Source organism: Kosakonia sp. AG348, assembly GCF_003337365.1.
In the GTDB taxonomy this organism is placed as follows: Bacteria; Pseudomonadota; Gammaproteobacteria; order Enterobacterales; family Enterobacteriaceae; genus Kosakonia.
Genome location: NZ_QPJR01000003.1, coordinates 1 through 115343 on the forward strand (window position 1 = coordinate 1; position 115343 = coordinate 115343).

At 54.1% G+C, this 115343-nt stretch carries 101 protein-coding genes, 1 rRNA gene and 1 riboswitch (1 of these 103 running past the window's edge); of the genes, 68 read left to right on the plus strand and 34 right to left on the minus strand.

All coding sequences use genetic code 11. The features are described 5' to 3' along the window. The 6 genes from rrf to aceK form a co-directional block, all read left to right on the plus strand. A 5S ribosomal RNA gene (gene rrf, locus DFO56_RS07055) occupies nt 1–89 on the plus strand; the annotation flags it as partial. 248 nt (nt 90–337) lie between these two features. Continuing rightward, on the plus strand, nt 338–766 hold the full coding sequence (locus DFO56_RS07060; protein ID WP_045511662.1) for a YjaA family stress response protein: 429 nt from the start codon (nt 338–340) through the stop codon (nt 764–766). 134 nt (nt 767–900) lie between these two features. Next, entirely contained in the window at nt 901–1830 is a 930-nt protein-coding gene (gene metA, locus DFO56_RS07065) for a homoserine O-succinyltransferase (RefSeq protein WP_020456077.1), read from the plus strand. A gap of 246 nt (nt 1831–2076) precedes the next feature. After that, nucleotides 2077–3678 (plus strand): malate synthase A, encoded by a 1602-nt coding sequence (gene aceB / locus DFO56_RS07070; protein WP_020456079.1) that lies wholly within the window; start codon nt 2077–2079, stop codon nt 3676–3678. 156 nt (nt 3679–3834) lie between these two features. Further along, nucleotides 3835–5139 carry an isocitrate lyase gene (aceA, locus tag DFO56_RS07080; RefSeq protein ID WP_045511877.1) on the plus strand — a complete coding sequence of 435 codons (1305 nt, stop codon included), beginning with the start codon at nt 3835–3837 and terminating at the stop codon, nt 5137–5139. A gap of 54 nt (nt 5140–5193) precedes the next feature. After that, a complete protein-coding gene (gene aceK / locus DFO56_RS07085) occupies nt 5194–6942 on the plus strand; it encodes a bifunctional isocitrate dehydrogenase kinase/phosphatase (RefSeq protein ID WP_045511665.1) in 1749 nt (582 codons plus the stop codon). 1 nt (nt 6943) lies between these two features. Here the strand turns inward: aceK and DFO56_RS07090 are convergent, their stop codons facing one another. The 5 genes from DFO56_RS07090 to DFO56_RS07115 all read right to left on the minus strand — a co-directional run bounded on the left by DFO56_RS07090 (nt 6944) and on the right by DFO56_RS07115 (nt 10853). Continuing rightward, nucleotides 6944–7876: a phosphatidate cytidylyltransferase gene (locus DFO56_RS07090; protein WP_045511668.1), complete on the minus strand. Its 933-nt coding sequence runs from the start codon at nt 7874–7876 to the stop codon at nt 6944–6946. Further along, complete coding sequence (locus DFO56_RS07095) at nt 7869–8525, minus strand: 1-acyl-sn-glycerol-3-phosphate acyltransferase (protein ID WP_045511671.1); 657 nt, start codon at nt 8523–8525, stop codon at nt 7869–7871. The genes DFO56_RS07090 and DFO56_RS07095 overlap by 8 nt, the downstream gene beginning before the upstream one ends. Then, nucleotides 8522–9184 carry a CDP-alcohol phosphatidyltransferase family protein gene (locus DFO56_RS07100; protein WP_045511673.1) on the minus strand — a complete coding sequence of 221 codons (663 nt, stop codon included), beginning with the start codon at nt 9182–9184 and terminating at the stop codon, nt 8522–8524. The genes DFO56_RS07095 and DFO56_RS07100 overlap by 4 nt, the downstream gene beginning before the upstream one ends. A gap of 58 nt (nt 9185–9242) precedes the next feature. Then, complete coding sequence (iclR, locus tag DFO56_RS07105; protein WP_020456083.1) at nt 9243–10067, minus strand: glyoxylate bypass operon transcriptional repressor IclR; 825 nt, start codon at nt 10065–10067, stop codon at nt 9243–9245. Nucleotides 10068–10190: 123 nt separating this feature from the next. Then, nucleotides 10191–10853, minus strand: a complete 663-nt coding sequence (locus tag DFO56_RS07115) for a hypothetical protein (protein WP_045511675.1) — start codon at nt 10851–10853, stop codon at nt 10191–10193. Nucleotides 10854–11096: 243 nt separating this feature from the next. On the opposite strand from DFO56_RS07115, the gene metH reads away from it, so the two are divergent. From metH to rluF, 5 genes are all read left to right on the plus strand, one after another. Then, complete coding sequence (gene metH / locus DFO56_RS07120) at nt 11097–14783, plus strand: methionine synthase (protein WP_045511677.1); 3687 nt, start codon at nt 11097–11099, stop codon at nt 14781–14783. Nucleotides 14784–15013: 230 nt separating this feature from the next. After that, nucleotides 15014–15823 carry a hypothetical protein gene (locus DFO56_RS07125; protein WP_233500386.1) on the plus strand — a complete coding sequence of 270 codons (810 nt, stop codon included), beginning with the start codon at nt 15014–15016 and terminating at the stop codon, nt 15821–15823. Next, nucleotides 15807–16274 carry a hypothetical protein gene (locus DFO56_RS07130; protein WP_045511880.1) on the plus strand — a complete coding sequence of 156 codons (468 nt, stop codon included), beginning with the start codon at nt 15807–15809 and terminating at the stop codon, nt 16272–16274. Before DFO56_RS07125 ends, DFO56_RS07130 begins: the two co-directional genes overlap by 17 nt. Before the next feature lie 171 nt (nt 16275–16445). Then, the gene (locus tag DFO56_RS07135; RefSeq protein WP_020456088.1) at nt 16446–18077 is read left to right on the plus strand and encodes a Na/Pi cotransporter family protein; all 1632 of its coding nucleotides are present in this window, start codon (nt 16446–16448) and stop codon (nt 18075–18077) included. A 139-nt stretch (nt 18078–18216) separates the two neighbouring features. Further along, on the plus strand, nt 18217–19080 hold the full coding sequence (gene rluF / locus DFO56_RS07140; protein WP_045511681.1) for a 23S rRNA pseudouridine(2604) synthase RluF: 864 nt from the start codon (nt 18217–18219) through the stop codon (nt 19078–19080). On the opposite strand, the gene DFO56_RS07145 is transcribed toward rluF, so the two are convergent. Then, the gene (locus DFO56_RS07145) at nt 19081–19353 is read right to left on the minus strand and encodes a DUF3811 domain-containing protein (protein ID WP_017459411.1); all 273 of its coding nucleotides are present in this window, start codon (nt 19351–19353) and stop codon (nt 19081–19083) included. Nucleotides 19354–19600: 247 nt separating this feature from the next. Between DFO56_RS07145 and DFO56_RS07150 the strand changes: the two genes are divergently transcribed. Both DFO56_RS07150 and DFO56_RS07155 read left to right on the plus strand, forming a co-directional pair. Beyond that, on the plus strand, nt 19601–19912 hold the full coding sequence (locus tag DFO56_RS07150) for a type II toxin-antitoxin system HigB family toxin (protein WP_045511683.1): 312 nt from the start codon (nt 19601–19603) through the stop codon (nt 19910–19912). Then, nucleotides 19909–20343 (plus strand): type II toxin-antitoxin system HigA family antitoxin, encoded by a 435-nt coding sequence (locus tag DFO56_RS07155; RefSeq protein WP_045511685.1) that lies wholly within the window; start codon nt 19909–19911, stop codon nt 20341–20343. Before DFO56_RS07150 ends, DFO56_RS07155 begins: the two co-directional genes overlap by 4 nt. A 36-nt stretch (nt 20344–20379) precedes the next feature. Here DFO56_RS07155 and panS read toward each other — a convergent pair whose 3' ends face one another. Continuing rightward, entirely contained in the window at nt 20380–21321 is a 942-nt protein-coding gene (gene panS, locus DFO56_RS07160; protein ID WP_045511687.1) for a ketopantoate/pantoate/pantothenate transporter PanS, read from the minus strand. Nucleotides 21322–21572: 251 nt separating this feature from the next. Then, complete coding sequence (gene rtcR / locus DFO56_RS07165) at nt 21573–23159, minus strand: RNA repair transcriptional activator RtcR (RefSeq protein WP_045511689.1); 1587 nt, start codon at nt 23157–23159, stop codon at nt 21573–21575. Nucleotides 23160–23629: 470 nt separating this feature from the next. Here rtcR and DFO56_RS07170 point away from each other — a divergent pair, with 470 nt between their 5' ends. From DFO56_RS07170 to DFO56_RS07180, 3 genes are read left to right on the plus strand one after another with little or no spacing between them, the layout of a single operon-like run. Beyond that, entirely contained in the window at nt 23630–24772 is a 1143-nt protein-coding gene (locus DFO56_RS07170) for a slipin family protein (protein WP_045511691.1), read from the plus strand. After that, entirely contained in the window at nt 24762–25988 is a 1227-nt protein-coding gene (locus tag DFO56_RS07175; RefSeq protein WP_045511693.1) for an RtcB family protein, read from the plus strand. The genes DFO56_RS07170 and DFO56_RS07175 overlap by 11 nt, the downstream gene beginning before the upstream one ends. A 14-nt stretch (nt 25989–26002) precedes the next feature. Then, complete coding sequence (locus tag DFO56_RS07180) at nt 26003–26788, plus strand: nucleotidyltransferase domain-containing protein (protein ID WP_045511695.1); 786 nt, start codon at nt 26003–26005, stop codon at nt 26786–26788. 56 nt (nt 26789–26844) lie between these two features. Here DFO56_RS07180 and lysC read toward each other — a convergent pair whose 3' ends face one another. Then, nucleotides 26845–28194 carry a lysine-sensitive aspartokinase 3 gene (gene lysC, locus DFO56_RS07185; RefSeq protein ID WP_045511697.1) on the minus strand — a complete coding sequence of 450 codons (1350 nt, stop codon included), beginning with the start codon at nt 28192–28194 and terminating at the stop codon, nt 26845–26847. A gap of 91 nt (nt 28195–28285) precedes the next feature. Further along, nucleotides 28286–28511: riboswitch (Lysine riboswitch) on the minus strand. A gap of 753 nt (nt 28512–29264) precedes the next feature. On the opposite strand from lysC, the gene pgi reads away from it, so the two are divergent. The 5 genes from pgi to DFO56_RS07215 all read left to right on the plus strand — a co-directional run bounded on the left by pgi (nt 29265) and on the right by DFO56_RS07215 (nt 35133). Next, nucleotides 29265–30914, plus strand: coding sequence for a glucose-6-phosphate isomerase (gene pgi / locus DFO56_RS07195; protein WP_045511699.1), 1650 nt, complete (start codon nt 29265–29267; stop codon nt 30912–30914). A 440-nt stretch (nt 30915–31354) separates the two neighbouring features. Next, on the plus strand, nt 31355–31597 hold the full coding sequence (yjbE, locus tag DFO56_RS07200) for an exopolysaccharide production protein YjbE (RefSeq protein WP_007372406.1): 243 nt from the start codon (nt 31355–31357) through the stop codon (nt 31595–31597). Nucleotides 31598–31661: 64 nt separating this feature from the next. After that, nucleotides 31662–32297 carry a YjbF family lipoprotein gene (locus tag DFO56_RS07205; RefSeq protein WP_045511704.1) on the plus strand — a complete coding sequence of 212 codons (636 nt, stop codon included), beginning with the start codon at nt 31662–31664 and terminating at the stop codon, nt 32295–32297. Then, nucleotides 32297–33034, plus strand: a complete 738-nt coding sequence (locus tag DFO56_RS07210; protein ID WP_045511708.1) for a capsule biosynthesis GfcC D2 domain-containing protein — start codon at nt 32297–32299, stop codon at nt 33032–33034. The genes DFO56_RS07205 and DFO56_RS07210 overlap by 1 nt, the downstream gene beginning before the upstream one ends. 2 nt (nt 33035–33036) lie before the next feature. Continuing rightward, a complete protein-coding gene (locus DFO56_RS07215) occupies nt 33037–35133 on the plus strand; it encodes a YjbH domain-containing protein (protein WP_045511712.1) in 2097 nt (698 codons plus the stop codon). A 347-nt stretch (nt 35134–35480) separates the two neighbouring features. Here DFO56_RS07215 and DFO56_RS07220 read toward each other — a convergent pair whose 3' ends face one another. Both DFO56_RS07220 and DFO56_RS07225 read right to left on the minus strand, forming a co-directional pair. After that, on the minus strand, nt 35481–35942 hold the full coding sequence (locus tag DFO56_RS07220) for an acyltransferase (RefSeq protein WP_045511715.1): 462 nt from the start codon (nt 35940–35942) through the stop codon (nt 35481–35483). Between the two features lie 9 nt (nt 35943–35951). Next, nucleotides 35952–36461 carry a GNAT family N-acetyltransferase gene (locus DFO56_RS07225; protein ID WP_045511717.1) on the minus strand — a complete coding sequence of 170 codons (510 nt, stop codon included), beginning with the start codon at nt 36459–36461 and terminating at the stop codon, nt 35952–35954. 138 nt (nt 36462–36599) lie between these two features. On the opposite strand from DFO56_RS07225, the gene psiE reads away from it, so the two are divergent. After that, entirely contained in the window at nt 36600–37010 is a 411-nt protein-coding gene (gene psiE / locus DFO56_RS07230; protein WP_020456105.1) for a phosphate-starvation-inducible protein PsiE, read from the plus strand. 211 nt (nt 37011–37221) lie between these two features. Here the strand turns inward: psiE and malG are convergent, their stop codons facing one another. From malG to malE, 3 genes are all read right to left on the minus strand, one after another. Continuing rightward, nucleotides 37222–38112, minus strand: a complete 891-nt coding sequence (gene malG / locus DFO56_RS07235) for a maltose ABC transporter permease MalG (RefSeq protein ID WP_017459427.1) — start codon at nt 38110–38112, stop codon at nt 37222–37224. Between the two features lie 14 nt (nt 38113–38126). Next, nucleotides 38127–39671, minus strand: coding sequence for a maltose ABC transporter permease MalF (gene malF / locus DFO56_RS07240; RefSeq protein ID WP_020456106.1), 1545 nt, complete (start codon nt 39669–39671; stop codon nt 38127–38129). Between the two features lie 189 nt (nt 39672–39860). Beyond that, entirely contained in the window at nt 39861–41051 is a 1191-nt protein-coding gene (gene malE, locus DFO56_RS07245) for a maltose/maltodextrin ABC transporter substrate-binding protein MalE (RefSeq protein ID WP_045511719.1), read from the minus strand. Nucleotides 41052–41421: 370 nt separating this feature from the next. Between malE and malK the strand changes: the two genes are divergently transcribed. The 5 genes from malK to ubiA all read left to right on the plus strand — a co-directional run bounded on the left by malK (nt 41422) and on the right by ubiA (nt 46671). Continuing rightward, the gene (malK, locus tag DFO56_RS07255) at nt 41422–42531 is read left to right on the plus strand and encodes a maltose/maltodextrin ABC transporter ATP-binding protein MalK (protein ID WP_020456108.1); all 1110 of its coding nucleotides are present in this window, start codon (nt 41422–41424) and stop codon (nt 42529–42531) included. A 174-nt stretch (nt 42532–42705) separates the two neighbouring features. Further along, on the plus strand, nt 42706–44049 hold the full coding sequence (locus tag DFO56_RS07265; RefSeq protein WP_045511721.1) for a maltoporin: 1344 nt from the start codon (nt 42706–42708) through the stop codon (nt 44047–44049). A 108-nt stretch (nt 44050–44157) separates the two neighbouring features. Next, the gene (gene malM, locus DFO56_RS07270) at nt 44158–45105 is read left to right on the plus strand and encodes a maltose operon protein MalM (RefSeq protein WP_045511725.1); all 948 of its coding nucleotides are present in this window, start codon (nt 44158–44160) and stop codon (nt 45103–45105) included. Nucleotides 45106–45285: 180 nt separating this feature from the next. Further along, a complete protein-coding gene (gene ubiC, locus DFO56_RS07275; RefSeq protein WP_017459433.1) occupies nt 45286–45783 on the plus strand; it encodes a chorismate lyase in 498 nt (165 codons plus the stop codon). 12 nt (nt 45784–45795) lie between these two features. Further along, nucleotides 45796–46671 (plus strand): 4-hydroxybenzoate octaprenyltransferase, encoded by an 876-nt coding sequence (gene ubiA, locus DFO56_RS07280; RefSeq protein ID WP_045511728.1) that lies wholly within the window; start codon nt 45796–45798, stop codon nt 46669–46671. A 40-nt stretch (nt 46672–46711) separates the two neighbouring features. Here ubiA and plsB read toward each other — a convergent pair whose 3' ends face one another. Then, nucleotides 46712–49135, minus strand: coding sequence for a glycerol-3-phosphate 1-O-acyltransferase PlsB (plsB, locus tag DFO56_RS07285; protein WP_045511731.1), 2424 nt, complete (start codon nt 49133–49135; stop codon nt 46712–46714). A 130-nt stretch (nt 49136–49265) separates the two neighbouring features. On the opposite strand from plsB, the gene DFO56_RS07290 reads away from it, so the two are divergent. From DFO56_RS07290 to DFO56_RS07305, 4 genes are all read left to right on the plus strand, one after another. After that, nucleotides 49266–49634 carry a diacylglycerol kinase gene (locus DFO56_RS07290; protein ID WP_020456113.1) on the plus strand — a complete coding sequence of 123 codons (369 nt, stop codon included), beginning with the start codon at nt 49266–49268 and terminating at the stop codon, nt 49632–49634. 108 nt (nt 49635–49742) lie between these two features. Further along, nucleotides 49743–50360, plus strand: a complete 618-nt coding sequence (lexA, locus tag DFO56_RS07295; protein ID WP_017459437.1) for a transcriptional repressor LexA — start codon at nt 49743–49745, stop codon at nt 50358–50360. A gap of 81 nt (nt 50361–50441) precedes the next feature. Continuing rightward, complete coding sequence (gene dinF, locus DFO56_RS07300) at nt 50442–51776, plus strand: MATE family efflux transporter DinF (RefSeq protein WP_045511882.1); 1335 nt, start codon at nt 50442–50444, stop codon at nt 51774–51776. 177 nt (nt 51777–51953) lie between these two features. Beyond that, a complete protein-coding gene (locus DFO56_RS07305) occupies nt 51954–52163 on the plus strand; it encodes a CsbD family protein (protein WP_007372427.1) in 210 nt (69 codons plus the stop codon). A gap of 283 nt (nt 52164–52446) precedes the next feature. Here the strand turns inward: DFO56_RS07305 and zur are convergent, their stop codons facing one another. Further along, entirely contained in the window at nt 52447–52962 is a 516-nt protein-coding gene (gene zur / locus DFO56_RS07310) for a zinc uptake transcriptional repressor Zur (protein WP_020456115.1), read from the minus strand. A gap of 284 nt (nt 52963–53246) precedes the next feature. Here zur and traF point away from each other — a divergent pair, with 284 nt between their 5' ends. Beyond that, on the plus strand, nt 53247–54563 hold the full coding sequence (traF, locus tag DFO56_RS07315; protein WP_045511734.1) for a conjugal transfer protein TraF: 1317 nt from the start codon (nt 53247–53249) through the stop codon (nt 54561–54563). 76 nt (nt 54564–54639) lie between these two features. Here traF and ycaC read toward each other — a convergent pair whose 3' ends face one another. Then, a complete protein-coding gene (gene ycaC / locus DFO56_RS07320; RefSeq protein ID WP_020456117.1) occupies nt 54640–55263 on the minus strand; it encodes an isochorismate family cysteine hydrolase YcaC in 624 nt (207 codons plus the stop codon). Between the two features lie 267 nt (nt 55264–55530). Between ycaC and dusA the strand changes: the two genes are divergently transcribed. Beyond that, on the plus strand, nt 55531–56568 hold the full coding sequence (dusA, locus tag DFO56_RS07325; protein ID WP_114413849.1) for a tRNA dihydrouridine(20/20a) synthase DusA: 1038 nt from the start codon (nt 55531–55533) through the stop codon (nt 56566–56568). Between the two features lie 133 nt (nt 56569–56701). Further along, entirely contained in the window at nt 56702–56944 is a 243-nt protein-coding gene (gene pspG, locus DFO56_RS07330; RefSeq protein ID WP_020456119.1) for an envelope stress response protein PspG, read from the plus strand. Between the two features lie 188 nt (nt 56945–57132). On the opposite strand, the gene DFO56_RS07335 is transcribed toward pspG, so the two are convergent. Further along, nucleotides 57133–58116, minus strand: a complete 984-nt coding sequence (locus DFO56_RS07335) for a quinone oxidoreductase (RefSeq protein WP_020456120.1) — start codon at nt 58114–58116, stop codon at nt 57133–57135. A gap of 59 nt (nt 58117–58175) precedes the next feature. Here DFO56_RS07335 and dnaB point away from each other — a divergent pair, with 59 nt between their 5' ends. The 8 genes from dnaB (at nt 58176) to DFO56_RS07375 (ending at nt 66025) form a co-directional block, all read left to right on the plus strand. Continuing rightward, nucleotides 58176–59582 (plus strand): replicative DNA helicase, encoded by a 1407-nt coding sequence (dnaB, locus tag DFO56_RS07340; protein ID WP_017459445.1) that lies wholly within the window; start codon nt 58176–58178, stop codon nt 59580–59582. Nucleotides 59583–59727: 145 nt separating this feature from the next. Beyond that, entirely contained in the window at nt 59728–60807 is a 1080-nt protein-coding gene (gene alr / locus DFO56_RS07345; RefSeq protein ID WP_045511737.1) for an alanine racemase, read from the plus strand. 12 nt (nt 60808–60819) lie between these two features. After that, complete coding sequence (gene pnuC / locus DFO56_RS07350; protein ID WP_025263765.1) at nt 60820–61377, plus strand: nicotinamide riboside transporter PnuC; 558 nt, start codon at nt 60820–60822, stop codon at nt 61375–61377. After that, nucleotides 61350–62378, plus strand: coding sequence for an AAA family ATPase (locus DFO56_RS07355; protein ID WP_082071790.1), 1029 nt, complete (start codon nt 61350–61352; stop codon nt 62376–62378). The genes pnuC and DFO56_RS07355 overlap by 28 nt, the downstream gene beginning before the upstream one ends. Nucleotides 62379–62478: 100 nt before the next feature. Then, nucleotides 62479–63672: an aromatic amino acid transaminase gene (gene tyrB / locus DFO56_RS07360; RefSeq protein ID WP_045511742.1), complete on the plus strand. Its 1194-nt coding sequence runs from the start codon at nt 62479–62481 to the stop codon at nt 63670–63672. Nucleotides 63673–63860: 188 nt separating this feature from the next. Beyond that, complete coding sequence (gene aphA, locus DFO56_RS07365; RefSeq protein WP_045511745.1) at nt 63861–64568, plus strand: acid phosphatase AphA; 708 nt, start codon at nt 63861–63863, stop codon at nt 64566–64568. Nucleotides 64569–64637: 69 nt separating this feature from the next. Further along, the gene (locus DFO56_RS07370; protein WP_020456126.1) at nt 64638–65054 is read left to right on the plus strand and encodes a secondary thiamine-phosphate synthase enzyme YjbQ; all 417 of its coding nucleotides are present in this window, start codon (nt 64638–64640) and stop codon (nt 65052–65054) included. A gap of 80 nt (nt 65055–65134) precedes the next feature. Then, nucleotides 65135–66025, plus strand: a complete 891-nt coding sequence (locus DFO56_RS07375) for a GNAT family N-acetyltransferase (protein WP_045511749.1) — start codon at nt 65135–65137, stop codon at nt 66023–66025. Between the two features lie 50 nt (nt 66026–66075). On the opposite strand, the gene DFO56_RS07380 is transcribed toward DFO56_RS07375, so the two are convergent. Beyond that, nucleotides 66076–66786: a response regulator gene (locus DFO56_RS07380; RefSeq protein ID WP_045511752.1), complete on the minus strand. Its 711-nt coding sequence runs from the start codon at nt 66784–66786 to the stop codon at nt 66076–66078. Nucleotides 66787–67066: 280 nt separating this feature from the next. On the opposite strand from DFO56_RS07380, the gene DFO56_RS07385 reads away from it, so the two are divergent. After that, complete coding sequence (locus DFO56_RS07385; RefSeq protein ID WP_020456129.1) at nt 67067–67420, plus strand: MmcQ/YjbR family DNA-binding protein; 354 nt, start codon at nt 67067–67069, stop codon at nt 67418–67420. Here the strand turns inward: DFO56_RS07385 and uvrA are convergent, their stop codons facing one another. Beyond that, nucleotides 67421–70246, minus strand: a complete 2826-nt coding sequence (gene uvrA / locus DFO56_RS07390; RefSeq protein ID WP_020456130.1) for an excinuclease ABC subunit UvrA — start codon at nt 70244–70246, stop codon at nt 67421–67423. A gap of 261 nt (nt 70247–70507) precedes the next feature. Between uvrA and ssb1 the strand changes: the two genes are divergently transcribed. Continuing rightward, a complete protein-coding gene (gene ssb1 / locus DFO56_RS07395; protein ID WP_017459456.1) occupies nt 70508–71032 on the plus strand; it encodes a single-stranded DNA-binding protein SSB1 in 525 nt (174 codons plus the stop codon). A 329-nt stretch (nt 71033–71361) separates the two neighbouring features. Here the strand turns inward: ssb1 and DFO56_RS07400 are convergent, their stop codons facing one another. From DFO56_RS07400 to DFO56_RS07410, 3 genes are read right to left on the minus strand one after another with little or no spacing between them, the layout of a single operon-like run. Next, nucleotides 71362–72135, minus strand: a complete 774-nt coding sequence (locus tag DFO56_RS07400; protein WP_045511755.1) for an amino acid ABC transporter substrate-binding protein — start codon at nt 72133–72135, stop codon at nt 71362–71364. 22 nt (nt 72136–72157) lie between these two features. Beyond that, complete coding sequence (locus tag DFO56_RS07405; protein WP_045511758.1) at nt 72158–72928, minus strand: amino acid ABC transporter ATP-binding protein; 771 nt, start codon at nt 72926–72928, stop codon at nt 72158–72160. Beyond that, nucleotides 72906–73601 carry an amino acid ABC transporter permease gene (locus DFO56_RS07410; RefSeq protein WP_162836381.1) on the minus strand — a complete coding sequence of 232 codons (696 nt, stop codon included), beginning with the start codon at nt 73599–73601 and terminating at the stop codon, nt 72906–72908. The genes DFO56_RS07405 and DFO56_RS07410 overlap by 23 nt, the downstream gene beginning before the upstream one ends. Nucleotides 73602–74226: 625 nt before the next feature. Here DFO56_RS07410 and DFO56_RS07415 point away from each other — a divergent pair. The 7 genes from DFO56_RS07415 (at nt 74227) to DFO56_RS07445 (ending at nt 85015) form a co-directional block, all read left to right on the plus strand. Continuing rightward, the gene (locus DFO56_RS07415; RefSeq protein ID WP_045511764.1) at nt 74227–76446 is read left to right on the plus strand and encodes a type VI secretion system Vgr family protein; all 2220 of its coding nucleotides are present in this window, start codon (nt 74227–74229) and stop codon (nt 76444–76446) included. A gap of 12 nt (nt 76447–76458) precedes the next feature. Further along, nucleotides 76459–78012, plus strand: coding sequence for a hypothetical protein (locus DFO56_RS07420; protein WP_045511767.1), 1554 nt, complete (start codon nt 76459–76461; stop codon nt 78010–78012). Next, nucleotides 78009–78137 (plus strand): hypothetical protein, encoded by a 129-nt coding sequence (locus DFO56_RS25080; RefSeq protein ID WP_020456137.1) that lies wholly within the window; start codon nt 78009–78011, stop codon nt 78135–78137. Before DFO56_RS07420 ends, DFO56_RS25080 begins: the two co-directional genes overlap by 4 nt. 10 nt (nt 78138–78147) lie before the next feature. Next, a complete protein-coding gene (locus DFO56_RS07430) occupies nt 78148–82290 on the plus strand; it encodes an RHS repeat-associated core domain-containing protein (protein WP_045511770.1) in 4143 nt (1380 codons plus the stop codon). Next, nucleotides 82287–82712, plus strand: coding sequence for an immunity 26/phosphotriesterase HocA family protein (locus DFO56_RS07435; protein WP_020456139.1), 426 nt, complete (start codon nt 82287–82289; stop codon nt 82710–82712). Before DFO56_RS07430 ends, DFO56_RS07435 begins: the two co-directional genes overlap by 4 nt. Nucleotides 82713–83832: 1120 nt before the next feature. Then, the gene (locus tag DFO56_RS07440; RefSeq protein ID WP_045511774.1) at nt 83833–84459 is read left to right on the plus strand and encodes a hypothetical protein; all 627 of its coding nucleotides are present in this window, start codon (nt 83833–83835) and stop codon (nt 84457–84459) included. 211 nt (nt 84460–84670) lie between these two features. Then, nucleotides 84671–85015, plus strand: a complete 345-nt coding sequence (locus DFO56_RS07445) for a cupin domain-containing protein (protein ID WP_045511779.1) — start codon at nt 84671–84673, stop codon at nt 85013–85015. Between the two features lie 23 nt (nt 85016–85038). Here DFO56_RS07445 and DFO56_RS07450 read toward each other — a convergent pair whose 3' ends face one another. From DFO56_RS07450 to DFO56_RS07460, 3 genes are read right to left on the minus strand one after another with little or no spacing between them, the layout of a single operon-like run. Then, entirely contained in the window at nt 85039–85806 is a 768-nt protein-coding gene (locus tag DFO56_RS07450; RefSeq protein WP_020456143.1) for an inositol monophosphatase, read from the minus strand. Between the two features lie 10 nt (nt 85807–85816). After that, nucleotides 85817–86839 carry a LacI family DNA-binding transcriptional regulator gene (locus DFO56_RS07455; RefSeq protein ID WP_045511781.1) on the minus strand — a complete coding sequence of 341 codons (1023 nt, stop codon included), beginning with the start codon at nt 86837–86839 and terminating at the stop codon, nt 85817–85819. Beyond that, nucleotides 86836–87594 carry an MBL fold metallo-hydrolase gene (locus DFO56_RS07460; protein WP_045511786.1) on the minus strand — a complete coding sequence of 253 codons (759 nt, stop codon included), beginning with the start codon at nt 87592–87594 and terminating at the stop codon, nt 86836–86838. Before DFO56_RS07460 ends, DFO56_RS07455 begins: the two co-directional genes overlap by 4 nt. Before the next feature lie 152 nt (nt 87595–87746). Between DFO56_RS07460 and DFO56_RS07465 the strand changes: the two genes are divergently transcribed. The 5 genes from DFO56_RS07465 (at nt 87747) to DFO56_RS07485 (ending at nt 92853) form a co-directional block, all read left to right on the plus strand. After that, on the plus strand, nt 87747–88730 hold the full coding sequence (locus DFO56_RS07465; protein ID WP_045511788.1) for an ABC transporter ATP-binding protein: 984 nt from the start codon (nt 87747–87749) through the stop codon (nt 88728–88730). Between the two features lie 31 nt (nt 88731–88761). Beyond that, the gene (locus tag DFO56_RS07470; protein WP_045511791.1) at nt 88762–89907 is read left to right on the plus strand and encodes an extracellular solute-binding protein; all 1146 of its coding nucleotides are present in this window, start codon (nt 88762–88764) and stop codon (nt 89905–89907) included. 62 nt (nt 89908–89969) lie between these two features. Then, nucleotides 89970–90800 (plus strand): ABC transporter permease, encoded by an 831-nt coding sequence (locus DFO56_RS07475; protein ID WP_045511793.1) that lies wholly within the window; start codon nt 89970–89972, stop codon nt 90798–90800. Further along, nucleotides 90800–91621, plus strand: coding sequence for an ABC transporter permease (locus DFO56_RS07480; RefSeq protein ID WP_045511795.1), 822 nt, complete (start codon nt 90800–90802; stop codon nt 91619–91621). Before DFO56_RS07475 ends, DFO56_RS07480 begins: the two co-directional genes overlap by 1 nt. Nucleotides 91622–91725: 104 nt before the next feature. Beyond that, nucleotides 91726–92853, plus strand: a complete 1128-nt coding sequence (locus DFO56_RS07485) for a hypothetical protein (protein WP_045511797.1) — start codon at nt 91726–91728, stop codon at nt 92851–92853. A gap of 318 nt (nt 92854–93171) precedes the next feature. On the opposite strand, the gene DFO56_RS07490 is transcribed toward DFO56_RS07485, so the two are convergent. After that, nucleotides 93172–93453, minus strand: a complete 282-nt coding sequence (locus DFO56_RS07490) for a YjcB family protein (protein ID WP_045511800.1) — start codon at nt 93451–93453, stop codon at nt 93172–93174. Between the two features lie 526 nt (nt 93454–93979). Between DFO56_RS07490 and DFO56_RS07500 the strand changes: the two genes are divergently transcribed. After that, nucleotides 93980–95383 (plus strand): sensor domain-containing diguanylate cyclase, encoded by a 1404-nt coding sequence (locus DFO56_RS07500; protein WP_045511807.1) that lies wholly within the window; start codon nt 93980–93982, stop codon nt 95381–95383. 342 nt (nt 95384–95725) lie between these two features. Beyond that, complete coding sequence (locus tag DFO56_RS07505; protein ID WP_045511810.1) at nt 95726–97297, plus strand: EAL domain-containing protein; 1572 nt, start codon at nt 95726–95728, stop codon at nt 97295–97297. A 7-nt stretch (nt 97298–97304) separates the two neighbouring features. Here the strand turns inward: DFO56_RS07505 and soxS are convergent, their stop codons facing one another. Further along, a complete protein-coding gene (gene soxS / locus DFO56_RS07510) occupies nt 97305–97628 on the minus strand; it encodes a superoxide response transcriptional regulator SoxS (RefSeq protein WP_017459478.1) in 324 nt (107 codons plus the stop codon). 81 nt (nt 97629–97709) lie between these two features. On the opposite strand from soxS, the gene soxR reads away from it, so the two are divergent. From soxR to DFO56_RS07530, 4 genes are all read left to right on the plus strand, one after another. Further along, entirely contained in the window at nt 97710–98168 is a 459-nt protein-coding gene (soxR, locus tag DFO56_RS07515; protein WP_017459479.1) for a redox-sensitive transcriptional activator SoxR, read from the plus strand. A gap of 267 nt (nt 98169–98435) precedes the next feature. Further along, complete coding sequence (locus DFO56_RS07520) at nt 98436–99104, plus strand: glutathione S-transferase family protein (protein ID WP_045511813.1); 669 nt, start codon at nt 98436–98438, stop codon at nt 99102–99104. 299 nt (nt 99105–99403) lie between these two features. Then, nucleotides 99404–100753 (plus strand): guanine/hypoxanthine transporter GhxP, encoded by a 1350-nt coding sequence (gene ghxP, locus DFO56_RS07525; protein WP_017459481.1) that lies wholly within the window; start codon nt 99404–99406, stop codon nt 100751–100753. A 171-nt stretch (nt 100754–100924) separates the two neighbouring features. Continuing rightward, complete coding sequence (locus tag DFO56_RS07530; protein WP_045511816.1) at nt 100925–102571, plus strand: Na+/H+ antiporter; 1647 nt, start codon at nt 100925–100927, stop codon at nt 102569–102571. 48 nt (nt 102572–102619) lie between these two features. Here the strand turns inward: DFO56_RS07530 and DFO56_RS07535 are convergent, their stop codons facing one another. Next, entirely contained in the window at nt 102620–103513 is an 894-nt protein-coding gene (locus DFO56_RS07535; protein ID WP_045511818.1) for a LysR family transcriptional regulator, read from the minus strand. Nucleotides 103514–103613: 100 nt separating this feature from the next. Here DFO56_RS07535 and DFO56_RS07540 point away from each other — a divergent pair, with 100 nt between their 5' ends. After that, the gene (locus tag DFO56_RS07540) at nt 103614–104024 is read left to right on the plus strand and encodes a CidA/LrgA family protein (protein ID WP_045511821.1); all 411 of its coding nucleotides are present in this window, start codon (nt 103614–103616) and stop codon (nt 104022–104024) included. Next, a complete protein-coding gene (locus DFO56_RS07545) occupies nt 104017–104706 on the plus strand; it encodes an LrgB family protein (RefSeq protein WP_020456159.1) in 690 nt (229 codons plus the stop codon). Before DFO56_RS07540 ends, DFO56_RS07545 begins: the two co-directional genes overlap by 8 nt. 30 nt (nt 104707–104736) lie before the next feature. Here DFO56_RS07545 and DFO56_RS07550 read toward each other — a convergent pair whose 3' ends face one another. The 4 genes from DFO56_RS07550 to acs form a co-directional block, all read right to left on the minus strand. After that, nucleotides 104737–106032 carry a Gfo/Idh/MocA family protein gene (locus tag DFO56_RS07550; protein ID WP_045511891.1) on the minus strand — a complete coding sequence of 432 codons (1296 nt, stop codon included), beginning with the start codon at nt 106030–106032 and terminating at the stop codon, nt 104737–104739. 151 nt (nt 106033–106183) lie between these two features. Beyond that, on the minus strand, nt 106184–107833 hold the full coding sequence (actP, locus tag DFO56_RS07555; protein WP_045511824.1) for a cation/acetate symporter ActP: 1650 nt from the start codon (nt 107831–107833) through the stop codon (nt 106184–106186). Then, a complete protein-coding gene (locus DFO56_RS07560) occupies nt 107830–108144 on the minus strand; it encodes a DUF485 domain-containing protein (RefSeq protein ID WP_199496496.1) in 315 nt (104 codons plus the stop codon). The genes actP and DFO56_RS07560 overlap by 4 nt, the downstream gene beginning before the upstream one ends. A gap of 247 nt (nt 108145–108391) precedes the next feature. Beyond that, entirely contained in the window at nt 108392–110350 is a 1959-nt protein-coding gene (gene acs / locus DFO56_RS07565) for an acetate--CoA ligase (RefSeq protein ID WP_020456164.1), read from the minus strand. Nucleotides 110351–111034: 684 nt separating this feature from the next. Here acs and gltP point away from each other — a divergent pair. After that, nucleotides 111035–112348, plus strand: a complete 1314-nt coding sequence (gene gltP, locus DFO56_RS07570) for a glutamate/aspartate:proton symporter GltP (protein WP_020456165.1) — start codon at nt 111035–111037, stop codon at nt 112346–112348. Between the two features lie 307 nt (nt 112349–112655). On the opposite strand, the gene DFO56_RS07575 is transcribed toward gltP, so the two are convergent. After that, the gene (locus DFO56_RS07575) at nt 112656–113363 is read right to left on the minus strand and encodes a helix-turn-helix transcriptional regulator (protein ID WP_044489776.1); all 708 of its coding nucleotides are present in this window, start codon (nt 113361–113363) and stop codon (nt 112656–112658) included. An 85-nt stretch (nt 113364–113448) separates the two neighbouring features. Between DFO56_RS07575 and DFO56_RS07580 the strand changes: the two genes are divergently transcribed. The 3 genes in view from DFO56_RS07580 to DFO56_RS07590 are tightly spaced (at most 1 nt apart) and all read left to right on the plus strand, a layout consistent with a single transcriptional unit that may run on beyond the window. Then, the gene (locus DFO56_RS07580) at nt 113449–114429 is read left to right on the plus strand and encodes a sulfite exporter TauE/SafE family protein (protein ID WP_233500387.1); all 981 of its coding nucleotides are present in this window, start codon (nt 113449–113451) and stop codon (nt 114427–114429) included. Then, a complete protein-coding gene (locus DFO56_RS07585) occupies nt 114426–115319 on the plus strand; it encodes a DMT family transporter (RefSeq protein ID WP_233500388.1) in 894 nt (297 codons plus the stop codon). Before DFO56_RS07580 ends, DFO56_RS07585 begins: the two co-directional genes overlap by 4 nt. 1 nt (nt 115320) lies before the next feature. Next, a protein-coding gene (locus DFO56_RS07590) for a methyltransferase domain-containing protein (RefSeq protein ID WP_045511831.1) crosses the window boundary here: on the plus strand, nt 115321–115343 show its start. The gene runs 688 nt beyond the window's last position; the window shows 23 of its 711 coding nt (coding positions 1–23); its start codon is at nt 115321–115323; its stop codon lies off the right edge, out of view.

Below are 115343 nucleotides of genomic sequence, written 5' to 3' on the forward strand. Positions count from 1 at the left end.
CCTGACCCCATGCCGAACTCAGAAGTGAAACGCCGTAGCGCCGATGGTAGTGTGGGGTCTCCCCATGCGAGAGTAGGGAACTGCCAGGCATCAAACAAGTGAAGAGGCCATCCTGACGGATGGCCTTTTTGCGTTTTTACGCTGCGAACTCACACCCTGCGATGCTGATTGCCGGTCACCGGTTTTCAGCAGCCCTCTGTGCGTGACGGAAAAAGCAGCCTGCCTCCGGAGCCAGTGTACAAAAGACGTGACTGCCTGTCCGGAACAAAGCCTCATGCGAAAGCCCGCGGCTTTTTTGCTATTGTTTCAGCTCCATTTATCGCTAAAGGACATCTCAATGATCGTTCTGTATGCCCAGCTTTATAAAAATCGCATGGTTGTGCGTAACCTCCAGACTCAACAGCAGGTATCGGGTAGCCAAACCTTCAGCAACCAGCGAATACTCATCGCAGACTTTTTCCCGGCGGAAAAGCTATTACAAGATTTGATTCTGCAAGTTGCACCGCGCGCATTCTGGCACGCACTTCCGGGCATGGGGCGTTTAGCTATCCTCGCGCATGCGCTGGAAATGAATGAAGGCGGCTTATCGCCCGTCGAAGAGCGCGCCATTCTTGAAATGACTTTTGGCGCTTCGCAAGGCCGATGCCGTTACCCGCAGGTCGTTGCCAGTCAGACACCGCTTAGCGATCAACACGTGCTGGCAGCACTGAGCCAATCGAAAATGCCTCCCTCTCAGCGCGATAACAAACCGAAAATCATTAGCTAATATCAATGCTACACAGGCCGCGACGTGAAACTTTCTCACCTTTCACTTGCGGACTCGACATTTTGCCGATTCCTGGGTATCTTCGGCTATCTGGATGTCTAAACGTTTAAACGTATGTAGTGAGGGTATAAGATATGCCGATTCGGGTGCAGGACGAGCTGCCAGCCGTCAATTTCTTGCGTGATGAGAATGTCTTTGTGATGACGACATCGCGCGCAACAGTGCAGGAAATCCGCCCGCTGAAGGTGCTGATCCTCAATCTGATGCCAAAGAAGATTGAGACGGAAAACCAGTTCCTGCGCTTGCTGTCAAACTCACCGCTACAAGTTGATGTGCGCCTGCTGCGTATCGACTCGCGTGAATCACGCAACACACCGGCCGAGCACCTCAATACCTTTTACTGTAATTTCGATGACATCCGTGATGAAAACTACGATGGCCTGATCGTCACCGGTGCGCCATTAGGCTTAGTTGAATTTAACGACGTGGCCTACTGGCCGCAAATCGAGCAAGTTCTGGAGTGGGCAAAAGATCATGTCACCTCCACCCTGTTTGTCTGTTGGGCGGTACAAGCCGCGTTAAACATCCTTTATGGCATCCCCAAACAGACCCGCACCGAAAAACTCTCCGGCGTATACGAACACCACATCCTTCATCCTCACGCGTTGCTGACGCGTGGTTTTGATGATGTTTTTCTGGCACCGCACTCGCGTTACGCCGATTTCCCGGCTGCATTGATCCGCGACTACACCGATTTAGAGATCCTCGCCCAGACGGAAGAGGGCGACGCCTACCTGTTCGCCAGCAAAGACAAACGTATCGCCTTCGTTACCGGCCATCCGGAATATGATGCCAACACACTGGCAGACGAGTTCTTCCGCGATGTGGATGCCGGGCTAAGTCCGGCGCTACCGCACAACTATTTTCCTCATGACGATCCGCAGAATAAACCACGAGCATCCTGGCGCAGCCATGGCAATTTGCTGTTTATCAACTGGCTCAACTACTACGTCTACCAGATCACGCCATACGATCTGAGCCATATGAATCCGACGCTGGATTAAGCGTTTCAGCCCCTTATTACAGGCACCTTCGGGTGCCTTTTTTATTTGCGAAAATCACTTCTCAACACAATAAAACTATAACCTCTTTTTTATCAAATGGTTATTTGCATTTTAATTTAAAAATGGAAATTGTTTTTGATTTTGTAAAAATTATTAGCCAGGATTGATCCTGCTGAACGAAAACTGCACACCCGATCTTCGTTGGCATTGGGAAATGTCTTTGCTGCAAAAAAGAGGAATCGCACCATGACACAACAGGCGACAACAACCGATGAACTGGCCTTTACGCGACCGCACGGTGAACAAGAGAAGCAGATTCTCACCCCGGCAGCCGTAGAATTCCTGAGCGAGCTGGTCACCCGCTTTACGCCAAAGCGCAATCAACTGCTGGCCGCGCGCGTGCATCAGCAGCAACAGATCGATGCCGGTACGTTGCCTGATTTTATTTCGGAAACAGCTTCCATTCGTGAAGGTGACTGGACGATCCGGGGAATTCCCGACGATCTGCTGGACCGTCGCGTTGAAATTACCGGGCCGGTTGAGCGCAAAATGGTGATCAACGCGCTGAATGCCAATGTGAAGGTGTTCATGGCGGATTTTGAAGATTCGCTGGCACCAAACTGGGACAAAGTGATCGACGGGCAGATCAACCTGCGCGATGCCGTCAACGGCACCATCAGCTACACCAATGAAGCGGGTAAGATCTACCAACTGAAGCCAAACCCGGCGGTGCTGGTTTGCCGTGTGCGTGGTTTACACCTGCCGGAAAAACACGTCACCTGGCGCGACGAGGCCATTCCGGGCAGCCTGTTCGATTTCGCGCTCTACTTTTTCCACAACCACAAAAACCTGCTCGCCAAAGGCAGCGGCCCCTATTTCTACCTGCCGAAAACGCAGTCATGGCAAGAAGCTGCATGGTGGAGCGAAGTCTTCAGCTTTACCGAGGATCGTTTCAATTTGCCGCGCGGCACCATCAAAGCCACGCTGTTGATTGAAACCTTGCCCGCGGTATTCCAGATGGATGAGATCCTGCACGCGCTGCGCGACCATATTGTTGGCCTGAACTGCGGACGCTGGGATTACATCTTCAGCTACATCAAAACGCTGAAAAACTACCCGGATCGCGTGCTGCCTGACCGCCAGGTGGTGACGATGGATAAACCGTTCCTCAGTGCTTATTCACGTCTGCTGATCAAAACCTGCCATCGTCGCGGCGCTTTCGCGATGGGCGGTATGGCGGCGTTCATCCCCAGCAAAGACACCGAACGTAACAACTGGGTGCTGAACAAAGTAAAAGCCGATAAACAGCTCGAAGCGAATAACGGCCACGATGGCACCTGGATTGCGCATCCGGGTCTTGGCGATACGGTCATGGAGGTATTCAACGCTGCGCTGGGCGAACACAAAAACCAACTCTTTGTCAGCCGTGAAGACGATGCGCCGATCACCGCAGAAGATCTGCTGGCACCTTGTGAAGGCGAGCGCACCGAAGAGGGCATGCGCGCCAATATCCGCGTCGCGGTGCAGTACATCGAAGCGTGGATCTCCGGCAATGGCTGCGTGCCGATCTACGGGCTGATGGAAGATGCTGCCACGGCGGAAATCTCCCGTACCTCAATCTGGCAGTGGATCCACCACGAAAAAACGCTGAGCAACGGCAAGCCGGTCACTAAAGCGCTGTTCCGCCAGATGCTGGCCGAAGAGATGCTGGTTATTCAGGAAGAGCTGGGTGAGCACCGTTTCAGCAGCGGGCGTTTTAACGATGCCGCGCGCCTGATGGAGCAGATCACCACCTCTGATGAGCTGATCGACTTCTTAACGTTGCCTGGCTACCGCCTGCTGGCGTAATCGCCCGGACTATTTTGTTCGCCAATTTGGCCCTGGACAGTGCTCAACATCCTTACGTATCACCAGCACGTTGCGGTTTTCGTGCGCTGGTCGTGGCCAAACTGCCTTCACCAATAACGCCTGGCGAGCCAGGAGAAGAATATGGAGCATCTGTATATGAAAACCCGTACCCAACAAGTCGAAGAATTACAAAAAGAGTGGACGCAGCCGCGCTGGGAAGGCATTCGCCGCCCTTATAGCGCGGAAGATGTGGTGAAGTTACGCGGCTCGGTCAATCCGGAATGCACGCTGGCGCAACTGGGCGCGGCGAAAATGTGGCGCTTGCTGCATGGCGAATCGAAAAAAGGGTACATCAACAGCCTTGGCGCGCTGACGGGTGGGCAGGCGCTGCAGCAGGCGAAAGCGGGAATCGAAGCGGTGTATCTCTCCGGCTGGCAGGTGGCGGCAGATGCTAACCTCGCCGCCAGCATGTACCCGGACCAGTCGCTCTATCCGGCAAACTCCGTGCCGTCAGTGGTTGAACGCATCAATAATACGTTTCGTCGCGCCGATCAAATTCAGTGGTCTTCCGGTATTGAGCCGGGTGACCCGCGCTTTGTCGACTACTTCCTGCCGATCGTCGCAGATGCCGAAGCGGGTTTTGGTGGCGTACTGAACGCCTTTGAGCTGATGAAATCGATGATTGAAGCCGGTGCGGCGGCAGTACATTTCGAAGATCAGCTCGCGTCGGTGAAAAAATGCGGCCATATGGGTGGCAAAGTGTTAGTGCCAACGCAAGAAGCGGTGCAGAAACTGGTGGCGGCGCGTCTGGCGGCGGATGTAATGGGCGTTCCGACGCTGTTGGTGGCGCGCACCGATGCCGATGCCGCCGATCTGATTACCTCAGATTGCGACCCGTATGACAGCGCGTTTATCACCGGCGAACGCACCAGCGAAGGGTTTTACCGCACCCATGCGGGCATAGAGCAGGCGATCAGCCGTGGTCTGGCTTACGCGCCGTATGCCGATCTGGTGTGGTGTGAAACCTCCACGCCAGACCTGAACCTGGCGCGCCGTTTCGCCGATGCGATCCACGCGAAATACCCTGGTAAGCTGCTGGCGTACAACTGCTCGCCGTCGTTTAACTGGAAAAAGAACCTTGATGACAACACCATCTCCCGCTTCCAGCAGGAGCTGTCAGATATGGGGTACAAGTTCCAGTTCATCACCCTCGCGGGCATCCACAGCATGTGGTTCAACATGTTCGATTTAGCCCACGCGTACGCGCAGGGCGAAGGGATGAAGCACTACGTCGAAAAAGTGCAGCAGCCAGAGTTCGCCGCAGGCAAAGAGGGCTACACCTTCGTTTCTCACCAGCAGGAAGTGGGTACCGGTTACTTCGACAAAGTCACCACCATTATTCAGGGCGGCGCCTCGTCGGTAACGGCGTTGACGGGTTCAACGGAAGAAGCTCAGTTCTAATCGTCAATCTGCCCGGTAGCAATTTGCCTGCCGGGCTAATGCCTGGGGAATACGATGTCGCGTGGTCTGGAACTGTTGATTGCCCAAACCATCCTGCAAGGCTTTGATGCCCAGTATGGTCGTTTTCTGGAAGTGACCTCCGGCGCGCAACAGCGCTTTGAACAAGCCGACTGGCATGCTGTTCAGCAGGCGATGAAACAGCGCATTCACCTTTATGATCACCATGTTGGTCTGGTCGTCGAGCAACTGCGTTGCATCACCGACAGCCAAAGCCCGGACGCCGCGTTTTTGCTGCGCGTCAAAGAGCACTACACGCAACTGCTGCCGGATTATCCCCGCTTCGAAATCGCCGAAAGTTTCTTTAATTCAGTCTATTGTCGGCTGTTCGATCACCGCTCTCTCACGCCCGAACGGTTGTTTATCTTTAGCTCGCAACCGGAACGTCGCTTTCGCACCATCCCACGCCCGTTAGCCAAAGCATTCTGGCCGGAACGCGGCTGGGAAGCGCTGTTGACCAAAGTGCTGTCGGATTTGCCGCTGCGCCTGCCGTGGCAGGATAAAGCGCGTGACGTGAGTTATATCACCGCACATTTGCAGGAAGCGTTTGGCAGCGAAACCCTTGCTCACTCTCACTTGCAGGTGGCGAACGAGTTGTTTTACCGCAACAAGGCTGCCTGGCTGGTGGGCAAGCTTATTACCCCGTCGGCTACGCTGCCGTTCTTGTTGCCGCTTCACCGCAGCGATGACGGTGAGCTGTTTGTCGATACCTGTCTGACCACATCGGCGGAAGCCAGCATCGTGTTTGGTTTTGCCCGCTCCTATTTTATGGTTTACGCCCCGCTGCCCGCCGCGACAGTCGAGTGGCTGCGCGAGATCCTGCCCGGTAAAACCACTGCTGAACTGTATATGGCGATTGGTTGCCAGAAACACGGCAAAACGGAAAGTTACCGCGAATATTTAAATTACATCAACGCCAGTAACGAGCAGTTTATTGAAGCGCCAGGCATTCGCGGCATGGTGATGCTGGTGTTTACGTTGCCCGGTTTTGACCGGGTATTTAAGGTGATAAAAGATGTCTTTCCCCCGCAAAAAGAGATGAGCGCTGCGCACGTTCGTGCCTGCTATCAACTGGTCAAAGAACATGACCGCGTGGGGCGTATGGCTGATACACAAGAGTTTGAAAACTTTGTGCTGGAAAAACGGCAGATTGCCCCGGCGCTCATGGCGCTTTTGCTGGAACAAGCGCCAGGCAAAATCACCGATCTCGGCGATCGCATCGTCATCAGCCATCTCTATATTGAGCGGCGTATGGTGCCGCTCAATCTGTGGTTCGAGCAGGTTAAAGGTCAGCAACTGCGCGACGCGGTAGAGGAGTATGGCAACGCCATTCGCCAGCTTGCCGCCGCCAATATTTTCCCCGGCGACATGCTGTTCAAGAACTTCGGCGTCACCCGTCACGGGCGCGTGGTGTTCTACGATTACGACGAAATTTGTTACATGACCGAAGTGAATTTCCGCGACATTCCCGCGCCGCGCTACCCCGAAGATGAGCTTAGCGCCGAACCGTGGTACAGCGTGTCGCCAGGCGATGTCTTCCCGCAGGAGTTTCGCCACTGGTTGTGTGCCGATCCGGAAATCGGTCCGCTATTCGAAGAGATGCATGCCGATCTACTGCGTGCCGATTACTGGCGCGGATTGCAGGCGCGCATCCGCGAAGGGCATGTCGAAGATGTTTATGCCTACCGCAAACGCCAGCGTTTCAGCGTACGCTTTGGCGCAGGCGCGCTGCGGCAGGCGGGGTAAATCAGGTGAAGTAATATCTCACCACATGGAAGAAGATCGGGGCGGCAAAGCAGAGAGAATCAATCCTGTCCATCATGCCGCCGTGCCCTTCGAGCATTGCACCGAAATCCTTCACGCCGCGATCGCGTTTAATCGCCGACATACACAAACCGCCGAGGAAGCCGAGCAGCGTAATCAGCAGGGAAATAACAAAAGCCTGCCACGGGTTAAACGGTGTGATCCACCACAGCCCCGCGCCGACCAGACTGGCGCTGAGGATACCGCCCACAAAGCCTTCTACCGTTTTGTTCGGGCTGAGTTTCGGCACAATAGGGCGCTTGCCGCACAGCTTACCGAAGACGTATTGCAGCACGTCGGAAATCTGCACAACAATCATCATAAACAGCACCAGCTTGATATTTTCACCACTGTAGCCCGGAATGGACAACATCAGCAGCGCAGGCGCATGGCTAACACAGTAGACCGCCATCATCAGGCTCCACTGGATTTTTGCGCTGCGTTCAAGAAAGTGCTGTGTATCACCCGCGATAGCCACTCGTGCCGGAATAAACAAGAAGGCGTAGACCGGGATAAAAATCACAAACACCGAATACCACTGGATGCCAACCAGCACGTATTGCACCGGAAGAATGATAAAGAAACACCAAAACAGTGCTTCATGATCGCCCCGGCGAGTGGGCATTAGAGTGATACATTCGCGTAGCGCGAAGAACGACATCAATGCAAACAGCACAACTGAACCTATGGGGCCAACCAGCATGGCGATGACTGAAACGGTACACATCAACCACCAGGCGCGGATCCGCGCGTTAAGGTTAGCTATCGTGGCGTTTTGATAGCGGCGCGATAGCAAAAAACCAATAACACTGGCGACGGTCAGCAGACCGAAAAGCCCGCTCAGTAGCAGGCGCAGATCGGAATCGACATTAATCATGGGCAAGTGCCTCCAGCGCACACCTGGCGCGGTCTAAAAATTCCTTTTTCGTTTCGTCGTCCGTAACTGCTGGCAATGGCTCGCCAAACGTTGCCGTGCAGATAATCGGCACCACCAGACGTGAACCTTTCGGCAGCACACGATTCATATTTTCCAGCCACACCGGGATCAGCTGCACTGCTGGCAGGCGCTGTGTTAAGTGATAAAGCCCGCTTTTAAAACTGGCGACTTCATCACCGGAGCCGCGCGTACCTTCAGGAAAGAAGATCAACGAATGGCCTTGTCCCAGCTTTTCCATCAGCGGTTGTAGCGGATCGCGCTGCTTTACCGTCTCTTTGGCGGCTGAAGCCGGGCTACTCCGTTCAACCAGAATGGCGTTAAAAATGCGCGTAGCAAGGTAGCGACGAAGCGCTGTTTTGTTCCAGTAATCCGCCGCGGCGACCGGATGTACGCTATTGCGCAACGCACGTGGAAAGCTCGCCCAAATAACCAGACCATCGAGGTGGCTGCTATGGTTGGCGTAATAAATGGTGGCGCGATCCGGCTGTGGCAAGGTGCGCCAAAAAGCTTTCACGCCGGTTAACAGGCGGCAAAGCATAACGAAAAAGGCTCTGACAATGGTCTTATCGACAGAAAAATGCAGCTTCATGATGCCTTCTCCTGCTTCAATGTAGAGATGATTCGACGGGTACGGCGCACTGTCGTCCAGGCTGCGCCAAGGGCAATTAACGCCAGTGTGCAGAGCAGCAGCAGCTCCCCCCACTGCGGCAGGATGATGGCGATAACCGTCGCAGCAGTCAGCAGCGCCATTCGGTGTTGTTTGGCCATTGGGCCGCTAAATTGTTGCGCCAGGCCGCAGGTGCCGCCAAGCAAGCGTACATAAGCGGTAAAAAGCGCAAATAAAGACGCCGCCCAGCCCAGCTCAACCCCTCCAGTCACTTGCACCAGACCGTAGCCTGCGCCAAGGAACAGTACGCTGTCAGAAATGCGATCCGGTAGTTCGTTAAAGACAGCACCCGCCGGGCTGCGCAGACCGCCCTCTACGGCTACCATGCCATCGAGCAAATTACAGATAAGCCGCCCCTGAATACCGACAATAGCTAATAGCAGCAGGCCGCGTTGCAGCAGCGTATTGTCACTGTGCCAGACGGTAAGAAAACAGAGACCAGCGAGAAGTGCAAAAAAAATACTGAATACGGAAATGGTGTTGGGCGTGTAGCCTTTTTGGCGCAGGTAACGGGCAGCCGAAGCCGCCCAGGCGGAATTGCGCGTCTTTACTGGACGGCGATCGTGAACATCCTTGGTCATATATGTCATTCCGGTGAGTGGATAAAAATTGGACGTCCACTATATAACCTTTTGGAAGTTAACGCATTCCCCCGTACGCCAGCGTCACTTCTTTCGCGCCACGGATCACCATCGCGCCCAGCTCGGTCACGCGGTCATCGGTGATGCGTGAGATAGGCCCGGAAATGGAAATCGCGGCGAAGGGTTCGCCGTGTTCGTCAAAAATGCACGCCGCCACGCAGCGCAGTCCCAGCGCGTGCTCTTCGTCGTCAAAGGAGTAGCCGCGTTTACGCGTCTGGGCGAGATCTTCTTTCAGGTGTACCGGCGATACCAGCGTGGCATGGGTGTACGCATGCAGCCCCTGGCGGTGCAGCAAACTGCCAACTTGCTCATCGCTCAGGCGCGACAAAAACGCTTTTCCCGCGCCGGAAGCATGCATCGGCAGTTTGCCGCCAATCGGCGCGGACATGCGCATCAACTGCGTACATTGCACCTGATCGATAATAATGGCCTGATGGTCGCTCTTATCCAGCACCGCCAGATTCACGGTTTCGCCGGACTCTTCCATTAAGTTGCGCAGAATGGGGTGAACAATCGCCATCAGGTTGCGGCTTTGCAGGAAACTGCTGCCGACGATAAACGCATGCGCGCCTACCGACCAGTGGCCCAGCTCGCCCACCTGGCGAACGAATCCTAGCTGTTGCATAGTGGTGAGTAAGCGGTGGGTGGTCGAGTTGGGCAAACCGGCCTGTTGCGCCAGTTCGGTAAGGGCGACGCTGCCATGAGACTCGGCAATCCATTCCAGCAGTTTCAGGCCGCGGGTCAATGACTGGACTTGCCCGCCCGCCGGAGCGGCCGGGGCTGTGGCTTTTCTGCCTCGTTTAGCGGGAACGGAAGTGGCCATGACTGGCTCCTTTTTCTGTATCGTGGAAATCATTTTCGTTTTGATTGAGTATAACGCAACTCCCTGGCAGACTGATCGGATGAGTTCGCGCAAAACAGAACGAAAATGCCGGATACAGCTTCTTTATTGGCGCACGTGTTTCGCCAACTGTATATGTTGAGCACAAAGCGCAATGGTTCGTCTTACCTGGCTCAGTGGATGCTCCGGAAACATCTCATCATATTGACGATCGTCGCTCGGCAGGCAACGCAGCTCGCTTTCCCGCAATTTGGCGAAGAGCGCGTCGGCAGAGTCGAGAAGTTCGGGTTCGTCAGTAGTGGGCGGTATGTTGCCCTGCTTAAGTTGTAAATCCATTACCACCGCTTCGCGAAAGCCGGTGTTCCCTTTTTCTACCGCTTCAGCATTGATCTGGAAAAGGCCTTGTTTTACAGGGAGCCAGATAATCGCGACAAAATACATCCCGAGTGAACCCGGTGTGGGATCGTGATATTTAAACGTGCCCTGCAACGCCGCCATTCCCTGAATATCGAGCGCCGTTAGCTCCAGTAATGCGCCGCCAATCTTTGCAGTTTCTTGCTGCCAATACTGTGTGGCGGCGGCAATATCATGCAATGCGAAAGGCCACTGCACAGGGGCGTGGAGCTGAAGGCGCACCGCGCTTTGTTCCGGTGTGGACCATGCCATGCTGGTGTCACCGCTTTCATACAATTGCCACCCGGCAATGTTGAGTTGCAGGTCGGTGAGGCGAGGTTTCTTATGGCCAAAAAGAGACGTCAAAAACGACATAATAGGTTCCGTAAGTAGGTGGGCCTGTAAGAGGGCAGAAGGTTTTAGCATACATCGGCAATCTGGCCTGAAAACTTGAACCGTCATCGCACTGAAAAGGTTATGGGCTGGTGCAGCTATCAGGCTTAGTGGCGTTACGTGAGCATCTCTCATGTTCACCCCGCGTCGCTTTTCCGCTCTGCCACTTTATGCCAGTATGTCCTGCTGGCCTTTTGGCCTGGTTGAGCATTGTCGGGAGCACGTGTGAGCAGCAAAGTTGAGCAACTGAAGCGGCAGTTAAGCAAAAGAATTCTGGTTCTGGATGGGGGCATGGGCACCATGATCCAGAGCTATCGTCTGAGTGAGCAGGATTTTCGCGGCGAGCGTTTCGCCGACTGGCCCTGCGATCTTAAAGGTAACAACGACTTGCTGGTGCTCAGCAAGCCGGAGGTGATAAGCGCGATCCATGACGCCTACTTTGCGGCGGGCGCGGATATCATCGAAACCAACACTTTTAACTCAACGACAATCGCCATGGCGGATTACCAGATGGAATCCCTGTCGGCGGAAATCAACTTCGCTGCTGCCAAACTGGCACGTGCCAGCGCCGACAAATGGACGGCGCAAACGCCGGATAAACCGCGTTATGTCGCGGGTGTGCTCGGCCCGACTAACCGCACTGCCTCAATCTCACCGGACGTTAACGACCCGGCGTTTCGCAATATCACTTTCGATCAGCTGGTCACCGCTTATCGCGAATCCACCAAAGCGCTGGTGGAAGGGGGATCGGATCTGATCCTGATCGAAACCGTGTTCGATACGCTTAACGCCAAAGCGGCGATCTTTGCAGTAAAAGCGGAGTTTGACGCGCTGGGCGTTGAGCTGCCGATCATGATTTCCGGCACCATTACCGACGCCTCCGGGCGTACGCTCTCCGGCCAGACCACCGAAGCGTTTTACAACTCTCTGCGCCATGCCGATGCGCTCACCTTCGGCCTGAACTGCGCGCTGGGGCCGGATGAACTGCGCCAGTATGTGCAGGAACTTTCCCGTATCGCCGAATGCTATGTCACCGCGCACCCGAACGCCGGCCTGCCCAACGCCTTTGGTGAATATGATCTCGATGCCGACACCATGGCGGTGCAAATCGGCGAGTGGGCGCAAGCCGGTTTTCTGAACATTGTCGGCGGCTGCTGCGGTACCACACCAGAGCATATCGCCGCCATGAGCCGCGCGGTCGAAGGCGTGCCGCCGCGTCAGCTACCGGAGGTGCCGGTTGCTTGCCGTCTTGCGGGCCTGGAGCCGCTCAACATTGGTGACGACAGCCTGTTTGTTAACGTTGGCGAACGTACCAACGTCACCGGTTCCGCCAAATTTAAGCGCCTGATCAAAGAAGAGAAATACGCCGAAGCGCTGGACGTGGCCCGCCAGCAGGTGGAAAGCGGCGCGCAGATCATCGACATCAACATGGATGAAGGAATGCTCGACGCCGAAGCGGCGATGGTGCGTTTCCTCAACCTGATTGCCGGTGAGCCGGACATTGCCCGCGTGCCGATCATGATCGACTCCTCAAAATGGGAGGTGATCGAAAAAGGGCTGAAATGTATCCAGGGTAAGGGCATCGTTAACTCGATTTCGATGAAAGAGGGCGTTGAGCCATTTATTCACCACGCGAAGCTGGTGCGGCGTTATGGCGCCGCCGTGGTGGTAATGGCCTTTGACGAAATCGGTCAGGCGGATACGCGCGCGCGGAAAATCGAAATTTGCCGTCGCGCCTATAAAATTCTGACCGAAGAGGTGGGTTTCCCGCCGGAAGACATTATCTTCGATCCGAATATCTTCGCCGTGGCAACGGGTATTGAAGAGCACAACAACTATGCGCAGGACTTTATCGGCGCGTGTGAAGATATCAAACGCGAACTGCCGCATGCGCTGATTTCCGGCGGTGTTTCCAACGTTTCGTTCTCGTTTCGCGGCAACGACCCGGTGCGTGAAGCGATCCATGCCGTGTTCCTGTATTACGCCATTCGTAACGGCATGGACATGGGCATCGTCAACGCCGGACAACTGGCGATTTACGATGATTTGCCTGCCGAGCTGCGCGACGGCGTTGAGGATGTCATCCTTAACCGCCGCGATGATGCGACCGAGCGCATGCTGGATCTGGCGGAAAAATACCGCGGCAGCAAAGCCGCCGATGAAGGGGCGAACGCGCAGCAGGCGGAGTGGCGCAACTGGGATGTGAAAAAACGTCTCGAATATTCACTGGTAAAAGGCATCACCGAATTTATCGAGTTCGATACCGAAGAGGCGCGTCAGCAGGCCGCTCGCCCGATCGAGGTGATCGAAGGGCCGTTAATGGACGGCATGAACGTGGTGGGCGATCTGTTCGGCGAGGGCAAAATGTTCCTGCCGCAGGTGGTGAAATCCGCCCGCGTGATGAAACAGGCCGTGGCGTATCTGGAACCGTATATCGAAGCCAGCAAAGAGAAGGGCAGCAGCAACGGCAAAATGGTGATCGCCACTGTGAAAGGCGATGTCCACGACATCGGCAAAAATATCGTGGGCGTCGTGCTGCAATGCAACAACTACGAAATTATCGACCTCGGCGTGATGGTGCCCGCCGATAAAATCCTGAAAACTGCCCGCGAAGAGAAGGCTGACCTGATTGGTCTTTCCGGATTGATTACGCCGTCGCTCGACGAAATGGTCAACGTGGCGAAAGAGATGGAACGCCAGGGGTTCACCATTCCGTTGCTGATTGGCGGTGCGACCACATCGAAAGCGCACACGGCGGTGAAAATCGAACAGAACTACAGTGGGCCGACGGTGTATGTGCAAAACGCCTCGCGTACCGTAGGTGTGGTGTCTGCTCTGCTTTCGGATACGCAGCACGATGAGTTTGTTGCCCGTACCCGCAAAGAGTATGAAACCGTACGTATCCAGCATGCGCGGAAAAAACCGCGTACGCCGCCAGTCACGTTGCAGGCCGCACGGGAGAACGATCTCGCGTTTGACTGGGAAAGTTATACTCCGCCGGTCGCGCATCGCCTGGGCGTGCAGGAAGTGACTGCCAGCATCGAGACACTGCGCAATTACATCGACTGGACACCATTCTTTATGACCTGGTCGCTGGCCGGGAAATATCCGCGCATCCTTGAAGATGAGGTGGTGGGGGAAGAGGCGAAACGTCTGTTTGCCGATGCCAACGAGATGCTCGATAAACTGAGCGCGGAAAAGCTGCTCAACCCGCGCGGCGTGGTCGGGCTTTTCCCGGCTAATCGCGTTGGCGACGATGTCGAAATCTACCGCGACGAAACCCGCACGCAGGTACTGACAGTAGGTTGCCATCTGCGCCAGCAAACGGAAAAAGTCGGTTTTGCGAACTACTGCCTGGCGGATTTTGTCGCTCCCAAACAGAGCGGCAAAGCGGACTACATTGGCGCATTCGCAGTGACGGGCGGTCTTGAAGAGGACGCGTTAGCACAAGCGTATGACGCCGCGCACGATGATTACAATAAAATCATGGTGAAAGCGGTGGCCGATCGCCTGGCGGAAGCCTTTGCGGAATACCTGCATGAGCGGGTGCGCAAAGTGTACTGGGGCTACGCGCCGAACGAAAACCTCAGCAACGATGAGTTGATCCGTGAAAATTATCAGGGTATTCGCCCGGCACCGGGCTATCCGGCTTGTCCGGAGCACACGGAAAAAGGCACCATCTGGCAGTTGCTGGACGTTGAAAAACATACCGGGATGAAACTGACCGAATCCTACGCGATGTGGCCAGGGGCATCGGTTTCCGGCTGGTATTTCAGCCACCCGGACAGTAAATATTTCGCGGTAGCGCAAATTCAGCGTGACCAGGTGGAAGATTACGCGCGGCGTAAAGGCATGTCGGTGGCGGAAATTGAGCGCTGGCTGGCGTCTAATTTAGGTTACGACGCGGATTAATCACAACAGGGCATTTTTTTAAAATGCCCTGGTTTTTCACCATTTCATTTTCGCGAAACTATCGTGAAGCAAACATAATACAGATTGAAACTAAGAACATTCTTAAAAATGGATATTTTCTTAGACCCTTCTTCCCCTTCATGCGTATGATGGAGGCGGACTACACGGCAAGATTGCTTCCTCTTTTGCGGTTCATTTAATTGTCATAAATTTAACTTAGGTATTATGAAATGGATATTTATGATATAAGAAAAAGAAATCTTTTGCCGAAGGATTACGAGAATATCCTGGCGCCAGATATCGCGAAGAATATTATTAAAAAGGAATATTTCATCGAGAATAGCCCGAATAATATTTTGGGCAGTATCGATGGTTATACGATTAAGCGGCATCACGGTTTTAAATATGGTTTACCGCACGACCCGCTTGGTCATCAAAAAGAAAAACATATTGATAGCCTGGTGGATAAAGGCGTGGTGGTGGTGGTGCGCCCGAACGTCAGCACGCGTAACCGCTTCTATTACCCGTTCTTTATCGCGGAAAACGCCGAACTGTTTTGCGTCCAAGACTTGTCGTTTAACGCGGTGTTTATCAGAACCATTTTGAACGGATTTAAAGACAGTGTGGCGATGCATGGTCGACCTGCCCCGACCCGAAGTACCTTTGTACCGGTGACCCCGGAGTTTGGCCCAGGTTACTGGAAAACCAGCGAAACAGACTTCCACGGCGTCAAAAATGCCGCAGTAATGATGCTCAACCGGGCGACCAGTATGGGCGATCAAGGGCGCGTATTTGGCTCCGACGGTAAAGATTATATGAACACCTCGCGAGACAAAATTCAGCTATGGACACCAATACCGGAGAGCGTCTCGTCGGATACCCGAGAAATCCTCTATAATCGCTCGGTGATCCGGCGTTATGGTGAAAAGCGTACCGTTTATCAGAAATACCTTGAGGGTGATGATGCCTGGGCGCAATCGGGGAAATCATGGCAATGGATTCCAGGCGTAAGGGATGAAGATTATGAATTTAAGAAATAAGATTTTTGCTTTTTGGGGTATTATGGACGTGCTGGCACTGACCAGTTATTTGTTTTTTTCGCTGCAAGGCGGTAACGTTCCTTTTTATTCCGACATTAGCGGTTTTTATACCAATTATTCACAGCTGGGTGTGGATGGATTGATGGGCGTAATTATCCAGGCGATGTTCTTTATTAATATCGCGCTGATTATTTCGCTGGTTTTTTCTGCCTGGTCTTTTTTTGTTAAAAAAGACATCCAGACTATTTTCTTTATCGTGCAGGAAATAGCCCGCGTGTTGTCGCTAAAATGCTCAGTGGCGTTGATTCCACTATTTATGCATTTTGCCGGTTTTACCGCTGCGTGGGGGGCGATTTTGCTGTTTGTCCTCTCGGAAGTGCTCAAAATTGCTTCGGTTGTGTGGGCTAAACGCCAGGGCAACCCGCAAACGGCGCCTGCCGTTTCCCGCTAACCGATAAACCCTCGCTTCTGTCACAAAACCGTCATTTTTGTTTACAACTCTCAGGGGGCTTAACCGGCACCCTGCGCTTTTCTTCGCATTGACGCCTTATACTTACTTCATAATGTTGACGTTATCTTCCCGGTAACGAGCAACGCATAACGATAAGGAGAACCTGATTCTGTGCTGACTTTGCTTCATCTGCTTTCTGCCGTGGCTCTGCTGGTGTGGGGCACACATATTGTACGTACCGGTGTGATGCGCGTTTTTGGCGCCCGTTTGCGTACCGTTCTTAGCCGTAGCGTCGAAAGGAAACCGCTCGCCTTCTGCGCGGGTATCGGCGTGACTGCGCTGGTGCAGAGCAGTAACGCCACCACCATGCTGGTGACCTCGTTTGTCGCCCAGGATTTAGTGGCGCTCACCCCGGCGCTGGTGATTGTGCTGGGCGCAGATGTCGGGACAGCACTGATGGCGCGCATTCTGACGTTCGATCTCTCCTGGTTATCACCGCTGTTGATTTTTCTTGGTGTCATTTTCTTCCTCGGGCGTAAACAGACGCGCGAAGGCCAGCTTGGGCGCGTCAGCATCGGCCTTGGGTTGATTCTTCTGGCGCTGGAGCTGATTGTGCAGGCGGTTACGCCGATCACCCAGGCCAATGGCGTGCAGGTGATTTTCGCCTCGCTGACCGGCGATATTATGCTTGATGCGCTGATTGGCGCGGTGTTCGCCATTATCAGTTACTCCAGCCTGGCGGCGGTGCTGCTGACAGCGACGCTGGTGACAGCGGGGATTATCTCTTTCCCGGTGGCGCTATGTCTGGTGATTGGTGCCAACCTCGGCTCCGGCCTGCTGGCGATGCTCAATAACAGCGCCGCTAACGCTGCCGCCCGTCGCGTGGCGCTTGGCAGTTTGCTGTTCAAGCTGGTGGGTAGCCTGATTATCCTGCCGTTTGTGCATGTGCTTGCCACGTCAATGCAGAAACTTCCCTTGCCGGAAGCGGAACTGGTGATCTATTTCCATGTGTTCTACAACCTGATCCGCTGCCTGGCGATGGTGCCGTTCGCCGGACCAATGGCGCAGTTTTGTAAGCGGATCATTCGTGAAGAGCCAGAGCTGGATACACGCCTTAAGCCAAAGCACCTCGACAGTTCCGCACTCGATACGCCAACGCTGGCGCTGGCCAATGCTGCGCGGGAAACTTTGCGCATGGGCGATGCGATGGAGTTGATGCTCGAAGGGTTGCATAAAATCATGCACGGTCAGCCTCGTCAGGAGAAGGAGCTGCGCAAGCAAGCCGATGACATCAACGTGCTGTACACCGCAATTAAGCTCTATCTGGCGCGTATGCCGAAAGAGGAGCTGGCGGAAGAGGAGTCGAAACGCTGGGCGGAGATTATCGAGATGTCGCTGAACCTTGAGCAGGCCTCCGATATTGTCGAGCGCATGGGCAGCGAAATCGCCGACAAATCGCTGGCGGCGCGGCGCGCTTTCTCTGTTGAAGGCTTGCAGGAACTCGATGCGCTGCATGAACGGCTGGTGGGAAATCTGAAGCTGGCGATGTCGGTATTTTTCTCCAGTGACGTGACCAGCGCCCGGCGTTTACGTCGCAGCAAACACCGTTTTCGCATTATGAACCGCCGTTATTCGCATGCGCACGTTGACCGCCTGCATCAACAAAACGTGCAAAGTATTGAAACCAGCTCGCTGCACCTCGGTTTGCTGGGCGACATGAAACGTCTTAACTCCCTGTTCTGCTCGGTAGCCTACAGCGTGCTGGAGCAGCCGGATGAAGACGACGAGCGTGACGACGCTTAACCCGCGTACCGTGCCTGCGGGCACGGTAGCTAAAACCCACACTTTTACTGCGTAACTGCACAAATTTGATTTGGCGCGGCGAAAATCCGGTTTTCTCTCCCGGCGAAGCCAGTTATATTCCGCTTTTACAGGAGAATTTATGCTGCCAACCCAATCAACACGTTTAAACAAATACATCAGCGAAAGCGGGATTTGCTCACGCCGCGAGGCTGACCGTTATATTGAGCAAGGCAATGTCTTTATTAATGGTAAACGCGCCGGGATCGGCGATCAGGTGGTTGCCGGAGACGTTGTGAAAGTGAACGGTCAACTTATCGAGCCGAGAAACGACGAAGATCTGGTGTTTATCGCGTTGAATAAACCCGTTGGTATTGTCAGTACCACCGAAGATGGCGAAAAAGACAATATTGTTGATTTCGTTAATCACAGCAGCCGTATCTTCCCCATCGGCCGTCTGGACAAAGATTCGCAGGGACTGATTTTCCTCACTAATCACGGCGATTTAGTGAACAAAATCCTGCGCGCTGGTAACGATCACGAGAAAGAGTATCTGGTGACCGTCAATAAGCCCGTCACTGACGAATTTGTGCAGGGTATGAGCGCGGGCGTGCCGATCCTCGGCACCAAAACCAAAAAGTGCAAGGTAAAAAGGGAAGCGCCATTTACCTTCCGCATTACGCTGGTTCAGGGGCTGAACCGCCAAATCCGCCGCATGTGTGAATACTTTGGCTATGAAGTCACCAAACTTGAACGCACGCGCATTATGAACGTCAGTCTCACTGGCTTGCCGCCGGGGGAGTGGCGTGATCTGACCGACGACGAGCTGATTGCGCTGTTTAAGCTGATTGAGAACTCATCGTCAGAAGCGAAGCCGAAAGCAAAAGCGAAACCGCAGGCAGCGAAAAAGCCCGCAGTAAAAGTGGCGAAGCCCGAAGAGAAAAGCCGAGCGAAACCGGCGGGGAAACGCTTTACCCAGCCGGGCAGGAAAAAGAAAGGGCGCTAGTTAGCGCTTGCCACGCGTTGAGGTGTTTGCCGACCAGGAAAATGTGGCATTCTCATCCGGTTTATAAGCCTGCTGTTTCTTCATCTGGCGGGCTTTTTTCGCTGCCGCTTCGCGCTGCGCCATCAGTTTATCGATGTACTCCTTCTTCACATGATTAGCTTCAGCGTTGCTGAGCGGGCGTCCGTGCGCGATACGGGCGCGATCCAGCAGCGTTTTCAGCTCCCGCTGTTCACTCTCCGTCATCTCTTTTTGCGTCAGTCTGGTCAGGGCCATAAAGCGTTCTCCTTGGGAAGTGTATCGAGTCTACGCGATGTAAAGGGGCATGTCTGCGTGGTGATGCATAAACCCCGGAAGGCGCTTCGCAGATTTGTTTTTGGGCGGGTGACTTTCCTGTATTGCCCTATAGGGTGACGCACTTACGGTAAGAGGTTTAAGTCGGTAAATACGGCTAATGTTTCCATCTTGTCAACACATTCAAGGGCAGTTATGATGTTTCCATAATGGAACGTGTGAGGGAGCGATGCACGTTATATCAAGGAGGCCGTTCGATAACGCGGCTAAAGATTTTCCAAACCACACGCTTGCGCTGGACGCGGTTTACAAAATCCTGAAAAGCACTGTTTACCAGAATCCAGACGCGTTGCGAGAAGAGTTCCCAAGCCTGGACAAGATGATATACAGGGATAAATGGTGGGTTATCAATGTCGGTGGCAACCATTTGAGGGTGCTGTTTTTCGCAGACTTTGAATCAGCAAAAATATTTGTCAAACATATCGTGACCCATGCCGAGTATGACAAATTGATAAGACATTATCGGGAGACCAAAGAATGATTGAGGATGCGATCAAGGCTGCTGACGAGCTGGTGAAACTGGTGCCTTTTTTGGGAAATAACCCCGGCAAAGAGGAGTATGAGCAAGCGCTGGAGATGGTTGAACGGTTGCTCATGCATGCGCCGGATAGCTCCCTGGCCGCGCTGCTTACCGCAAAAATAGAGCACTATGAAAATAACGACCCGGAGCTGGCGGCGTTTAACGCGCGTATCGCGGCACTGCCACGCGGCGTTGCCGCTTTACGGGTTTTGATGGATCAGCACGGATTAAATCAGTCTTCGTTTCGGGATGAAATCGGCCAGCGCTCCCTGGTGAGCCGCATTCTTAATGGCGAACGCAATCTGACTGTCGACCATATCCGAGCGCTGGCGAAACGCTTTAATGTGTCGACCGACGTGTTTATTGAGCCAGCCCATCACATCGCGGGGTGAGTGAAATGGCTGTGGCGGCAGCCATTTCTTGTAAAGTTAACCCTCTTTCACCGCTTCCGTTTTACGCCCGTCGACCGGTTTGCCCGACCAGTAGCCTGCCAGCAGCGAACCGGAAAGGTTATGCCACACGGAGAACAGTGCGCCAGGCAGCGCGGCGAGCGGTGAGAAGTAGATTTTACCCAACGCCGCAGCGAGGCCTGAGTTCTGCATACCCACTTCAATCGCCAGCGTGCGGCAAGTGGATTCATCAAAGCCGAACAGACGACCGCCCCAGTAGCCACCGAGCAGACCAATGCTGTTGTGCAGGATCACCGCGACAATCACCACCAGGCCAACAGAGGCGATGTAGTTCGCGGAACCGGCGACCACGGCGCTAATGATCGCCAGAATACAGACCATGGAAAACGCGGGCAGCCAGGGCTCCAGCGCGTTAACCACGCGCGGGAACAGGTGGTGCACAACTAGCCCCAACGCAATCGGGATCACCACAATCTGCAGGATGCTTAACAGCATGCCCATCACATCGACCTGAATATGCGCATCGACATACAGACGCGTCAGCAGCGGCGTGGCGACAACGCCCACCAGCGTAGAAACCGAAGAGATGGTGACCGACAGCGCGACATCACCTTTTGCCAGATAAATCATCACGTTTGATGCCGTTCCGCTGGCGACGCTACCGACCAGTACCATCCCGGCGGAGAGATCCGGCGGCATCTTAAAAATCAGCGCCAGTAGCCATGCCGCCAGCGGCATCACCAGATAGTGCAGGAAAATACCGGCAGCAACCGGAGCCGGGCGTGACAGGACGCGTTTGAAGTCATCAATTTTTAAGTGCACGCCCATGCCAAACATAATCAGCATCAGCAGCGTGGTAATCCACGGCCCAATGGCGATAAACGTTGGCGGGAAATAATAGGCGAATACCGAGAGCAGCAGCGCCCATAACGGGAACAGCCGCGTGAAAGTTGCGAGCATGTGGGGATTCCTTGCGATTGTTGTGTTTTTATTACCCTTCACTCTTCAGGCTACAGGTGCGCTGGCGAAGCCAATAGCGTCCGTAATTTCTGCACCGGTAACCTGGCAGTCTCACCCCGGGGATGAGCGCTGTTCGCAACGGTTCTGCAACCCGAATGAATGAGGGTATTTAAGGAGGGGATCGAGCCCGACCATTGGTATTGTTTATCGCGCTAAGGAATATTATTCAAACAAATTATGATGAAGATCTTTTATGTTGCGCCGCGTACGCTTTCCCAGCTCAGCCCGAAGCGGGCCAGGTATTTGCGCAGACGATCCGCATCATTCGGGTTGGCCTTTTTCTGCCGGGAAATGGCGAACAATTCACGCCCTGCTTCTGAAAGCGTCTGGCTGCGCCGACAGACGGCAATCACCGTTTCTAACTGGCGTTGATCGAACAGATCCAGCTTGCTGATATCCACCGGCAAGTCAGGCAATGCTGATTCCCCACGCCAGTGATGCGCTAAACGCTGCACCTCCTCTTCGACTAACGCGTCGTTAATCCGCCCCTGTTCCGCCAGCGTTGCCATTCGCGCGACTGACGTGCTCAGTTCGCGAAAGTTGCCGCGCCACGCCGCGTGGGGAGAACAGGCGAAGTCCAGATAGCGCTCGCGTGCGCCCTTATCAAAGCGGATTTGCGTCTGCTGCTGCTGTGAAAAACGCTGGAGTTCATACTCAATGTTCGGGGCGATATCTTCCCGCCGCTCCGCCAGACCCGGCAGCGCGAACGTCCACATATTGATACGCGCAAAGAGATCTTCCCTGAAACGTCCTTCCGCCACCCACTGCTGCATATTCCGGTGCGTGCCCGCAATCAGTTGAAAATCACTGTGCACTTCTTTATCGGATCCAAAGGGGAAAAAAGTCTTCTCTTCAATCGCTTTCAGCAGCATCGCCTGCTCATCCAGCCCCAGCTCGGCAATCTCATCGAGGAACAGCACGCCGCCATCGGCTTCGCGCAGCAGGCCGGTACGTGCCTGTTGCGCGCCGGTGAATGCACCTTTCACATGGCCAAATAGCGTCGACATGGCATTATCACCGCGCAGCGTGGCGCAGTTCACCGCCACCAGACGCCCCTGCACCAGATGTCGGGACTGGCGTAACTGAAAGATGCGTTTTGCCAGAAACGATTTTCCCGCACCGGTTGGCCCGGTCAGCAGAATGGGCGCAGTCGAGCGCAGCGATACGCGTTCGATTTGCTCGATTAAGCGGTTAAAGGTGGCATTACGCGTATCAATGCCGGATTTCAGAAACGACACCGACTGCTGCTGTTCGCGCTGAAAACGGCTGGTCAGCGTGGCGTAACGGCTTAAATCCAGATCGATAACCGAACAGACGCCGGCAGCTATTGCTTCGTCAGCAGCGCCTTTCGGCGCCGGGCCGGTCTGCAACAGGCTGGCGGGCAGATAACGGGCTTCGGTCAGCAGGAACCAGCAGATCTGCGCGACGTGCGTCCCGGTGGTGATATGCACCAGGTACTCTTCATTTTCCGTATCGAACGGGTAACGGGTAGCGAAATCGAGAAACGCGGCATACACCTCTTCAAAATCCCACGGATCTTTAATCATCACCGCATGTTTGCGTACCTCGGTATGTGGCGAGACGAGGGCAATGTCCTCCGCCGTCTGTTGCGCCAGCCCTTCATCGCGCGGCTGGTGCAGCAGCTCAAGCCTGTCGACAGCGAAATCCGGCTGCTGGCATAAGCCCACGGTGGGTCGCCATTTGCGAAAGCGGTTTTGCCGTTTACCACGTTTATCCAGCACCGTTCCCAGTACACCAATCACCACCCGACGCTTCATGTTTATCCCATAAGATAAAAATTGATATTAAAAGATAAAAAATAATCATCGCTGCCGCAATGCCAGTAAACCATGTGAAAAATAAAATAATTATTTTTCAGGTGGATAGAGAATTTATTTGCTTTTTTCGGATTCTGGCACGCTTCTGGCAATAACTATTACGTCAGCACGCTGAGGTAGCAGGGGTTACGCACCCCGCCGGCGCACCAGGAACGGCACGAGACGTTTTCCGGGGGGCGTTCCGTCAGTGGAAAGACACTTGCGAAAAGTCGGTTCTTTTTCGGGTTCGAATCCCGGATTCGCCACCTTATCTGTGGAGATAAACAGGCAGTATCCCGGTAGTCGGGCTGTTGACGATTACCCCCAACGACCGCCGGTAACGGCGCCGGACGGCAGGCAAAACGTTGTTTCCCCTGCGGTTTCGCCCCTGCATCCGCGGTCGTTAAGGCTAACTATTTAAGGAGATCGTTATGACCAACAAAATCACAATACGTAAAGGTCAATTAGGTTTACTGGCAAAAGAGGGTGACTACATTCAGGTTCTGGAAACCGGTGAGCACCGCCTGCTGTGGTTCAACAAACCCGACGTGCTGGTGGTGAATACCGATGGCAGCGAAGTGGCTGCTGGTCTGGCGGAGTATTTGCGCCGCTTCCAGCCGCAGTGGGTGGAGCGTTACTGCCTGGTGGCCGATATGGCAGATAACGAGGCCGGTGCGCTTTATCTCAACGGCATGCTGCTGGAGATCCTGCCGCCTTCAACGCGCCGTCTTTACTGGCAAGCGGATGACGCGCTGAAACTGGTACGCATCGATACCCGCGATGTACAGGTCCCCACGGAGATCCTTAACGCCGTGGCGCAACCCAAACGCAGCGTAACGGTAAAAGGTCGCGACGCGATCCTGGCGGTGCAGGTTCCGGCCTGGCACGCGGGCGTTTTAAAAGTCGATGGCGTGACGCAGGCGCTGTTACCGGCGGGATTGAGCGGCTACTGGAAAGTAAACCATCTGGTGGAAGCCGAAGTGGTGGACTTACGCCTGCAAGTACTGGAAGTGAGCGGCCAGGAGATCCTGACCAAAGATAAAGTCACCTTACGGCTGAACCTGGCGGCGAACTGGCGTTACACCGATGTATTAAGCGCCTTTGCTCAACTGAGCAAACCGCTGGATCACCTCTACCGCGAATTGCAGTTTGCCCTGCGTGAAGCCGTGGGCACGCGCACGCTGGATGAGTTGCTGGAAGATAAGCAGGTAATCGATGAGTTAGTGAGCGTGCAGGTGGCAAATAGCATGGCGGCATTTGGTATTGAAGTGGCGTCGCTGGGGGTGAAAGACATCATCCTGCCGGGTGAGATGAAAACGATCCTGTCGCGCTTAGTGGAAGCGGAGAAATCAGCGCAGGCCAATGTTATCCGCCGTCGTGAAGAGACCGCAGCAACCCGTTCGTTGCTGAACACGGCAAAAGTGATGGAGAGCAACCCGGTGGCGTTGCGACTTAAAGAGTTAGAAACGCTGGAGCGTGTGGCGGAGCGCATCGATAAGATCTCGGTCTTCGGTGGCTTAGACCAGGTATTGCACGGCCTTGTTAACATCAAAGGAAGTCATGATGCAGCATAACGACTATCAACTGCTGGCACAGGAGAACAGCGCGCCGGTGAAAATGTGGACGCACGGCGTGCCGGTGGAACCCGAAGCGCGTGAGCAGTTGCTGAATACGGCAAAAATGCCGTTTATCTTCAAACACCTGGCCGTGATGCCGGATGTCCATCTGGGGAAAGGTTCAACCATCGGCAGCGTTATCCCGACTAAAGGGGCGATTATCCCGGCGGCGGTTGGCGTGGATATCGGCTGCGGCATGATTGCCGTGCGCACCTCGCTGCTGGCGGCGGATCTGCCGGATAACCTCGGCGGGCTGCGCAGCGCCATTGAGCAGGCGGTGCCGCACGGACGTTCGGTGAACCGGTCGAAACGTGATAAAGGCGCGTGGGAAAACCCGCCGCAAGAGGTGGATAGCCACTGGGCGTTGCTTGCGCCGCGCTTTAAGCGCCTGACGGATAAATACCCGCGCTTGTTGCAAACCAACAACCATCAACATTTGGGAACGTTGGGAACCGGTAACCACTTTATCGAAGTGTGTCTGGATGAGCAGCAACGCGTGTGGGTGATGTTGCACAGCGGCTCGCGCGGCGTGGGTAACGCCATCGGTAACGTGTTTATCACGCTCGCGCAGCAGGATATGCAGCAGCATATCGCCAATTTGCCGGACCGAAACCTGGCCTATTTCCAGGAAGGCAGCAAGCACTACGACGACTATCTGGAAGCGGTCGAGTGGGCGCAGGATTTCGCCCGCCATAACCGTGAAGTGATGATGTCGCGCGTACTGGCGGCGCTGTCGCGCATTGTGACCAAACCGTTTATCACCCGGCAGGAAGCGGTGAATTGCCACCATAACTATGTGCAAAAAGAGACGCACTTTGGTGAAGAGGTGCTGGTGACGCGTAAAGGCGCGGTTTCCGCGCAAAAAGGGCAGGTGGGGATTATTCCCGGCTCGATGGGCGCGAAAAGTTTTATCGTGCGTGGGCTGGGAAATGAAGAGAGCTTCTGCTCATGCAGCCACGGAGCAGGGCGCACCATGAGCCGTACAGCGGCCAAAAAACGCTTCACCGTGGAAGATCAAATACGCGCCACTGCGCATGTAGAGTGCCGTAAAGACAGCGAGGTGATCGATGAGATCCCGATGGCTTACAAAGATATCGACGCGGTGATGGCCGCGCAGGACTCGCTGGTGGAAGTGGTACATACCCTGCGGCAGGTGGTGTGTGTGAAAGGATAAGAAGGAGAGTAATCATGGAATCTTTAGGCGTTGATGTCGCCATGCGTGGGCGCGTGCGGCAGGTGTTACACGATGTAGAACACACCTACGGCGTGAAAGTGCTCTACGCCTGCGAATCCGGTAGCCGCGGCTGGGGTTTCGCTTCGCCGGACAGCGATTACGATGTGCGCTTTCTGTATGTGCATCAACCGGACTGGTATCTGCGCGTCGAGCCGCAGCGTGATGTGATAGAACTGCCGATAGACGATGAGCTGGACGTTTGCGGGTGGGAGTGGCGCAAAGCGCTGGGGTTGCTGAAAAGCGCTAACCCGGCCTTAATCGAATGGTTAGATTCCCCGATCGTTTACCAGCAGGATGATGCCACGCTCGCCGCGTTGCGTGTGCAGGTGCCGCACTGGTTTTCGCCGGTCAGAGCGCGCTGGCACTACTATTCGATGGCGAAAAAGAACTTTCGCGGCTATTTGCAGGGTGAACAGGTTCGGCTGAAAAAGTACTTTTACGTGCTGCGTCCGCTGCTGGCGGTGCGCTGGATAGAAGCGGGTAAAGGCATGCCGCCAATGCGTTTCGCTTCGTTGCTGGCAGGCAGCGATCTTGACGCGCCATTACGGGCGGAAATTGATGAGCTGCTGGCGTTAAAGCAACGGGCAGGCGAAGCGCAATACGGTGCGCAACGTCCGCTGATGCATGCATTTATCGGCGATGAGCTGGCGCGCGGCGAAATCGCAGATGCGCTGCCGGAAAGCCGCAGCGGCAAAGTCAGCGATCTCGACGCGTTGCTGTACCAGACGGTGATGGCATAAGAAAAAAGCCCGGTGATTCGCCGGGCTTTTTGCTCTCATCCGCAAACGGGGAGGAATTACTCAAACAAGTTATGATGCAGTTTTTGCACCACTTGCTCGGCCTCTTTTCCGGGTACAAGGAAGCAGAGGTTATGGCTGGATGCGCCATAGCAAATCATGCGGATATTAAACGGGTCCAGCACGCCAAACACCTCTTTACCCACGCCGCAGGCTTTCGACAAATCGTTGCCGATAATCGCCACCAGCGCTAAGTCTTCTTCCACTTCCACCCGGCACAGAGAAGAAAGCTCGGTCAGCAGCGCCTGGGTTAATAAGGTGTCGCCGGTTGACGTTGAACCGGTGGTGTCCAGCGTCAGCGCTACGCTCACTTCCGAGGTGGTGATCAAATCAACCGAGATATTGTGACGCGCCAGGATGCCAAACACTTCGGCAAGAAAACCGCGTGAGTGCAGCATGTTCAGGCTGTGCAGTGTGAGCAGGGTCTGCTTGCGGCGCAGCGCCAGTGCGCGGAACAGCGGCGGGTTGCTGGTGTTGTTGCACACCAGCGTGCCACCGGCTTTCGGATCTCTGCTGGAGCCGACAAAAACCGGAATGTCGCTGCGTACTGCGGGCAACAGCGTGGCGGGGTGCAGCACTTTCGCGCCAAAAGTCGCCATCTCTGCCGCTTCTTCAAAGGCGATCTCGTCAATGCGTTTCGCGGCGGGCACCACGCGCGGGTCGGTGGTGTAAATGCCCGGAACATCGGTCCAGATATCCACGCGTGAGGCATGCAGCGCTTCGCCCAGCAGCGCGGCGGTATAATCGCTGCCGCCGCGACCAAGCGTGGTGGTACGGCCTTTGGCTTCGCTACCGATAAAGCCCTGGGTGATCACCAGCCCTTCATTCAGACGCGGCGCGAGTTGCTGCCCGGCAAGTTCCGCCAGTGCGGCGACATCCGGTTCAGCGCGGCCAAAACGGTCGCTGGTGCGCATCACTTTGCGTACATCAAACCACTGTGCCTGTACGTTGCGTTCGCGCAGCACTTCCACAAACAGCAGTGTCGACATCAGCTCACCATGACTGACCAGTTCGTCGGTCAGCGCGGTGGATGTCGCCAGCGATGCGGCTTCGGCAAGCGTGGTGATATTTTCCAGCAGGCGCTCGATCTCTTCGCGGATCACCGCCGGGTTCGCCAGGCGTTCCAGAATATCGAACTGAATTTTGCGGATAGCGTCGAGCTTGACGAAACGCTCGCTGGCTTCCAGCCCTTCGGCCAGCGCAACCAGCAGATTGGTTACCCCTGCGGAAGCGGAAAGCACCACCAGACGGACGCTGGTATCGGAAAGCACCACGTCCGCACTGCGGTTCATGGCATCAAAATCGGCAACGCTGGTGCCGCCAAATTTGGCGACAACGAAACTAGTCATAACAACCTCGTGTCAGGGGATTCTCTATTCAGCCATGGCACAAGGAAAGAGCGAAAAACGGGGTGGGCGCAGAGCGATAAACAGCTACGATTTCCCCAGAAGTGCTCCACCTTGTCTGCCCGCTTTCCGTAACGTCTGCGGACATGAAACGTTCGACTGCGAACGCTTCTGGTGACAACCCAGGGGATTCAGCCCCTGTAGCCGATAACGCACGCTGCCAGGCGTTTTGTTATCTCGGCGTTACTCCCCCTCAGGTGTTTTCATCAGCCTGGCGCTTCGAACACCGTGTGCCTGGGTAACGCGCCTCTTCTGGCAATGTTTACCTTTGCCTTTCACGCTGCAGCGGTGTTGGCTGCCTTCACTTACCCCGGTCACTTACTTGTGTAAGCTCCCGGGGATGCGCTCAGTTGCCGCCTTGCTGCAACGTGAAATGCTTTGGTAAGGATTACCTTCGCCTTCACGCCGCATCGGTGCTGGCTGCTTTCACTTACCCCGTCACTGACTTATGTAAGTTCCCGGGGATGTGCTCAGTTGCCGCCTTGCTGCAACGTGAAATGCTTTGGTAAGGATTACCTTCGCCTTCACGCCGCATCGGTGTTGGTTGCCTTCACTTACCCCGTCACTGACTTGTGTAAGCTCCCGGGGATGCGCTCAGTTGCCGCCTTGCTGCAACGTGAAATGCTTTGGTAAGGATTACCTTCGCCTTTCACGCCGCAGCGGTGCTGGCTGCTTTCACTTACCCCGTCACTGACTTATGTAAGTTCCCGGAAATGTGCTCAGTTGCCGCCTTGCTGCAACGCGAAATGCTTTGGTAATGCAAACCCGCGCATGCGCGGGTAGTGCGTTTATAAATAAAGGGTTAGCGGGCATGCTGTCAACGACGGGATTATGCGGATTTTTCATGCTGCATTGGTCGTCAGTAAAATGACTTATGTTGTGCTCAAATTCGGCGATTTTTGGTCGTTATTCGCCCGCGTGTACGGCGAGCCGGCACAAAAACCATCACAATTTTCCCCGGCAGGCGCTACAATCGACGGCAGTCACAATTCTCAAATCAGAAGAGTATTGCTATGAAAAACATCAATCCAACGCAGACATCTGCCTGGCAGGCATTACAGAAACACTACGCTGACATGAAGGACGTCACTATCGCGGATCTGTTCGCGAAAGAGGGCGACCGCTTTAGCAAATTCTCCGCAACCTTCGACGACCTGATGCTGGTGGATTTCTCCAAAAACCGCATCACGCAAGAGACGCTGGACAAACTGCTGGCACTGGCCAAAGAGACCGATCTGGCGGGTGCGATCAAATCCATGTTCTCCGGTGAGAAAATTAACCGCACCGAAGATCGCGCCGTGCTGCATGTCGCGCTGCGTAACCGTAGCAATACGCCGATTATGGTGGATGGCAAAGATGTAATGCCGGAAGTCAACGCGGTGCTGGAGAAGATGAAAGCCTTCTCTGAAGCGATCATTTCAGGTAGCTGGAAAGGTTACACCGGTAAACCGATCACCGACGTGGTGAACATCGGTATCGGCGGTTCCGACCTCGGCCCTTTCATGGTGACCGAAGCGCTGCGCCCGTACAAAAACCACCTGAACATGCATTTCGTCTCTAACGTCGATGGTACACACATCGCCGAAGTGCTGAAAAAAGTGAACCCGGAAACCACGCTGTTCCTCGTGGCGTCCAAAACCTTTACCACCCAGGAAACCATGACCAACGCCCACAGCGCGCGCGACTGGTTCCTGAAAACCGCCGGTGACAATAAACACGTGGCGAAACACTTCGCGGCGCTCTCCACCAACGCGAAAGCGGTGGGTGAGTTCGGCATCGACACCGCGAACATGTTTGAATTCTGGGATTGGGTTGGCGGCCGCTACTCTCTGTGGTCGGCGATTGGCCTGTCTATCATCCTCTCCGTCGGTTACGACAACTTTGTTGAGCTGCTCTCCGGCGCGCACGCGATGGACAAGCACTTCTCCACCACTGAGCTTGATAAAAACCTGCCGGTGCTGCTGGCGCTGATTGGTATCTGGTACAACAACTTCTTCGGCGCTGAAACCGAAGCGATTCTGCCGTACGACCAGTACATGCACCGTTTTGCCGCTTACTTCCAGCAGGGCAATATGGAGTCCAACGGTAAATACGTTGACCGTAACGGCAACGCGGTGGATTACCAGACTGGCCCGATCATCTGGGGTGAGCCGGGCACCAACGGTCAGCACGCGTTCTATCAGCTGATTCACCAGGGCACCAAAATGGTTCCGTGTGATTTCATCGCGCCGGCTATCACCCATAACGCGCTTTCCGATCACCACCAGAAACTGCTGTCGAACTTCTTTGCGCAGACCGAAGCGTTGGCGTTCGGTAAATCCCGCGAGGTGGTCGAGCAGGAATATCGCGATCAGGGTAAAGATCCGGCAACGCTTAACCACGTTGTGCCGTTCAAAGTGTTTGAAGGCAACCGCCCGACTAACTCTATTCTGCTGCGCGAAATCACCCCGTTTAGCCTGGGCGCGCTGATTGCGCTGTACGAGCACAAAATCTTCACCCAGGGCGCAATCCTTAACATCTTCACTTTTGACCAGTGGGGTGTGGAACTGGGTAAACAGCTGGCGAACCGCATTCTGCCGGAGCTGGGCGATGACAAATCCATCTCCAGCCACGACAGCTCAACCAATGGTCTGATTAACCGCTACAAATCCTGGCGCGGTTAAGCCACATAAGCGTCGCTTCGGCGGCGCTTTTTTTTACCGATTATATTTATTCCTGCAAGGTTATATTGCGCGAGGATTTCGCCCGATATATATAAGCAATTCCGATATCGATATTTTAAAGCTAAATTACGGGGATTATTCCTGGTTCGCTGTTTCTATATCTATCATCAGGTTTATCTGAAAAACGCTACAGGTGGATAAGCGGCGGCTATAAATTTTAGGACTAGCCTTATTGTGTCAATATTTTGTCATTATTTAATTGATTGAAAGATATGCGATTTTTGATTTTTGTCTTCTCTTTTTAAATGCCTGATACCAATTTTCCGAAAACGTTCCCCGCTATTTCCCGATGCGTAAACCCTCTGCTGTAGTTGTGTATACTCGATATCGCCTGAATTCTTTCAGGTAAATCTCCATTCATTCAATGAAGGGAAATTGATATGAAAAAAGTCCTGTATGGCATTTTTGCCATATCCGCGCTTGCGGCGACTTCTGCTTTTGCAGCACCGGTGCAAATCGGTGAAGCGGCAGGGTCGGCAGCGACCTCTGTTTCTGCGGGTAGCTCCGCAGCAACGAGCGTTAGCACCGTAGGGTCTGCGGTGGGTGTCGCGCTGGCGGCAACCGGTGGCGGTGATGGCTCCAACACGGGAACCACGACCACCACGACCACAAGTACCCAGTAATAGCGGGTACATTAACTATAACCACACTTCGGTGTGGTTATTCCGCCCCTTTCGGAGAAGAGTCGTGAAGCGACCTGGTATCATCTTGATTTGCCTGCTCCTTCAGGCATGTTCAGGCCCCATCAAAGGCCTCGGGAATTCACTCTGGAACAGCGTATTTGGTATGCCGGGCGTGCAGCTCACGGATGAAGAAATTCTCAATATGCCGTATGCCAGCCAGTACATGCAGCTCAACAACGGCCCACAACTGTTTGTGGTGCTCGCTTTCGCCGAAAACGGGCAGCAGAAATGGGTGACGCAGGATCAGTCCACCATCGTCACGCAAAACTATCGCATCGTGAAAACGCATCTGCCTGGCGACAACCTGCTGGATGTTAATAACCTGGCGGCAGATCCGCTGGCGAAACCGAACCAGATTGTCGATGGCGCGAGCTGGACACGCTTAATGGGCTGGACGGAACACAAGCAGGTGCGCTACGCCACCGCCCGTTCTGTCTTCCGCTGGAATGGCACCGACACGGTGAAGCTGGCGAGCGACATCACCGCAGTACGCATCCTTGATGAAGAGGTGACGACCGACCAGAAACGCTGGCGCAACCGCTATTGGGTGGATGAACAAGGGGTTATCCGGCAATCCGAGCAGTACCTTGGCGCGGACTGGTTCCCGGTGAAAACCACCCTGATTAAGGCGGCGAAATAATGAAAAAACGCGCTCTTCTTCCGCTGTTAGCCAGCCTCGCTTCCCCGCTGGCGTTCGCTGTCGGCACTGTTGATGTCTATACCGAGGGCGATAGCAAGCCGAAAACCTTAACCAACGCCGCACACCTGGTGGATCTGGTCGGGCAGCCTCGTCTGGCGAATAGCTGGTGGCCCGGCGCGGTAGTTAGTGAACGGCAGGCGACGATTGCCGAACAGGCTCGCCATCAGGCACTTCTTGCGCGGCTTAGCGCACTTGCCGCCGATGAGAGCGGCAACAGCGCCGCGGCGATCAACGCGCTGCGTCAGCAGTTGCAGGCGATGAAGGTCACCGGTCGACAAATCGTTGAGCTGGATCCGGATTACCTGCGTACCCACCGCCTCGCCAACCGGCCATTAGAAGGGCAGTACACCTTATGGGTTGGCTCGCAGCCGACCACCATCACCGTGGTTGGGCTTATCAGCAGCCCGGGCAAAAAAGTGTTCACGCCGGGACGCGATGTGGTGAGCTATCTGGATGAGATGAGCCTGCTGAGCGGTGCGGAACGCAGCTATGCCTGGGTGATTTACCCCAACGGCAAAACGCAAAAGGTACCGGTTGGCTACTGGAACCGACGCCACGTGGAGCCGATGCCCGGCAGCGTGATTTTTGTCGGTTTCGCACCGGGTTTGTGGAGCAACGAGTATGACGAGCTGAATGCCGACATTCTTCAGTCCCTGACGCATCGGATACCGGAATAATAATGAAAAAATCGTTTGTCATTAGCCTGTTGGCGCTGGGGATTAGCGCCGCCTGTCACGCAGAATCGTACCCGGAACCGATTGGCCCATCGCAGTCGGACTTCGGCGGCGTCGGCCTGCTGCAAACGCCCACCGCGCGGATGTCGCGCGAGGGTGAACTGAGCTTTAACTACCGCGATAACAATCAGTACCGCTACTACTCCGGTTCGGTGCAGCTCTTCCCGTGGCTGGAAACAACGCTGCGCTACACCGATGTGCGGACGCGGAAATACAGTTCGGTAGAAGCCTTCTCGGGCAATCAGTCCTACAAAGATAAAGCCTTCGATTTAAAACTGCGCCTGTGGCAAGAAGGCTACTGGCTGCCGGAAGTTTCCGTGGGCGCGCGCGATATTGGCGGTACCGGGCTGTTCGACGGCGAATATCTGGTGGCGGACAAAGCCTGGGGGCCGTTCGATTTCTCGCTGGGTATCGGTTGGGGCTACCTTGGCACCAGCGGTAATATCAAAAACCCGCTCTGCTCCTACGACGAGAAATATTGTACGCGCGACACCCGTTACAAAGCCGCTGGCTCCACGGATACCAGCCAGATGTTCCGTGGCCCGACCGCGCTGTTTGGCGGGGTGGAGTACCAGACGCCGTGGAACCCGCTGCGCCTGAAACTGGAGTATGAAGGGAACAACTACCAGCAGGACTTCGCCGGTAAACTGCCGCAGCGCAGCAAAGTCAACGTTGGCGCGATTTACCGCGTTACCGACTGGGCGGACATCAACCTGAGCTATGAGCGCGGGAATACCTGGATGTTCGGCTTTACCCTGCGTAACAACTTCAGCGATCTGCGCCCATCGTATATCGACAACGCGCGGCCAAAATATCAGCCACAGCCGCAAGATGCGATCCTCCAGCATTCGGTGGTGGCGAATCAGCTGACCTTACTGAAATACAACGCCGGGCTTACCGATCCGCAAATTCAGGTGAAAGGTGACACGCTGTATGTCACCGGCGAGCAGGTGAAATACCGCAATACCCAGGAAGGGGTTGAGCGCGCGAATCGCATCATCATGAATGATTTGCCGGATGGCATTCGCACTATTCGCGTGACGGAAAACCGCCTCAATATGCCGGTTGTCACCACCGAAACGGATGTTGCCAGCCTGAAGCGCCATCTTGAAGGCGAACCGCTGGGGCAGGATACGGAACTGGTGCAAAAACGCGAAACGCCTATCGTGCCGGATAAACCGGAGCAGGGCTGGTATATCGATAAATCCTCGTTCGATTTCCACATCGATCCGGTGCTTAACCAGTCATTCGGCGGGCCGGAAGCTTTCTACATGTACCAGCTTGGCGTGATGGCCACTGCCGACTGGTGGCTCACGGATCACCTGCTGACCACCGGTAGCCTGTTTGGCAACCTGACCAATAACTATGACAAGTTTAACTACACCAACCCGCCGAGAGACACCGCCTTGCCGCGTGTGCGTACCCGCGTGCGTGAATATGTGCAGAACGATATTTACGTCAACAACATGCAGGCGAACTACTTCCAGTACCTGGGCAATAATTTCTATGGCCAGGTGTATGCCGGGTATCTGGAAACCATGTACGGCGGTGCCGGTGCCGAACTGTTGTGGCGTCCGGTTGATAGCCACTGGGCGTTTGGTATTGACGGCAACTACGTGAAACAGCGTGACTGGCGCAGTGCGCAGGACATGATGAAATTCACCGATTACAGCGTTAAAACCGGCCACTTCACTGCTTACTGGACGCCGTGGTTTGCCGAAAATGTGCTGGTGAAAGCCAGCGTCGGTCAATATCTGGCGGGCGATAAAGGCGTCACGCTGGATGTGTCGAAGCACTTCGACAGCGGGATTGTGGTGGGCGCGTATGCCACCAAAACCAACGTTTCAGCCGCGCAGTACGGGGAAGGGGACTTCACCAAAGGGGTCTACATTTCGGTTCCGCTGGATCTGTTCAGCACCGGACCGACCCGCAGCCGCGCTGGCGTTGGCTGGACGCCGCTGACGCGTGACGGTGGTCAGATGCTGGGCCGTAAGTTTGAGCTTTACAACATGACCAACGATAAGACGGTCAACTTCCAGTAAGCCTTCTCTCTCCCCGTGCGGGGAGAGAATAGCCGCAAGGCCTGTCTTTACCCATCTTCAACCCTGTTTCTCTCCCCGTGTGGGGAGAGAATGGCCGTAAGGTCTGTCTTTTTCCATTTTCAACCCTGTTTCTCTCCCCGTGTGGGGAGAGAATGGCCGCAAGGCCTGTCTTTACCCATCTTCAACCCTGTTTCTCTCCCCGTGCGGGGAGAGAATGGCCGTAAGGTCTGTCTTTCTCCATTTTCAACCCTGTTTCTCTCCCCGTGTGGGGAGAGAATGGCCGCAAGGCCTGTCTTTCTCCATCTTCAACCCTATTTCTTTCCCCATCCGGGGAGAGAAAGTTGCATTTATAACCGGCGCAACAGCCGCGCCGGATTTCCCGCATACACCCCTTTCTCGCTGATCGATTTGGTCACCACGCTGCCCGCGCCTATCACACAGCCATCGGCAATAGTCACTGCCAGAATCGTCGCGCCGCTGCCAATCGACACGTCATTACCAATCATGATGCGCCCCCAGTTGTTGCTGTCGGGGTCCGGTTTGCCGTCGCGAAACATATCGTTGGCAAACATCACGCCGTGACCGATAAAGCAGCGCTCACCAATGGTGACATATTCGCAAATAAAGCTGTGCGACTGGATCTTCGAACCTTTACCGATCTGGGTATGCCCCTGGATTTCGACAAACGGGCCGACAAACACATCGTCCGCCAGCGTGCAGTCGTATAAATTCGCGGGTTCATAAATCACCACGTTTTCGCCGCAGGTCACATTGCGTACGGCGGTTTGGCGCAAAGCGGCGCTTGCCATCCTCCCTCCTTAAAGCGGTTTGCCCAGAATATGCAGCGTACTTTGCTGCGACGCGGTACTGAATAGTGTGTCTTTGAGATGCGTGAATCCCAGCCGGTGGTAAAAGCGCCGCGCGTTCGGGTTGGCGTCCAGCACTTCCAGCCAGATAAACCGCTCACCACGCTGTTGCGCCAGGCGTTCTATTTCTGCCAGCAGTTGCTCGCCGTAGCCTTTACGCGTTGCGCCCGGAAGAAGATAGAGTTTGTGCAGCAGCGTACCCGCCGGGCCGTGCTCGTCGACCGCGCGGTGCCAGGAGACTTTAGCGAAACCGACAGGCGCAGCATTCTGCGCGATAAACCAGCTGCCCGCTTCGCTTTGCAGGCTCTGCTCGATTACTGCCGGGGAATACTCCTGGCGGAGAAATGCCTCCAGCTCGGCCGGTTCGCGCCACAGAGGGGCAAAATGATGGCGATAACTGGCGTAGCCCATTTCACTCAGTAACGCGGCGTCCGCGATTTCAGCTTTATGTACGGTAAGCATGCTCTTTTTCGTCTCCTGCGTGGACATGTCTGTGCAACATGTCATCACGTGGTGTCACAAAATATAAGCAAATAATGTAGATCCAGATCACATTTTTGCGATATACAAAGCGTTGTTCACCAGTAATGAGGTGCCGCTATGACATCGCTAACTCGTCCACGCGTTGAATTTATTTCGACCATATTGCAGACCGTGCTGAATCTTGGTTTGCTCAGCCTCGGTCTGATTTTGATTGTCTTTCTGGGCAAAGAGACACTGCATCTGGCGGATGTGCTGTTCGCGCCGGTGCAAACCAGCAAATATGAGCTGGTGGAAGGGCTGGTGGTTTATTTTCTCTATTTCGAATTTATCGCCCTGATTGTGAAGTACTTTCAGTCCGGGTTTCACTTCCCGCTGCGCTATTTTATCTACATTGGTATTACCGCGATTGTGCGGTTGATCATCGTCGATCACCAGTCGCCAATGGATGTGTTGATCTACTCGGCGGCGATCCTGTTGCTGGTGATCACGCTGTGGTTGTGTAACTCGAAGCGGCTGAGGCGTGAATAAAAAAAGGGCGATCCGGGGATCGCCAATGACTTCACAAGTTGGGTGATACAAGTTGAGGGTGCAGTGGCAACGCCGGTCATCTTTCGGGTGATAGCTGCGTTGGCTTCCTTTACTCACCCCGGTCACTGACTTCAGTCAGCTGCCGGGGATTCATGCAGTCGCCGCCTTGCTCTAACCCGAACGATTTAAGGCGCAATAACAACAATGAAAATTAACCTTTCACACCGCCTGCGGTCAGGCCGTTAACCAGCCAGCGCTGCGCAAGCAGGAAGACAACCGTAATTGGGATCGCGGACAGTACCGCCGCCGCGGCAAAATCGCCCCACAGGTAGTTTTGCGGGTTGAGATATTGCTGCATCCCGACCGCCAGCGTGTAACTGTTGACATCGCGCAGCAGCAGCGAGGCAACCGGTACTTCGGTAATGGCGGCGATAAACGACAGAATAAACACCACCGCCAGGATCGGCACCGACAGCGGCAGCAGCACCAGGCGGAACGCCTGCCACGGTGTTGCGCCATCCAGCGAGGCGGCTTCTTCCAGCGAACCGTCGATCGTTTCGAAATAACCTTTGATCGTCCACACATGCAGCGCGATCCCGCCCATATAAGCGAAGATCACCCCGCCATGGGTATTCAGGCCGATAAACGGCACGTACTGGCCGAGCCGGTCAAACAACGCGTACAGCGCCACCAGCGACAGCACCGCCGGGAACATCTGGAAAATCAGCATCCCTTTCAGCAATGTCGCTTTGCCGCGAAAGCGCATGCGGGCAAAGGCGTACGCAGAAGTGGTGGAGAGCGCCACAATGCCGACTGCGGTGATCACGGCGATTTTTACCGAGTTCCACAGCCACAGCAGCACCGGGAACGGCGGCGGCGTGACGCGGCCATCGGCGTGTTCGACGCTAAAGCCCAGCGCGAGGCGCCAGTGCTCCCACGAGATATTTTCCGGAATTAAACTGCCGGTGGCGAAGTTACCTTCACGCAGCGAAATGGCGACCACCATCAGCAGCGGGAACATAATCGCGGCAATAAACACCAGCAATAACAAATGGGTGATAAACAGCCGCAGCTTTTGCGATTTCGCCTGCACCATAGCCATAATTTTCGTCCTCCTTAATCGAATTTCATGCGCGTAGCTTTCAGGTTGACGATAGCCAACGCACCTACCAGCAGGAAAATCAGCGTGGCAATAGCGGCAGCGAGCCCAAAGTCCTGACCACCGCCGCCTTCAAAGGCGATGCGATAGGTGTAGCTCACCAGCAAGTCGGTATAACCGGCCGGCGTGGTGGTGCCGATGCGATCCGGCCCGCCGTTGGTCAGCAGTTGGATCAGCACGAAGTTGTTAAAGTTAAACGCGAAGCTGGCGATCATCAGCGGCGTCAGCGGCTTGATCAGCAGCGGGAAGGTGATGCGGAAAAAGTTTTGCAGCGGTCCGGCACCGTCCATGGCCGAGGCTTCATACAGATCGTCAGGGATCGCTTTCAACAGCCCCATGCACAGGATCATCATGTACGGATAACCGAGCCAGGTGTTGACGATCACGATCATTGAACGTGCGGTGGTGGGATCGCTAAACCAGGCCGGTTTAATGCCAAACAGCGCGCTCAGCATCATGTTGATCTCGCCAAAGCTCTGGTTAAACAACCCTTTGAAGATCAAAATGGAGATAAACGACGGTACGGCATACGGCAGAATTAACAACACGCGATAAATCGCTTTGCCTTTCAGGGATTCCCATTGCACGACGCAGGCCAGCACCATGCCCACGGCAACGGTCAGAACCACGGTCAGCACCGAGAACACCACTGTCCAGATAAAGATCTCAATAAACGGTTTTTGAATGCCTTCATCGGTAAAGACGCGCGTGAAGTTATCCCAGCCGATGGTCACGGTATAGCCGGGGCTGAGCTTTTCGCTGCCCCAACTGCCATCGGCGTTAATCACCTGGAAGTAGCCGATTTCATTGTTCGGGCGGTATTTCGCGCCGCTCTGGTTGTTGAGCAGCGTGCCATCCTGTTCAAGCTGATACAGCGGGCGCGTACCGGAGAACTGGCGCAGCGAACTCATCGCCACTTTGCTGCCATCCGGCAGTAGGGCGGTCAGCTGGTTCAGCGCCTGGCGATTTTGCGTGATGATGCGCAGGTTGGCGCGCTCGCCAGCGGGCAGGGCGTCAGCCTCTTTTAACGTCAGTTGCTGCTCGCCGCCGGGTTTGAACGCATCGGAAACGTAGTTTTTACCGCTGTCGCCGTCAGTCAGTGCCAGTTGCCACGCATCTCCCGCCGGGTAAAGCCCAAAGTTATACGCTTTGCCTGCCTGGTAGGAACGATCGAGCAGCACCTGCTGCGCGCGCTCCTGAGTGAGCTGGTTAGTGCTGCTGTAGTTGGTAAACGCGATGGCGATGGTACAAACCAGCGGGAACAGGACAAACAGCCCCATACCTGCCACGCCGGGGTAAACATAGCGCCAGGCATAAGCTTTACGGTTGGCGAAAATATAGAGGCCCGCCGAGCTGAGGACGAGCGTGGTAATGGCGAAAAGGTATTCCCCCTGGGCATACATCATAACGACAAGGTAAGCCACCAACAGGCCAACAACGGTGATGGCCGCCCATGCGAGTTGCGGGCTTTGCCACCAGTGGCGTTTTCTTCTTACATCCATGGGGATTTCCTCTCTACTCAACACCCTTCACGTTGCCGCGTTGTTGGCTGCGGTTGCGCACGCTGGTAGCTTACTTTTGTAAGCGCGCCGGGATACTCAACGTTGCCGACATGATGCGCGTGAAGGATGCCGCGTATACAACATGTCCAATTCGCCTTATCCCCGTGCGGGGATAAGGCATTCACATTTTTACTTGGTAATACGACCCTGGGCGTCTTTCAGCGCGGCGTCGACGGTCTGGCGATCGCTAACGGCGTTGATAACCGCGGTGCGTGTGGCGTACCAGAAGGCGGCCATTTGCGGGATGTTCGGCATAATTTCACCGGTTTTCGCGTTATCCATGGTCGCGGCGATGCGTTGGTCTTTCGCTAACTGATCCTGATAGGATTTCAGCGCGACCGCACCCAGCGGTTTGTCCTTGTTAACGTCTGCCAGGCCTTGATCGGTCAGCAGATAGTTTTCGAGGAACTCTTTCGCCAGCTCTTTGTTCGGGCTGGCGGCGTTGATGCCTGCGCTCAGCACGCCAACGAACGGTTTAGAAGGCTTACCTTTAAAGGTTGGCAGCAGCGCGACGCCGTAGTTGACTTTGCTCTTATCAATGTTGGCCCACGCCCACGGACCATTGATGGTCATCGCGGTTTCACCTTTGTTGAACGCCGCTTCTGCAATCGAGTAATCCGTGTCGGCATTCATGTGTTTGTCTTTAATCAGCTTCACGAGGAAGCTAAGACCCGCTTTCGCGCCTGCGTTGTCGACGCCGACATCTTTCACGTCGTATTTGCCGTTTTCAAACTTGAAGGCGTAACCGCCGTCGGCGGCAATCAGCGGCCAGGTGAAGTACGGTTCTTGCAGGTTGAACATCAACGCGCTCTTACCTTTCGCTTTCAGCTGCTTATCCAGCGCCGGGATCTCTTCCCAGGTTTTCGGCGGGTTTGGCACGAGGTCTTTGTTGTAAATCAGCGATAAGGATTCGACAGCAATCGGGTAGGCAATCAGCTTACCGTTGTAACGCACCGCGTCCCAGGTGAAGGGGTACAGCTTGTCCTGGAAGGCTTTATCCGGGGTGACTTCTGCCAGCAGACCGGATTGCGCATAGCCACCAAAGCGGTCGTGTGCCCAGAAAATAATGTCCGGGCCGTCGCCGGTTGCAGCAACCTGCGGGAATTTCTCTTCCAGTTTATCCGGGTGTTCTACGGTAACTTTAATGCCGGTGTCTTTCTCAAATTTCTTACCCACTTCGGCAAGGCCGTTATATCCTTTGTCGCCGTTGATCCAAATGACCAGCTTACCTTCTTCGATTTTGGCGAGGGCAGAGGCGGAAAACATCATCGTCGCCACTGCGGACAAAGCGAGGATGCGTGCGCCTGTTTTGATTTTCATATATCCCGTCCTTTAGGTGATGTGCTCGTGGATACGCTCAAGGTAGTTCGACGGGATTAGTCTCCTTTTTTGACAAGCGCTTCTCATCCTCCTTAACCCTACGCCCCTGGGGCGATTTGTGTGATCTCTGTTACAGAGATTTGCATTATGTGTGTTAGCGCACATAAAAAAGCGCCGATTTTTGCAGAGCCCATCACGAAAATGCCCGCAGCCCGCCTGTCCAGGGGGCAGAGACATTGTTCTCATCCTCCCGCCTCCTCCCCCACAAAAAACCAGGGGGGTGGAGGATTCGCCCGCTGAATCGATGCTCCATAGTCAGCCCACGTTGAATGTTTCTGTTGGTGACAGGTTGTAACGAAGGGAGAAGGGCATGGCGAGCGTACAGCTGCGTAATGTAACGAAAGCCTGGGGCGATGTGGTGGTGTCGAAAGACATCAGTCTCGACATCCACGAAGGAGAATTCGTGGTGTTTGTCGGTCCGTCAGGCTGTGGTAAATCGACGCTGCTGCGCATGATTGCCGGGCTGGAAACCATCACCAGCGGGGATTTGCTGATTGGCGATACCCGCATGAATGAGGTTCCTCCCGCAGAACGCGGCGTTGGCATGGTGTTTCAGTCCTACGCGCTCTATCCGCATTTGTCAGTTGCGGAAAATATGTCTTTCGGCCTGAAGTTAGCGGGCGCGAAAAAAGAGATGATCAAATCGCGCGTCACGCAAGTAGCGGAAGTGCTGCAACTGGCGCATTTACTGGATCGCAAACCGAAAGCCCTTTCTGGCGGTCAGCGTCAGCGTGTGGCGATCGGTCGTACGCTGGTGGCTGAACCCAGCGTCTTCTTGCTTGATGAACCTCTCTCCAACCTTGATGCCGCCCTGCGTGTGCAGATGCGTATTGAGATCTCCCGTCTGCACAAACGTCTTGGCCGCACGATGATTTACGTCACCCACGATCAGGTGGAAGCGATGACGCTGGCCGACAAAATCGTGGTGCTCGATGCCGGGCGCGTGGCGCAAGTGGGTAAACCGCTGGAGCTGTATCACTACCCGGCAGACCGTTTTGTCGCCGGTTTTATCGGCTCGCCGAAGATGAATTTCCTGCCGGTAAAAGTGACCTCTACCGCCATTGAACAGGTTCAGGTTGAGCTGCCTAACCGCCAGCGCGTGTGGCTGCCGGTGGACAGCGCCAATGTGCAGGTCGGCGCAAATATGTCTTTGGGCATCCGCCCGGAGCATCTGCTGCCCAGCGACATCGCTGATGTCACGCTGGAGGGCGAAGTTCAGGTCGTCGAACAGCTTGGCCACGAAACACAAATTCATATCCAGATCCCTGCAATACGTCAGAACCTGGTCTACCGCCAGAACGACGTGGTGCTGGTAGAAGAGGGTGCCACATTCGCCATCGGCTTACCGCCGGAGCGTTGCCATCTGTTCCGTGAAGATGGCACCGCCTGCCGCCGGTTACATAAAGAACCGGGCGTTTAAGCGTACCCCACAAAGCGTTTACACAAAGCCATTCGCATTATGTCGAGGCGGCAACGTGATGACTCTCCGGCAGCGTACAAAAGTACCTGACCGGGATTCATGACGGCAGCCAATAAAGAGATAGCGCGAAGGGGGATGTGTAAAAAAAGAAAAGCAAGCTCAGGAGATAGAACGATGATTACTCTGCGCAAACTTCCACTGGCTCTCGCCGTCGCGGCAGGCATACTGTCTGCACAGGCGGGTGCTGTTGATTTCAAAGGTTACGCCCGTTCGGGGATTGGCTGGACCGGCAGCGGCGGTGAGCAGCAATGCTTCCAGGCCACTGGTGCAGGTTCCAAATACCGTCTCGGTAACGAATGTGAAACCTATGCAGAATTAAAACTCGGTCAGGAAGTGTGGAAAGAAGGCGATAAAAGCTTCTACTTCGACACGAACGTTGCGTACTCAGTCGCGCAGCAAAATGACTGGGAAGCTACTGATCCAGCATTTCGTGAAGCCAACGTACAAGGTAAAAACCTGATTGATGCGCTGCCGGGCTCCACGATCTGGGCAGGTAAACGCTTCTATCAGCGTCATGACGTACATATGATCGACTTCTATTACTGGGACATCTCCGGCCCGGGTGCTGGTCTGGAAAACGTCGATCTCGGCTTTGGTAAACTCTCTCTGGCCGCAACCCGTTCGACGGAAGCAGGCGGCTCCGCTACCTTCGCCAGCAACAGTATTTATGATTACACCGAAAAAACGGCTAACGATGTGTTTGATGTGCGTCTGGCACAGATGGCAGTCAACCCGGGCGGTACATTAGAGTTCGGCGTTGACTATGGCCGCGCCAATACCCGTGACGGTTACCATTTATACGATAATACCGAAACGAAAGATGGCTGGATGTTCACCGCTGAACACGTTCAGAGCATGCTGAAAGGCTATAACAAATTTGTCGTGCAGTATGCGACCGATGCGCTGACATCACAGGGCAAAGGGTTATCGCAAGGCTCCGGTATTGGCATCGAGGGCAATAGTAAACTGCCTTATAGCGCCAACAACAACGGCTCCCTGCTGCGTATCCTCGACCACGGTGCAATTTCTCTGGGTGATAATTGGGATCTGATGTACGTCGGTATGTATCAGGACATTGATTGGGATAACCAGAATGGTACCAAATGGTGGACCGTCGGCGTGCGCCCAATGTACAAATGGACACCAATCATGAGTACCTTGCTGGAAGTCGGTTATGACAACGTCAAATCCCAGCGCACAAACGACACCAACAATCAGTACAAAATCACCCTTGCGCAACAGTGGCAAGCAGGCGACAGCATCTGGTCTCGTCCGGCAATCCGTGTATTCGCAACCTATGCGAAATGGGATGAAAAATGGGGCTACAACACCAGCGGTAATCCGGGCACGAATGCCAACTATGGTCTGGCAACCCGCAATGGTACGGGCGGCTCAAGCTTCGGTCGTGGCGACAGCGACGAATGGAGCTTCGGTGCCCAGATGGAAATCTGGTGGTAAGTTTTTCCCTCATGTAATGACCAAAAGAGGGGCGAAAGCCCCTCTACTCCTGATAAACAGCGCGCTATTGCCTGGCCACCGCTGTTTCGCATCCTGAAGGTGATAACAATGAAAATGAAAAAAAGTCTCATCGCTCTGTGTCTCTCCACGGGTTTGCTGGCGGGCACACCGGGTATCAGTTTTGCTGATGTGAATATCGTCCCACAGAACACCGCGGCAGCGCCGTCGATTCCAAACTCTGTACTTCAACAACTCACCTGGACACCTGTCGATACGTCCAAAAGCCAGACGGTTCGGCTTGCAACAGGTGGGCAGCATCTGAACGTCGCGGGCATAACCGGTCCCGTTGCGGCGTTTAGCGTGCCTGCCAATATTGGTGAGCTTACGCTGACGCTTTCCAGCGATGTTAATAAAAATACAGGGGTTTTTGCGCCAAATGTGCTGGTATTTGATCAAAACATGTCGCCTGCGGCTTATTTCCCCAGTAGCTATTTTACCTACCAGGAGCCGGGGGTATTAAATGCTGACCGTCTGGAAGGGGTTATGCGCCTGACGCCTGCGCTGGGCCAGCAGAAGCTCTATATCCTTGCGTTTACGACCGAAAGTGATTTGCAGAAAACCACCACACTGCTCGATCCGGCCAAAGCCTATGCTAAAGGCGTGGGCAACGCGATCCCTGATATCCCCGATCCGATTGCCCGTCATATTGCTGACGGAGTGGTAAACCTGAAGGTGAAAAATAGTAGTGGTTCCAGTGTATTAGTCGGCCCGCTGTTTGGCTCTTCTGGCCCGGCTTCCGTTACCGTGGGCAATACCGCTGCACCGGCTTACAACACGCAACCAGCTCCTGCCGCCGCGCCCGCTGCGGCTCCTGCGCCAGTGGCGAAAAGCGAGCCGATGCTCAACGATACAGAGAGCTACTTTAACCAGGCCATCAAACAAGCCGCTGCCAAAGGTGATATTGATAAGGCACTGAAATTATTGAATGAAGCAGAACGCCTCGGGTCGAAATCCGCCCGTGCCACTTTTATCAGCAGTGTAAAAGGCAAGGGGTAATCTCTCCCCACAATGCTGATATTTGCAGCAACTGGTGCGTCGCCTGACGCACCTTTTTTTCCGGCGCAGATGCGCGCTGTTGCGCATCTGTTGCGCTGATGAAAACTGAATGAAGTTTCCCCGCCCCGTGCGCCGGTTCTGCGATACAATAACGCTACGTTATGTACCGGAGAGTAAGGCATGTCACACCCTGCGCTTACGCAACTGCGTGCGCTGCGCTACGTAGACGCAATTCCCGCGCTTGAACCGCAACTGCTCGAGTGGCTGTTGCTGGAAGATTCAATGACCAAACGTTTTGAGCAACAAGGCAAGACGGTCAGCGTTACGCTGATTCGGGAAGGCTTTGTGACGGTGGATGAGATCGCCGAAGAACGCGACAGTCTGCCGAAGGAGGATCGTTACTGGTTGCGGGAAATTATTCTCTGCGCCGACGGGGAACCCTGGCTCGCCGGACGCACCGTGGTGCCGGAATCTACGCTGAGCGGTCCGGAACTGGCGCTGCAAACCCTGGGTAAAACGCCGCTTGGGCGATATCTCTTTACCTCATCTACGCTTACGCGTGACTTTATTGAAATCGGTCGTCATGAGCAGCTCTGGGGACGCCGTTCCCGTCTGCGTCTGGGCGGGAAACCGCTGATGCTGACCGAACTGTTTTTGCCTGCATCGCCGCTGTACTAAGAGGAAAAGAAAATGGAGTGGAGTCTCACGCAGAATAAGCTGTTGGCCTTTCACAGGCTTATGCGTACGGACAAACCAATTGGCGCTTTGCTGCTGCTGTGGCCAACGCTGTGGGCGCTGTGGGTGGCGACGCCGGGCGTGCCGCCGCTGTGGATTTTGCTGGTTTTTGTCGCGGGCGTCTGGCTGATGCGCGCTGCCGGTTGTGTCGTCAATGACTATGCGGATCGTAAATTCGACGGTCATGTTAAACGCACGGCAAATCGCCCGTTGCCAAGCGGCGCGGTAACGGAAAATGAAGCGCGCGTGCTGTTTGTGGTGCTAGTGCTGCTGGCCTTCGCGCTGGTGCTGACGCTAAATGTCATGACCATTTTGCTCTCCGTCGCGGCGCTGGCGCTGGCGTGGGTTTACCCGTTTATGAAGCGCTATACGCATCTGCCGCAGGTGGTGCTCGGGGCGGCGTTCGGCTGGTCGATTCCGATGGCGTTTGCAGCCGTGAGTGAATCTGTACCGCTGAGCTGCTGGATTATGTTTCTCGCCAATATCCTGTGGGCGGTCGCGTATGACACACAGTATGCGATGGTTGACCGTGACGACGATGTGAAGATTGGCATCAAGTCGACGGCAATTCTGTTTGGTCGTTTCGACAAGCTGATTATCGGCATTTTGCAGGTGGCAGTGCTGGTGCTGATGGCGTCGATTGGCTGGCTGAATGGGCTGGGCTGGACCTACTACGTGACGGTGCTGATCGCCGGTGCGCTGTTTGTTTATCAGCAAAAGTTGATTGCCGGGCGTGACCGTGATGCCTGTTTTAAAGCGTTTATGAACAATAACTATGTGGGGCTGGTGCTGTTTTTAGGGCTGGCGTTAAGTTACCTGCATTTGCCTTGAGTTTTTTCCCCTCTCCGGCAAGAGAGGGGAACATTTACCCTCACGCTTCCGCTTGCGTCGCGCTCTCAATCGTCAGACGCACATCCGACGTTATCAAATCCGCCAGCATCTGGTACACGTTTAAGGTACGCGCCGGATCCGCATCGCCGGTATCGCTGATATAACCTTCATCGCGTAGCGTCAGCACCAGCGTACTGAATACCGCTTTATCGAAGAACTCCGGCGCGTTGATACCGTGCAGCACCGACAGGCGCTGCGCCAGCGTGCGGCTCTCTTTTTCCAGCGTACTGCGGTTCATCGCCGGGTTGGCGCTCAGCAGCCAGAAAGTGATGGCATAACGCTGTAAGGTTTCGCGCGCGCCTGCCGCCAGCAGTTGCAAGGTGCGGGAGTGCGCCGGATTGATGCTCAGACGATCGTCTTTCACCGTCAACAAGCCCTGGCGCAGCAGCTCCTGCGTCAGGTTCTCCAGCACTTGCGCCAGATCCGTTTTTTCCCAGCGCAGGAACAGCTCGGCTTTCAGCATCGGGTAAAGTAACTCGACGTGGCGCAGGATCTCGCTACGGGAGATAGCGCGGTGCTGGGTGACAATCGCCGCCAGCAGCGACGGCAGCATCAGCATATGCGCAATGTTGTTGCGGTAGTACGTCATCAACACCGCCTGCTCACGCGGCAGAATGATGATATCGCCGATGGTGTCTTTCTCGACTTCGAACTTGTTCATCTGCAGCGCGTGGTCGATAAGCTCGCTGGCGCTGGCCGACGGCGTGGTCGAATCCGGCGAATAAGGCACGTTGCGCATCAGCTCGAGATAGCAGCTTAACTGCTCGGTCAGTTGCTCGCGGGTCAGCGAACGCTGGCGGGAAGCCAGCAGCGCCGTACAGCACAGGTTCATGGCGTTAGCCGCACCGGCGTTGTTGATGCGCACCATCAGATCAGCGGCAATGGTGTTCACCGTTGGTGTTAACCACGCCGGACGGATGGATTCAATGGGATCGATGGCTTCGCGCCACTCCGGAACATGGTGGTTCAGGTAGTTCATTAGCGGAATGGGTTCGCCGAAGTTCACATAGCCCTGACCGAGGTTACGCAGCTTGCTTAAACCACGCAGCATCTGCAACAGGCTCTCTTTCTCTTTTGTCGCGCCACGCAGCTCTTTGGCGTAAGTGCCCACTTCCATCACGTGTTCATACCCGATGTAAATCGGCACCAGCGTGATGGGGCGCGTACCGCCGCGCAGCATCGCCTGAATGGTCATCGACAGCGTACCGGTTTTCGGATCCAGCAAGCGCCCGGTGCGCGAACGCCCGCCCTCAACGAAGTACTCTACCGAATAACCGCGGCTGAACAGCTCACCCAGATATTCGCGGAACACGGTGGAATAGAGCTTGTTGCCTTTAAAGGTGCGGCGAATGAAGAAAGCGCCCAGGCGGCGGAAAATCGGCCCGGCGGGCCAGAAATTCAGGTTGATACCGGCAGCGATATGCGGCGGCACCAGCCCCTGGTGATAGAGCACATAGGAGAGCAGCAGGTAGTCCATATGGCTACGATGGCAGGGCACATAGACAATTTCGTGACCGTCGTGCGCCAGCTGGCGTACGCGCTCTGCATTATGCACATTGATGCCCTGATAGAGACGGTTCCAGGTAAAACCCAGAATGCGGTCGGTCAGGCGGATCATCTCGTAGGAGAAATTCGCGGCGATCTCTTCCATCAGCGCGATGGCGTTTTGCTGCGCTTTATCATGGGAGATTTTTTTGCTGCGCGCTTCATCTTCGACCGCGCGGGCAATCGCTTTAGAAGAGAGCAATTTGTTAAACAAATCCTGACGCGCCGGCAGACGTGGGCCTACTGCGGCCAGACGCTGGCGGGCAAAGTGCATACGCGCCACGCGCGCCAGTTTTTGCGCGATAATTTTATCGGTGCCGTGCTCCGTCGCCATACGGCGCAGCGAAACCGGCGGTGAAAAACGCACAAAGCTGTCGCGGCCAAGCCAGGAAACAGCAAAGAATTTCTGGATGCCGTTCAGCATGCGCAGCGGCGGATTAATTTCGCCTTTTTCACGTCCGGGCGAACGGCCAAACATCACCGATACCGGCACCATTTGCACATCCAAATCGGGATGGCTGCGGTGTAGATCCAGGTAGTCGTGGAACAGCTTGATCGACTCTTCTTTTGGCGCGTAATAAGTGAACACGCGCGGCCCACCGTGGATAAACACGAAACGCGGCAGCAACGCGCCGTCGATTTCCAGCGGTTCCAGCGGGTCGGGCAACTCATGCGCCAGACACTGCGCGCGTAAAGTCAGTAAATCTGCCTTTGAGTTATAAGGCAGCACGTACATGATGGGGCGTGATGTATCGAGACCCAGTTCCTGTGCAGGTTCTGCGGGAATCGATTTACTTTTTACCAGCACGCTTAATGGTAAATTCAGTAATTTGTAGTAAATTCGTGGCCAGCCGGACATAAAGGATGTAAAGCCTCTGGTTAATAGTGCCATTGCGCCGCAAGAATATCAGAAAGCGCACATAATTTCTGTTGTACCGCTGCGCGCTTGCTGAGACATTGACGCCAATTTAATAAAAAGGTTCTTTTAAATGGCTAATAATACCACCGGTTTCACCCGGATCATTAAAGCCGCTGGATACTCCTGGAAAGGCGTTCGCGCCGCCTGGATTAATGAAGCGGCATTTCGTCAGGAGTCCGTTGCGGTTATCCTGGCAATTATAATCGCTTGCTGGCTCGATATTGACACAATGACGCGCGTACTGCTGATTGGTTCTGTGACGCTGGTAATGATTGTCGAAATTCTGAACAGTGCCATCGAAGCCGTGGTTGATCGAATTGGTTCGGAATTCCATGAACTTTCCGGGCGGGCGAAGGATATGGGGTCGGCGGCGGTGCTGATGTCCATCCTGCTGGCGCTGTTTACCTGGATCGCATTACTGTGGTCACATTTTCGATAACGCTTCCAGAATTCGATAACGCCCTGGTTTTTTGCTTAAATTTGGTTCCAAAATCGCCTTTAGCTGTATATACTCACAGCATAACTGTATATACACCCAGGGGGCGGGATGAAAGCATTAACGGCCAGGCAGCAAGAGGTGTTCGATCTTATTCGCGATCGCATCACTCAAACCGGTATGCCACCAACGCGTGCGGAAATCGCACAGCAATTGGGGTTCCGTTCCCCAAATGCGGCGGAAGAACACCTCAAAGCGCTGGCGCGCAAAGGGGTTATCGAAATCGTATCTGGCGCATCACGCGGCCTTCGTCTGCTGCTTGAAGAAGAAGAGGACGATATCGGCTTACCGCTGATTGGTCGTGTCGCTGCGGGTGAGCCGCTGCTGGCTCAGCAGCATATCGAAGGCCATTACCAGGTCGATCCGAGTCTCTTTAAACCTCATGCGGATTTCCTGCTGCGCGTTAGCGGTATGTCGATGCGTGACATTGGCATTATGGATGGCGATCTGCTGGCGGTGCATAAAACGCAGGATGTGCGTAACGGGCAGGTCGTTGTAGCGCGCATTGAAGACGAAGTGACCGTCAAGCGTTTGAAAAAGCAGGGTAACACCGTCGAACTGTTGCCGGAAAACAGCGAGTTTTCCCCGATCGTTGTCGATCTTCGCGATCAAAACTTCACCATCGAAGGGCTGGCGGTTGGTGTTATTCGTAATGGCGCGTGGTTGTAACGCACATTCGCTTTGCTGCGGGGCGGGTCCAGGTTCCGCAGCGATCTCCTCTTTTCCCTCATTAAATTTCATATTCAAACCATGCCACTGCTAACCGCATCTGACAAAGCGCTCTGGCGGCTTGCGCTGCCGATGATCTTCTCAAATATCACTGTCCCATTACTGGGGCTGGTGGATACGGCGGTAGTGGGGCATCTGGACAGCCCGGTTTACCTGGGTGGTGTGGCGATTGGCGCAACGGCGACCAGTTTTCTCTTTATGCTGCTGCTCTTTTTGCGCATGAGCACCACCGGGCTGACAGCTCAGGCGTTCGGCGCGAAAAATGCGCCCGCGCTGGCGCGTGCGTTAGTCCAGCCTTTGCTGCTGGCGCTAGGGGCCGGCGTGTTGATTACCCTGTTGCGCACGCCGCTTATCGACCTGGCGCTGCATATCACTGGCGGTAGCGAGGCGGTACTGGAACAGGCGCGACGGTTCCTGGATATTCGCTGGTTGAGTGCGCCTGCTTCGCTGGGCAATCTGGTGTTGCTCGGTTGGTTGCTCGGCGTGCAGTATGCGCGTGCACCGGTGATATTGCTGGTGGTGGGGAATCTGCTCAACATCGTGCTCGATGTGTGGCTGGTCATGGGGCTGCATATGAATGTGCAAGGGGCAGCACTTGCCACGGTCATCGCAGAATACGCCACCTTCGCTATTGGTTTATGGATGGTGCGACACGTACTGGTAATGCGCGGCATTTCATTGCTGACGCTGAAAAACGCATGGCGCGGCGGCGTACGGCGTTTGCTGGCGCTGAACCGCGATATCATGTTGCGTTCGCTGCTGCTGCAACTCTGCTTTGGTTCGATAACGGTGTTTGGTGCCCGGCTCGGGGATGAGACGGTGGCGGCAAATGCGGTGCTGATGATGTTTTTAACCTTTACCGCCTATGCGCTGGATGGTTTCGCGTATGCGGTTGAGGCGCACTCCGGGCAGGCTTACGGTGCCAGAGACGGCAGTCAATTGATGCATATCTGGCGGGCTGCCTGCCGGCAGGCCGGTCTGGTGGCGCTGTTCTTTGCCGTTGTGTATGCAGTGGCGGGTCAGCAAATTATCGGGCTGTTAACATCGTTACCCGCGCTGCAACAGCTTGCCGGACATTATCTGATTTGGCAGGTTATCTTACCGTTAGTGGGGGTGTGGTGTTATCTGCTGGACGGTATGTTTGTCGGTGCCACGCGCGCGGCCGAAATGCGTAACAGTATGGCAGTGGCGGCGGCGGGGTTTGCCGCTACGCTACTCACCGTGCCTGTTTTGGGCAATCACGGTTTGTGGCTGTCACTTGCTGTATTCCTTGCTCTGCGTGGGCTGACGCTGGCGCTAATATGGCGTCGTCACTGGCGTAACAACAGTTGGTTTGCTGCCAGCGATCCTTCCTGATAGCGCTTTATTTTCTAAGGTAGTGCTCCGATTTTCTCGTCTCGTTTACGCTGCTTTTATCTTGTTAAATGGTTAAAGATTCCGAATAAAATGCATAATGCCGAATCCCTGACTACAATAATCAGTACGTTCAGCACGGTGAGAACGTCATTTTAACCGAACGATAAGGAGTCCATGATGAATAAAGACGAAGTCGGCGGTAACTGGAAACAGTTTAAAGGCACAGTGAAAGAGAAATGGGGCAAACTCACCGACGATGATATGACTATCATTGAAGGTAAACGTGATCAATTGGTGGGTAAAATCCAGGAACGTTACGGTTACGCAAAAGATCAGGCGGAAAAAGAAGTGACGGACTGGGAAACGCGTAATGATTACCGTTGGTAGCCAGCACATCCCCTCAAATGTGTTAACCCTCTGAAGGCTACCCTGCCCGAAGGTACAAGGATGTACCACCCCTCCAGATTCCATATTTATTAACTCTAACTACATTGTTTTGCGCACAAACTTCCTGATTTTGTGCTCTTATCGCATCCCTCTCTGCCTCGTTTTACCAACAGTTCGCCCGATCCACGGCTCCCGCAGCATGCGCTTGCTCGCCGCCATTAAAATGCGAAACCTGGCGGGTTGTGTTGCAGGTAATAAAGAGCTGATAAAAGACGGGAAACAATTATCGCGGTTTTTTCTTTAGCGGGACGCTATGGTCATGGTGGCAGTGATCGTGATGGCGGCAGGCTTCCACTTCCACGCAGGCGGCACACAGGCCATGGGCTTCAATCACATTATGACGCAGGGCAAAACCCATTTTCGCCGCCAGCGCATGCATAATATCTTCCACGCCTTCGGCCTGCTCTTCTTTCACCGAACCGCAGCGGTCGCAAATAAACATCGCAGAAGTATGCGTCGGCTGATCAAAAAGGTGGCACAGCACGTAACTGTTGGTGGACTCAACCTTGTGGACAAAGCCTTGCTCCAGCAGGAAATCAAGCGCGCGGTAAACTGTCGGCGGTTTTGCTTGCGGTTCGCTCTCGCGCAGCAGGTCGAGCAAATCATACGCGCTGATCGCCCCTTGTTGCAGGCTCAGTAATCGCAACACTTCAAGGCGCTGGGGAGTCAGGCGCACATTGCGCTGCGCGCACAGCTTTTCAGCCTGCACTAACATCTCTTGCGAAGTGGTCTTATCCATTGGCGCCCTCGGGGTGGTGGGAACAGAAACCCACACTTTACCATGTCCTGCCCAAAACGCCGAGATCGCCGCCCGTAAACTCCTTTTCTCACTTTCCTTCCCGAAACGAATTTCCTCTTCTATAAATATTGAGAGTTTCCTCAATAACTATAACGTTCATATATATCCTGTACGTTCACATGATTTAGCTTCTTTTTTGGTCGTTGTTCGCAGCAATAGTGAATTCCTGTTTCTTTTAAAATAAACAGGCTTAAAAAAACTCATCTGGCTACGAGACACATATTGTGAATAAAAAACGTAAACTTTCAGTGGTCGCTATCGCTGTCTCCTTCTTTGCAGCAAATCAGGCAGGAGCAGCCAATACCTGGGCAGAAGCACGTAACGATGCAATGGGAGGAACCGGTGTTGCATCGGCAAATTATGGTAGTGGGGCACTCATCAACCCGGCGCTGCTGGCGAAAGCCAAACCGGAAGATGACGTCACGATTATCCTGCCGAGCGTGCAGGCGCAAATTACCGACAAAGATAACCTTCGCGATGAAATCGATAACATCAATGACAAAATTGATGGTTACAAGGATGTGGTCGATAACCTGACCGCCGCACAGGTCATTGCTAACCCGATTGGTACATTAAATCAGTTCCAGGGGGCGGCGAAAGATCTGGCTGACGAACTGGTGTTCCTGAAAGGCAAAACCGCGCAGGCCAAAGCCGCTGCCGGGCTTGCCGTTAGTATTCCCAATGATGTGCTTTCGCTGGCCTTTGTTACCAAAGCCTACGCCCACGCCCGTGTCAGCTCGAATATCGATCAACAAGATATTGATTACCTGCGCGGCATCCAGAACAACGACGGCATTGCTTTGAGCGAAGCGCTGCGGGCGGTTGTCTCGCCAAACGGTAGCGAAGAGATCACCAAAAACCTTAACTCTACTGCTGCCGGTCGTGCGGCAATCGTCTCTGACTTTGGTATTGCCATGGCGCGCCAGTTTGAAGTCGCTGGCGTGCCGTTATCCCTTGGCGTGACGCCGAAACTGCAAAAAACGTGGGTCTACAACTACACCGCGTCTATTTATGACTATAAGAGCAGCGACCTGAGAGACAGCCGTTATCGTACCGATGACACAGGCTTTAACATCGATGTCGGTGCTGCGGCAGATCTTAGTGAAAACATCACTGTGGGCTTAACCGGCACCAACCTTATCTCGCGCGATATCGATACACAGAATATTCGAATTCGCAATGGTAGAACCGGTGTGGTCACCAATTACAAAGATACCTACCAGATTAGCCCGGTAGTGACGGCTGGCGCGGCCTGGCATAATGAGCTGGTGGCATTAAGCGCCGACGGGGATTTAACCGAAACCAAAGGCTTTAAGAGCGAGAAAAACTCACAGTACGTGGGCGTTGGTGCGGAAGTTCGCCCGCTTAGCTGGCTGGCGGTGCGGGCCGGTTACCGCGCGGATGTGAAAGGTGATGATAAAAACGTCTTCACAGGCGGTGTCGGTTTTGCACCGTTTAACCGTGTCCATGTCGATTTGATGGGTCTGGTTGGTGAAGATGAAACCTGGGGCGCAGGCGCACAGCTAAGCGTCACATTCTAAGATGTTCTGGCCGGAGGCTTGATGCCTCCGGTTTTTTTATGGCTTATAAATCAGATGATTAAGCCAGACAGTGGAATTAAATGTTGCTCATCTTGGCATAGCTGGTCATCAAATTGCCGTAATCAGGAATATGAGTACAGAAAAGATTGCCCAACCCTTCAATATCGTTACGCCAGTCGCGGTGTAACTCGCAGGCAACACCAAACCAGGTCATCAACTGCGCCCCGGCCTGCGACATACGGTTCCATGCTGAATGACGGGTAATTTCATTAAATGTACCTGACGCATCGGTGACGACAAACACCTCGAAGCCCTCTTCCAGGGCAGATAACGCCGGAAATGCAACGCAAACTTCGGTCACGACTCCCGCAATAATCAACTGTTTCTTACCCGTTGCTTTCACGGCTTTCACAAAATCCTCGTTATCCCAGGCGTTGATATTACCAGGACGAGCAATGTAGGGCGCCGCGGGCAATTGTGTTTGCAGTTCCGGCATGAGAGGGCCATTCGGGCCAGTCTCGAAGCTGGTTGTCAGAATGGTGGGTAGCTTAAAATATGTAGCGAGGTCGGCCAGCGCCAGCACGTTGTTTTTGAATTTATCCGGATCGAGATCCCGGACCAGTGATAGCAAGCCCGTTTGATGATCGACGAGCAACACAGCGGCATTGTTTTTATCAAGACGTACATACGGTTTAGTCATTTTCCTTAACTCCCTTTGACCTGTTACGGTTATAAATAGCTTTCGCTATTAATGAACATTTCCTATGCCTACCAAAAATGTTAGGTAGTGGTTCCGTTTTGTACAAGGCGACCCCGGGCATATATCCATAACAGATGCTGACCATGCATTGTGTCAGCGGGTTTACGTGCTTCCTCTATGCTAGAATGATGCCCCGCTATTTCAGACGCTGGCGATTGCCGGACCTGAGTGGAAATCAGATACGACAAACCTTTTTAACTGTCCAAAATGCACGGTAACCCTGAAATGACAAACCCCCATCAAACCAACGCAACGACGCTCAATTCCACTCAACACTGGAATGGCCGGTTTAGCGTGGCGCCGATGCTCGACTGGACGGACAGACATTGCCGCTACTTTTTGCGTTTGCTGTCGCGCCAGACGTTGCTCTACACCGAAATGGTCACCACCGGTGCCATCATTCATGGCAAGGGGGATTACCTGGCGTACAGCGAAGAAGAACATCCGGTCGCGTTGCAGCTCGGCGGCAGCGATCCGGCGCAGCTTGCCCATTGTGCAAAGCTGGCCGAAGCGCGCGGGTATGATGAAATTAACCTCAACGTCGGGTGTCCGTCCGATCGTGTGCAGAATGGTCGTTTCGGCGCGTGCCTGATGGGCGAAGCGCAACTGGTGGCGGATTGCATTAAAGCGATGCGTGATGTGGTATCGATTCCGGTCACTGTCAAAACGCGTATTGGCATTGACGATCAGGACAGCTACGAATTTCTCTGCGATTTTATTGGCACCGTGGCCGGAAAAGGCGAGTGCGAAAGCTTTATCATCCATGCGCGCAAAGCGTGGCTTTCGGGGTTAAGCCCAAAAGAGAACCGGGAAATCCCGCCGCTGGATTACCCGCGTGTGTATCAGCTGAAACGTGATTTTCCGCACCTGAAAATGGCCATTAACGGCGGTATCAAATCGCTGGAAGAAGCCAAAGCGCATCTGGAACATATGGATGGCGTGATGGTCGGTCGTGAAGCGTATCAGAACCCTGGCATACTGGCGTCTGTTGACCGCGAGATCTTTGGCGCAGACGTGGCGGATGCCGATCCGATCGCCGTGGTGCGCGCGATGTATCCCTACATTGAGCGCGAGCTGAGCCAGGGCGCGTATCTCGGGCATATCACACGGCATATGCTGGGGCTGTTTCAGGGCGTTCCCGGCGCGCGTCAGTGGCGTCGTTATCTGAGTGAAAATGCGCATAAAGCCGGTGCGGATATCGCGGTAGTGGAACACGCGCTCAACCTGGTGGCCTCAAAGCGTTAAAGTTTCACTAAAAGATAGTCAAATTCACTAAGCTCCGCCTTCTGCTGCGGAGCTTTTTCATTGATAAATAAGCTAATTTTTCCTGGCATGGTTCTTGTAATAACCGGGGAGTTACCTCTTTGGGAGATCCATCATGCTGGAATTACTGTTTATCGTGGGCTTTTTTATCATGTTGCTGGTGACCGGCGTTTCGCTGCTGGGCATCATCGCGGCGCTGCTGGTGGCAACGGCTGTTATGTTCCTCGGCGGGCTTTTCGCGTTGATGATCAAGCTATTGCCATGGCTGCTGCTGGCCGTCGCCGTTGTCTGGATTATCCGTGCCGTGAAAGAACCGAAGCTCCCACGTTATCAACGCAATAACCGTTGGCGTTACTAAAGTATTGCGTGGTTCGTCACATACCGAAGACTTTTCCCGGTACATTGCTTAGAACCGAATAGGATTTACTTATTAAATCTGTCACTATCGCGACGTTAACGAATTCATCGCGCTGTACCCTACAATGCAGCCGAACTAAAAAAGAAAGGGCTTCCCACGGGAAGCCCTAATTCTTTCAGGCGATTAGCTTAAGGGATCAACAGACTGGAGCCCTGCGTCGCCCGGCTCTCCAGCACTTCATGCGCCCGCTGTGCATCGTGCAGCGCGAACTTCTGGCTCTCGGCCACATCCACTTTGATAACCCCGCTGGCAATCAGCGAAAACAGCTCATTACTGGCTTCCTGCAACTCTTCCCGGTTAGTGACATAGCCATTGAGGGAAGGGCGTGTGGCGTAGAGTGAGCCTTTCTGGTTAAGAATACCCAGATTCACGCCGGTCACCGGGCCGGAAGCGTTACCGAAACTGACCATCAGCCCGCGACGGCGCAGACAATCAAGCGACGTCTCCCAGGTGTCTTTCCCCACCGAGTCGTACACCACCGCCACCTTTTTACCGCCGGTGAGTTCTTTGACACGTTCCACCACATTCTCTTCGCTGTAGTTGATCACCTGCCAGGCACCGGCCTGTAACGCGCGCTGCGCTTTTTGCGCGGAACCCACGGTGCCAATCAGTTTCGCGCCAAGAGCTTTTGCCCACTGGCAGGCAATCAACCCGACACCACCGGCGGCAGCATGGAACAGGAACATTTCATCTGGCTTGATTTCGTAGGTTTTGCGCAGCAGATAAAACACCGTCAGCCCCTTCAGGAATGACGCCGCCGCTTGCTCGAAGGAGATCGCGTTCGGCAGCACCGCGACTTTATCCGCCAAAACGTTATGCACCGAGCTATACGCACCCAGGCCCGATTGCGCATACACCACGCGATCGCCCACTTTCACCTGCGTGACGCCGCTGCCCACTTTGCTTACCACGCCTGCCGCTTCGGTGCCCAGCCCGCTTGGTAACGCTGGCGGCGGATATAATCCGCTACGGATATAGGTATCGATATAGTTGATGCCAATGGCTTTATTTTCTACCTGCACTTCGTTTTCCGCTGGCGCTGCGGGGGTGAACTCAACCGCTTTAAGCACCTCAGGCCCGCCATGCTTTTGAAATTCTATTCTCGTCGCCATGCTTCCTCCTGATGTGATAATCTCTCAACCCATTCATTACCCGGATAGCTCCATTCACTATGGCAGGAAATAAACCCTTCAACAAACAGACTGAAACCCGCGACGTACAGCTCGAGGGGATGAAAGTGCCTCCGCATTCTATTGAAGCGGAGCAGTCGGTGTTGGGCGGTTTAATGCTGGATAACGAGCGTTGGGATGATGTCGCCGAACGCGTCGTGGCGGATGATTTTTATACGCGCCCGCACCGCCATATTTTTACCGAGATGCACCGCCTGCAGGAGATGGGCAAACCCATCGATCTGATAACGCTTGCGGAATCGCTGGAACTGCAGGGGCAACTGGATATTGTCGGCGGCTTTGCTTACCTGGCTGAGCTCTCCAAAAATACGCCAAGTGCAGCGAACATCAGTGCCTATGCCGATATCGTGCGTGAGCGTGCGGTAGTTCGTGAAATGATTTCGGTGGCGAATGAAATCGCCAACGCCGGTTTTGATCCGCAGGGGCGCAGCAGCGAAGATCTGCTCGACCTTGCCGAATCGCGCGTTTTCAAAATCGCCGAAAGCCGCGCGAATAAAGACGAAGGCCCGAAAAACATCGCCGATGTGCTTGAAGCGACCGTTTCGCGCATCGAACAGCTTTTCCAGCAGCCCCACGACGGTGTCACCGGTGTTAACACGGGCTACGACGATCTTAATAAGAAAACGGCAGGTTTACAGCCGTCGGATTTGATTATCGTTGCCGCGCGTCCGTCGATGGGTAAAACGACATTTGCGATGAACCTCGTTGAAAACGCGGCGATGTTGCAGGATAAACCGGTATTAATCTTCAGTCTTGAGATGCCCTCCGAACAGATCATGATGCGTTCGCTGGCCTCCCTTTCGCGTGTCGATCAGACGCGTATTCGTACCGGCCAACTGGACGATGAAGACTGGGCGCGCATCTCCGGCACCATGGGCATCCTGCTGGAAAAACGCAATATCTATATTGATGACTCTTCCGGCCTGACGCCGACGGAAGTCCGTTCCCGTGCGCGGCGCATCGCTCGCGAGCATGGCGGCATTGGGCTTATCATGATCGACTACCTGCAACTGATGCGTGTGCCGTCGTTGTCGGATAACCGTACGCTGGAAATTGCTGAAATCTCCCGCTCGCTAAAAGCGCTGGCGAAAGAGTTACAGGTGCCGGTGGTGGCGCTGTCGCAGCTTAACCGCTCGCTGGAGCAGCGCGCCGACAAACGTCCGGTAAACTCCGACTTGCGTGAATCCGGCTCCATCGAGCAGGACGCCGACTTGATCATGTTTATTTATCGTGACGAGGTTTATCACGAAAACAGTGACTTAAAAGGCATTGCAGAAATCATTATTGGTAAACAGCGTAACGGGCCGATCGGTACCGTGCGTCTGACATTTAACGGGCAGTGGTCGCGCTTTGATAATTATGCAGGGCCACAATACGACGACGAATAAATCCTCTTCATCCTTCGCATTCCAGGGACGTTGACCGCGTCCGTGGATCCCGGTCGCCTGGTTTATACCAAACCGCCGGGATCGACGGACTTGTCGTCTTCCTGTAGACGAATGATGTTGACGATTGCTTGATAGGGTAATGTAAATGCAAGCGGCAACCGTAGTAGTTAACCGCCGCGCTCTGCGACACAATCTGCAACGCCTGCGTGAACTGGCTCCCGCCAGCCGCGTGGTTGCGGTCGTGAAAGCGAACGCCTATGGACACGGTCTTCTCGAGACCGCGCGAACGCTCCCCGATGCCGATGCTTTCGGTGTCTCCCGTCTTGAAGAAGCCCTGCAATTACGCGCGGGCGGCATCACACAACCGATTTTGCTGCTGGAAGGTTTCTTCGCCGCCAGCGATCTGCCATTGGTCGCTGAACACCAGCTTCACACGGTTATTCATAGCCTTGAACAGCTGGAAGCGCTGGAAACCGCAACGCTGAAAGCGCCGGTGACCGTGTGGATGAAGCTCGATACCGGTATGCACCGCCTTGGCGTACATCCGCACGAGGCTGAGGCGTTTTATGCGCGCTTGTCACAGTGCAAAAATGTGCGCCAGCCAGTTAACGTTGCCAGCCATTTTGCCCGCGCCGACGAACCGGAATGCGGCGCAACAGAGCGCCAGCTTGATATCTTCACCACCTTTACTGACGGCAAACCTGGTCTGCGTTCCATTGCCGCTTCCGGCGGTACGCTGCTGTGGCCGCAATCGCACTTCGACTGGGTTCGCCCTGGGATTATTTTGTACGGTGTTTCGCCGCTCGATCATAAACCGTGGGGTGCCGATTTCGGTTTTCAGCCAGTCATGACGCTGACTTCGCAACTGATCGCCGTGCGCGAGCATAAAGCGGGCGATGCGGTGGGCTATGGCGGCACGTGGGAAAGCACGCGCGACACGCGTTTAGGCGTGGTGGCGATGGGCTATGGCGATGGCTATCCGCGCGCTGCGCCTTCCGGCACGCCGGTGCTGGTTAATGGTCGCGAAGTGCCGATTGTTGGTCGTGTGGCGATGGATATGATTTGCGTTGATCTCGGCCTGGATGCGCAAGACAAAGCCGGTGATGAAGTGGTGCTGTGGGGCGAAGGTTTACCCGTTGAACGCATTGCTGAAGCAACAAAAGTGAGTGCTTACGAACTTATCACGCGCCTGACTTCGCGGGCGACTTTAAAATACATCGACTAAAAGGATTGCGCCTTGTCGCCAATGGAAATCGCCGCCTGCCTGGCTTATGCCCTCTCTGTATGGCTTGCCGCGCGCAATAATATGCACACCTGGTGGACGGGGATTATTGGCTGTGTGCTGTATGGCTGGGTGTTCTACTCCGTACAGCTCTACGCCGATGTCACGCTGCAACTGTTCTTTATCGCCAGCAGTATTGCCGGGTGGATCAACTGGCTGAAAGGCAACCACGGTAGCGAACTGGCGGTGCGTAAAACGCCGCTTAACCATTTGTTGCTGATGTTAGCGGGCGCGCTGGTTGTCGCCGGGTGTTACGCCTGGCTGTTGCACCGCTTTACCAACGCGTGGTCGCCGTGGCTGGACTCCGCCATTATGGTTTTCAGCGTGCTCGCGCAATTTATGCTGATGGGGCGCAGGCTCGAAAGCTGGTATTTCTGGCTGCTGGTTAACACCATTGCCGTGCCGCTGTATGCCGCCCGCGATCTCTGGCTCACCGCCGGGTTATACCTTGTCTTCTGGTGTAACGCCTGGCATGGTCTGTATCAATGGCGCAAAGCGATGGCCGCGCGATGAAACGCTTTGCCAGCGGGTTAATCGTCGGTAAATTTGCGCCGTTACACTGCGGCCACGAACGATTGATTAACGCCGCGCTGGAACAGTGCGAACGTCTGTGGATCGTCAGCTACTCTGTGCCAGAGTTGCCTGGATGCGAGCCGGAAAAGCGTGAACGCTGGCTTCGTGCGCGTTTTCCGCAATGCGACATTCTGGTTCTCACCCCCCAGCGTCTTGCTGATTATGGCTTGAGTGCGCCACCGCATAACGAGGCCGACGGCGATCTGCATCGCCACTATATGGCCGATATCTGTTTGCAGGTGCTGCACTGCCAACCGCAGGCGGTTTTTACCGCCGAAGAGTACGGTGACGGCTTTGCCCGCGTACTCAGCGAACGCTTCGCCAGCCCCGTCGTACATGTCCGTTTGCAGCGTGAGCAAGGAGAGCAGGCACCTTCCGGCACACTGATTCGCAGTGATGTTCACCGCTGGCGGCAGATGTTAGCGCCTGTTGTTTACCGGGATTTCGTTCAACGCATCTGCCTGCTGGGTGGCGAATCGACCGGCAAAAGCACGCTGAGCATCGCACTGGCGCAGGCACTGGAGACGGCGTATGTGGCGGAATATGGCCGCGAGCGCTGGGACGAAAAGGGCGGTGAACTGGTTTATGACGATATGCTGGCGATTGCACAAACGCAGATACAGCGTGAAGATGCCGCCGATGCCCGGCAGTGGCTGGTATGCGACACCTCGCCGCTAACAACGTTGTTTTATACGCTGGCGATGTTTGGTCACGCGCCGGATGCGCTCTATGCACTGGCGCAGCGGCATTATCACCTCGTGGTGCTGTGCGACGACGATTTCCCGTTTGTGCAGGACGGCACCCGCCAGGATGAAACCTTCCGCCAGCGTCAGCAGGCCTGGTACAACGAACAGCTGACGCAACGCGGCATTCCCTTTCTGCGTGTACGTGGTTCGGTAAGCGAGCGTGTGGCGCAAATACTGGCCGCGCTGCGCGGCTAAATCGCTTATTTTTTATCACCGCGGTTGCTGCTCTCGATCTTCCTCCGCTTCCGGTTTATTGTGGTGGTTCTTGCCTACTGTAAACCTGGAGAGTACACGCGTGTTTCAGAAAGTTGACGCCTACGCCGGCGACCCGATTCTGTCGTTAATGGAGCGCTTTAAAGAAGATCCCCGCAGCGACAAGGTCAATCTCAGTATCGGGCTTTACTACAACGAAGATGGCGTTATTCCGCGTTTGCAGGCGGTCGCCGAAGCCGAAGCGCGCCTGAACGCGCAGCCGCACGGTGCGTCAGTTTATCTGCCGATGGAAGGGCTCAATAGCTATCGCAACGCGATCGCTCCGCTGCTGTTCGGTGCAGAACACCCGGTACTGGCGCAAAAACGCGTTGCCACCATCCAGACATTAGGCGGCTCCGGTGCGCTGAAAGTCGGCGCAGATTTTCTGAAACGTTACTTTCCAGATTCCGGCGTGTGGGTCAGTGACCCGACCTGGGAAAACCATGTCGCTATTTTTGAAGGCGCTGGTTTCGTAGTGAGTACTTACCCCTGGTACGACAGCGCGACTAACGGCGTGCGTTTTGAAGCATTTCTGGAAAAACTGAACACCCTGGCCGCCCAGAGTATTGTGCTGCTGCATCCCTGCTGTCATAACCCAACCGGAGCGGATCTGACTCACGCGCAGTGGGACCAGGTGGTTGAGGTGTTGCAAGCGCGCAATCTGATCCCGTTCCTCGACATCGCCTATCAGGGTTTTGGTGCCGGAATGGAAGACGATGCTTATGCCATCCGCGCGGTTGCCCGCGCCGGGCTGCCTGCGCTGGTCAGCAACTCATTTTCGAAAATTTTCTCGCTGTATGGCGAGCGCGTTGGCGGGCTTTCTGTGGTGTGTGACGATGCGGACGCCGCCAGCCGCGTGCTGGGGCAGCTCAAAGCCACCGTGCGCCGTAACTACTCCAGCCCGCCGAATTTTGGCGCACAACTGGTCGCAACAGTGCTTGGCGACGCCGGTCTGAAAGCCTCCTGGCTGGCGGAAGTGGAAGCCATGCGTACGCGCATTCTGGCGATGCGCCAGGAGCTGGTCACCGTGCTGAAAGAGGCGGTACCGGGCGGTAATTTCGATTATCTGCTTAAACAGCGCGGCATGTTCAGTTATACCGGCCTGAGCGCGGCGCAGGTCGATCGTCTGCGTGAAGAGTTTGGCGTTTATCTCATCGCCAGCGGGCGGATGTGCGTTGCCGGTTTGAATAGCCGCAACGTGCACCGCGTGGCGCAAGCATTCGCCGCAGTAATGTAAGCGCCCACTTACTTTTGCCCGTCCCCTGCGTTCTGGCAGGGGATTATTTATGCCTCAATATTCGCTTATTCTCTGAATAATCTGCAAAAAATCCTTTTTTTCATCGGCTTCACAGGGTATGGTCTGGTAACATTTTGACCATTCGCACCATTTATAAAATATAACGAACTGATAATTTAGGGATAAATATGCGAAAGTTCATACGCGCGCTCGGCGCGGTCTGCCTGTGGATGACGTTTGGCAGCGCGGTTTACGCTTCGGCGCCCACGCCGGTATCTGAAGGCACCAATGTTGCCAGACTTGCCGAACAGGCGCCCGTTCACTGGGTTTCCGTGGCGCAAATCGAAAATTCTCTGATCGAACGCCCGCCAATGGCGGTCGGGTTTGATATTGACGACACGGTGCTGTTTTCCAGCCCCGGTTTCTGGCGCGGTAAAAAAACCTGGTCGCCGGATAGCGATGCCTCTCTGCAAAACCCGGCGTTTTGGGAAAAGATGAACAACGGCTGGGACGACTTCAGTATTCCGAAAGAAGTGGCCCGCCATCTGATTGCGATGCATGTAAAGCGCGGTGACACCATCTTTTTCATCACCGGACGTAGCCCGACAAAAACAGAAACGGTTAGTAAAACGTTACAGGACGATTTTCTTATTCCTGCGGCCAATATGAACCCGGTAATTTTCGCCGGTGATAAGCCTGGCCAGAACAGCAAAACCCAGTGGCTGAAGGCCAATAAGATCCGCATCTTCTATGGCGATTCAGACAGCGATATCACCGCCGCGCGCGAAAGCGAAGCCCGGCCAATTCGCGTGCTACGCGCTTCAAACTCGACCTATCGCCCTTTGCCGCAGGCGGGTGCGCTGGGTGAGGAAGTGATTGTGAACTCCGAATATTAGCCCCGGCTTTCCTGTTTCGCAGCCTGCTGCCACACTGACAAGAGTTCATTTTGCTGACAGGAGATGTGCATGTGGTATCAACAAACCCTTACGCTTGGCGCGAAGTCGCGCGGGTTTCATCTGGTGACGGACGAGGTGCTTGGGCAACTTCGCGATATCTCCCGCATTAACGTTGGTTTGCTGCACTTGTTGCTGCAACATACCTCCGCTTCGCTCACCCTGAACGAAAATTGCGATCCCACCGTGCGCCACGATATGGAGCAGCATTTCCTGCAAGCCGTGCCGGACAACGCGCCGTATGAGCATGATTACGAAGGGCCGGATGATATGCCGTCGCATATTAAATCCTCCACGCTTGGCGTTTCGCTGCTGTTACCCGTGCAAAAAGGGCGCGTAGTGCTGGGTACGTGGCAGGGAATTTGGCTTGGCGAGCACCGTATTCACGGTGGCTCGCGAAAAATCATCGCCACGCTGCAGGGAGAGTAGCCGCTCCATCAAACCTCCATATACCCCGTTTATAAGCCTGCATAAAGACGTGTGGGTGCGTCTGATAACACGGGGTAGTTATGGTTTTACGGAATGTTTTCGCGTGGCTGTACGGTTGGGAACCGTGCGATTTCGCCACCTACAAAATGGTCTGGCAACAATTTGGCGGTTCTGTCTGTACACATCCGGATGTGCTGCAATTTTTAAGTGCTGAAACGGGGGCGAAGCTGGATTTTTACGTCATTCGTCGCCAGCAGGTTTATGTTGGCGCGTGTTACGCAGTGAATGGGGCGTTATCGCTACAGGACCGGCGTTATCCCTTTGTTTTCGATGACATCATACTGCCGCTGGAAACGAAAAAAGTGGGGTATTTACCTGCCGTTACCAAGCGGTTATCTCCACATCATCGATCCGACTTCCTCAATGTTTTATTCAGCGGTTATTTAAAAAACAAGATCTGCTACGTCAAAGAGGGCCTGTCGAAAGCGTCACAGAAAAAACGCAACGGCGAAATGAAAAAGTTTCTTGCCTGTGGCGGTGAAGTTCGGTGGGTTGATGACTTTTCAGATAGTGAACTGGCCGACATATATATCGACGTGTTCAGGCAGCGCTGGCAGGGTAAAATTTACTGTTTTGCGCGTGATGACTTAATCAGAACATTCGCCGCATTGCGACATTTACTCTTTGGCGCGGTGTTGTTTATGCATGGTCGCCCCTGCGCGTTTGATATCATTTTTATGGCCGAGTGCGATGGCTATTTTTATTTCGATGATATTAATGGTGGGTATTCTCAGAACTATCCTGAATTTAATCTGGGCAGTATTTTGTTGTGGATGAATATCTGCAAAGCAAAAGAATTATGTCTCGCGAAAGATAAGAAATTTAAATTTTCTCTCGGAGTCTATAAAGATTACTGGAGCTATAAAAAACAGTGGTGCGACATTCTGCCGTTGGGCAGGACGCTGTTTTAATGAAGGCTCCCGGCGGTGGTTATCCCCCGCCGGGAGCCTGTTAGGCTACATCAATCTCCTAACCGATAGCCGAAGCCGCGTACGCACTCCGGCACATTGACGATGCCCGCCTGCTGGATCTTCTTTCTTAATTTGCTGACATGGCTATCTACGGTACGATCGCAGGCGTTTCCCTCTGGCATGCAAGAATTCATAATTTCTTCACGCGTAAAGATGCGCTGCGGGTAGCGAATTAAATGCATCAATATCTTAAACTCTGTAGAGGTTAAGTCTGTAGATAAATCCATTTTCTTCGGACCAACGTATACCTGATGCGTTATTTTATTTATTTCAATGTTTCTGGTTTTATACAGTTTTAGATTTTCTCGCGCATGATATTGTTGGCTTCTTTTTAAAATAACATGCACCCTGGCGACTAATTCCTCGGGGTTGAACGGTTTTACTACATAATCATCAGCGCCCGTTTTTAATGCCAGAACTTTATCCGTATCGGCGCCTGATGCGGTCAGCATCATAATCGGGATATCGGTTTTCTGGCGCAGCTCCATCAATACTTGCCAGCCATCCTTTTTCGGTATCTTGATATCCAGAATAATAAAATCAGGCTGGTATTTTTCGGCCATCATGACCGCTTTTTCACCATCAGGGGCATGAATCACCGCGAACTTGTCGCGTTCAAGGTAAGCAATAATAACACCAGCAATATCACTATCATCTTCAGCGACAAGGACGGTTTTCTTCTCGCCATGTAATATGCTCATCAGGCATCTCCGGGAGTTTTCTCTTTAATCCGTAATCAATTGCACATCAGTGTGCTGCTTTTATCTATTTGAAAAAAATGAAAAAATAACTGTTACTTTCTGGTTGTAACTATTTGTCACTCTAAAACACAAAAGGTTCCAGCGTTCTCAATTCTGTTTAGGTTGTGTTAATCGTCAGGTTTTGTAACGACCCACGATTTTTTTATCCATACACTACGCTTTAATGATGTATTTATGCCGATCGCGATACCCCACCACGACATGACAAGGAGAAGCAAAAGTGACAATTTCCGAGTTACTGCAATATTGCATGGCGAAGCCTGGCGCTGAACAGAGCGTGCACAGCGACTGGAAAGCAACACAAATCAAAGTTGCGGATGTGCTGTTTGTGATGGTGAAAGAGGTGGAAGGCCGGCCGGCAGCGTCGTTGAAAACGAGCCCAGAACTGGCGGATTTGCTGCGCCAGCAGCATGAAGATGTGCGCCCCAGCCGCCATTTAAATAAAGCGCACTGGAGCACCGTTTACCTGGATGGTTCGTTACCGGATTCGCAGATTTACTACCTGGTGGATGCGTCGTATCAGCAGGCGATTGAGTTGGTGCCGGAACAGGTCCGGCAGCAACTCTCCGTGTAATTACTTCAGCATCGGTTTGAGGAAGCGCGCCGTATGAGAGGCTTCGCATTCGGCGACCGTTTCCGGCGTGCCGGAGACCAGGATCTCGCCGCCGCCGCTGCCGCCTTCCGGGCCGAGATCGACAATCCAGTCCGCCGTTTTAATCACGTCCAGGTTGTGCTCAATCACCACAATGGTGTTGCCCTGATCCCGTAACTGATGCAGCACGTCCAGCAACTGCTGGATATCAGCAAAGTGCAGGCCAGTGGTTGGTTCATCGAGGATATAGAGCGTCTGGCCGGTGCCGCGTTTCGACAGCTCGCGCGCCAGCTTCACGCGCTGGGCTTCACCGCCGGAAAGCGTCGTCGCCGACTGTCCAAGACGAATATAGGTCAGGCCAACATCCATCAGCGTTTGCAGCTTACGCGCCAGCGCCGGAACAGCATCGAAGAACTCGCGTGCTTCTTCGATAGTCATATCCAGCACTTCATGGATAGTCTTGCCTTTGTATTTGATCTCCAGCGTTTCACGGTTGTAGCGCTTGCCTTTGCACTGGTCGCAAGGCACGTAAATATCCGGCAGAAAGTGCATTTCAACCTTAATGACGCCATCACCCTGGCACGCTTCGCAGCGACCGCCGCGCACGTTAAAACTGAAGCGCCCCGGTGTGTAACCGCGCGAGCGGGACTCCGGCACGCCGGCAAACAGCTCGCGCACCGGCGTAAAGACGCCAGTATAGGTGGCCGGGTTGGAGCGCGGCGTACGCCCAATCGGGCTCTGGTCGATATCAATGACTTTGTCGAAATGCTCCAGCCCCTGCACATCGCGATACGGCGCAGGTTCGGCGATGGTCGCGCCGTTCAACTGACGCTGGGCGATTGGGAACAGCGTATCGTTGATCAGCGTCGATTTACCGGAGCCGGAAACGCCGGTGATACAGGTGAACAGGCCCACCGGCAGCGTCAGCGTTACATCTTTCAGGTTGTTACCGCGTGCGCCTGTCAGCTTCAGCACTTTTTCCGGATCGGCTTTCACGCGCTGTTTCGGCAGCTCAATTTTACGTTTGCCGCTCATGTACTGCCCGGTCAGGGATTCCGGCACCGCCATGATGGCATCCAGCGTCCCTTCCGCTACCACCTGGCCGCCGTGTACGCCCGCGCCAGGGCCGATGTCGATCACATGGTCGGCGGCGCGAATGGCGTCTTCGTCGTGTTCGACAACAATCACCGTGTTACCGAGGTTACGCAGATGGATAAGCGTGCCGAGCAGACGTTCGTTATCGCGCTGATGCAGGCCAATTGACGGCTCATCCAGCACGTACATGACACCTACCAGACCCGCGCCAATCTGGCTTGCCAGACGAATGCGCTGCGCTTCGCCGCCGGAGAGCGTTTCCGCCGAGCGGGAAAGCGTCAGGTAGTTCAGGCCGACGTTTACCAGGAACTTCAGGCGATCACCAATCTCTTTCAGCACTTTTTCGGCGATTTTTGCCCGCTGGCCGGAAAGTTTCAGATTGTTGAAGAAGTCCATCGCATGGCCGATGCTCATATCGGAAATGGTCGGCAGCGGGGTGTTTTCAACAAACACATGGCGTGCTTCGCGACGCAGGCGCGTCCCTTCACAGGAGGCGCACGGTCGGTTGCTGATGAACTTCGCCAGCTCCTCACGTACCGCGCTGGATTCCGTCTCTTTGTAACGGCGCTCCATGTTATGCAGCACGCCCTCAAACGGGTGACGACGCACAGAAGTGTCGCCACGATCATTCATGTATTTGAACTCAATCGACTCTTTGCCGGAACCAAACAGCACCACTTTCTGCACGTTGGCGCTCAGGCTTTCCCATGGCGCTTCCACGTCGAATTTGTAGTGTTCCGCCAGCGATTTCAGCATCTGGAAATAGTAAAAGTTGCGGCGATCCCAGCCGCGGATCGCGCCGCCGGCCAGCGACAGCTCCGGGTTCTGGATCACGCGATCGGGATCGAAATATTGCTGCACGCCCAGACCGTCGCAGGTCGGACACGCGCCCGCCGGGTTGTTGAACGAGAACAGGCGAGGTTCCAGCTCGCGCATGCTGTAGCCACAAATCGGGCAGGCGAAGTTGGCGGAAAACAGCAGCTCTTCGGCGGTCGGCTCATCCATATCGGCAACCACTGCCGTACCGCCGGAAAGCTCCAGTGCGGTTTCAAACGATTCTGCCAGGCGCTGGGCAAGATCAGCGCGCACTTTAAAACGGTCGATCACCACTTCAATGGTGTGTTTCTTTTGTAGCTCGAGTTTCGGCGGATCGGAGAGATCGCACACTTCGCCGTCGATCCTTGCGCGGATATAACCCTGGCTTGCGAGGTTCTCCAGCGTCTTACTGTGTTCACCTTTACGCTCTTTGATAACCGGCGCCAGCAGCATCAGGCGCTTGCCTTCCGGTTGCGACAACACGTTATCCACCATCTGGCTCACGGTTTGCGCCGCCAGTGGAACGTCATGGTCAGGGCAACGCGGCTCGCCGACGCGGGCGAACAGCAGACGCAGGTAATCGTGAATCTCCGTGATCGTGCCGACGGTGGAACGCGGGTTGTGGGATGTCGATTTTTGTTCAATAGAAATGGCGGGCGATAAACCTTCAATGTGGTCAACGTCCGGTTTTTCCATCAGCGACAGAAACTGACGCGCATACGCGGAGAGTGATTCAACGTAACGACGCTGCCCTTCGGCATAGAGTGTGTCGAAAGCCAGGGAGGACTTACCAGAACCCGACAGCCCGGTGACGACAATCAGTTTGTCGCGAGGGATGACGAGGTTAATGTTTTTGAGATTATGGGTGCGGGCGCCCCGTACTTCTATCTTATCCAATCCATTCACCTTTTACCCGGAGGAACACTTTTTGCCTGGTGTGTTTGAAGGACAACCAGCGGTCAGAAACGGCTAATTATGACACAATTTAACCTGAATGAATATACAGTATTCGCATGCATATTCGCTTCGGGTATGTCAAACTATGGCGCGCGGCGATAATCTGGAATCCTCCTCGCAGCTATCTAAGTGTGGCTTTGTAATGCTACAATCGCGCGTTTACACTACTAAGAATCAAGCAACGTTTTCAGGAGACACAATATGGCCAGCAGAGGCGTAAACAAGGTGATTCTCGTCGGTAATCTGGGCCAGGACCCGGAAGTACGCTATATGCCGAGTGGTGGCGCAGTTGCCAACATTACGCTGGCTACTTCCGAATCCTGGCGTGACAAGCAGACCGGCGAAACCAAAGAGCAGACCGAATGGCACCGCGTTGTGCTGTTTGGCAAGCTGGCGGAAGTGGCCGGCGAGTACCTGCGTAAAGGCTCTCAGGTTTATATTGAAGGCCAGCTGCGCACCCGCAAATGGACCGATCAATCCGGTCAGGAAAAATACACTACTGAAGTAGTGGTTAACGTTGGCGGCACCATGCAGATGCTGGGCGGCCGTCAGGGTGGCGGCGCACCGGCAGGTGGCGGCCAGCAGCAGGGCGGCTGGGGTCAGCCTCAGCAGCCACAGGGTGGCAACCAGTTCAGCGGCGGCGCGCAGTCTCGCCCGCAGCAGCAGTCTGCACCGGCACCGTCTAACGAACCGCCGATGGATTTCGACGACGACATCCCGTTCTGATTTGCGTTACACCGCAAATTTAAAAACCCCGCCTGGCGGGGTTTTTTTGTTTACAGAAAACCCCCAGCCAGGCTCGGGGTTCCGCAAAGTTTTCAGCTTTAAGCCAGCTATTATGCGCCGCGCCCGCTGAACTGATGCAACAGTAGCTCCGCAACGGTGGGCGCAACGCCGCCTGCGGCAAGCAGCACAAACGCAGCGCCCCAGCTTTGCATAGTGTCGAACTTGCATATTGTCGAAGACGCGCGCAAATAAAACGGGTGTCCGTGCGCAAGGCACCAGCGGCATAAAAAACCCCGCGTTGCGGGGTCTTACCATTCAGCGGCTACGCATCACTTCGACACATCCGCGCCGAAGTATTTTTGCGAAATGCGTTGATAAGTGCCGTCGGCTTTGATCTCTTCGAAGGCCTTATCAATCGCGGCTTTCAGTTGCGGGTTGCCCTTGCGGAATAACACGCCGGATTTCTCCGCGTCAGATTGCGTGGCGACAATTTTCACCGGCGCGTCGGGTTTATGTTTTTTGAAGTCAAGGAATGACAGGTTGTCGTTGATGGTCGCATCGGCGCGCCCCTGTACCACCAAATCGACAGACTGGTTAAAGCCGTCGGTGGCAACGATCTCCGCGCCATATTTGCGGGCGATCTGCGCATAGTTGCTGGTCAGCGTATGAGCGGATTTTTTACCTTTTAAATCCTCGAAACGGGTGATTGCCGTATTTTTGCTGTTGACGATCAGCACCGCTTTGGAGGCGATATACGGCTCGGAGAAGTCATATTTTTTCTGGCGTTCCGGCGTAATGCCCACCTGATTGATCACCGCGTCGTAGCGGTTAGCATCAATACCGGCGATCAGGCCATCCCATTTGCCTTCAACAAACTGGGCGTTCACTTTCAGGCGCTTGGCGATTTCCTGGCCGATTTCGACATCAAACCCTTCCAGCTTGCCGGCGGCGTTATGGAAAGTGAAGGGCGGATAAGTCCCTTCGGTGCCAATTTTTAACACCCCGGCGGACTGAATTTTTGCCAGATCATCCTGCGCCAGCGCCGCGTGAGCAAAGCCCAGCTGCATAACGCCTGCTATCACCAGTGTTGCGAATGCCTTCATCTGCGTTACCCCGTAAATATTGTTATTGATGCGCTTCGATAGTCGAAAACGCTGTGCTTAAAGAGGCGATGAATTCCGTAGTTCGTGGTTTCTTCGCCTGTGAAAAAAGGGTGCTGGCGCTGCCCGATTCGACAATTTCCCCGGCTTCGAGAAATACTACCTGGCTTGCGATATGGGCTGCTAAGCGCAGATCGTGGGTGGCCATAATCATCGTCGTGCCCTCGTGTGCCAGCTGGCGCAGGACGGCGACCACTTCGCCGGAAAGTTCCGGGTCGAGCGCCGAGGTTGGCTCATCGCACAGTAACACCGCAGGCGAAGGTGCCAGCGCGCGGGCAATCGCCACGCGTTGTTGCTGGCCGCCGGAAAGTGTATTCGGCAGTGCGTTACGCTTATGCAGCATGCCAACCTTCTCCAGTAGTGCCTCGCCGCGTTTGCGGGCTCGCTCGCGGTCCCATTTATGCACCGTAATCAGTCCCTCGGTAATGTTGTCGAGAGCGGTCATATGCGGAAACAGCGCAAAGTTTTGAAAAACCATTCCGGTCTGACGGCTCATCCGGCGAATATCCTGGCCTTTAATACGAGCATCTGGCGTAAATACCATTTCTTCTTTGCCGATGGTTAATTCCCCGGACTGGGGGATTTCCAGCAAATTAATACAACGTAATAATGTACTTTTCCCGCTACCGGAGGGGCCAATTAAGGCGGTGACGGTGCCTTCTGCTACCGTTAAATGAATATTTTGCAGCACCCGGTGACCGGCAAAACTTTTTTCAATGTTGCAGAGCGTTATCATTTGCTCGCTCCTTAACGGTTGTCCCGGCTAATTTCCGCTCCAGCTTCTCTTGTAAATGCGATAAGACAGAGCTGAATAAGAGATAAATCACCGCGGCCTCGCTATATAAAATTAACGGCTCGTAAGTCACCGCGGCTATTTGCTGCGCGGCGAGAAACATCTCCGGCACGGTGATCACCGAGGCCAGCGAGGTGTCTTTCACCAGCGAGATAAAGGTATTGGATAACGGCGGCACAGCGATGCGCGCGGCCTGCGGCAGAATAATGCGCCGTAGCGCCTGCGCCCAGGTCATGCTGATGGCATGCGCGGCTTCCCACTGACTTTTAGGCACGGCGAGCAGCGTGGCGCGGATCACTTCCGAGGTATAAGCACCAATATTTACCGTAAAACCAATCACCGCAGCCGGAAAGGCATCGATAGTCATTCCCGCGCTGGGCAACGCGTAAAAAATTAAAAATAATTGTACTAATAACGGGGTGCCGCGAATTAACCAGACGTAAAATATGACTATCGGTTTTAAACATGCCGGGCCATATAAACGCAATAACGCCACAATAAAACCGAGTGTCAGACCAAGAATAAATGCGCTTAACGTTAAGGGAATGGTAAATTTCAGCCCGGCGGAAAGCATTGGCCAGAACGAATCGATCGCTAAGGGTAACCATGTTGGCACTACACACCTTCCGCACATCATTTATTGCCAGAAAAAGCTGGCAGAATGCTATGTAAATATTCCAGTTGATTATTCTGGTACCGTATTGAAATGAATTATATTCGTTGTGTCTGTGGCGAAAACCAATATATCCGGATAAGAATATGCGCAAATGTGCTAAAGCCCTCTGGTTGGCGGACAGTGGATAGCGCGAGGGTCGCGCGGCCGTTGCGAAAGCGTCAACCGGTAACGGTGGAGGCCATAGTGCGCGACGACGTTAAAAAATGCAGGCAAGCTGACGTCTGTTTTTAATTTAAAACAGGCTAATTTCGCTTAGGGAAATATTGGGTGAAATAAAAGAATATATGATGCGTTATTATTTATTGTTAGCTGAATCGAATAACCTGAAATCCACTGATTTATCAGGGTAATTTGCACTGAATTGATTTTAAATAAGTTATTATTTTAATTATAAAATAAGACGATTCTGAGATGTATTTAGCTGTCGTTTTTATGAACTGTGGATAATATTATTCGTAATCGTTGGTCGTTAGTAAATAATACGCGCGCGTATAAGTTTCTTTTGAATGATTTCCCGCAAATCGTTTTCTCCCGAAATATCCGCCGCCGCTACCAAGGAATACGTATGGTTAACCGGATAACCGTCCTGTCATCCGTTGGCAGTGATTCACTCCTGTTCTGGAAATTGAAAGGGGAAGAGCATCTTTCTGCTCCTTTTCGCTTTCAGGTCGACCTGCTGAGCAAAGACTTCACCCTTGATCGGCAAAAACTGCTCGGGCAGGAGATGACGGTGGTGATCCCGTGCCAGATTCCGGGTAGCGAACGCTATCTTTCCGGGAGAGTGACCGCCGTTTCGGTGCGTACCGAAGAACTGGACGGCACGCAGTACGCGGCGTACCAGGCGACGCTGGAACCCGATTTCTGGCCGATGATGCGCGATCGCAACTTCCGTATTTTCCAGCAGCAACGCGTGCCGGATATCGCCAAAACGCTGTTTTCCGAATACAACGTCAGGGTTGAAGACAAACTGACGCGCAGCTATCGCCAGTGGGATTACAGCGTGCAGTATGGTGAAAGCAGCTTCCACTTTATCAGCCGTTTGCTGGAGCTTGAAGGCATCAGCTACCTGTTTCGCCACAGCAAAGAGGGTCACACGCTGGTGCTGATGGACGACTACTCGCAGGCGGAGGCGTTTCCCGGTTACGACACTATTCCCTGGCACGCGCAAACCGGCGGCGGCGCGGTCAACGAAGAGGGCATCAGCCAGTTGGTGGCGAACCACGTGGTGACGCCGGGTCTGTACAGCACCGATGATTACGATTTCCGAAAGCCGCATGCCTGGATGCTGCAAACCCTGCAAAACCCCGTTTCGCCAAGCCCAGGGAAAATTGATGTGTATGACTGGCCAGGACGCTTTGTTGAGCATGGCGACGGTGAAGCGTACGCGCGTATTCGCCAGCAGGCCTGGCAGGCGGAGCAGCAGCAAATGCAAGGCTCCGGCACCGCGACCGGCATCGCGCCCGGCCATCTTTTTCGCCTTACCAATGCACCCAATTTCGCCGATAACGCGCAGTGGCTGGTGATTGGCGCCCGGTATGCGTTTGAAGAGAATCAGTACGCCTCCGGCGGGCAATTCAGTTCACAGCACAACATCGCCTTTACCGTTATTCCGGCGACAACGCCTTTTCGCCCGGCATCGGTCACCGACTGGCCGCGCACCTATGGCCCGCAAACGGCGCGCGTGGTCGGGCCGCAGGGCGAGTCGATCTGGACGGACAAATATGGCCGCGTGAAGGTGAAGTTCCACTGGGATCGGCAAAGCCAGGGCGATGAAAACAGCTCTTGCTGGGTGCGCGTCTCCAGCGCGTGGGCCGGGCAGGGCTACGGCGGTGTGCAGATCCCGCGTGTGGGCGACGAAGTGGTGGTCGATTTTATTAACGGTGAGCCGGACAGACCGATAATCATTGGTCGCGTCTATAACGAAGCCAGCATGCCGCCGTGGGCGCTGCCAGCGGCGGCGACGCAGATGGGCTTTATGAGCCGTTCGAAAGACGGTTCGCCGGATAACGCCAACGCCCTGCGCTTTGAAGACAAACCCGGCGAGGAGCAACTCTGGCTGCATGCCGAGCGCAACATGGATACCGAAGTCGAAAACGACGAAACCCATGATGTTGGCAGCAACCGCACCAAAACCGTTGGCAAAGACGAAACCAGCCATATCAAACAGAACCGTACCCGCACAGTAGACGGCAATGAAACCGTCACTATCGGCCAGGATCGCAGCAAAACCATCAACGGTAACGAAACCACCACCGTGCAGCAGAACCGCACCGAAAGCGTGAAAGGCAATGAAACCCTCAGTGTCGAGCAAAACCGCGATGAGACCATTACCGGCAATCACACCACCACGGTGAAGAGCAACAACACCGGCACCGTGCAAGGCAACCAGACGCTGACCGTGGTGCAGGACAGAACCCGCACCGTGCAGGGCAACGAAAAGGTGAGCGTGCAGCAAAACCGCACCGTGCAGGTTACTGGCGACCAGACGCTGGAAGTGACCGGTAACCGCAACGTCACCGTCAGCAGCAACGAAGTGCGTACGGTGGTGCGAAAGCAAGAGGTAAATATTGGTGCCGGACGCACGCTGAGCATTACCGGCGGCGACACGCGTTTTACCCAGGGTAGCGTGGCGGACAGCGCAACGGATACCTTCCAGATCAACGTCGGCGAAAGCGGCATTCTGATTGGCAACGGCAGCGTTGAGATCACGGCGGGCGGCTCGACCATCACCATTAATGCGGCAGGCGTGATGGTCAATGGCAAGAAAATCGAGCTTAACGCCTGATAAGGACACGGAATGCGCGCGGCAAAGAACCCCACAGAGAAAGTGATGAGCGAGCTGGAGCTAAGCTGGCTGGACGCCAGCGAGAATGCCGCGCGTACCCGCCTGTTTATCTGGCGCGTTCCGGCGGGCGGCGAATCGCTGCTGGATGCCTTTATCGCCCTGCAGCAGCACGCGGAAGGTCGCACACTGCCGGATCTGTTTCTTGGGTTGAATACCCCCTTCGAAACCGGTTATGGCTATAGCGACGCGCTGGGGCGGGAGTTTGTCGAGCAGTACGAAGCCACGGAAAATGCCGCCGCCTGGAACGCGGAACCCTGGCTGCCCTGTTACTCCCCGGCGCAACTGAACTGCTTATTACAGAGTTTCGCGCAGGCTTTTGCAGACGATCTCCGTTACCTGGTACTGGTGCTTAAACCCGCCAGTGTCAGCGACGAAAGCGCCCTGGCGCGCTGGTTGACAGGCTGGCTGGAGCAGGATGCGAGCGCCCCGCGTGTGCTGTTGATTGATACGCTGGAACAACCGATCTGGCAGCCGTTATATGAGGCGCATCCGCACGGGGTGCAGTTGATTGTCGATGAAGTCGATGGCATGCGGGTGATGCACCAGACCGCGCAGCAGCAGACGGATACCGATGCCGACCGGTTGCTGTTTCGCCGCTACCTTGCTGACGCGATGCTGCTGCTGGAAAAAGGCAGTGCCGCACAAGTCGCCGCACGCGGCGAGCTGGCGCTGGGCATTGCGCAGCGGCGCGGCTGGACGGATCAACAAGCGATGATGCACAACCTGATGGCCGGTGGCTGGCTAAAAGGCGGCGACCATGCGCAGGCCGTCACCCACTACCGGCAGGCACAAACCCTCTCTGGTGATATCCCTGATCCGGCGCTGAAAGGGCAGTTACGCACGCAAAGTACCTTTGGTGAAGCGGGCGCGTGGTTCGCGAAAAAAGATCACCTGCAAGCGGCGAAAGGCTATCGCCAGGCGGCGCTGGAAGCGCAGGCCATTCCCCATCCGGTATTTGAGATGGAAGGCTGGCGGATGTCCGGGTTTTGCCTCTGGCTTGCCGGTCACCGACCGACGGCGATGGAGGAGTACGCGCGCGCCGTACAGGCGGCGGAAAGCGTGGCGCTGCCCGAACGCAGCCAGACCACGTTGCCGCTGGTGTTTCAGGATTTACTCCGTATGCACGATAAGCGCCGCACCGAAGCGCTCGAAGCCTGCGCCGCGCGCTGGCAACGTGAAAAACAGCGGCTGATCCAGCAGGCGGAAGCGGCGCTGCCTAGTGAGCCGACCGTTGCGCAGGTTAAGCAGGCTGAAAGCCGCTTGCAGTTACAACTTGAGGCCATGTTTACCGTGATCCGCGAGGAGCGGGAAAATCTGATCCGTCGCGGCGATGACAGTTTTCGCCGCGTTATCCGGCTGGCGCGGGAGAAATTACACCCGCACTGGAACGGCCTGCCGGAGATCGCTCACCCCTTTGATGCGCCCCCTGGCGAGTGGCAAAACCTGCCCGACTGGGGCAACCATGACGCATCGTTATCTGATACTGCAGGAAGCAACCCGCTATGAAAAATCGCATCATTATTATTGTTGTCGTCACGCTGCTCGCGCTGCTGTTTTTAAGCCTTTCCGATAGCGAGCTGGCGACAGAGGTTCGAACGTTCTTACGCGCGTTACTGCGCGCCATGTTCTGAGGCCAGACTTATGCACTCCGGCGCGCACTTCGATCCGCAGCTCGGGCTGGATATTCATACCTACCCGTGGCCTCTGCCAACGCCGCATATCGGCATTGTTTTTGACGTGTTCGATTACCTGCCGCTGATTGGCACCACGGTGCACGTCAACAGCATTAAGCGCGCGAGTGCAGGAACGGGCGGCATCGCCGTGCATATTCCGGTCGGCGGCGTATGGGTGCCGCCGCTACGCGCGCCGGGCGGGCCGCAGATTGAAGACGAGCTGTTTATGGGCAGCAAAACCGTCTCGGTGGACGGCGAGCCGTTCTCGCGCATCGGCATGCCGGTGTTGAGCTGCAACATTATTGGTCTGGTGCCGCCGTTTCGCCTCAAGCGCGCCACCAAGCCAAAACCGCTCTCTCTCACGCTCCCGCTCACCTTTAACCTCGCCATTCCCAATAACGTGGTAGTGGGCGGCCCGCCGACCATCAACCTGATGGCGTTGCTGATGCGCGCCGGGTTAAGCGGGCTGGGTAAAGGCTTCAAGAAACTGAAGAAAACGCCGCAGTGGCGGCTGTTTATGCGCCGCTTTCGTAAGCTGCGGCAAAAGCTGTTTCGTAATATGGACTCCGGCTTCCTCAAGTGCCGCGTGTTGCGCGCCGAACCGGTGGATATTCGCGACGGCAGCGTCAGCCTGGAACAGCAGGATTTCCTGTTAGCGGGTCGTCTGCCGCTGGCGTGGGCGCGGACCTATTCGTCGGCAGATGTTGAGGTCGAAGGGGGGTGCGGCTTTGGCTGGTCAACCCCGGCAGATATCCGCCTCGATGTGCTGGCAGAAGAGGGCGTCGCGCTGCTGACGCAGCCGGAAGGGATGACATTATTTGCTGCGTTGCCGCAAAGCGACGGGCGCGAACATGCCATTCACGGTTTGCCGGAGGGCAGCCGCCTGTGGCGGGAAACCCGTGATGGCGAGGTGGTGTGGCGGGTGGATCAGGAAAGCGGCCCGCTGCTGCACTTTAGCGGCAAACAGGGCGCCCTGCCGATTTCCGATATTGTCGATCGTAGCGGTAATGGCTGGAAATTTGAGCGTGAAGAGGGCGAGTTACGGAAAATTCGCGAGTACACCCACGCGGGGATGACCGGGCGCGAAATCCTCGTCACACAGGAGCGAAACCGTCTGCATTCTCTGCGTCTGCATAATGCGCTGGACGGAAAGATAACGCCGCTTACCCGCTACGAATATGACACCCACGGCCAGTTGAGCGCGGAGATCGATGCGCTGTCGCATCCGCGCCGTTTTGCGTATCGGCAGCGTCGTATGGTCAGCCATGTTGATCGCAACGGGCAGGGGTTTCACTACCAGTACAACGAGGCCTGGCAGGTTATCCACGCCTTGGGGGATGGCGGGGTGTGGGATTATCACTTTGCGTACCACGCGCTGCTCAACGAAGTGGAAGTGACCGACTCGCAGGGTGCTGTTTCGCGTATCACCTTTGATGAAAATGGCCTGCCCGTCTCGGAAATCGATCCGTTGGGTGGCAACACCGTGTTCCGCTATGACGATTTTGGCCGCACGGTGGAAGTGACAGAGCCGGACGGCAGCACGCACCGCTGGGAGTATGACGAACAGGGGCGCATGACTGTTGAACAGATGCCCGATGGTTGCGCGATTCAGGCGGTTTATGACGATGACGGGCAATTACTGGTGCTTACCGATGAGAAAGGCGCGGTCTGGCGCTCGGAATACAGTGAGGCCGGTAATCTTACCCGCGAAATCGATCCCACCGGCGTCGCCACAAGTTATCAGTACGACGCGTTTGGGCAGCTTTGTGCGGCGCATGTGCCCGGTGTTTCGCCCACGCGCTACCAGTATGATCGTTATGGCTTTCCGCAGCGGATTGAACAGGCTGGCGCGGGCGCGATACAGCTTCGCCACGCGGTACGTGGAACGCTGCTGGAGCGTATTGACGAAAGCGGGGGGGTAACCCGTTTTCACTGGGACAGCAAAGACCGTCTGGTGGCAACCACCGATCCGGCAGGTGGGGAAATACGTGTTGTCTACGATCGAGAAGATGACCCGGTCAGTTACACCGATGAGCAGGGGCGCACTACGCAGCTTCGCTATAACGGCAGCGGCATGCTGACGGCCTGCGAAACCCCGGACGGCGCGACGCTGCGCTTTCTCTATGATGCGGAAGATCGCCTGGTGACGGTGGTGAATCAAAATGGCCAACGCTGGCAACTGACGCGCGATGCGCTCGGGCGGGTGACACAAGAGCATGATTATTGGGGGCAGGTGACGCGTTACGGTTGGGATAAGGCCAGCCGGTTGATAAGTCGTGAAGATCCGCTGGGTCGCGAAGTGCGCTACGGCTATGACAAAAGGGGACGGCTGACGGAGCGGCGCAGCGGCGACACGTTACAAGTTAAATACCATTACGATCCCTGCGGGCGGATGGTGCTGTGTGAAAACCCGTGGCGGCGGCTGAGCTGGCGCTATGACGATGCCGGGCGTGTCCTGCTGGAAGAGCAGGATGGGTTTCAACTGCGCTACGGTTACAACGAACGCGGTGTGTTGATCACACGTGAAAGCGACAGTGGTCACCAGGTGCGTTATCACCTCGATGAGCATGAACGGCTCAGCCAGATACAGCTTAACAACGATGCGCCTATTCTGTTCACCTACGACGAGGCCGGGCGATGCGTGAGCGAACAGCTCTCCGCCAATGTCCTGCGTACCTTTACTTTCGACAGACTGGGGCGGCTCAGTACCCAGCAGGTGCTGCAACACGATTTACCATTGTTTGCCAGCGGGTTTGCTTACGATCGCGCCGGGAATCTGACGTTACGGGAAGATAGCCTGTGGGGCAGCGATCGCTACAGCTACGATCCGGTGGGACGGTTGACGGCGCATATGGCACCGGATGGCGCACTGCGACAATTTGTGCAGGATGCCGCCGGTAATCAATTGCAGACGCAAACGCGCGAGGTGAATGACAGCGCGGGCGGTTGGTTTCGCGAAGGCATTCACCACGGCGTGCGCTATGTGTTTGACCGCGCCGGTGAGCTACGCCAGCGGCGGGATAGCCAGTACGAAGGCGAAAAAGAGGATTTTGTCTGGGATGACAATCGCCAGTTGGTCGCCGTGCGTAAAGGCGACAGCCTGGTGCGCTATGGCTATGACGGCCTGGGTCGACGGGTATTCAAGCAGACGGCGAGCGAAACCCGTTGGTTTTACTGGCAGGATGATGTGCTGGCGGGTGAAACGGTCACCAGGTTACAGGAACCGCTGGCCGCGCTGAGTATTTTCGATACCGGCGGCAGGTTAAAACGGCAGAAAGCGCAGGCCAACCTGTTCAGTGAGATGCGGGAATATATCTACTACCCGGACAGTTTCTGGCCGCTGGCGTTACTGACGCAAGAAGAGGGTGAAAAGCAGAGCTGGCACTACCACTGCGATCCCAACGGTGCGCCGGTAAGATTAACCTCGCCACAGGGAGAGATTGTCTGGTCGGAGAAAAGCGGCATCTGGGGCGAGAAAGGAGAGGTTTACGCCAGCCTCATCGACAATCCGCTGCGTTTTCAGGGGCAGTATTACGACGCGGAAACCGGGCTGCACTATAACCGCTATCGCTATTATGACCCGAACATTGCGGCCTATATCAGCCAGGATCCGGTGGGGATGGTGGCGGGGGTTAGCGTATACCAATATGCGCCAAATCCACTGGCATGGAGCGATCCGCTCGGCTTGCAGCGCTGCCTGGGGCTGCCGTCTACGCGCCCGCCCGGTGGCTCGAAGAAGAAGTACAACCGCGCCAAAGGGCAAGGGTTATATATTCTGCACGAGAATGGCAAAATCCGTTATGTTGGGCGCGGTGATGCACCTACCCGTTTAAACGCCCATGCGAAAACGCCGGGTAAATCGCATCTGGAACAGCTGATCATTTTTGACAACAACTTAACCAAAGCTGAAGCTAAATTTCTGGAAGAAAAACTGATTGGTATGCATGGTGGTTCTAAGTCAATGAATCCATTAACGAATTTATTGAATGATATCCGGTCTTACCGCCCCGGAAATAAAAACGCACCCACCTATAAAATCGCTGGCGATAGCTCAGCATGGGGTAAAGAAATCTTACAAGACGCGCTGTCTATCATAAGGGGTAGCATATGAGTCAAAAGTACCAGGAAGGTGATATCTTTCTGATCCCAACTGCCGATGGTCGGTTTGCCGTGTGTCAGATCGTCTGTGCCTTAAAAGGGCGCTTTAAAAAGGCTTTCGCATTTGGCGTGCTGAGCATTCAGGCTGATAAAACCATTCCGCAACACGATGAGTTTCTGAAGTTTAAAAACTCAAGAGGCATGACTAATGTGATCTTTGCGGCGGTTGATAGCCTCAAAAGTGGTGAGTGGGAAATCATTGGTCATATCCCGCTGACGGAGTGGAAAAACGAGCTGAAAATATTCCATAGCGCCGGGCATTTGTACAATGGCGATGAGTACGTCAGAGTGCTTGATAAGAGCGAATACAAGCAATTCAATGTAATGGGCGTTGCCGGTAACGAGCTGGTACAGCAATATCTGGCGCAACATTGATGCATAAAGAAGTGAAGACGTTGCGCTTCACTTCTTGTTAATACTTTTCTCTTACCAGGCATGTCTTATATCTACTTATTGATTAAACATTTCCTCCGTAATTTTTCACCGCGAGTACAGCGCCTTATATTGGTTAAGGCCCGTAATTCTGTTTTTGTATATTGTCGCCAAGGGAAAATAAAGAGGTTAGTCTGTCGTCGATTTATTATGGGCAAAGTTACAACATTGACGATCATTTATATTAAAAGCCAGTAATGATTTTAATGAGTTTAAAAAATGACAAGTATTATATATCACCAAAGCGAGTGAGGAATGAGATCGTTTAAACATCAGTAAATTAGCCTGTTGAATGCTGAGTTCGACCAAAAAAGAAGATTATCGCCTTTTGATTTCTACCCGATAAAAAGCACTTCTCGCACACTTTAAAGGAGAGTAATCAGTAAGTTGCTAAAGAACCCCATTATGGAGAGGAATATATTCCCTTGCAGGCGACTATCTTTGTCAATAACGACTCGCTTTAAAAAATATATTTACGCACGAAAAGATCATGATAATTCCTGGTTTTATCTTTTTACGTGATTAATCTTATTTTTTTTACGATGAACTTATGAATTATCCTAGGTAATTATGCAACGTTAAAATCCACATCCGGTTTCTGGCGGATTTTTGTTTGATATATCCAGGATAAAGTTCTGAAAGAATATTTTAATTTTATAAAATCTCTTTTATATCTCTTTGAATTCCCCCCGTTTATGGCTGTTATTCCGCTTTTAGCCAATGATCAACCTTCGCTGGAGCGATATAAAATGATCTCCTACGCTGTATTTCAACTTCCTTTTATCGGGCTGCTTATCTGCTCGCATGATGGCGAGGTCATTTAACGCTTACTGAATGAAATAGCGGTAATAAACGCGGCTGATCCTGTCCAGGAGAGCTGGTGGACAGTTTTTTGCTGATGGAAACAGGCAACCATGAATAAATGGTGGCCCCGCTACCTGCACGTTAAAAAGCTCTTCTGTCACATACAACCTTCCCTATTTAAAAAAGTTGAGGGGATACCTTATGTACGACTCTTATTACGATACCACCGGTGACAATTGCAGTGCTGCAGCATATGCCGATGCCAGAAGGAACCTATTTAGCGGTAAACGGCGCCTCTTTTGCACTGGATGAGTTCCCAAATACCGGGCTTATCGGCGTTAAATTCCAGGTCGTTATGGCGGGCGATGCGGCGACAAACAGTGACTATAACTGGTCCGTCGATCAGGCATGGCTTACCGTTGATGAGGACGGAAATATTACTATCACCGGAGAGCCGGATGAGCTCACTCGTAGCGTGGAAGTCACAGCTGCATCCATAGCGGACGGCAAAGCGTATGTATGGCGCTTTACGTTAAGCCACTGGTTCGCCACGCTGGGCGAAAAAACCATGAATGCACCTAATGCTGTTAAGTATGCCGCCGACAATGGCTGGGTACTCCCCGGCATTCCCGACGTGGTGGTGATGGTCAACGGTGAAGCTCAGCGTGTCGCCGGGCCGCATCTGTGGTCGGAGTGGGGGGATCTCTCGGTTTATCCTGCAACGGGTGTGCTGGTAGGCGCGGGGAGATATTACTGGCTTCAGGAAACTGTAGAAGTATCTTTAGAGCAAATGCACCTAACGACAACATTGACCACAATTGATAATTCGTTCGGTTATACAGGAAATGCAGTTCGACAGTGGGTTTTGCTAATGAAAACATTTTAGTTTTTATTGATAAAACGGCTCTGCGGAGCCGTTTTTTTTGCCTGTGGGAAAGTCAATGTGTTTACGTTATCTGTGAACCCTGTTCTTCGCCGGTGTGATGAGTCTCTTTTTAAATAAAGAACCCAGAAATGGTTTAAAGCCAAAGCGCTCGTTCTGGTGGGCATAACCTGCGGATGCTGGAGATAATTTCTGACCAAATGGAGCGCCAGCGATGCTGACCAACCTGTTACATGATCTCCCCGCGAGCACGAATGACGCGGAGACGTTTAACGATCTGCTTTCGCGAAAAGATCTGAAAATTGAGCGCATCGTCTCCACCGGGCAGGCCAGCCCGCCTGATTTTTGGTACTGCCAGCCGCAAAGCGAGTGGGTATTGATTCTTCAGGGCGCCGCCGGTTTGCAACTTGAAGACGAAGCGCAAGAGCGGGTGTTGCAGGTGGGAGATTTCGTCAATATCCCCGCGCAATGCCGCCATCGGGTGAACTGGACACAGGCTGAACCGCCGACCATCTGGCTGGCGGTTCACTACGAATACCCAGAAGAACGGCCCGAATGAGCCGTTTTCCCTGGAAAGCGGGTTTAACCATTTGGCAGTAAAATCGGTTGCAGGCGCTGCCACACGTGCGGTGTTGCCGCCCAGGCGTTATTGCCCTGCGTCAGACCATTATTGGCAAGAAAATCGTTATGCATGCCGCCCGCTTCTTTAATAATCACCAGCCCCGCCAGCGCATCCCAGCTGTGCAGGTGCGCTTCGAAATAACCATGCACCTGGCCGGCGGCTACGTGCGCCAGCATTAACGCGCCCGCACCAAAGCGACGATGCTCCACGCCGTGTTCAAACAGGGTTTCGATGGTTTGCGTATATTCGCGTGGCGGCCTGCGGCTGGAGCGGCCAATGCCGAGCACTACCGCGTCGGCGTCTGGTTCGCTCAGGCTCAGGCGTTTACCGTTTAAGAACGCGCCTTTGCCGCTTTCAGCGAAGAAAAACTCGTCGCGATCCGGGGCGTAAATTATCCCCAGTTGGATGGCATCATTGCGCACGTAAGCAACCGAAATGCACCAGTAATCCATGCCGAGAATAAAGTTGGTGGTGCCATCAATCGGGTCGATAACCCATACGCCGTCGCTGCCTGGTTCCAGCCCGCGCTCCTCGCCGAGCAGACCATCCTGCGGGCGTTCAGCTTTCAGCCAGGCGCGCAGTTCGGTTTCGACATACACATCTGCCTGGGAGACAAAATCCTGACGACCTTTCTGTTCAATGGTCAGCCCGTTATCACGAAGCTGTTTCGCCTGCTGACCGAGACGACGAATCAGTGCGCACAGCGCCTGGGTAAACTCTTCTCTCATATCTGAACTCTTAGCCAATTTGTGGCGATGTTTGTCGGTGAATCAGTGTCACCTTAACCCACTCAACGCGGGAAGGCTGTAAAGGATTTTTCGCCCGCTCCAGCAGGCGCGTCAGCGCCCGGTTCGCTATCTCCGCCACGTCCTGATGCAGCGTGGTTAACTGGTAGCTGAACTGGCCGCTCTGCGGCGTGTTATCAAAACCTATCAGATGAAAATCGTCTGGCGCGAATTTTCCGCGCTGGCGCATGCCATCGAGAAAACCGCAGGCCAACTGCGCGTTGGCGCAAAATATGCCCTCCGGCAGATCTTCATCACTCTGTTGCGCGGCCTGAAAACCGCCCTCGTAGCCCTCTTCGCGCGCGTCATACCAACGCACTTGCTGCTGGGTATCCACGCCGAGTTGCTGCAACGCCTGGAAAAACGCCTCGCCGCGCTGAATACCCGCCCAGGTCGATCCGCAATTGTTGAGCCAGCCAAAACGGCGACAGCCGGAGTGATAAAGCTGTTCAGCGGCCTGACGTGCGCCGGAAACGTTGTCGGAACAGACGAAATCGACTAACGGAATATCCGGGTGGCGGTTGATGCCGACCACCGGAATGCGCTGGCTGACGCACTCGTTCACTATCGCTTCTGGCGGTTGGCCGGAGGTGACGATCACGCCGGAGACGCGAAACTGGGTAAAACGGCGCAGCGTGGTGACCAGATCCTGCTCGCCGGTGATCTCGGTGACCAGCGCCTGGTAACCACGGCGCTGAATTTCATGCAGCAAGCCTTCCAGCAGGCTGCTGCGAAACGGGTCGCCAATGCGCGCGACAATCACGCCAATCAAGTGGCTGCGCTGGCGGTTAAGCCCCTGGGCGAGGAAATTGACCTGATAGCCAAGCTCCTGCGCGGCGCGCAGCACTTTCTCTTTGGTGGCGGGCGAAATACTGCCGTTGCTGCTCAGCGCGCGCGATACCACGGCGCGGGACACGCCCGCGCGCTTCGCCACGTCTTCGGCGGTTACTGCTTGTTTGCGTAAACTCTGGCTCACACTTTCCCCTCCGCGCGGCGGCTGAGATCGGTGGCGAAACCATCGTGGCTGAGAAACAAACCCGGATACGCCGTGCAGGCTTGCTCAATCGCGGGCAAGGCGGCGTCGTTGCAGTGGTACAACCCCAGGCGCGGTAAACGCAGTTGGCCGAACAGCGCCAGGCAGCCGGGAAAATCGCCGTGCGAGGCGTCATTGGGCAGCGCCGTTGCCGAAGCGCACTCCTGAAACGCCAGCGTCGCGTTGTGCATCAGCGCGATGCTTTCTGGCGTTGGGCGTCCATCGCCGCTGTAGAACAGCGTGTGACCATCCGCTTCGATTCGCAGGGCGAGATTGGGCAGTTCATGGTGCGTAAACGCGGTGCGCATGTGCCAGCTTTGCCACTGCCATTCGGCTTCGCTGTCGCGCCAGTCAATGTCGAAACAGAGATCGTTTTCCGGCCAGTTAGCGAGGCTCGCCAGTTTTATCAGTACCGGGCGCTGTTCGCGCTGCGACCAGATGATCAGCGGTTTACGACGCTGAAAACTTTTCCAGTAATTCAGCAGCGCAGTTAGCCCGGTGCAGTGATCCGGGTGAACGTGGGTGAAGTAAATGGCGTCGATGTCGTTTACGTCGCCGCCGCGCTGCCACAGCGCGCGCGGGATTGTCGGGCCACAATCGATCAGCAACTGGCGATTTTCGTTATCGATAACGCGGATTGCCGAGGTGTTTTGCTGCAATGAGAAGGCGCTACCGCAGCCCAGAACATCTATTTTCATTTCGCCCCACCAAATTTATTGCGCACTTAATCAAACTGTCACAAATAGACGACAAAGTAGGCTCACATAATGTCGGTGCAACGTTGCATTTTTTTTGCAAATAAATGAACACGTGTTCATCGGCGAAAGAAAAGCTGAAGAAAGGAACGCCCGTGAGTTATTTACAGATTGAAAAACTGAAAATTGGCTATGGCGAAAATATCGTTCTTCACGATATTCATCTCGCTGTGGAAAAGGGCGAAATGATTGCGCTGCTTGGGCCGTCTGGTTGCGGAAAAACCACGTTGCTCAACGCGTTATGTGGTTTTATTCCGGTGCGAACCGGCGTTATTGCCGTTAATGGTCGGGATATTACTTACAGCACGCCAGAGCAGCGAAATATTACCATGGTGTTTCAGAGTTATGCCTTGTGGCCGCATTTTACCGTCGCGCAAAATATTGGTTATGGCTTAAAAGTCCGCCGCGTTAAAAAAGAGGCGATTGCGCAACGCGTGCAGGAATTATTAAAAATCGTCAACCTTGAAAATTATGCGGATATAAAAGTGACGGCGCTTTCCGGCGGCCAGCGTCAGCGCGTGGCGCTGGCGCGCGCATTAGCCATTGAGCCGGATGTGCTGGTGCTCGATGAGCCGCTGTCGAACCTGGACGCCAAAGTGCGCCTCAATGTTCGCCACGAGATCAAAGCGCTCCAGAAAAAGCTCGGTTTCACCTCGTTAATCGTCACGCATGACCAACAAGAGGCGCTGGTGATGGCCGACAGAATTGCGGTGCTGAATAACGGGCGCATCGAACAAATGGGGACGCCGGAAGATATTTATCACCGCCCGGCAACGCCGTTTGTCGCGGATTTTATGGGCGCGGATAACTGCATGACGCGGGCTGATGCGGGCGGGGAAACGCTCTATTTCCGCAGTTCGGACGTCAACATGCACCGCCCGTTAACGACGCCGGAGCAGCCGGGCCTGGTACTGAATGGCGTGGTGGAAGAGAGCGCGTTTCTCGGCCACCAGTATCGTCATAGTGTGCGCTGCGAGGGGCAGATTTTTCTCGCGGATTCCACACAGTTCTGGCCTGCCCGAACGCCGGTGATTTTGCATGTGCCGGAAACGGCGCTGCATGTTTTTGCAACTTCTTAAGCCAACCAACACACTTTTCCTGGGGATTATCATGTCAGTAAAACCGAAACTTGCTGTCATCGCCGCACTCTGTTTGGGTGCAGTTCACACCGCCAGCGCCGAAACGGTTCTCAATGTGGCGACGGCGGGCGATCAAAACATGGTCGACTACGTTAAAACCTGGCTGGGGCCAAAGTTTGAAGCCGCGCATCCGGGCGTGAAAGTGCAGGTGGTCGGCACCGGGCCGGGAGACGCGGGCTCAAACAAGATTGTCGAAAAACTGACGGCGCAACAGCAGAGTGGCGCGAAAAGCTGGGATATCGACGTCGCGGTTGTGCACCAGGCGGCGGGAGGGCAACTGGTGGAAAAAGGGCTGCTGGAGAAATACCGCTCGTCCATCAACACCGGTTCGATGGTGACGGGAGAGAACGCCAAAAACGCGCTGGGTGTTAACGTTGATGGTTATGTAATGCCGATGTTTTTGAGCCAGACGGCCATCGCGTATAACAGCGAACTGATTAAAACCCCACCGAAATCCTACGACGAGCTGGTGCAGTGGTCGGCGAAAAACCCGAAAGCCTTTGGCTATAACGGCATTAAAAACGGCATGTCCGGCGTCAGCTTTGTGGTCGGCTGGATTTACGCTTACGGCACTGATGCGGCGCGTCTTTCCGCGCTGCCGTATGACAAAAGCGTGGAAAAAACCTGGAGCCAGGCGTTCGCCAGGCTGAAAGAGTTCAATAAAAACGTCACTTTCACGCCGGGTAACGCCGGGACGCTGGATATGCTCAGCCGGGGCGAAATCACCATGGGGCCGGTATGGGTCGATATGTTCTATAGCTGGAAAGATCAGGGCAAAGTACCACCGTCGATCAAACTGGCGTTAATCGCGCCAGGGATGCCGGGCCAGCCAATGTATTACGTCGTTCCGGCACATGCAGCGCAGGCCAAACTGGCGCAGGAGTTTATTGCGCTGGCGACCAGCCCGGACGTGCAGGCGCAGGGCATTGTGAAGCAGTTCAACTGGTATCCAGGAATTGACGCGAAATACGTGAAAGAGAAACTGGATGCAGCTACCTGGCAGAAACTGTTTGCGGAAATCTCGCCGGATGATTTAGCGAAATACGGCAAAAGTTTCCCGATCACGCCGTACTTTGACGATATCAAAGAGGGCTACGAGAGCCAGGTTTCTAACTGACTGACGGATATGCCTGGGCATTTCGCCCGGGCATTTTTTTGCTGTGATTATTCAGGTTCACCATGCGACACGCCTTTAAATACTGCTTACTGGTAGGCCCGGCCACGCTGCTGATCGCCGTCTTTTTCCTCTGGCCGCTGGGTTTTTCGCTGATTTCCGCGTTTACCAGCGATACGCAGCCTTTCACGCTGGCGCACTTTGATAAAGTTTTTGCGCTTTACTCGAACGATATTCTCTTTACCGTACTTATCGTGCTGGTTTCACTGGTGATTCTGGCGCTACTGTCGATAACAATTTCCGCCATTATCGTGCTGTCGCCGTTTCGCGGCATCGTGAAAGCGCTGGCATTTTTGTACCGCCTGCCGCTGTTTATTCCCTTTATTGTTACCGCGCAGATGATGCGCACCTTCCTCGCCAAAAACGGGTTGATGAACAATGTGCTGGTGGCGAGCGGGCTATTAACGCCAATGGACACCACCTCGCTGCTGGGCTGGAGCGGGATCATTATTACCTTTGTCTGGAAGCAGATGGCGTTCTCGACGTTACTGATTTGCGGCGCGATGTCGGCGGTGGAGCCGTCGCATATTCTGGCGGCGAAAAACCTCGGCGCGTCACGTTTACGCATCCTGTTCGACATCATTTTGCCGCAGGTGCTGCCGACGATTGGCGTGGCGATGGTGCTCTCCACGGTGACGATGATGTCGGTGCTTTCCGTGCCGCTGATGATTGGCACCGGCACGCCAACCATGATGACCGTCGATATGGCGTTTCGCGTTAACTCGTACGGCGATTACCCGGTGGCGAATGCGATGGGGGTGATCTCCTATCTGATTTGCGCGGCGCTCTCCTGGTTCTATTTACGCCACAGCCTGCATGCGAAAGGAGCGCAGTGATGACCACGTTTCGACAAAAACTCCGCGGCAGTTTTCTGCTGCAAACTCTGTTGCTCACTTTTCTGGTACTGGCGCTGTTTGGCCCGCTGCTGAATCTGCTTATCTGGACGGTGGCGGAAAGCTGGTTTTTCCCGCACACCTTGCCGAGCCAGTGGGGATTGAAATACTGGAGCCAGGTGTTTAGCCCCTACAGCGATGTCTCGGGATCGCTCTCCATTAGCGTGCTGATCGCCGTGCTGTCGGTGCTGGTTTGCCTGCTGATTTCTATTCCGGCGGGTTACGCATTGTCGCACCGAACCATGCCGTGTCGCGCCTTCTTTATGCTGCTGTTTCTCATCCCGCAGGCGTTTCCTAACCTGACGGTGTATATGAACGTGGCGCGGCTGTTTTATCAGTGGGGACTGAACGGTACGGTGGCGGGCGTGGTGCTGGTGCACAGCGTGCACGGCTTGATGTATTCGATCTGGATAAGCGTGGCGGCGTTCTCTTCACTCGATCCGCTGCTGGCGCGCGCCTCGCGCAACCTGGGCGCCGGGCCGGTATACACCTTCTTCCATATTATTTTGCCGCAGGCCGCGCCCGGGCTGATTGCCGCCAGCATTTTTGTGTTCCTGGAATCGCTGGATGAGTTTACCGCCACCTTTTTTGTTGGCGCACCGGATATCACCACGCTGCCCATTTTGCTCTATACCGCCAGTATGTCGGGCAACTACCAGGTTTCATCCATTACCGCGCTGATCCTGCTGGTGCCATCGGTGCTGTTTATGCTGGTTATCCATAAATTTATGCGCCCGGAGATGCTGTCGAAACTGGGGAAATAATTATCTGACGACGTCACGAAAAGGCGTGTGCCGGGCCACTTAATAGGTAGCTGTGGCGCGACGCTACCAGCCAAAACAAGACGGCAACAGTCGGAGGAGAAAGTATGGATATCAAAGGCCCGGCAGCGATTGATGAATTTAAACCTTATGATATTTCCCCTTACGAAGACAAAACACTCAGAGCGGTTCAGCTGGAGCCTGCCTATACGCCCGCAAAGGAGTCTTTTCAGGCGTTTCAGCAGCGGCATTATGCGTGGCGAACCGGTGATAAACAGGCCGATATTTCCCATGTCCCCAAAGATGAAGGCAAGATACCGTTGCCCACGCTGGGCGAAAGTTTGCAGGAGATTTTCCTGGGCGCGGTATTGGGCGGGCCGCTGCCGGAATTTCCGGGCGGAGTGCGATCGCTTCCCGGTGCCGGCGCGGCGCGGCTTGCTGAACGACCTTCTGGCACTGCTAAAGGCCCGCACGGTGAAATCAACGTCGCTATTGCGGAGTCGAAAATGGCGATGGCAAGGCCATTAAATCCAGCTACGGAAGCGAACGTTTCCGGCAGTAAGCCGTTAAGCCACGCCATACCTGACGCCTCTGGCCCGGACGTATTACATGTTTCATTACCGCAAGCGGGAGGAAAAAATTTTTCCGAGGCCATGGCGTCGTCAAAACTCAACATCAAACAATTCGCTGATATTGCTAAAGTTGGCGCGGATGTGGGTGAGAAAGAGATGGGGAGGGTGACATTATCCGGGGAAATCAATATCGTGCGTCGCGATGGCCCCTTAAATGATCCGAATATGTATATGTTTTTTACCGACAGCTACAAGGGCGAGCCGCGGCTGAATATCATTGGTCATGGCATTTTTACACCAAACGGTGACAGCACGACCGGCCTGCAGGTCGCTGGCGGTATCAAAGGGCCGTTTGATGTGGCGCTGGATACGCTGGAACTGGCTGGCGATGTGAGGTTTAAAAACATCCGTTGCTTAAGTTGTCACGGGGCGGAAGGCGGCATTGATTCTTTCGCACAAAAACTGGCGAATTACACCGGCGTGCCGGTAAAAGGTTATCACGGTTCGGTCACCGTTGGCGGGCATGCGGACGGTTCAAATATGGTCGTGATAAAAAATGAGATGGACGCGCTGTTCTATTTCGGCAAGCGCGAAACGACGCATTACCAACCGCAGAAATTCCACCCGCTCTGGCGACCGTGGGAAACCCGTATTCTTGAATAAAACAATCGTTGTGCTGAAGTGAAAGCGCAGATGCCCGCGAAGCTGAGTCCTGGTGGGCATTTGTATTTTTACGTCCTGCTTCGGCGAGTGTGCATTCCCGTTTACCACCCCTGGCTGGCAATAAGACGGCTTATCCGCCCGATCCCTCTATTAAATCAAATAGATGTGCACCGATTTACGCACCGGTGAGCGATTATGCCAATGCAGTAAAGATCGGCCGCTGGCGCAGATCCGGTGTTTATATTTATGCGAAAGGGCGTCGCGTAGAAAAATGACCCCCAGAGGAAATAAAAAAGCGCCCGCAGGCGCTTTAGGCAATCACGTTACGATCATCGGCCACTCGGGTGGCGCTTTTTGCGCGATCTCTTCCATCACGACGAGCAGGTTGTGCCAGGTCGTGGAGAGATCTATCGCCGTAATACCCAACAAACCGGTAGCGAACCAGCATGCCGCCGCTAAGCCCATGCCGCTGCTGATCACTGCCAGGCCAATATAATCAGCACGACGGAAGCGAATGTTCAGCGTACTGGCCATAAACATCAACACTGCACTCAGTAACTGCCAGCGGAGAAGCACGACGCTGGCGGTAAAGGTAGCCATCAAACCATCCTCAGAAAGACCGAATACCGGGCGGACAAGCACGTTGCGCGAGTGGCAATGCTGAAGATCCGCGAATAACACAACGAATTGAAACGGCGTTCCCCGTTTCAGGAATGTGTGAACTATATCACATTTGTTGATTTATTCGCCAGTGCAAAAAGCGTGCTTTTTGCATCGTGTTGGTTGTGTTTTATCCGAAAATATATCGCCAATGTATTTATGTGTGCACGGGAATTAATGTTTTTTTTATCTAATACATTTGAGTGATATTTAGCATCCTAATTGCCACAACGTTTACAGGTTGTGTCGCATATATTATGCTTTTGAGGATAATCTTATTAGCCTGTGAATGATGATTCAGGGTTTTGATCTTTATCGATATATTCTTTTTCATCACGTTCTTTATGCGTGAGGAAGATATTTGTGCGCGCAGTTGCGCTAACTGAATTGATGGCCGCCTCTTCTTTTTTCCTGATAACATCATTTTAAGCTGGTTTCGCGTCTTATAACCTGCGAATGAAAAAATATGAAAATAGAAAATTCCGCCGTGCCGCCTGGGGACGCTGATGCGGCGTTGTCGGTTCTGGCCAGGCTGATGCCCTGGCTCACTGCGCAACGCTCAATGGAAGAGATATTACGCGCGATCAATGCAGCACTAGGATCCACGCTTGCGTGGGTGGTTATCCGGCAGGACGACGCGTGGCAGCTCGTCAGCTCAGGGTCGCCGGGCTGCACGTTGCAGGATGTACAAATCTTTCTTGAGCAGTCTCAACTGCAACGACATCAGCGCGCCTGGCGAGTCATTTGCTGGCGGCGACATGCCGGTGATTTATTATTTCCGCATCATGAAATAGCGGCCAGAAAATTACGCAGCGGTATTTTGTGTAAATTGAATTATAAAGAGTCTGGAGTCGAGGGTTATTTCTTTTTGGCATTTTCGCAGTCCTTGCACTCTTTATCCATTGTGAAAAATGTCGTTATTGTTTTGGTCGAAAAACTAAAAAATTATCTTGCTGAAATTGTCGCCCGGGAACGTACGGCGAAAGAGATGCAGCGTATTGTGACGCAATATAAAGCGTTATTTGAACGCGCCCCGGTTTTAATGAACTCGTTTGATAAAAGCAATCGCTGCATATTATGGAATGGTGAGTGCGAACGCGTATTTGGCTGGAGCATGAATGAGCTCAATCAGCAGGCCGATCCATTAGCGTTATTTTTCCCTGATCCCGAGGTACGGCAAAAAGTTCGCGCTTCGGTTAATACATCGCCGGCCGTCGACATGCATGAATGGCACCCGGTACGACGTGATGGCCAGGTGCTGACGGTACTCTGGTCAAATATTCAACTGCCGGATCACTCTGTGCTGAGTATTGGGCTTGATATTACCGAGCGTAAAAAAGCGGAGCGGCAGCTGGAAATGAAAGCCACCATTGACGATCTGACCGGCTGTTATAATCGTTTTTCTATGTTGCGGAAGTTAAAAGAGGCGCTGGTGGCCTGTCGCCCGGACGAGCCGCGCAGCCACTTCAGCCTGCTGATGCTGGATCTTGATTATTTTAAAAATATCAATGATCGCTGGGGGCATTTAACAGGCGACGCCGCACTGATTCATTTTTGCGATCAGATCCGTGAACATTGCGATCCGTCATATATTTTTGGTCGTTTAGGCGGTGAGGAATTTCTGATTTTAATGCCGCATACCCACAGTAAAATGGCGCTGCGTTTTAGCCAAAAAATCCGCGCGTCACTGGCGCGAAATCCATTGTTTAGCAATGGTGAAAAGATAGCCTTATCCTTTAGCGCTGGTTTAGTATTCGTCACCGGTGAAGAGTCCGATACTTCAGTTTTACTTACGCTTGCGGATAACGCCCTGTACGATGCGAAACGCGCAGGCCGCAGTCAAACCGTGGTGGTTGGCGCTTTTTTATAAATAAAGAAGAAATTATGAAGACTTCGCAACGACAGATGAAAAAATACGCGAATGGCGTGCCTTTTTTTTATCCTGCGGCCAGTTTAGCTTAATCAGCGATACTCTGTTGTATTAAGTTAAAACACCCCCATGCGAATGGATTAATATTTTCCTTAATATAAACATTGGGCACACTCTGAGTTTGCTTTATGGTCGCCTGTTTCGGTCATAACCAAATATTAGGTTTTTAATGAGAAAAGTCAGTTGCTAATGTCGTTTGATTCATGCAACGTAATCACCTGTTTATCAAAGCATCCTGCCAAACATTAAAAAGGCGCTTTAAATGCATGGATATAGGCGGACATGAATCATAGCGTGTGTCGCAAGATGCTCAGCGTCGTCGTGCTCATCACGGTAGTTCTTCTGCCGCTGATGTTGTCGCTATGGTTTGCGCATATTCGTGCGGTGAAAGAAACGAGTGCCCAGCTTCAATCGTTTGCCCAATTAGCGCTAAATAAAACGGAGCGCGTTATCCAGCAAGTGGATACGGTTCGCAGCGCCGCGGAAAAATACCACGGACAAATTTGTGCGCCGGAACATCGCGCGGCCATGCTCAATATCGTCCGCAGCAGTATGTATGTTTCGGATTTAATTTATGCCCGTGGCGACCACTTTTTATGTTCGAGCGTAATAACGCCCACGCAATCGTATGCTATTTCACCAGCGGATTATAAACGCGCGCCCGATATCGCTATTTATTACTATCGTGATACGCCTTTTTACGCAGGCTACAAGATGGTATACATGCAGCGCGGAAATTATGTCGCGGTGATTAATCCGCTCACTTACAGCGATGTGGCATCAGACAATCCTGATCTGGCTTACGGTATTTACGACACCGTTACGCACCAGTTTTTTTCCGTCAGCCAGAATGCCCACCTTAGTAAGTTAGCTACGCTGTTACGCACCGACGATTTAACATTCCAGCAGGATCAGCGCTTTTATACCATTGCGCGTTCGGAGAATCGTCCGATCGCGATTATTGTTTCGACATCGAGTGACCACTATTTTCAGGCGCTTTATCACCAGGCCACTTTAACGCTGCCGCTGGGCGTGATTGGTAGCGTTATTCTGCTATTAATATGGTCGCGAACACGGCAGGAGTTTAACTCTCCACGCCGTATGCTCCACCGGGCGTTAACCCGACGCCAGCTTCGCCTTCATTACCAACCTATTATCGATATCAAAAATGGCACCTGCGTTGGTGCGGAAGCGTTGTTGCGCTGGCCGGGGTTTAATGGACCGGTCATGAGCCCGGCGGAGTTTATTCCGCTGGCAGAAAAAGAGGGCATGATTGAGCGTATTACCGATTATGTCGTCGACGAATTGTTCAGCGATCTGGGCGATTTTCTGGCAATGGTGCCGCAACTTTATATTTCAATTAACCTCTCCGCCTCCGATTTTCACTCCTCGCGCCTGATTTCATTGATTGCCAATAAAGCCAAGATGCATGCAGTACGCGCCGAGCAGATTAAGATTGAAGTGACCGAGCGCGGGTTTATTGATGTGCCGAAAACCACGCCGGTTATTCAGGCGTTTCGCCAGGCGGGTTACGAAGTAGCGATTGATGATTTCGGTACTGGTTATTCTAATTTGCACAACCTGTACTCGCTGAATGTCGATATCCTGAAAATCGACAAATCGTTTATTGATACGCTAACAACGAACAGCACCAGCCATTTGATTGCTGAACACATTATTGAGATGGCGCAGAGTCTGCGTCTGAAGATTATTGCGGAAGGGGTCGAGACGGCGGAGCAGGTCACATGGTTGTTAAAACGCGGTGTGCAGTTCTGTCAGGGGTGGCACTTTGCAAAGGCGCTGCCGTCACAGGAATTTAAACGCTGGGTACAGCAGCCGCCTTCGTTAAAGTGATAACTCATCAGGCCTGGTGTCGGTAATCGCTGGGTGTGCGATCAAACTCCCGGCGAAAGACGCGGGAAAATGTTTGTTGCGAGACATATCCCAAATCCATCGCGATATCAAAAATAGGCCGCTGCGTGGTTCGCAGTGCTTCCGCTGCCAGCAGTAAACGGCGCTGGCGAATGTAGTCACCCAGCGTTTGATGCATCACGGTGCGGAACATCCTCTGTAAATACCATTTCGAATAACCTGACTTTCTGGCGACTACATCAATGTTCATTGGTTGGTCGATATGTTCATCAATCCATTCAATAAGTGTCTGAATAATTTGCTGATGGGACATATGGCTTCCTCATTTCCCGATTCGTCGTTTTGTCTGGAAGCGAGTATAATTCCTCAAGTTAACTTGAGGTAAAGAGGTTTTATGGAAAAGAAAACGCCGCGTATTAAAGCCTTACTCAGCCCCGGTGAAGTGGCGAAGCGCAGCGGGGTTGCCGTCTCTGCGCTGCACTTTTATGAGAGCAAAGGCTTAATCAAAAGTACCCGTAATACCGGCAATCAACGGCGCTATACGCGTGATGTGCTGCGCTATGTGGCGATCATCAAGATTGCCCAGCGCATTGGTATTCCGCTGGCGACCATTGGTGACGCGTTTGGTGTGTTGCCGGAAGGGCATACATTAAGCAAGAAAGAGTGGAAACAGTTGTCGTCACAGTGGCGTGAAGAGCTGGACAGGCGCATCCATACGCTGGTGGCCTTACGTGATGAGCTGGATGGTTGCATCGGCTGTGGCTGTTTGTCGCGCAGCGATTGTCCGCTGCGTAACCCCGGCGACCAACTTGGGCAGCAGGGCACCGGCGCGCGCTTGCTGGAAGACGACTGAAACGTACAAAAAACTAAAGCGCCCGTTGGGGCGCTTTAGTCGTTTTCCGGTCTTTGTCTTTCTCTCTATCCCGCTCAGTTACGGGAGGGTTTCCCCCGACACCAGCACCCCTCAGTATGTTGGAGGTTCCGGGTTGTGCTGACACTTTTAGTGTAGGCCACAGCGGCATAATTGCTACTTTTTTGAGCAATTATTTTTGTCTTTTTTTTCACCGCTGCAAGTGCGGGTTTTCTATAGTTAATGTGTATGAATTCTCTGGAGAAAAATATGCTTACGGTGCATCACCTTAATCAGTCTCGCTCCCAGCGCGTGCTCTGGGCTTTGGAAGAATTGGGCGTGCCGTATCAAATTGTCCGTTACCAGCGAGAAAAAACAATGCTGGCCCCGGCATCCCTGAAAAAAGTGCACCCGCTCGGCAAGTCGCCGGTGGTGGAGGATGAAGGGCTGATCCTCGCCGAATCCGGGGCGATCCTCGAATATTTGCAGGAAACTTACGACCCTGAGCAATGCTTTAAACCGCAGGAGACAAAACAGAAGCTGGATTACCGTTTCTGGCTGCACTACGCCGAAGGTTCGCTAATGCCAGTGCTATTAATGAAACTGGTGATGAACAGCCTGGGTAAACCCCCGGTGCCGTTCGGGATACGCAGTGTGGGCAAACTCCTCGCTAAGGGTGTCGATAAAGCGTTCCTGAAACAACAAATTGAAAACCATGCGCGCTTTATTGAAGGCGAACTGGCGCAGAAAAGCTGGTTTGCAGGAGATCAGCTGAGCATGGCCGATATTCAGATGAGTTTCCCGGTGTTTGCGCTGCTGGCTCGCGGCGGCGTGGAGGATTTGCCCAACTTACGTGCGTGGAAAAAACGGGTCGAGATGCGTCCGGCATGGCAGCGCGCCATTGTGCAGGGTGGGCCATTTGATCTGCCTGGCAGCTAAAAATGATCGGCAAATGTTGCAAAGTTGCGCACCGACGATAACGTTTGCGCATCTGACGCCCACTTCTTCGCCGCTTCGCGCGAAATTTAGCGAAAAGCGGAAAAGTTCAGTTGAAAAGCGCCATATAAACGCTGGATAATCGTTTGCCTTTTTTTGACCAACCGTTGTATGCGCGGAGTTAAACGTTTGCTTTTTTGTGACCCTTTGTCACAACGCAGCCCAGGGAGATGACGTTTAACCGGCAGTGGACTGTCCACCACGCATGCCAACGCACAATAAAATTCTCAGGGGATGTTTCTATGTCTACGCCTTCTGCGCGTACCGGCGGTTCGCTTGACGCACTGTTTAAAATTTCTGCCCGTGGCAGCACGGTTCGTCAGGAAATCGTTGCCGGGTTAACCACCTTCCTGGCGATGGTCTATTCGGTCATCGTCGTACCTGGCATGCTGGGTAAAGCTGGTTTCCCACCGGCGGCTGTGTTTGTCGCCACCTGCCTGGTAGCCGGTGTCGGCTCCATCGTGATGGGCCTGTGGGCGAATCTGCCGCTGGCTATCGGTTGCGCTATCTCTCTGACCGCCTTTACCGCGTTCAGCCTGGTGCTGGGCCAGCATATCAGCGTACCGGTCGCCCTTGGCGCGGTGTTCCTGATGGGTGTGCTGTTTACCGTTATCTCTGCCACCGGCATCCGTAGCTGGATCCTGCGCAACCTGCCGCAGGGCGTTGCGCATGGCACCGGTATCGGTATTGGCCTGTTTCTGCTGTTGATCGCCGCCAACGGCGTGGGTCTGGTTATTAAGAACCCTCTGGACGGCCTGCCGGTGACTCTCGGCCACTTTGCCAGCTTCCCGGTGATCATGTCGCTGATTGGTCTGGCGGTGATTATCGGCCTGGAAAAACTGAAAGTGCCGGGCGGCATTCTGCTGACCATTATCGGCGTGTCGATTGTGGGTCTGATTTTCGACCCGAACGTACATTTTTCTGGCATTTTCGCCATGCCGTCGCTCAGCGATGACAAAGGCAACTCGCTGATCGGCAGCCTGGATATCGTCGGCGCGCTGAACCCGGTGGTGCTGCCAAGCGTGCTGGCGCTGGTGATGACAGCGGTATTTGACGCCACCGGCACTATCCGTGCGGTAGCGGGCCAGGCAAACTTGCTGGGCAAAGACGGCCAGATTATCGATGGCGGCAAAGCGCTGACCACCGACTCCCTGAGCAGCGTCTTCTCAGGCCTGGTGGGTGCGGCACCGGCAGCAGTGTATATCGAATCTGCGGCGGGTACGGCGGCAGGCGGTAAAACCGGCCTGACGGCGATCACCGTGGGCGTGTTGTTCCTGCTGATCCTGTTCCTCTCTCCGCTCTCTTACCTGGTCCCGGCTTATGCCACGGCACCAGCGCTGATGTACGTTGGTCTGCTGATGCTGAGTAACGTGGCGAAAATCGATTTTGCCGACTTCGTCGATGCGATGGCGGGTCTGATTACTGCCGTGTTTATCGTGCTGACCTGCAACATCGTCACCGGCATCATGATCGGTTTTGCTTCGCTGGTAATTGGCCGCGTGGTATCCGGTGAGTGGCGCAAATTGAATATCGGCACCGTGGTGATTGCTATCGCGCTGGTGGCTTTCTATGCGGGCGGCTGGGCGATCTGACACCGCTTTTCCTCTTCCTGTGGGCAGAGGGCGTTGAGCATAAACCTTTACACAATGGGCAACTTCGGTTGCCCATTTTTTTGCCCACAGCCCGGTTTCTTTGCGTTAAGCTGAAGGCTCTGGCATCAAGGTCTGAGGCCTTTATAACAACACATCGCAAACAGGGAACGCATGGAAATATTTTTTACCATTCTCATCATGACCCTTGTCGTCTCGCTTTCTGGCGTCGTGACTCGTGTTCTTCCATTTCAAATCCCGCTTCCGCTGATGCAGATCGCCATCGGCGCACTGCTGGCCTTTCCCACCTTTGGCCTGCATGTGGAGTTCGACCCGGAACTGTTCCTGGTTTTGTTTATTCCGCCGCTGCTCTTCGCCGACGGCTGGAAAACGCCCACGCGCGAGTTCCTCGAGCATGGCCGCGAAATCTTTGGCCTGGCGCTGGCGCTGGTGGTGGTCACCGTGGTCGGGATCGGTTTCTTAATTTACTGGATGGTGCCTGGCATTCCGCTGGTGCCCGCCTTTGCGCTGGCGGCGGTGCTGTCGCCAACCGATGCCGTAGCGCTTTCCGGCATTGTCGGGGAAGGGCGTATTCCGAAGAAAATCATGGGTATTTTGCAGGGCGAGGCGCTGATGAACGACGCTTCGGGCCTGGTGTCGCTGAAATTCGCCGTGGCGGTAGTGATGGGCACCATGGTGTTCACCGTGGGCGGCGCGACGCTCGAATTTTTCAAAGTGGCGATTGGCGGTCTGCTGGCCGGGTTTGTGGTCAGCTGGCTGTATGGCCGCTCGCTGCGTTTTCTCAGCCGCTGGGGCGGCGATGAACCGGCAACGCAAATCGTGCTGCTGTTTCTGCTGCCGTTCGCCTCCTATTTGATTGCGGAACACATCGGCTTTTCCGGCATTCTTGCGGCGGTCGCGGCGGGGATGACCATCACCCGTTCCGGCGTGATGCGCACCGCGCCGCTGGCCATGCGTCTGCGCGCCAACAGCACCTGGGCGATGCTGGAGTTCGTCTTTAACGGCATGGTGTTCTTGCTGTTAGGCTTACAGTTGCCAGGCATTCTGGAGTCTTCGCTGGTGGCGGCAGAAGCCGATCCAAATGTCGAAACCTGGATGTTGTTTACCGATATTGTGCTGATTTACGCCGCGCTGATGCTGGTACGTTTTGGCTGGCTGTGGACGATGAAGAGATTCAGCCAGCGTTTCCTGGTGAAAAAACCCATGGAGTTCGCCTCGTGGAGCGACCGCGAGCTGCTGATCGCCACTTTTGCCGGGGTGCGCGGGGCGATAACGCTTGCCGGTGTGCTCTCCATTCCGCTGTTGTTGCCGAGTGGCGATGTCTTTCCGGCGCGCTATGAACTGGTGTTCCTCGCCGCCGGGGTGATCCTGTTCTCGCTGTTTGTTGGCGTAATCGCGCTGCCTGCATTGTTGCAGCATGTTGAAGTACGCGACCACGCGCAGCAGTACAAAGAGGAGCGGATGGCGCGCGCAGCAACGGCAGACGTGGCGATTGTCGCGATTCAGAAGATGGAAGAGCGGCTGGCGGCAGACACCGAAGAGAACATTGATAACCAGTTACTCACGGAGGTGAGTTCGCGGGTGATCGGAAATCTGCGCCGCCGTGCAGACGGACGTAATAACGTTGAGAGTTCCCTGCAGGAAGAGAATCTGGAGCGCCGTTTCCGCCTGGCGGCACTGCGCTCAGAGCGCGCCGAGCTTTACCATCTGCGCGCAACCCGGCAGATCAGTAACGAGACGCTGCAAAAACTGCTGCACGATCTCGACCTGCTGGAAGCGCTGCTGTTAGAGCATAAGTAAACCCTGCGCCGGGCCGCCGTTTATGCGCTGCCCGGCCAGTTAACCCCGCTACTCGCTTTTATCATCAAGCCAGAACCCTTTACAACATTGCAGCCACGCCTGCGCACTGCGGGAAAGATAAACCCCTTCGCGCCAAATCATTCCTAACTCCCAGCGCAGGTCGCTCTGCAGCGGGATCCAGCGCAGCGTGGTTTTATCCAGCCGCTGGCAGACCGGCTCCGGCAGAATGGCAATACCTACGCCCGCTTGTACCATCGCAGCGAGAAAATCCCACTGACCGCTGCGCACGGCGATACGCGGCTTCACGCCATGCTGTTGAAACAGCAGCATGAGCTGGCGGCTTAAGGCGAAATCTTCGTTGTAGATCAGCAGCGGATGCCCGGCGAGTTCCTCCGGCGTCACGACTTCACGCGCAAGCCAACTGCCGGAACGTGGCACCAGCACGCACATTGCATGGCTGAACAGCGGCAGGGTAGCCAGGCCACTCTCTTCTTCGACCGGTAGCGCCGTCATCGCCACATCCAGTTCACCGTTGCTCACGGCTTGCTGTACGGTCAGACCGCCAAACTCGGCAATTTTCAGTTCCACGCCGGGGTAGCGCTGGCTGAAGAGGTTGATTGGCCCGGCCATCAGCATGCCGACCATCGGCGGAATGCCGAGGCGCAAAATCCCTTTGTTCAGGTGATTGATGTCGCCAAGTTCGGTTTCTAACTGGCGAAACTCCGCGAGGATGGCGATGCCGCGCTCATACACCACGCGGCCGGTATCGGTGAGTAAAAGTTTGCGCCCGTCACGAATAAGCAGCGTGCAGTTCAGCTCGTCTTCGAGATTTTTCAACATCTTACTGATGGTCGGTTGCGTCACAAACAGGCGCTCCGCCGCGCGGGTGAAACTTTGCTGGCGTACCACCTCCACAAAATAGCGCAGCGTTCTGATGTCCATAATTATTCCTTAGAACTATGTATGCGATGAGTTTAATTCATTTCAGTAGCGCATTGGGGCTCTCTATACTGGCCGCCTGCTTATTTGATGGAAAATCGTTATGGACGTGGCGTTAATCCGTGTTACGCCTGCCCTTGTGCGTCGTTTACAGGTTCCGCTTCAGGTATTGCTTTATGCCGGGCTGTTTATCTTTGCGCAATACCTGGTTCAATGGCTGCATCTGCCGCTTCCCGCCAATCTGGTAGGCATGATACTGCTGCTGGGGTTAATACTTTGCCGGGTGATCCCGCTCAATTGGGTGCGCGCCGGCGCGCATTGGCTGCTGGCGGAAATGCTGCTGTTCTTCGTGCCTGCGGTGGTCGCCGTGGTTAATTATGCGCAACTGTTGATGGTGGAAGGCTGGCGCATTTTTATGGTGATCGGTTTGAGCACGCTGTTGGTGCTCGGTGCTACCGCCTGGGTGGTGGATAAAGTCTACCGCTTTGAACTCAGCAGGCTGAAAAATGAGTGATTTCGCTTTAAGCCTGCTGTGCCTGGCGATGACGCTGGTGTGCTATTTCCTCAATAAACGGCTCTACCGCCGTTTTCGTAAATTACCGCTGATGCCACTGGTATTCACGCCGCTGCTGTTGGTGTTAATGCTGGTGTTCGGCCATATCTCCTGGCAGGACTACATTGGTGAATCCCACTGGCTGATGTGGCTGTTGGGACCCGCGACCATCGCCTTCGCCGTGCCGGTGTATGACAACCTGGCGATTATTCGCCGTCACTGGATGTCGCTATCAGCGGGCGTAATCACTGCTTCGGTGGTGGCGGTGACCAGTTCGGTCTGGCTGGCGCGGCTGTTTACGTTGCCGGATGAGATCCAGCGCAGCCTCGCGGTGCGTTCAATCACCACGCCTTTTGCGCTGGCGGCCGCCGGGCCGATTGGTGGCCAGCCGGATCTGGTGGCGCTGTTTGTAGTGGTCACTGGCGTATTTGGCATGGCGGTTGGCGATGTGCTGTTTCTGCGCTTATCAATTCGTGAAGGTGTGGCGAAAGGGGCCGGTTTTGGCGCGGCCTCGCACGGCGCGGGCACCGCACGTTCTTATGAACTGGGGCAGCAGGAGGGCGTGGTCGCAAGCCTGGTGATGATGCTTTCTGGCGTATTGATGGTGCTGGCAGCGCCGCTGATCGCCAGCGTGATGTTTTAGCTCCCCGCCTGGCAACGGGGAGCCGGAAGGTCAGTGCTTTTTCAGCCTTGCGATCAGTTCGAACTCGTTAAAGTTAACCGGGCGTTGCTGCTGCATGGAAATGTTCCCGGCAATGCCGGTCAGAATCGACATCGCACCTGCGCGGTGATCGGCGGCGCGTTTCAGCGGGTCATTGCCCGGCGTGCCAAACAAGTCCGCCAGCATGGCGTTATCGCCGCCGCCGTGGCCGCCTTCGCCAAGGATAAAATCCGCTTTCCACGGTGCGGCAAACATCGGAAACACGGTGATGTCGCAGGATTCAAGGCTGCCTTCATTGGCGCGTTCGCCGCCAGCGTTAACGTACGATTTCTCGACGATTTTCATCTCCAGCCGCCCCTGGCTGCCGTTAAACACCACGTTTAGCCCTTCCCACGGTAGATAAGTATTTAGCGAATAAGTGAGCTGGCACTGGTTCTGGTATTTCACCAGCACTGAAAGCGTGTCTTCAATGGTAATGCCGTCGCTGAACACGCTCTGATCGCGCCAGTAGTTATCTTCATGTTCGGCGTCAAGATAGAGCGCTTTTAACTGCGGATTATCCGCCATATGCAGCGCGAAAGGATCATCGTGAGCGGCGGCATAGCCGTGCGTGCGCGGGTAAAATTGAGTAACGCCGCGTTTTTCGGCGTTCTCTTTGCCATAAAAACGCAGCCCGCCTTCGGCATACACCCGCTGCGGGTAGCTGTTGAGCCAGAAGTTCATCAGATCAAAATGGTGGGTCGATTTATGCACCAGCAGCCCGCCGCTGTTGCGTTTTTCCCGGTGCCAGCGACGGAAATAATCGGCGCCGTGTTCGGTATTCAACAACCATTCGAAATGTACTGAATAAACGTCACCGATGGTGTTGTTCATCAGTAACTCGCGCACCTTACTGTGGTGCGGCGCATAGCGATAATTAAACGCCACGCGCACGGTTTTGCCGGTCTGCTCAATGGCATCGAGAATACGCAGCGCGCGCTGCTCGTCGATGGTCATCGGCTTTTCGGTGATCACATCGCAACCTGCGTGTAACGCCCGCACAATGTAGTCGTCATGGGTTCTGTCCATGGTGGTGACGATAACAACATCTGGTAAGGTTTCGCGGATCATCGCCTCAAACTGCGCCGGTTTCCACGTGGAAACGGGCTGCGCGTCTTCGTTTTGTAACAGCTGGTTGGCATAATCCATGCGCGTCTGGTTGCTGTCGCAAAACGCCACCATGCGGGCATTCTCTTTCCACTGCCCGCCAATGGCAGAAATATACAGCCCGGCGCGCCCACCGGTTCCCACTAAAGCATATTTTTTCATCACACCCTCTTCAGTCATAAATGAATTAACGTGCTGATGTATTAAAAACATTGTTTCAATAAGCTGAGGGTACTGTAGCGCGCTGGTGGGAGAGGGGTAGCGAAAAGGCGGGAAAGTGTGATCCCCGGCCATTACTGACCGGGGAGGAGGGTTAATGAGCGCGGCCCTGCTCGATACCGATCCCGGTTTGCGAACGGATAAACTGTGCACGGAACTGTTCGCGCTCCAGTTTGCCGGCTTCGGTGTTGTCGGTGGCGGAGAAGATCCAGATACCGATAAACGCCACGGCAATGGAGAACAGCGCCGGATACTCATACGGGAATACCGGTGCAGCGTGACCAAGGATCTGCACCCAAATTGTCGGGCCGAGGATCATCAGGACAACTGCCGTCAACAGGCCCAGCCAGCCGCCAATCATCGCACCGCGCGTGGTCAGCTTCGACCAGTACATCGAGAGCAAAATGATGGGGAAGTTACAGCTGGCGGCGATCGAGAAGGCCAGCCCAACCATGAACGCGATGTTCTGTTTTTCGAACAGGATGCCGAGCAGAATGGCGACAATCCCCAGTATCAACACGGTGATTTTCGACACTTTCAGTTCCTGGCGTTCGGTCGCGCCTTTGCGGAACACGTTGGCGTAGAGATCGTGGGAAACCGCAGAGGCACCCGCCAGCGTTAACCCGGCGACCACCGCCAGAATGGTGGCAAACGCCACGGCGGAGATAAAGCCTAAGAACAGGTTGCCACCAACCGCATCTGCCAGATGCACTGCCGCCATATTGTTGCCGCCAATCAGCGCGCCCGCTGCGTCTTTAAACGCTGGGTTTGCGCCCACCAGCATGATGGCGCCGAAACCGATGATAAAGGTCAGAATGTAGAAGTAACCCATAAACCCGGTGGCGTAGAACACGCTTTTACGCGCTTCGCGCGCGTCGCTGACGGTGAAGAAACGCATCAGAATATGCGGTAAACCGGCGGTGCCGAACATCAACCCAAGCCCGAGCGACAGGGCGGAGATCGGATCTTTCACCAGTCCACCAGGGCTCATAATTGCCACCCCTTTCGGGTGGACAGCCATCGCTTCCGTGAACAGGTTATTGAAGCTGAAACCGACGTGTTTCATTACCATAAAGGCCATAAAACTCGCGCCGAACAGTAACAGCACCGCTTTGATGATCTGTACCCAGGTGGTGGCGAGCATGCCGCCGAACAGCACATACAGCACCATCAGCACGCCAACCAGCACCACGGCGACGTGGTAATTCAGGCCAAACAGCAGCTCAATTAATTTGCCCGCGCCGACCATTTGCGCAATCAAATACAGCGCGACAACCACCAGCGAACCACAGGCAGAAAGGGTGCGGATTGGGCCTTGTTTCAGGCGATAAGAGGCCACATCAGCAAAGGTGTAACGCCCCAGGTTGCGCAAGCGTTCGGCGATTAAGAACAGAATGATCGGCCAGCCGACGAGGAAGCCGAGCGAGTAGATCAGGCCATCGTAGCCGGAGGTGTACACCAGCGCGGAAATCCCCAGGAACGAGGCTGCTGACATAAAGTCACCCGCTATTGCCAGGCCGTTCTGAAATCCGGTGATATTACCGCCAGCGGTGTAGTAATCGCTGCGCGAACGCACCCGTTTGGATGCCCAGTAGGTGATGTACAAGGTCAGCGCGACGAAAATGACGAACATAATGATCGCCTGCCAGTTGGTCGGCTGGCGTTGTACCTCGCCGGTGATGGCATCGGCGGCGTGAGCCGTAAAAGGAAGTGTGGCGGCCAGCGCCGTCAGGACTCTCTTCATGATGCTTTTACCTCGCTCAGAACCGCTTTGGTCAGACGATCAAACTCGCCGTTTGCCCGCCAGACGTACACGCCGGTCAGCACAAACGAAATCACAATCACACCGATACCAATCGGAATACCGCGCGTGACGCTGGTGCCTTCATGCAAGGGCGTACCGAGCCAGTGCGGGGCAAACGCGATCAGCAAAATAAAGCCGACGTAGATAATCAGCATGATGATGGAAAGCATAAAGGCAAACCGTTGCCGTCTTTCGACTAACTCCCTGAAATGCTCACTGTTTTCTATCTGTTGATAAATGTTATTCATCACAGAATTCTCCAGAGGTCTCCCCGTTGTCTTGCGCGCTGCCGGTCAGTTGGCCGCACGCGCCCGCCCCAGTCACATCGTTATCGTTGCGCCTGGGATATGCGCGTTTGCCGCTTTCCTGCAACACGAAATCCATTAGGAATTGTAGGGTGAGGTGGTTGTTTCCTCTCCTTGGAAGGAGAGCGTTATGGTTGCGTTTGCCGCCGGATAACACGCTTTCGCGCCGCTATCCGGCAGGGTTTTACGATTATTACGATGGCATGGTAATGGCCTGCTTCTCTTCGAGCAGTTTTTCCACTACGCCAGGATCGGCGAGCGTTGAGGTATCGCCGAGATTGCTGGTATCGCCAGCGGCGATTTTGCGCAGAATACGGCGCATGATTTTGCCGGAGCGGGTTTTTGGCAGTGAGTCTGTCCAGTGCAGCACGTCCGGCGTCGCCAGCGGGCCAATCTCTTTACGCACCCAATTTCGCACTTCGGTGTACAGCTCCGGCGACGGTTCCTCACCGTGGTTGAGCGTGACGTAAGCGTAAATAGCCTGGCCTTTAATGTTGTGTGGAATGCCGACGACCGCCGCTTCGGCGATTTTCGGGTGTGATACCAGCGCCGATTCGATCTCTGCCGTTCCCAGACGGTGGCCGGAGACGTTCAGCACGTCATCCACGCGACCGGTGATCCAGTAGTAGCCATCTTCGTCACGACGCGCGCCGTCACCGCTGAAGTACATATTTTTGAAGGTGGAAAAATAGGTCTGCTCAAAGCGTTCGTGATCGCCAAACAGCGTCCGCGCCTGGCCCGGCCAGGAGTCGGTGATCACCAGGTTGCCCTCGGTCGCGCCATCGAGCGCGTTACCTTCGTTATCCACCAGCGCAGGCTGCACGCCGAAGAACGGGCGCGTGGCGGAACCGGCTTTCAACTGGGTTGCGCCGGGAAGCGGGGTGATCATAAAGCCGCCAGTTTCCGTCTGCCACCAGGTATCCATGACCGGGCATTTACCGTTACCGATTTTTGACCAGTACCACTCCCAGGCTTCCGGGTTAATCGGCTCGCCGACGGAACCGAGGATCCGCAGCGAAGACCGGCTGGTGCCGTCAATCGCTTTATCCCCTTCCGCCATCAGCGCGCGAATGGCGGTTGGCGCGGTATAGAGGATATTCACGTTATGTTTGTCCACCACCTGGCTCATGCGCGCCGGGGTCGGCCAGTTCGGCACGCCCTCAAACATCAGCGTGATGGCGCCGCAGGCCAGCGGCCCGTACAGCAGGTAGCTGTGCCCGGTTACCCAACCGACGTCGGCAGTACACCAGTAGACATCGCCCTGGTGATAATCGAAGACATATTTAAAGGTTGACGCGGCATAGACCAGGTAGCCGCCGGTGGTGTGCAGCACGCCTTTCGGTTTCCCGGTGGAGCCGGAGGTATAAAGGATAAACAGCGGATCTTCTGCATTCACTTCTACCGGCTGGTGCTGGTCGCTGGCCTTGTCGGTCAGCTCGTTCCACCACAGGTCGCGCCCTTCATGCCAGTCGATGTTACCGCCGGTGCGTTTGAACACCACGACATGCTCGACGCTGCTGACGTTCGGGTTTTTCAGCGCGTCATCAACGTTTTTCTTCAGCGGAATGTTGCGCCCGGCACGCACGCCTTCATCGGCGGTGATCACCAGCCGTGAGCTGGAGTCAATAATGCGTCCGGCGACCGCTTCCGGCGAGAAGCCACCGAAAATGACCGAATGCACCGCGCCAATACGCGCACAGGCGAGCATTGCCACAGCGGCTTCCGGCACCATCGGCATATAGATGGCGACGACATCGCCTTTCTTAATACCGAGCGACACCAGCACATTGGCGAAGCGGCAGACATCGCGGTGAAGTTCACGGTAGGTGATGAGTTTGCTCTGGCTGGCGTCATCACCTTCCCAGATAATGGCCGTTTGATCGCCGCGTTCGGCGAGGTGGCGGTCGAGGCAGTTGGCCGCCAGGTTCAGCGTGCCGTCTTCATACCATTTAATGGAAATATTGCCTGGCGCGAAGGAGGTGTTTTTCACCTTCTTATAAGGCTTGATCCAGTCGAGGATTTTGCCTTGCTCGCCCCAGAATGTGTCAGGGTCAGTTACCGATTGCTGGTATTTGGCCTCATACTGCTCCGGATTTATCAGGCAACGTTCCGCAATATTGGCGGGAATATCGTGTTTATGTATTTGGCTCATGGCGATTGCTCTCCTTGTAAGATGTTAATAATATGTCACAAGAACGTTAATTGTAGGGCCTTTGCCAGCTTTGTTTACTATTTGCGCGATAGATCACGCATTAAATGAATTGTGCAAAAAGCGAGCAAAATAAATGTGCTGGCGCGCGAAAGAACGCAAAAAGGTGGAACGGCAAGAAAGGCGCTTCATAACAGCAAGTTATGGAAGGTGACAATTCGATTACGCTTACTACCGGCGTAAAAAAGCAGGCTGCTGCAAGCCTATGAAAATCCATCACGTAACCAGTAGGGTGGTAATGGTTACGATGATGAATTATTCACTGCATTAACAAGGAATCGCAGACGAAATAACGTTAGAAATTGGCTTATGAGACATTTTTAGTGATTAAAAAATGTGCAAATAAACGAATTGCCCACAATAATTTCCGATGGTAAATATTGGATTTGCCGATAGTGAAAAGTTTTTCATAACAAAGAGTTATTTGTTATAACTGAAATAAAAGACGGTTTTTGAGTAAAAATTCAGTCAAACCCCCTCCCGGTATAGGGTTGCGCGTTACACCCTGCAAATGATACTGATAATGCGCGTTAAAAAACCCCGCAATACTGTGCGACGCTAATCATACCCTTTCAGTATGTGTCGTTCCTTGCCTGGAATGGCGCTTCATTGAGGATGTCTGTAGTTATGAAAAACATGAAAATCAGCCTGGCCTGGCAGATTCTGCTAGCCCTTGTGCTGGGTATTCTTCTGGGTAGTTATCTGCACTACCACAGCGACAGCCGCGAATGGCTGATTGCGAATCTCCTGTCTCCGGCGGGCGATATCTTTATCCATTTGATCAAAATGATTGTCGTGCCGATTGTTATCTCGACGCTGATTGTCGGCATTGCAGGCGTTGGCGACGCGAAACAGCTTGGCCGTATCGGCGCGAAGACCATCATCTATTTCGAAGTGATCACTACGGTGGCGATTATTCTCGGCATCACGATGGCGAATGTGTTCCAGCCAGGCGCGGGAATTGATATGTCGCAGCTGGCGACGGTGGATATTTCGAAATACCAAAGCACCACCGCGGATGTGCAAAGCCACGCCCACGGCCTGATGGGGACGATTTTATCGTTGGTGCCGACCAATATCATCGCGTCGATGGCGAAGGGCGATATGCTGCCGATCATCTTCTTCTCGGTGCTGTTTGGTCTGGGGCTCTCTTCCCTGCCAGCTTCGCACCGCGAGCCGCTGGTCACCGTGTTCCGTTCTATTTCCGAAACCATGTTTAAAGTCACCCATATGGTGATGCGTTATGCGCCGGTCGGCGTGTTTGCGCTGATCTCAGTAACGGTGGCGAACTTTGGTTTCGCTTCGCTGTGGCCGCTGGCAAAGCTGGTTATCCTGGTCTATTTCGCCATTTTGTTCTTTGCGCTGGTGGTGCTGGGCATTGTGGCGCGCGTGTGCGGTCTGAGCATCTGGATTTTAATCCGCATCCTGAAAGATGAGCTGATCCTGGCGTACTCCACCGCCAGCTCGGAAAGCGTGCTGCCGCGCATTATCGAGAAAATGGAAGCCTATGGCGCGCCGGCGTCGATCACCAGTTTCGTGGTGCCGACCGGTTACTCCTTTAACCTCGATGGTTCGACGCTGTACCAGAGTATTGCGGCGATCTTTATTGCTCAACTGTATGGCATCGACCTGTCGCTGTGGCAGGAAATCATCCTTGTGCTGACGCTGATGGTCACCTCGAAAGGTATTGCGGGTGTGCCGGGTGTCTCCTTCGTGGTACTGCTGGCAACGCTGGGTAGCGTCGGTATTCCGCTGGAAGGCCTGGCGTTTATCGCTGGTGTTGACCGTATCCTCGATATGGCGCGTACCGCGTTGAATGTGGTGGGGAATGCGCTGGCGGTGCTGGTGATCGCCAAGTGGGAACACAAGTTTGACCGCAAAAAAGCGCGCGCTTACGAGCGCGAAATGTTGGGCAAATTTGATAAGACTGCCGATCAGTAACCTTCTCAATCCCTCCTTCATGGAGGGATTTTTACATCAGGCGGGCTTACCCGCCTTGCCTGTCAAACGACGCCGCTCGCTCATTAACGCTCTGATCGAACATCCCGTCACGCTACCTCTATATGTATCCGGCCGGATGCTCAGCAGGGTTTCAACATTGATGGTAACGGGCGGGCAGGGCGGGGTCATTGTGCGTTATGCGCAGGGACAAAACGTGATCGGTTATATGCAGCTTCTCCTGTGCGCCCGGCGGTGAAGGTATTTTGCGACGGGCTGGCGCAGGCGGTGATGGCCGACAGACGGCACATCACTCATCATCAATGTTATGAATACCCAGGCTGCGTTGCAAAAACGCTTTGCCGGCAGGGGTGACGGTCAAAATACGTGCCTCATTGGTTTTGATGATAAAACGTTTCCTGAGCAGCGCGTTAAAGAGATGCGCGCCGAGCTCTCCCGAAAGATGGTAACTCTGTTCGCTCCAGTCCATGCAGGGGATCACCAGCGCCCGGCGTGAATGGCTAAGGGCGTGAGTATCAATGCCTAAGTGTGTGCTGAACCACGTATCGCCAGCGGCGCTAATGGCAAGGTTTCCCTCCGCGGCCTCAAGCACTTTTTGTTGGCAAAGGTGCTCGTAGATGGTCACGCCGACATGTCCGGCAATATGGTCGTAGCAGGTTCTGGCATAACACATTTTCTTGAACCCGCTGGGTTTGATGCGTTCCTGAAAATTGCTATCAGCATAGGTGGCGACCATCATTGATTCTATCGCCTGGGCAATCAGCGAGTTATAAAGCCGGTAATAACGGTTGCGGCCAATTTTATCAAAGGCAACGACGCGGCAATGGATGAGTTTCGCCAGATGATTACTCGTCGATTGAGGGGAAAGCCCGGCGGTGATAGCTAATTGCGATGCGGTGAGCCGGTTATTATCCATTAACGCGCAGAGCATTCTTGCCCGGCTCGCATCTGCTAATAAACAAGCCAATCGACTAAAATTAGGAAGTTGCTCTGTCATGACGTTCATAGTTCATTAAAGAATTAAACATTTATGTGCTTGTTCGTAAAGAATACCGCAATTCAGAACAGACAAGGCAGTCATAATGTTCTTACAACGACCTCTATATAAGGACTCCCTCCTCTTTTTCAGATTTTTTGCTTTAATTTTATGGCTTCTATTGACGGTTTATATTACTGGCTTTGCTAGTATTGTTGAGAATTATATTTTAAGTCTCGCCATGATGGTCGGCGCATTTGTCGGCAGTGCCACACCGGTCGGCGGTGGTGTGGTGGCGTTTCCGGTACTGACATTTATCAAGCAGATCCCCGCGAAAGAGGCCGCTGTTTTTTGCCTTGCTATGCAATCGTTTGGCATGACGGCGTCTTCTTTAGCGATATTTACCCGCAAGATACCGGTGGATAAATTTCTGATAACCTGGTGTGTAATAACCAGCTTTTTAGGCTATCTGCTGGCGTTATTTTATATTCCCAATCCCTTTTCATCCGCAGGTTTAAAAGTTTTTTTCTCCTCATTCTGGCTTGCTTTTGGCGCAGCGATTTTTGTTGTCAGAAGGAAAAAAAACATTTCGCAGACGGTTGGAATTACCCACGCGAGAGGCTGGCGATTACTGCTATTTATCGCTATTTGCTTTGCGGGGGGGATTGTAACGTCATGGATTGGTAATGGCATCGATGTGGTCTTTTTTTGTGTTTTGATTTTAATGTTCTCCCGCACCGAATCTGTGGCAACACCTTCTGCGGTTATTGTGATGGCATTGATATCCATCTTTGCGACAGCGTTAAATATCAGTGCCGGTAATTTGAATATGCAGACATTAAAATATCTTAGTGCAACGATTCCGGTGGTAATTATTTTTGCACCTTTAGGTATTCTTTTTTCTGTTCGGCATGGGGATGCATTTATCCGAAAACTTCTGCTGGCGCTGGTTATTATTCAGTATCTGTTTACCGCTGCTGCTTTTTTCAGGCAGCTGGATTATGTCTTTCTCTCCATGCTCGTTATTGCTCTTTCATCCGTTTTATTGTTTGCCATTGGCTATATTGATAAAAGGAAAGCGGTGTGACCACGAGAAATATGAACTTTCTGATAAAAGTCGTTATTGCGACCCTCTGTATGGGGTCTTCTTTTCCAACCGGGAAATACTTAATCTCTTATGAAAACATGCCGCCATTTTTAATGGGCGGTTGGCGGTTTATGGCGGCCGGGCTTTTTATGCTATTAATTCCCATATTTACCCGTGGCATTCAGGCTATCATCCCGACCAGTGAAGGTTCTGTCGCGAAGGGGCTGCTTTTAACTGCGGTCGTCGGTGCGTTGCAAACAACAGGGACAATGGGTTTTCTCAATCTGGCGCTGGAGAGCGTTACCTCATCCATGTCTTCTATTATTCTTTTTACCAATCCTCTGTGGCTCGCGATATTGGCGCATTATTTACTGCACGATAAATTAAACAAGCGAAAAATTATCTCACTGGTCATCGGTGTTGCGGGTGTCATTGTTTGCCTGGGGCTTGAGAGCGTTAAAGGCGGAACCGGTTTATTTTATGCGTTTTTAGGATCGATATGCTGGGCGGTATGCACGGTCGTGAGTAAGCGATTTGTTTTTGATAAAGATAGCTGGGTATTTACCGGCTGGCAGCTTTTTCTCGGCGCGCTGTTTATGTTGATCATCGCCTGGATAAGACATGAAAAATATGACATCGGCGATTTACAAACCTGGGGCTGGGTGTGGTTTATTTGGCTTATTTTACCGGCCAGCGTTGGCTCGTTCGGTTTATGGTTTTCAGCACTACGGCAGGGCGGCGCAACCCTTGCCAGCGGTTTTCTGTTTCTGGTCCCTCTCTTTTCAACGATCTTTTCTATTTTCACCTTGCATGATGGTCTCTCCATCCAACTTATTATCGGCGGATGCCTGATTGTCCTTTCACTCTTTCTTCTTAATCGGGAGTATTAACATGGAAGTGGGTAACAGTATTTC

Coding starts and splice junctions, on each gene's coding strand:
- DFO56_RS07460 (WP_045511786.1), bottom strand. CDS start 87,594: ATGAAAATAGATGTTCTGGGCTGCGGTAGCGCCTTCTCATTGCAGCAA.
- iclR (WP_020456083.1), bottom strand. CDS start 10,067: ATGGCCACTTCCGTTCCCGCTAAACGAGGCAGAAAAGCCACAGCCCCG.
- malG (WP_017459427.1), bottom strand. CDS start 38,112: ATGGCTATGGTGCAGGCGAAATCGCAAAAGCTGCGGCTGTTTATCACC.
- DFO56_RS07505 (WP_045511810.1), top strand. CDS start 95,726: ATGAATCATAGCGTGTGTCGCAAGATGCTCAGCGTCGTCGTGCTCATC.
- malK (WP_020456108.1), top strand. CDS start 41,422: ATGGCGAGCGTACAGCTGCGTAATGTAACGAAAGCCTGGGGCGATGTG.
- panS (WP_045511687.1), bottom strand. CDS start 21,321: ATGCTCGCAACTTTCACGCGGCTGTTCCCGTTATGGGCGCTGCTGCTC.
- dinF (WP_045511882.1), top strand. CDS start 50,442: ATGCCACTGCTAACCGCATCTGACAAAGCGCTCTGGCGGCTTGCGCTG.
- DFO56_RS07405 (WP_045511758.1), bottom strand. CDS start 72,928: ATGATAACGCTCTGCAACATTGAAAAAAGTTTTGCCGGTCACCGGGTG.
- metA (WP_020456077.1), top strand. CDS start 901: ATGCCGATTCGGGTGCAGGACGAGCTGCCAGCCGTCAATTTCTTGCGT.
- DFO56_RS07485 (WP_045511797.1), top strand. CDS start 91,726: ATGGATATCAAAGGCCCGGCAGCGATTGATGAATTTAAACCTTATGAT.
- DFO56_RS07545 (WP_020456159.1), top strand. CDS start 104,017: ATGAGTGATTTCGCTTTAAGCCTGCTGTGCCTGGCGATGACGCTGGTG.
- aceB (WP_020456079.1), top strand. CDS start 2,077: ATGACACAACAGGCGACAACAACCGATGAACTGGCCTTTACGCGACCG.
- DFO56_RS07400 (WP_045511755.1), bottom strand. CDS start 72,135: ATGAAGGCATTCGCAACACTGGTGATAGCAGGCGTTATGCAGCTGGGC.
- zur (WP_020456115.1), bottom strand. CDS start 52,962: ATGGATAAGACCACTTCGCAAGAGATGTTAGTGCAGGCTGAAAAGCTG.
- DFO56_RS07535 (WP_045511818.1), bottom strand. CDS start 103,513: ATGGACATCAGAACGCTGCGCTATTTTGTGGAGGTGGTACGCCAGCAA.
- rtcR (WP_045511689.1), bottom strand. CDS start 23,159: ATGAAGCGTCGGGTGGTGATTGGTGTACTGGGAACGGTGCTGGATAAA.
- DFO56_RS07095 (WP_045511671.1), bottom strand. CDS start 8,525: ATGAAGCTGCATTTTTCTGTCGATAAGACCATTGTCAGAGCCTTTTTC.
- DFO56_RS07215 (WP_045511712.1), top strand. CDS start 33,037: ATGAAAAAATCGTTTGTCATTAGCCTGTTGGCGCTGGGGATTAGCGCC.
- ghxP (WP_017459481.1), top strand. CDS start 99,404: ATGTCTACGCCTTCTGCGCGTACCGGCGGTTCGCTTGACGCACTGTTT.
- acs (WP_020456164.1), bottom strand. CDS start 110,350: ATGAGCCAAATACATAAACACGATATTCCCGCCAATATTGCGGAACGT.
- DFO56_RS07435 (WP_020456139.1), top strand. CDS start 82,287: ATGAGTCAAAAGTACCAGGAAGGTGATATCTTTCTGATCCCAACTGCC.
- dusA (WP_114413849.1), top strand. CDS start 55,531: ATGCACGGTAACCCTGAAATGACAAACCCCCATCAAACCAACGCAACG.
- aphA (WP_045511745.1), top strand. CDS start 63,861: ATGCGAAAGTTCATACGCGCGCTCGGCGCGGTCTGCCTGTGGATGACG.
- DFO56_RS07155 (WP_045511685.1), top strand. CDS start 19,909: ATGATTGAGGATGCGATCAAGGCTGCTGACGAGCTGGTGAAACTGGTG.
- ssb1 (WP_017459456.1), top strand. CDS start 70,508: ATGGCCAGCAGAGGCGTAAACAAGGTGATTCTCGTCGGTAATCTGGGC.
- DFO56_RS07305 (WP_007372427.1), top strand. CDS start 51,954: ATGAATAAAGACGAAGTCGGCGGTAACTGGAAACAGTTTAAAGGCACA.
- DFO56_RS07450 (WP_020456143.1), bottom strand. CDS start 85,806: ATGAGAGAAGAGTTTACCCAGGCGCTGTGCGCACTGATTCGTCGTCTC.
- DFO56_RS07540 (WP_045511821.1), top strand. CDS start 103,614: ATGGACGTGGCGTTAATCCGTGTTACGCCTGCCCTTGTGCGTCGTTTA.
- DFO56_RS07440 (WP_045511774.1), top strand. CDS start 83,833: ATGCCAGAAGGAACCTATTTAGCGGTAAACGGCGCCTCTTTTGCACTG.
- DFO56_RS07415 (WP_045511764.1), top strand. CDS start 74,227: ATGGTTAACCGGATAACCGTCCTGTCATCCGTTGGCAGTGATTCACTC.
- DFO56_RS07125 (WP_233500386.1), top strand. CDS start 15,014: ATGGATATTTATGATATAAGAAAAAGAAATCTTTTGCCGAAGGATTAC.
- ubiA (WP_045511728.1), top strand. CDS start 45,796: ATGGAGTGGAGTCTCACGCAGAATAAGCTGTTGGCCTTTCACAGGCTT.
- DFO56_RS07445 (WP_045511779.1), top strand. CDS start 84,671: ATGCTGACCAACCTGTTACATGATCTCCCCGCGAGCACGAATGACGCG.
- pgi (WP_045511699.1), top strand. CDS start 29,265: ATGAAAAACATCAATCCAACGCAGACATCTGCCTGGCAGGCATTACAG.
- DFO56_RS07575 (WP_044489776.1), bottom strand. CDS start 113,363: ATGACAGAGCAACTTCCTAATTTTAGTCGATTGGCTTGTTTATTAGCA.
- DFO56_RS07480 (WP_045511795.1), top strand. CDS start 90,800: ATGACCACGTTTCGACAAAAACTCCGCGGCAGTTTTCTGCTGCAAACT.
- DFO56_RS07470 (WP_045511791.1), top strand. CDS start 88,762: ATGTCAGTAAAACCGAAACTTGCTGTCATCGCCGCACTCTGTTTGGGT.
- DFO56_RS07520 (WP_045511813.1), top strand. CDS start 98,436: ATGCTTACGGTGCATCACCTTAATCAGTCTCGCTCCCAGCGCGTGCTC.
- DFO56_RS07180 (WP_045511695.1), top strand. CDS start 26,003: ATGGAATCTTTAGGCGTTGATGTCGCCATGCGTGGGCGCGTGCGGCAG.
- ycaC (WP_020456117.1), bottom strand. CDS start 55,263: ATGACTAAACCGTATGTACGTCTTGATAAAAACAATGCCGCTGTGTTG.
- soxR (WP_017459479.1), top strand. CDS start 97,710: ATGGAAAAGAAAACGCCGCGTATTAAAGCCTTACTCAGCCCCGGTGAA.
- DFO56_RS07170 (WP_045511691.1), top strand. CDS start 23,630: ATGACCAACAAAATCACAATACGTAAAGGTCAATTAGGTTTACTGGCA.
- yjbE (WP_007372406.1), top strand. CDS start 31,355: ATGAAAAAAGTCCTGTATGGCATTTTTGCCATATCCGCGCTTGCGGCG.
- gltP (WP_020456165.1), top strand. CDS start 111,035: ATGAAAAACATGAAAATCAGCCTGGCCTGGCAGATTCTGCTAGCCCTT.
- DFO56_RS07290 (WP_020456113.1), top strand. CDS start 49,266: ATGGCTAATAATACCACCGGTTTCACCCGGATCATTAAAGCCGCTGGA.
- DFO56_RS07220 (WP_045511715.1), bottom strand. CDS start 35,942: ATGGCAAGCGCCGCTTTGCGCCAAACCGCCGTACGCAATGTGACCTGC.
- DFO56_RS07150 (WP_045511683.1), top strand. CDS start 19,601: ATGCACGTTATATCAAGGAGGCCGTTCGATAACGCGGCTAAAGATTTT.
- DFO56_RS07090 (WP_045511668.1), bottom strand. CDS start 7,876: ATGATTAATGTCGATTCCGATCTGCGCCTGCTACTGAGCGGGCTTTTC.
- DFO56_RS07210 (WP_045511708.1), top strand. CDS start 32,297: ATGAAAAAACGCGCTCTTCTTCCGCTGTTAGCCAGCCTCGCTTCCCCG.
- rluF (WP_045511681.1), top strand. CDS start 18,217: ATGCTGCCAACCCAATCAACACGTTTAAACAAATACATCAGCGAAAGC.
- DFO56_RS07355 (WP_082071790.1), top strand. CDS start 61,350: ATGGCGCAAAGCGATGGCCGCGCGATGAAACGCTTTGCCAGCGGGTTA.
- lexA (WP_017459437.1), top strand. CDS start 49,743: ATGAAAGCATTAACGGCCAGGCAGCAAGAGGTGTTCGATCTTATTCGC.
- DFO56_RS07380 (WP_045511752.1), bottom strand. CDS start 66,786: ATGAGCATATTACATGGCGAGAAGAAAACCGTCCTTGTCGCTGAAGAT.
- DFO56_RS07370 (WP_020456126.1), top strand. CDS start 64,638: ATGTGGTATCAACAAACCCTTACGCTTGGCGCGAAGTCGCGCGGGTTT.
- DFO56_RS07500 (WP_045511807.1), top strand. CDS start 93,980: ATGAAAATAGAAAATTCCGCCGTGCCGCCTGGGGACGCTGATGCGGCG.
- aceA (WP_045511877.1), top strand. CDS start 3,835: ATGAAAACCCGTACCCAACAAGTCGAAGAATTACAAAAAGAGTGGACG.
- dnaB (WP_017459445.1), top strand. CDS start 58,176: ATGGCAGGAAATAAACCCTTCAACAAACAGACTGAAACCCGCGACGTA.
- soxS (WP_017459478.1), bottom strand. CDS start 97,628: ATGTCCCATCAGCAAATTATTCAGACACTTATTGAATGGATTGATGAA.
- ubiC (WP_017459433.1), top strand. CDS start 45,286: ATGTCACACCCTGCGCTTACGCAACTGCGTGCGCTGCGCTACGTAGAC.
- DFO56_RS25080 (WP_020456137.1), top strand. CDS start 78,009: ATGAAAAATCGCATCATTATTATTGTTGTCGTCACGCTGCTCGCGCTG.
- malE (WP_045511719.1), bottom strand. CDS start 41,051: ATGAAAATCAAAACAGGCGCACGCATCCTCGCTTTGTCCGCAGTGGCG.
- DFO56_RS07490 (WP_045511800.1), bottom strand. CDS start 93,453: ATGGCTACCTTTACCGCCAGCGTCGTGCTTCTCCGCTGGCAGTTACTG.
- pspG (WP_020456119.1), top strand. CDS start 56,702: ATGCTGGAATTACTGTTTATCGTGGGCTTTTTTATCATGTTGCTGGTG.
- DFO56_RS07475 (WP_045511793.1), top strand. CDS start 89,970: ATGCGACACGCCTTTAAATACTGCTTACTGGTAGGCCCGGCCACGCTG.
- DFO56_RS07145 (WP_017459411.1), bottom strand. CDS start 19,353: ATGGCCCTGACCAGACTGACGCAAAAAGAGATGACGGAGAGTGAACAG.
- alr (WP_045511737.1), top strand. CDS start 59,728: ATGCAAGCGGCAACCGTAGTAGTTAACCGCCGCGCTCTGCGACACAAT.
- actP (WP_045511824.1), bottom strand. CDS start 107,833: ATGAAGAGAGTCCTGACGGCGCTGGCCGCCACACTTCCTTTTACGGCT.
- DFO56_RS07420 (WP_045511767.1), top strand. CDS start 76,459: ATGCGCGCGGCAAAGAACCCCACAGAGAAAGTGATGAGCGAGCTGGAG.
- psiE (WP_020456105.1), top strand. CDS start 36,600: ATGACATCGCTAACTCGTCCACGCGTTGAATTTATTTCGACCATATTG.
- DFO56_RS07530 (WP_045511816.1), top strand. CDS start 100,925: ATGGAAATATTTTTTACCATTCTCATCATGACCCTTGTCGTCTCGCTT.
- lysC (WP_045511697.1), bottom strand. CDS start 28,194: ATGACTAGTTTCGTTGTCGCCAAATTTGGCGGCACCAGCGTTGCCGAT.
- DFO56_RS07130 (WP_045511880.1), top strand. CDS start 15,807: ATGAATTTAAGAAATAAGATTTTTGCTTTTTGGGGTATTATGGACGTG.
- DFO56_RS07115 (WP_045511675.1), bottom strand. CDS start 10,853: ATGTCGTTTTTGACGTCTCTTTTTGGCCATAAGAAACCTCGCCTCACC.
- DFO56_RS07335 (WP_020456120.1), bottom strand. CDS start 58,116: ATGGCGACGAGAATAGAATTTCAAAAGCATGGCGGGCCTGAGGTGCTT.
- DFO56_RS07060 (WP_045511662.1), top strand. CDS start 338: ATGATCGTTCTGTATGCCCAGCTTTATAAAAATCGCATGGTTGTGCGT.
- malM (WP_045511725.1), top strand. CDS start 44,158: ATGAAAATGAAAAAAAGTCTCATCGCTCTGTGTCTCTCCACGGGTTTG.
- DFO56_RS07100 (WP_045511673.1), bottom strand. CDS start 9,184: ATGACCAAGGATGTTCACGATCGCCGTCCAGTAAAGACGCGCAATTCC.
- DFO56_RS07580 (WP_233500387.1), top strand. CDS start 113,449: ATGTTCTTACAACGACCTCTATATAAGGACTCCCTCCTCTTTTTCAGA.
- DFO56_RS07550 (WP_045511891.1), bottom strand. CDS start 106,032: ATGAAAAAATATGCTTTAGTGGGAACCGGTGGGCGCGCCGGGCTGTAT.
- DFO56_RS07265 (WP_045511721.1), top strand. CDS start 42,706: ATGATTACTCTGCGCAAACTTCCACTGGCTCTCGCCGTCGCGGCAGGC.
- DFO56_RS07430 (WP_045511770.1), top strand. CDS start 78,148: ATGCACTCCGGCGCGCACTTCGATCCGCAGCTCGGGCTGGATATTCAT.
- DFO56_RS07375 (WP_045511749.1), top strand. CDS start 65,135: ATGGTTTTACGGAATGTTTTCGCGTGGCTGTACGGTTGGGAACCGTGC.
- DFO56_RS07225 (WP_045511717.1), bottom strand. CDS start 36,461: ATGCTTACCGTACATAAAGCTGAAATCGCGGACGCCGCGTTACTGAGT.
- DFO56_RS07175 (WP_045511693.1), top strand. CDS start 24,762: ATGCAGCATAACGACTATCAACTGCTGGCACAGGAGAACAGCGCGCCG.
- plsB (WP_045511731.1), bottom strand. CDS start 49,135: ATGTCCGGCTGGCCACGAATTTACTACAAATTACTGAATTTACCATTA.
- aceK (WP_045511665.1), top strand. CDS start 5,194: ATGTCGCGTGGTCTGGAACTGTTGATTGCCCAAACCATCCTGCAAGGC.
- malF (WP_020456106.1), bottom strand. CDS start 39,671: ATGGATGTAAGAAGAAAACGCCACTGGTGGCAAAGCCCGCAACTCGCA.